Origin of the sequence: Vibrio sp. VGrn 2, assembly GCF_009361695.1 — a bacterium.
Taxonomy (GTDB): domain Bacteria; phylum Pseudomonadota; class Gammaproteobacteria; order Enterobacterales; family Vibrionaceae; genus Vibrio; species Vibrio diabolicus.
This window is the reverse complement of the sequence record NZ_RBWD01000001.1, coordinates 692059-807401: the sequence shown is the minus strand read 5'-3', so window position 1 is coordinate 807401 and position 115343 is coordinate 692059. Positions and strand designations below refer to the sequence as shown.

Genomic DNA, 115343 nt, shown 5'->3' with positions numbered 1-115343 from the left:
CAAACCTTCAATGTCGTTCAGGTAATAATGGTCTAAACGATTGTAAATTGGTTTGAATGCCGCTTTGATTTCAGCGAAATCCACTACCCAACCAGTATGCGGGTCTACCTCACCTTCTACATAAAGACGAACTAAGAAAGAGTGTCCATGCAAACGACCACACTTATGGCCTTCAGGTACATGTGGCAAGTGATGTGCCGCTTCGAACATAAACTCTTTGTACAATTCTGTTTTCATCTTGATTCTCAGGCTTTAAAAAGACACGCAATACTAAGGAATTCACTGCCAACAGACAAGTGCTACTCAATACAAGCGTAGCAAAACGCCGTTTGTTCTCAGCGAAAATAATTAAACCTTTGTCCTGAACGTCGTATTTCTGTCATGCGCCAAACATTTGATTACACAGCACTCACATCACAATTACATATCCCCAACATGAGTGGGGTCACAATCATTCATTTCGTTGTTCGCAGTGCGCATTTGTGCACATTAAGATTGTGCAGTTCGTTCCAATTACACTTATAAATTTATGCGCTCAACTATCACTTTTAAGCTCTTGCTCGCGTTAATTACCGTCTTCAGCTGTGTTCTGGCTGCCTCTACGGCTTATCAATACCATCAACAAAAAACCTTAATCAATGATGTTCTCAGTGAACAGCTTCATGATAAGGCCAGTAATTACTTCGATAGCCTAAACATGATGATGCTAACAGGCACCATGTCGCAAAAAGAAACTTTGCGAAAAAAAGCACTCGCTCAAGAAGGGATTGAAGAAGTTCGCGTGTTGCGGGCCGATACCGTCACCAAGCTTTACGGACCAGGACAAGCAAACCAACAACCGGTCGATGATATTGATCAACGAGCTTTAAATGGCGAACTGGTCATTGAGCCAATTTCAGACAATTGGGGGAACGGACTGGTTGTCGCGCTACCAATGAAATCAAGCGAAAATTATCGTGGCACCAACTGCGTTTCTTGCCATGTAGCACCAGAAGGCGAAGTATTGGGCGCGATTCGTTTGGAATACAACATGAACCACGTCAATTCAATGATCAATAAACAGGCAATGTTTGCGATGGGAATAATGGCCGTTATCGCGTTTGTTGGTTTTATTATAACGATGAGTTTGATTCGTAAGATCATTGTTCGCCCAATACAAAAAACGTCGCAATTCATGGCGAATGTGAGCAATAGTAAAGATCTATCTCAACGACTTGTTCATCACCAAAAAGATGAGGTAGGCCAACTTTCTATCGCGATTAATTCGTTTATGGACACGGTATCTGAGAGTTTAGAGCGTGTACAAGACACCTCCCACTCTCTTGCCAATTCAGCCAGTCAGTTAACGGATGTTGCACAATCAACAGACAAAGCGGCCAATAATCAACAATTGGAAACCAGTGACGTACAAAGCAACATCACCGACATGTTGCAACAACAAACCGCCGTTGAAGACTCAACCAATAACGCCACAGCTCTAGTCAACCACACCGTTGATGTTGCTACTCACAGCGCAAGCCAAGCACACAGCGTGAGCGAAGACATCAAACACTTGGTGAGCAATATTGACGGCGTGCGGGAGAAAATCAGTTCGTTAAACCAAAGAACCGAAGAAGTATCATCCATTCTTGGGGTCATTAAAGGCATTGCAGAACAAACGAACCTACTCGCGTTGAATGCTGCAATTGAAGCCGCCCGAGCCGGAGAGCAAGGACGCGGTTTTGCCGTCGTCGCGGAGGAAGTGCGTAACCTAGCTTCTCGGACCGCCGAAGCCACAGGCAACATTGAGCATATCATTTCTCAATTCCAGCAAGGGAGTGAAGAGTCCTTAGCCTCTGTGGATACTGTCTGCCAGTTTGCTCACCAACGTTCAGTCGATGTCGAGACACTTTCAGTCACGATGCATAACGTTGTCGATGAAATGCATCAAGTTCTGAAACATGCGGAAAACATTCAAAGCCAGACGCAAACCACATCCGACGTCAGTCAGCGTATTCAATCCAAAATTGATGTGATCACACTGCATGCTGACGACACATCGCAATCAGCATCGCACACGCGTGATATTAGTGTTGATTTAGAGCATCTATCCGAACGTTTAGAGCAATTACTTAACCAATTCACACTTTCAGAGCATCAAAGAGTGAATAAATAGAGAGATTCTCCCCATCAAAATGAATATAAAGGTTGATGCGAGCGAATTGACAGGTAATATGTCTCGTTGAATCTGTAAAATGCTACCCAACTCAGCACTTAGCTTGTTTTTTGAACAAAAATGTTATTAGACAAGTACTTTAATAAGTGTTGGGTTGAATTTTTACCTCAATGGAGAATATTGAAAACATGACTTACGCGCCTGTATCAGACGTATTGAAAGGTCAGCTAGCAGTAGACAGCGAAGTGACTGTTCGTGGCTGGATCCGTTCACGTCGTGATTCCAAAGCTGGAATCTCTTTCCTTGCCATATATGACGGCTCTTGTTTCGACCCGATTCAGGCCGTGGTCCCAAATAATCTTAATAATTACGAAGACGAAGTACTAAAGCTAACGACTGGCTGCTCTGTTGAAGTAACTGGTAAGATTGTTGAATCTCCTGCAAAGGGCCAAGACTTCGAACTTGCTGCCACTGGTGTTAAAGTGGTTGGTTGGGTTGAAGACGCAGAAACTTACCCGATGGCAAAAACTCGTCACTCTATCGAATACCTACGTGAAGTAGCGCACCTACGTCCGCGCACAAACGTAATCGGTGCGGTAGCACGTGTACGTAACTGCCTATCTCAAGCGATCCACCGCTTCTACCACGAGCAAGGTTACTTCTGGGTATCTGCACCACTAATTACAGCTTCAGATGCTGAAGGTGCAGGTGAAATGTTCCGCGTTTCTACGTTAGACATGGAAAACCTGCCTCGTACAGACGCTGGCAAAGTAGACTACAACGAAGACTTCTTCGGTAAAGAAACTTTTCTTACGGTATCTGGTCAGCTAAACGCGGAAGCTTACGCTTGTGCACTAAGCAAGGTTTACACTTTCGGCCCTACTTTCCGTGCTGAAAACTCAAACACAAGCCGCCACCTAGCAGAGTTCTGGATGGTTGAGCCTGAAGTTGCGTTTGCAGAACTGGACGACGTTGCGAAACTGGCTGAAGACATGCTTAAGTACGTATTCAAAGCAGTACTTGAAGAGCGTCGCGATGACCTTGAGTTCTTTGCTCAGCGCATCGACAAAGAAGCCGTTAGCCGTCTAGAGAACTTTGTTTCTTCTGACTTCGCACAAGTTGACTACACTGACGCGATCCAAATTCTGCTGGATTCTGGCCGTGAGTTCGAATTCCCAGTTGAGTGGGGTATTGATATGTCATCTGAGCACGAGCGTTTCCTAGCGGAAGAGCACTTCAAAGCACCGGTAATCGTTAAGAACTACCCGAAAGACATCAAAGCATTCTACATGCGTATGAACGATGATGGTAAGACGGTAGCGGCAATGGACGTTCTAGCACCTGGCATCGGTGAAATCATCGGTGGTTCTCAGCGTGAAGAGCGTCTAGACGTACTGGATGCACGTATGCGCGAAATGGGTATCGACCCTGAGCACATGAGCTGGTACCGCGACTTACGCCGTTACGGCACAGTGCCACACGCAGGCTTTGGTCTAGGCTTTGAGCGTCTAGTATCTTACGTAACAGGCATGGGCAACGTTCGTGACGTAATTCCATTCCCACGTACGCCTCGCTCTGCGAACTTCTAATCACTTTTTAGTGAGACAGAATTAGAAAAGACCTCCCTAGTGGAGGTCTTTTATTTTGTGCTCAACCGTCAATACCATCTGCTAAGTAACTCAAGCTTGAGTTAGTCTTCTTCCTTATCTCTGTCCGCTTTTTCAGCATACTTTACGCCCACAATACATAAGCCAAACATTACGAAAGGGATCACGGCCGCGGTGTACTCTGTCCATGCCATATGAGAGAAAGACTTCGCCAAAATGAGATGCGCAAATACCAGTAAAAACGCACTAAAAATAGCAACGGCGATTAACCTTAACTCATGTTTAACCAACTGCTTTTTCATCTTAAATCCTGCTTAATCGTCCAAGGTCTGTCGACCTGAATAATGATTGAAGCATAATTTTCAAAAATGGCGCTGATACAGTTGGAGCAAAAAAACACTAAGCAGTTTAATGAGTTTCAATTCTGAGTAATTCGCGAAGCAAATCACCTAACCTTTTGATAGCACGTTCTAAACTCGTTTCTAAAGGAAGCGATGTATTCAGTCTTAAATAGTTTTCGTATTGATCACTTATCGAAAAGAGTTTGCCATAAGCGACGGTAACCTGCTCAGATAATAGTGCTTGATATACCGCTTTACTTGATATTCCATCTGGCAATTTCAGCCAAAGAAAGTAACCACCATCAGGACGTTGATAGGTAACCTCTTTAGGTATGTGCTTTGCGAGTAAATCCACGAAGTCAGCTTGACGGTGTTGCAGTGTCTTACGCAGCTTTCTCAGGTGGTTGTCGTAACTGTCGTTTTGTAAGTAATGTGCAACCCCCTGCTGAATAGGGGCACTCCCAGACAATGTCGATATTAACTGGAGCTTTTGAATAGTCTCGTTAAAACGCTTATTCACCACCCAACCCAAGCGATATCCAGGGCATAAACTCTTAGAAAAAGAACCACAATGAAGGACACGCTCTTGCTCATCAAAGCTCTTTAATGAGTTCGGCCTTTTGTCAGAAAAATACAGCTCAGAGTACACATCGTCTTCGATGAGATACACATCATATCGATTGGCTAACTCAACAATGTATCGTTTGTGTTCATCAGACAAAGAAGCTCCGGTTGGATTATGAAAGTTCGTCATTAACCAACAAGCCCGAACGTCTTCATTGGCAAAGGCTGCTTCGATTTGCTCAAGCGAATGCCCACTCTCATCATCGACACTGATTTCTATAGCCTTGAGCCCCAACCGTTCTACTGCTTGAAGTGCGCCATAAAACGTTGGGGATTCGACAACGACGGTATCACCTGGTCGGGTGACCGCTTGCAAACTCAAGTTCAATGCTTCTAGCGCACCGGAAGTAATAACCACATCATCATGGGTTAGTGATATCCCATGATGAATATACCTCTGAGCGACGAGTCGCCTTAACGACTCAGCACCAGGAGGTAGGTTGTCTAGCAACTTATCCGGCCCCATTTTTCGTCCCGAGCTGGCCAAATTACGGTTAAGCGACTCTAAAGGAAACAAACACGGATCCGGAAACGCCGAGCCTAAATGAACAACATCCGATGTTGCTTGGTGCTTCAAAAACGAATACAACTCATCATTCAACTTGGTACATGGTGTATTGTTGCTTTTAATTCCATTAGTATTAGTGAGACGTTCAAGATCGGCAGTCACATAGTAACCAGATTGAGGCTTTGCTATCACCCAGCCTTGCGCCTCTAGCAATTGATAGGCTTGTAATACCGTACCTGCACTTACGGAATGATTGCGGCTGGTGACGCGTATTGAAGGCAGCTTCTCCCCTGCTCTCCAAGTATCTTTCTGAATTTGTGCCTTAAACAATTCGGCCAATTGACGGTATCGATTCATGTATCCCTCATTTCACTTGCAGCTGCACCATAGCATACTTCGCGCCAGCATTCTGATATGGCAGTAGTCAATTTAGCAACGTAATTTATCAAGCTTGTTAATAGCAATTTCGACGACGAAGTGAGAATTTATGTTCCATACTTTTACTGATACGTCCGAGTGGTCTTAAATCTTTGCCTTGTCCGAAAAGCAAGGCATTCCACGGAGCTGAGAGTGTTAAATCCACTTAGACATCTATCTTTTAAGCCGGGAGGAAGCGATGAAAGTATTTACAATGGACGATCTCTCTTATCGCGGGAAACATAAAGGTGTACATAGCTGGGACCATCCTGGCGGCACAACCCCTTATTACTGGCATCCTGATTGGTTGCATATCGCTGAAGATGCTTTGGGTGAACACAAAAAGGCTGACCTTGAAGTCCCTGACGGAGAGGCCGCAACAGAAGAGCATGCAAAAGCGGCGATTCTCAAACACTTGAATGACGAGTAGTTTAGGCTCTATCACCGTTCAAGAATAGCGTTAGGCAGGCGAATCCATCGTCGTATGCTTTAAACGCAGATAAAGCCAAAACCTGCCAAATAATAAATTCTTCTGAATGAGAAGTACGCATCGTCTGTAGCTATCGAATGACAAAATAAGTCGATAGTTATCACATTAATTTTCATTACATCTGTTACATTTAGATAGTAATGGTGATGCACACCTCAACTCATGGATTATGAGAGAAAACAATAATGGCGAAATACAACGAAGAAGACATTAAATACAAAGGTGAATCCAACGGCGTACATTCTTGGAGTTCACCTTCCGGCCAACCTTATTATTGGCACCCAGATTGGCTACACGTAGCGGAAGATGCGACGGGCACACACCCGAAACAAAAGCTTGAAGTCGAAAAAGCGGAAGTCCCAACAGAGAAGCACGCGTTAAAAGCAATCTTAAAGCATATGAACGACTGGGCGACTGAGAAGCTTTCTTCTAACCCAGACATCGAAACCAATGCGGTTGAGTCTGAAATCGATCTGAAGAAATAACATCAGCCAACATCTATACTTCTTACAAGCAAACGCTCCACCTTTAGTGGGGCGTTTTTGTCTCAACTAGTAACCGCCACTCCACGTAAATCACTAACGCAAAGCACTGAAGTCAAACGATTGGCACGTGAACAAAACTTCATCAACCATGGTATAAATCCCCTTCAAACTCTGTGCCTACCAAACGTTTTCATGGCAAAAACTTTAGTTATGTTAGAATTCTGTTTCAAATAGCAACTTTTTTAGGTTTTCTTTTCAGTAACGGTTGTAACCAATATTGCTGAAAGGTATAAATGTTAGCACACCCCTTCGATTAACATGGATGAAGATTATGTTTGAAAAAGTAGTTGCCGCTCCGGCTGACCCTATTCTTGGCCTTACTGAAGAGTTTAAAAAAGATACTCGCGCAGACAAAATTAACCTTGGCGTAGGTATTTACAAAAACGAGCAAGGCGAAACTCCCGTTCTTGCAACAGTAAAGAAAGCTGAGGCAGCGCTTGTTGAAACTGAAAAAACCAAGTCTTACCTAACTATCGAAGGCACAGCAGAGTACGGCATTGCAGTACAAAAACTGCTTTTCGGCTCTGATGCAGAAATTGTAAACGAAAAACGCGCTAAAACAGCTCAAGCTCCAGGTGGTACTGGTGCATTACGTGTTGCTGGTGAGTTCATTAAACGCCAACTTGGCGATGTAAAAGTCTGGATCAGCAACCCTACTTGGGCAAACCACAACGGCGTATTTACTGCCGCTGGTATCGAAACGGCACAATACAGCTACTACAACGCAGAAACAAAAGACAAAGACTTCGATGCAATGCTAAACGATCTGCAATCTGCGTCTGAAGGTGACATCGTGCTTCTACACGGCTGCTGCCACAACCCTACAGGTATCGACCCAACTGCTGAAGAATGGGAAACATTGGCGAAACTAGTCGCAGAGAAGAAATTGCTTCCTCTATTTGACTTCGCATACCAAGGCTTTGCTAAAGGCGTGGAAGAGGATGCGGCGGGTCTTCGTACTTTTGCTAAGTACAACAAAGAAATCCTAGTCGCGAGCTCGTTCTCGAAAAACTTTGGCCTTTACAACGAACGCGTTGGTGCCTTCACGTTAGTAGCGGAATCAGAAGAAGTCGCAACAACCGCATTTTCGCAAGTTAAAGCCATTATTCGCTCTATCTACTCTAACCCACCTGCGCACGGCAGCGCTGTCGTGACTCACATTCTTGGCAACGCCGAAATGCGTGCGGAATGGGAAGCTGAAGTAGCAGAAATGCGTGACCGTATCCAAGAGATGCGTGAACTATTTGTAGCGACACTAAAATCAGAAGGTGTGGACGCAGACTTTAGCTTCATAGAACGTCAAAATGGTATGTTCTCTTTCTCAGGCCTATCTAAAGATCAAGTAAACCGTCTGAAAGAAGAGTTCGGTATTTACATCGTCGGTTCAGGCCGAATCAGTGTTGCTGGTATGACGAAGTCAAATATGGGTCCTCTATGTAAAGGCATTGCAGCGGTTTTATAATCGATAGTCGCATACTTTATTAAAAGGAAAGGTCAGCATAAGCTGACCTTTTTGTTTTTATTTATTACCAATAAATGAACCAGTCCGCTAGTAGACAAACTTCAAACTCAGCCCCACTTCATTGACATAATCAGAGCTTTCACCGCTGTAATCGGTATCTCTAAACTGATAAAAAAGACCAGTACCAATAACATCATGCCATTGGTAGTTAAAACCTATCTTAAAATTGTTCTCATCGACGATATCACTGCGGTTAACTTCCACCTCGGCCGTCGCAATAAGTTTTTCACTGAATAAGTAATTCACCCCAACGGTGACGGCTTGAAGCAGTTCACTATCTGAAGATAACGTATTATCCGTTTTATCGTCCGTCGCTTTCGCTTTGATTGCACCTATTCCATATTTACCGTAGATATCGAATTGATCCGTAATCCCATAACGATAACCACCACCAAACAACAAACGGTCAATGCGAAGAGTAAAGTCGTCCGGATGGAAAAACTGCGCCGAGTAATCGACATTAAACAACCAGTTCTCAGTAAATAAGTAATTACCACCGAGCCCAATTGTGGTCGCGTTCGAATTATCTAACCACTCTTCATTTGTGGTTCCGGCACCCACATCCAGGTGAATGTGTTCATACCCAAATTTTTCTGCTTGGTCCATGACCGCCGCGCTAGTTACTGCTGGCAAAGCAGCTAAAGACGCAAGCAATAAACTTCTCACCATTCGACTTCCTTTCATGAGAATTATTTAAACACCGCCCCCAAATCACCTTGAGTGGCTTAGTTCAACAAAAATAACTTAGTTTACAGACGCGGTAACGATTTGAAATCTGCTATGCCTCTAAATCAAGCATTGGCCCAAAATATGTCGACCACGTCCGCTCACCTTTTAAGTGACTATATAGTAGTAGAAATGCCGATTCCTTATCGTGCGATATGTCAGAATCTTATGACTGAGTACGAAAATCACGGTTCAGATAAGACTCTGTTTTAAAACTAAGTTAAGATTACTTTATTATTTGCGAACTAAAAGGCACCTTCGATGGATGCAGAACTTCTCGAGATTTATAACTTTCTCGCCAAGTATCCCCCGTTCAATGAACTCCCTGAAGAAACACTAAACAAGGTGACAGAGAGTGTCGAGATCTCGTACTACCGAGAAGATACCCCAATCATCCATTTTGGAGACTATATCCAAGATCTCTACGTGGTGCGAAGCGGGGTCGTAGAAGTTTATCGACGCAAAGGAGAGCTTTATAACCGTCTTGATGAAGGTGACTTATTTGGCCAGATGGGAATGCTAACCAACAACAAAGTACGCTTTCCGGTAAAAGCCATTGAAGATACTCTTCTCTACTGTATTCCTGGTGACGTTTTCCAAGAAATATACGACAACTTTGATTCCTTTGCAGACTTTGTCGAAGTGGAAAATAGTGCTCGTTTACGCCAAGCAATTTCAGAAAACAAAGATGCAAATGATCTGACGACATCGAAAGTGAAAACCTTGCTGACTGGCGATGCTCATACGATTGATCGAGGACAGACAATCCAGCAAGCCGCGCAGCAGATGGCGAATGACAACGTATCTGCTCTACTTATCGTCGATCCAGATTTCGTTCGTGACGAAGATGACCCACAGTCTCCGGTACTTGGTATTATTACTGACCGTGACTTGTGTACCCGTGTGTTAGCCGAAGGCTTGTCTCCACAGGACGATGTATCAAGTGTGATGACCACTGAAGTCATGTCTCTTGATCACAATGCCTACATCTATGAAGCAATGTTAACCATGCTGCGTTACAACGTGCACCATCTGCCTGTGGTTAAAAACCAATTACCTATTGGTATTATCGAAACAACCGACATTGTTCGTTATGAATCACAAAACTCGCTCTTATTGGTGAGCAGCATTTTCCAACAACAGACCATCGAAGATTTGGCAGTTGTTGCTGAAGAAGTAAAAAGCAGCTTTGTACGCCTGGTCAACGAAGATGCCAACTCACACATGGTGGGCAGTGCGATGTCCGTAATTGGTCGAAGCTTCAAACAGCGTCTGTTAGAAATGGCTGAAGAAGAGCTTGGCCCACCACCAATTCCTTATTGTTTCCTTGCACTTGGCTCAATGGGACGTGATGAGCAACTGTTGGTGACTGACCAAGATAACGCCATCATTCTAGATGAGACCTACCAAGAAGAGAAACATGGCAAGTACTTCGAAGCTTTAGCGAAATACGTCAGTGATGGATTAGATGCCTGTGGCTACAAGTATTGTACGGGCGATATTATGGCAACCAACCCATTATGGCGCATGACTCGTTCAGAGTGGGAAGAGTGCTTCGCTGACTGGATTGATAACCCGAACCCGAAAGCGCTACTCAACGCGTCCATCTTTTTCGATTTGGATGGCGTTTACGGTCGCTTAAAATGGGCAGAACAATTAACCAGCTTTATTGTTCGTCGTGCGCGTAAAAACAATCGCTTCTTAGCCTGTCTGGCTCGTAATGCACTTAACCGAACGCCACCACTCGGCTTCTTTAAAGACTTTGTGATGGAGAAAGATGGCAGACACAATAACTCCATCAACCTCAAACGTCGCGGTACGGCTCCTCTGGTCGACTTAATTCGCGTTCACTCTCTGGCGGTTGGCTCACGCGCACAGAATTCGTTTGAGCGTCTCGACGACATCATTGATGCTGGCATTTTGCCAAAAGGTCGTGCACAAGACTTAAAAGACGCGTTAGAGTTTATTTCCATGGTGCGTATTCGTCACCAAGCGACGGACGTGGAATTAGGCATTGATCCAGATAACAATATCGAACCTGAAAATCTCTCTGAATTTGAACGTCGTAACCTAAAAGATGCTTTCCAAATCCTAAGCAATGGGCAGAACTTCCTTAAGTTCCGCTACCAAGCGAATAAGAGCTTTAAGTGAGGTTGAACATGATCAAAAAGCTCTTTCAGAAGCCAACCATTCAGTGGCCAGCGAAATTTGAACAAAAGTTGGAGATGGCTAAAGATGAGAATTTAATTGCGTTTTATAGCAATAAACCACCTACACCAGAGACCCCCCTGTCTGAGGTCGAGTTTGTCGCACTAGATTTCGAAACGACGGGGTTGAACCCTGAAAAACATGACATCATTACCATTGGTTTAGTGCCGTTTAACTTGAAACGGATTTTTTTGCGCAATTCGCGTCATTGGAAAGTTCGCCCGCAGCGAGCTCTCGATGAAGACTCGGTAATCATACATGGTATTACTCACAGTGAATTGATCGATGCACCTGACTTGGGCGACATCTTAAGCGAGCTACTACCATGCTTAAGCGGAAAAATCATTGTTGTGCATTATCGTCGTATCGAGAGAGAGTTTCTGGATAAAGCACTCAAAAGCCGTTTAGGGGAAGGAATTGAGTTTCCAGTGATAGATACGCTGCATCTTGAAGAAACCATTCAACAGAAACGCTCTGGCTCACTCTGGGAGCGTTTAAAAGGGAAAAAGCCAGAATCGGTTCGGCTAGCGCAATCTCGACGCCGTTATGGTTTGCCAGACTATACCCCTCACCATGCATTAACCGATGCAATTGCTACGGCAGAACTGCTACAAGCGCAAATCGCCCATCATTATAGCGAAGAGCAACCGATCAGTGAGTTCTGGCTATAACGTCTTGCTAGCTTAATAAGCGATCAAAAAAGGAGCCAAATGGCTCCTTTTTATTTAGATCGGTATCCGATTACAGCTTAAAGCGTTGAATCTCTTGCTCTAATTCGTGTGAAAGCTCAGATAGGTGGGCAGCTTGTTCTGCTGCTTGATGAGCTTCTACCGACAGCTCGTTAGAAACGTCACGAATGCCTTCAGTATTACGCGTGATCTCGGTTGTTACCGATGCTTGCTCTTCTGCCGCCGATGCAATCTGCGTTGCCATGTCACTGATGCGCTCAACAGCAGTATGGATTTGCGTCAAGCTCGCTGCAGCCGCGTTTGCATCATCAACACTGGTGTCAGCCAGACGACGGCTATCACCCATGATGCCAACCGCTTTCGCTGTTGTGCCCTGTAGCATCTCGATAGTTTCTTGAATCTCTTGCGTTGAAGCATGAGTGCGTTGGCTCAATACGCGAACTTCATCCGCAACCACAGCAAAGCCACGGCCTTGTTCACCTGCACGTGCCGCTTCAATTGCCGCGTTAAGTGCAAGTAGGTTAGTTTGCTCAGCAATACCTTGAATCGTTGATAGAATCGTATTGATGCTATTTCCGTGTGCTTCTAGCTCTTGAATCACATCAGTGGCAACTTGAACTTCTTGCGCCAAGTTCTGGATAGAACCTTGCGTCTGAGTCACTTGGCTAGAACCGTGTGAACAAGCTTGAACCGCTTCCTCTGAGTTACTTGCCGTGCTATCTGCATTACCTGCAATTTCTTGTGTCGCTGCAGCCATTTCGTTCACAGCCGTCGCCACCATGTTGATCTCATCTTGCTGGTAAGAGATACGCTGACTACGCTCTTCAGCTTGCTGTGCCGTCGTGCGTGCTTGCTCTGAAAGCGCAGATGATACGTGGCTAAGCTTGGTCACCATCGTGTGCATGTTGCCAACAAAGCGGTTGAAGTTTTCAGCCAGTTTACCGACTTCATCATCACTGCGTGGTTCTAGTCGTTGCGTTAAGTCACCTTCACCAGATGCAATTTCCTCAAGTGCATTTGATACGCGGCTCAAGTCACGGAACAAGAAACCAACCAACCAAGATACCGCAAGAATAACCACAATGGTGATCATCACTGCAGTGATCAATAGGTCACGTAGCAATACCGCATGCCCTGCTTCTTCCGTTGCGCGATCCATTTCAATCGCGAACATCCAATGCGTGCCAGGGACTTTATTAAAGTAGTAAAGCTTCTCTTTGCCTTTGATTACTGTATCTTCGATACGACCTTCATCTGCAGCGCGCTTAATTGCCTCTTGTGAAAAGTCTTTTAGAACACTGGTGATAGGCTTAAGCGTTAAGCTTTTATCAGGATGCGCTAGGAACGTACCTTCGTTCATATCGATTAACATCGCATGCGCATTTTCACCTGCATCTAGGTTAATCACGTCGCTGATGAGCTGATCGATTAGTACATCTGCACCAACAACACCAACAAACTGACCATTTTTCATTACTGGCTCAGCAATGGTTACAAGCAGCGCGTTAGTGATTGCATCTTGATATGCAGCTGTGATGATCTGCTTACCTGCGGCGTTAGCATCTTTGTACCAAGGACGAGTACGAGGGTCGTAATCAGCACGGTTACGCTCAGGGTGAGAGCGATACATATCACCGTTTGGTGTACCAAGGAAGATGTCATCAAAGCCACCAGCCTTGCGAGCTTGTTGTAGGAAAGGGACAACGTCTTGCTCTGTCGAGTAGTCGTTGAATGCGGTAGCAATATCTTTACGGATATTGACCCAATCAGAAATTCCTTCTGACGCAGTAGTACTTAGACTTTGCGCACGTGAATAGACACCTGAACGAGTCTGATCAAACAATTGACCAGCCGACAACCAAGTAAGTGCTGTTGCCATCACAACAACAGCAGAGAGGCTTGCGCCAATAAGCTTTTGTTTTAATGATAATTTCATATTTATAGTTTTTGAGTTGGGAGAACAGTTAAGGTGTGTGAATATTACACACTTTTTCACGACTATTCACTAATTTTTAAAAAACAAAATAGCACATTAACTCTTTGTAAAATATGAACTTTCATGTGTCATTTTTTTGTCTCACCGTCATAAAAACCGCACAAAAAAAGCCAGCAAAAATGCTGGCCTTTTGATTACTTGTTACTCAGACAGATTTATAAAATGCCTGAGTTATTGACGTTCTGTTCTCATACCCATCAATAAGCTCACACACATTGCAAGCAGAATGAAGGTAAACGGTAGTGCTGTAGAAATTGCACCTGCCTGAAGCGCTTGAACTGCTTCTGAGCCACCAATCCACAGTAGAGCAACCGCAATTGCACCTTCCATAAATGCCCAGAAAACACGTTGAAGTACAGGAGCGTCGACTTTACCGCCCGCTGTGATGCTGTCGATAACAAGTGAACCAGAGTCAGAAGACGTGATGAAGAACACAAGTACCAACACAACAGCAATGATTGAAAGCATGCTACCAAATGGAAGAACATCGAACATTTGGAACATAGCAAGTGAAACGTCAGTCAAACCATTCGTGCCCAACTCACCTACTTTATCAACAACTTGCTCGATCGCTAGACCACCAAATACTGACATCCAAACAACAGTAACAGCGGTTGGAACCAATAGAACGGCTGTAATGAATTCGCGAACGGTACGACCGCGAGAAACACGCGCAATGAACATACCTACGAATGGTGACCATGAAATCCACCAAGCCCAGTAGAATACTGTCCAGCCTTGGAACCATGCTTCATCTGTACGACCAAACGGGTTACTTAGCGGAATAATATTCTCTACGTATGCCATAAGTGTGGTTGGAATCGAACCTAGACTCGCCGCCCAACCGATAAGACCAACAAGAATCAGTAGCAAGAACGCCACAACCATGTTGATGTTACTAATGACCTTAACGCCACCATCAATACCACGTACGACTGAAACAACAGCAAGCAAAGTTACAACGGTAATGACGACGATTTGTAGGCCAAGGCCTGGCTCAACACCAAATACGTGATGAATACCACTTGCCGCTTGTTGTGCACCTAAGCCCAGTGACGTTGCAAGACCAAACAAGGTCGCAAGAACGGCCAAGATATCCACGATATGACCAGCCCAGCCCCACGCGCGATCACCCAGAAGCGGGTAGAAGATCGAGCGCATAGACAGCGGTAATCCTTTGTTGTAGGCAAAGAATGCTAAAGAAAGTGCTACAACACCGTAAATTGCCCATGGGTGAAGCCCCCAGTGGAACATCGTCGCACCCAGTGCCAATCTCGCTGCTTCTGGTGTATTTGCTTCAACACCGAGTGGCGTCTCATACCAACCAGTGAAGTAAGCGACAGGTTCTGCGACACTCCAGAACATTAAACCGATACCCATACCAGCCGCAAATAGCATTGCAAGCCATGACATGAACGAGTAATCGGCAACAGCGTCTTTACCACCTAGGCGGATTTTACCCATTGGCGAAACGATAAGTGCCAAACAGAAAATAACGAAAATATTACCTGCAATAATGAACAACCAATCGAATGAACCAATGATCTTCCATTTCAGCCCATCAAGTGCCGTCTTTGCGGTATGTGCATCTAGAACTAATGCAGCGACAAGAAACAGCGCAATTAAACCTGCACTAATACCAAAAACTGGGTTATGAACATCAAAACCCCATTTTTGAACGTTGTCTTGACCTACCGTATAGTCGGTACTATCGATACTGTACTTATCTATACCCTTTGTCATCGTTCCTCTCTATTTTTGTACTGTTTTTACGTACCAAACAAAAAAATCTTTCGAACACGATACGTTTTACATTCCGTGAAGGCGCAAGATCCTATCATTTGACACGTTTTTGTCTATCTTTTTGCTATGAAAAAATCCAATAACTTACTTTTCACTCAGCAATTTCCGCCTTTAAAAGGATAAACCACTAGAGCAATAGTTAGACCACAAACATTTATTGCTATAATAATTTTAGGTCTTCTTATTTTGTCTACACGACGCGACAAAATGAAATTGGAGACACTACTTAAAATTGTAGTGGTAATTTTTGATTCCACCCCTTTAAATAAGGGCGCATTTAAGTTAGTGTCGCCTCGATAAATGTTCCCTACAGACTGGATGAATAAATTGGAAAAGTACGAAGAAGTATTGGTCTCGATTCGTCAGATCATCCGCGCTATTGATTTACATTCTAAAAAGCTGAGCAAAGAGTCTGGATTGACCGCTCCACAGTTGATTTTGATGCGTGCTATCAATGAGTTAGATAACGTAACGATTAAACAGTTGTCTAGCCACACTAACATGAGCCAAGCGACCGCAACGACCATTCTAGATAGACTAGAACGAGGCCAGTTTGTTGAGCGTCAACGCAGTGTTCAAGACAAGCGTAAAGTGCATGCTGTACTTACGAGCAAAGGCCAAGAAGCCCTAAAGCAAGCACCAACGCCATTGCAGGAACACTTCATCAATCGATTCCAAAAATTGGAAGAATGGGAGCAGTCTCTGCTGCTATCTTCCGTTCAGCGCATCTCAACAATGATGAATGCAGAGGATATCGATGTCGCTCCAATGCTCGAGCTTGGCAGCATTACAAAAGTCGATTAATTTCGCTCTCACGTGCTCGCTTTTTGCGGGCACTACTCTCCTACTCCGTTAACCCTGTTTCAAACGCATATTTCGCTAGCTCTGCCGTCGAATGTAAATCCAACTTGTGCTTAATGTTATGGCGATGCGTTTCTACCGTTCGGTAGCTAATGTTAAGTAGTGTGGCTATTTTCTTACTGCTGTTTCCTTGAGCAACTAATTTAAGCACCGCCTCTTCCCTGCGGCTGAGTGGATTCGTTTTTTGAGTGGCTGGCACCACCTCTTGGGTAAAAAGCGTTTGTGTGACAGACTCGCAGAAATACGTTGAACCTTGATTCACCGTTTTTATTGCTTGCACCATTTTCTCGGCCGAGATTTCCTTGAGCATGTACCCTACTGCGCCAGCTTGCATGACCTTCATGATGTATTCACGGTTATCGTGCATGGTCAGCATAAGTATTTTGCTCTCTGGTCGCTCTTCTTTAATTACCCCTGTCGCTTCAATACCGTTCATTATCGGCATGCTAATGTCCATCAAGATGACATCAGGCTGAAGGTGCTTTGCGACTTCAATCGCTTCCAGCCCATTGCTTGCCGTACCGACCACTTCAATGTCAGGCTCTAACTCCAAGCGAGCCATGAAGCCATCTAAGACCACTTGATGATCATCAACAATCACCACACTAATCGGTTTATCCATAAACTAATTCATCCAAATTAAGCAGCACGGTAATCTCTGTTCCTAAACCAAGCTCACTCATCAGTTCAAACTCACCACCAATGAACTCTACACGCTCTTGCATGTTCCTTAACCCAATCCCTTGTTGGTGCACTGCTTGGTTAACCACAAAGCCAACACCGTCGTCACGTATGAGTAATTGCAGCATATTGCCCATTTTTTGCAAAGTAACCGTCACTTTTTTCGCTCTTGCGTGTTTTTCGATGTTGCTCAAAGACTCTTGAGCAACACGATACAAGGTCGTCGCGACCTCCGACGTCAGTTTGTACTGCTGAGTATCAAAATTACTCTCGATATCAATCCCAGAGTGAGAGTGAAAGTCTTGCAGTAAAGTGGTCAGTGCCGCCTCTAAGCCGATATCATCAAGGGCGCTAGGGCGAAGTTGATGAGAAATATGCCTTACTTCATTTATCGCGGTGACCAATGAGCGTTGCGATTTATCTAAGTGGGATTTGAGTTTTTCGTCTTCCAGTCTATGACTCATTAAATCCAAATGACATTTACTAGAAACTAACAGCTGGTTGATTCCATCATGCAACTCTCTCGCTAGATGCTTTTTCTCATCCTCTTGAAACATGACGGTTTTATGTGCCAACTCTTTAAGGTTTTTATCGGCAAGACGGTGTTCATGCAGATTAATCGCTAAAGTGAGAACGATAATTACAGCAACGGTCACCGCTAAGATCACGACGACCGAGAAAAAAGTCGTTTCGATATTTTTGTTCACCGCAGCACGCATATTGGCGACTTCTTGACTGACGTCCTCAATATAGAGCCCTGTTCCTATCATCCATTCCCACTTATCGAGCCATGCGGCGTAGCTAAGCTTTGGGACGACCTCACCCGTAGATGGCTTTTGCCACAGGTACTGATGAAATCCACCACCTGATTGAGCTTGATACAACAAAGCTTCGATTAGACGATCGCCATTCTCGTCTTCAAGATAGAGTAAGTTCTCCCCGACTAGCTCTGGAAGAACAGGATGTACAAGGTTGGTGCCGTATTTATCGTAAGCAAAAAAGTAGCCGTCTGCTCCGTAGCTTAAACGGTTTAAAATCGCTTTCACGCGTGTTTTAGCAACGCCCTCTTCTAAGGTTGGATCGTTGTAAATATAAGAAATGGAGTCAAAGGCGACGTCGACCGTGTCTTTGAGCGCCGCCTCTTTTGATTGGATCAGGTTTTGATGAAAGATCTCTACCTCCCTTTTGCCAAGAGTCTTGGTTTGATAGATAGAAATCCAACTGATACTCGCTGACACCAATACCACGGGTATCAATGTCAGCAGAATTAACTTTGCTTTGAGAGGCATCCCTTTCCTCCATGAAACGCTGCTTTACAGCTCACTATCTTAGCAGCACAAATAACTCTACTTCGTCCGCCTAGACATAAATAGCAGCTTAACAACTTGTCTCAAAAGGTAAAAACTCTCAGTTCACAAAATCTCTTTTATTATCGAGTGATCAACTCATGCCATAAAAGCCTGGGAAAAACAGCAAAGAAGCCAACACGACAATTTGAATCGCGATAAACGGCATCACACCTTTGTAAATATCTCGCGTAGTGACACCTGCTGGTGCGACGCCTTTTAGATAGAACAAACTAAAACCAAATGGCGGTGTTAGGAATGATGTCTGTAAGTTCATTGCGATAAGAATCGCAAACCACGTCATGTTGATACCCATCAACTCAGCGACCGGCGCAATAATTGGCACGATGATAAAGCAGATTTCAACGAAGTCGATAAAGAAGCCTAAAATCAGAATCACCACCATGGTAATGATGAGGAAGCCCCACTTTTCTCCAGGCAGTTCTAGCATCCACTCTTCGACTAGATAATCACCGCCAGTGTAGGTAAATGCCATTGAGAAGGCGGTTGCCCCTAGCAAAATAGCAAAGACCATTGCGGTTACTTTAACGGTTTCTTTCGATGCATCATAAATCATCGACCAACTAAACTGCTTATACAGTAACGACAGAACTATCGCACCAGCGCCGCCCAGAGCCGCTGACTCTGTTGGCGTTGCAATCCCTGCAAAGATTGAGCCCAATACCACAATTATCAGTGCTAGTGGCGGTAAAACGGCTTTCAGCGCGGTGAACACTTCTTGCTTTCGACTGATCGACTCATCGCGCTCTATCGCCTGTGCGGCTTGAGGGTTCAACTTCGCGTAGATGAGAATGTAGATCACATAGGCGCCAACAAGTGTAATACCGGGCCAAATCGCAGCTTGAAATAGGTCCCCTACCGGTACGCCAAGTACATCCCCTAACAAGATCAACACGATAGAAGGTGGGATAATTTGGCCCAACGTGCCAGACGCACAAATAGTCCCACACGCTAAACCTTTGTCGTAATTGTATTTAAGCATCACAGGCAATGAGATCAACCCCATCGCAACAACTGATGCGCCGACTACGCCCGTTGACGCGGCAAGTAATGCGCCAACTAATACTGTCGAAATAGCAATACCACCACGGACGCCGCCAAACAGACGTCCCATCGACTCAAGCAGTTGCTCTGCAAGCTTCGTCTTCTGAAGTACTAGTCCCATGAAGACAAACAATGGTACGGCCATTAGCACCGTATTTTCCATAATGGATTGAATACGATATGGCATGAAAGCAAACATCTCGATGCCTTCAGCCCAAACACCAAAAATCAGTGCAATACCGCCAAAAGTAAAGGCAACGGGGAATCCCAATAAAAGCGCAAAGAGCGCGACAAAAAACATCACTATACCGATCATAATGACTTCCTTTTACGACTTACCGTTATTACCGGCATAGATAAGATGAGGGTTAACAATCTTGTTGATCGAATGCAGCAGCAGTCCAATGCCACTAACTGCCATAAAGAAAAATGACAGCGGAATCATCGCTTTGATGATCCAACGATATGGCAATCCGCCTGGATCACCAGACGTCTCGCCTAGCGCGTAACTTTCTTTGGCGAAATCGATACCAAACCAAGCCACCAGTAGGCAAAAAGGGAATAAGAAAAATAGCGTGCCTATGATGTCGATGATGGATTGTGCTTTGTAAGATAAGCGTTCATAAAAAATGTCGACGCGAACATGGCCACCAGACTTAATCGCGTAAGGCACACCAAGCAGAAATACGGCGGAGAATAGATGCCATTCCATTTCTTGGAATGCAATGGATACATCGTTGAATACATATCGCATCACAACGTCGTAAACCACATTCACCAACAATAAAATAAACAGGATGCTGGACAACCATCCGAGAAAATCGCTAAAGCGGTTAAATAATCGCTCAATATAAATAAGACTTCTCATTCCGAACTCCGTGGAACGTTTGGATACGCTCCGCTATGGTGCGGAGCATTCATTATGAAGTTTCTTGGGCTTCGTTCGCAGGCTAAACCTCTCGGCGTCGCCTGCGTCATAACGTTATTGTTGAGCTTGACTGTTTAAGTAAGCTCGGTGTGAAATGTCTGACCAAGGTCGAACTTGATTCATGTAGTTCGCTTGCGACTCTTGAATCTCTTTCGCCAAAGCATCTTTTTCTGCATGTTCTTTCAACAAACGATCGTTTGCTTCTCGCAACGCAGCTACTACTTCAGGCGGGAAGTCTTTGACTTCAACATTTGGGTATTCAGATTTGATAGATGCCCAGTTTTTGCCACTTTCGTGTTTCGATTGCGTGTACATATCGTAAGCGGCGGTTTTCATTGCTACTTGTAAAATCGCTTTTAGGTCATCAGGTAGACGGTTCCAAGTACGCTTATTAACAAGGAACTGAAGCTCAGTTGCTGGCTCATGCCAACCTGTGTAGTAGTATGGCGCGATTTTGTGGAAGCCCATGCGCAAGTCCAATGATGGACCAACCCACTCCAAGGCATCAATTGTGCGACGCTCTAGAGAGGTATATAGCTCACCAGGGGCGATATTCGTTGGTTTTGCACCTAACTCTGCCAAAATCTCACCAGCAAAACCCGGGATACGCATTTTCAAACCCTGCAAATCCTCGACGGACTTGATCTCTTTCTGGAACCACCCGCCCATCTGAGTATCGGTATTACCGCCAGGGAAAGACATCAAATTATGTGGAGAGTACACCTTCTCCATCAGCTCCATACCACCGCCGTAGTAAAACCACGCATACTGCTCAGTTGGTAACATACCGAAAGGCATAGAAGTGAAGTAAAGTGTGTTTGGAACCTTGCCCTTCCAGTAGTAAGACGCCGAGTGGCCCATGTCGTATTGGCCAGACTTAACCATATCAAACACCCCAAAAGGCGCTTTGTGCTTGTTTGCGGAATCAATACGGATTTGTAGACGCCCGTTGGACATCTCCTCTGCCATTTTTGCCATGTTTTTTGTCGCATCACCAAAAATAGGGAAGTTAGGTCCCCAAGTTTCAGCAAGCTTTAAACGATAGACTTTTTCAGCAGCATTTGCAGAAGTCACAACGAATGTCATCGCGGCAACGACAGCGGTTGTTTTGAGCACTCGTTTTAAAGATTTTTGGATTAGACTCATCGTTCACGTCCTTTATCACCAAGGTTATTGTTGTCATCCATTTCATTAGGATTGGCTGTATTCGGTATAAAAGATGTAACAATGTTGTCGAATGCGAAATGGGCATGAACACGGAAGCGAGTAATTCATCAATAAGACATTAGCCTTAGGTATTACGTATAACTACGTAGGACAGCCGTTATGCAACAAGTTTAACTATCATAAAATTAATGAGTTAATCTTCCTGTAACGAGGCAAAAAGAAAAATGATACGTACGTACTTCTCTGCCAAAAAATTTACATAGTATTTAAGAAAATGTGACAAAGCACTTATTGGCAGCGTTAAAATCAATTCCTAATAGATTATTTTCAATACGAAGATAAAAAAATACCCCGGCATTGGCCGAGGTATTCAAGCTAGAACGGTAGCGGTAATTAAACTGCTTTGTAGATAACTTTGTTACCTGCTAACTGCTCTTTTTGAACTAGGTTTTCTTCAAGAAGCTTCTTCAGTGCGCCAGTAGCCCATGATGCCGCTTTAGTATCTTCTTGACCTGCAGCTAGACCAATGCCTTTAGGATTGATACCTTCAGCATTTGCTACAACGATGTCTAATACTTGTTGTTGCTTAGGAGTAAGGGCAACATCAACTGTTTTCACTGCAGCTACTTTTTTCTCAGCTACTACTTTCTCCGCAACAGCTTTTTCAGCAACAGAAGGTGCTACTGCTTTTTCGGCAACAGGCTTCACTGCTTTAGGTGCTGCAGCTAAGTTTGCTACTGTCGCTTTAATGCGTTTTTGCAGTTTCATCTGCACTTTACGCTTATGAGCAAGTCTCATTGAATATTTCTCCAGTTCACTGCATCTCAGCAGGGATGAAAATTTGAAGCGCGTTTTATACCAAAATTCACAAGCAATTTGTAGGTTTTAGCGGCGAAACGCGATGAAAAATGCGCTCAAAGCATAGAACGTCTACTATTTAATCAGATATTTTATGAACGGATTTATTGAATACTGGGTATAAAAACAGAGGTTTCTTTTATTTCAAATGCAAGTCAATGCACATTTAGTCATCCACGCATTTTTGATCAAGTATTCGATGAGGTTATAAGCATGGAAACGCTGCACCTAACAAATTCACATTTCAAACCCGACTCCCCTATCAACAGAATACTTTTGTTGCTCGTTGCACTGATAACCCTGTTTTTGGTTGTCATTTCTCCGGGATGGAAGCAAGCCATGTTGTCGGTCATTTTGATGTCTGCAATTGTTGGTTTCGCCATCTTGATGATCAAAAAAAGCCAAGTCACTTTTACGCTGACAGCTTCTCACTTCCAACAACATCTTTTTAAAGGCGGATGGGTCGTCCGATGGCGAAATATTGAGTCAATAGGGATTTGTAGCTACCAGCAGGAAGGGTGGCATCAGCCGCTACCTTGGATTGGTATTCGTCTAAAACACTACTCACCTTATTTGGATTCGATCTGCCCTCGTATAGCGACAGAAATTCTCCTTAGCCAACGCGCACTACTTTATTTAGGTGCGAAGCAAAATCAGTGTGAAGATAAGTTTGAAGATATGGTGCTTGATCCTAAGCCATACATAAACAGCAATGGGATTGAGTATAAAGGCTTACTGGCGATGCTCGCCAACCGTATGAAATATCAAAGAGGATTTTACGGCTACGATCTGTTTATATCAGCCAGTGACCTAGATCGTGAAGCAGAGGATTTTGTGGGACTGACTCGGCGATACTTAGCTGCCGCCGAGCCAGAATAATGCTTACTACACGCGCTTTTAGTAAAGCGGCATCTCGTCAGCAACGAACGGGTTAGTTTTACGTTCGTGACCGAAAGTCGATTGAGGGCCGTGACCAGGGACAAACGTGACATCATTGCCTAAAGGCCACAATTTCTCTTTGATAGAGCTAATCAAGGTATTGAAATCACCTTGTGGGAAGTCAGTTCGGCCAATGCTACCGTTAAACAATACGTCGCCCACAAACGCCAATCGCGCTTCTTCACTATAAAGAACAACGTGACCAGGGGTATGACCTGGTGTGTGGAATACCTTTAATACTTGATTACCAAACGTGACAGTGTCACCCTCATTTAACCATTGATGCGGTTCAAAGGCTTCAGTCAATGGGAAACCAAACATTTGGCTTTGCCCTTCTAGACCTTGTAACCAAAAATTATCCGCTTTATGAGGACCAATGATCTCAGTACCACCAAGCATTGCAGCCAGCGGCTCTGTTCCGCCAACATGATCTAGGTGACCATGAGTTAGCACCAAGTTGACGATCTCGATGCCAAGCTCTTTAATGAGCATAGCAAGTTGCTTTTCGTCACCGCCTGGGTCAATAACGATGCCTTTCATCGTTTCATCACACCACACGATAGAACAGTTTTGAGAAAAAGATGTCACTGGGACAACTTGGTATTTCAGAGCCATAGAAAACCTATTACCAAACAAATTTGCGTTAAAACTGGCGCAACTATGACACTAACCCCATGCGACTTCAAGACCTGCTGAGGCTTGCTATTGACTTACCAAGAACGCACAGCACCTGTATCGATATGGACAAAGTTACTACTTGGATAATACCCAACACCACCAGCTTTCAAGCTAATTGCTGCATCGCGTACAGTAGACAATTTCACTCCATCAAGACGGAAGTCTATGGCCTTACCTTCCATATGAAGACTTTTCTTTGCCACTCCGCTAGCCCCTTTGCGCAGGGACGCATTGGTCAAAGGCGAACGGTAACCAGAAATTACAATGACTTCTGCATCTGTACCGATCAGCTTTTGAATCTGGCTGATTTGATCGAACAAGCGTCGATCCATCGGATGAACTTCGTTTCGACGGTGATCACGACAAAACTCATTCAGCTTTTCTAGTTCATCATCAAGATAGCGTTTACCATCGAAATAGCATGTTTCGAGGAGCTCTCCAGTATTAAGGTTGTTCATCGCCAACTCACGTGGCTCGTCAGGGAATGAAGCCCATGAAATCGATGGCAAGGCAGATGCCAATACCACGCCACCAGCGGTCATTTTAAGGAAATCTCGGCGGGAAAAATTACGACTTACCATTTCAAAAATAATGCTCAACAACTAAACAAGTCGCGGACATTACCCAAACACCTTTGTCACGTCAAATGCATAAATCGCTCCACCCTAATTTTAAGATGTGGTGATTGACGCTTAATTATTGAGCAAACAGAAGATTCTTAGTTTTGTAAATTTTACTTAAAGATTTCAACTACGGTGATCGTATTTATAGATATCATCTCGGTAGTAAAGTGTTCCCTCTTCTAGCCATGCGGTTTGATAAATAATGTGCACTTGGATGCGTTCTCCTAAAGGAACCGACGTGTTAGAGCGACGCGTACTTTCCCGTTTTTTCGCTAGGCGTTCTTCTAATCCCTGAGTTTTGAATAAGAGCTCCGCCAGTTGGTCGGCATGTTCAACGCGGACACACCCGGAACTGAATGCGCGTCTATCTCGTTCGAACAAGTTTTTACTTGGCGTATCATGCAAATAGATAGCTTGGGGGTTTGGCATATTAAACTTATACAATCCCAATGCATTGTGTAAGCCCGATGCTTGCCGCATACGATAAGGAAATGTTCTCGGATTCACCGTCGCCCAATTGATGGTTGTAGGGTCAATAATTTCGTTTGACGTCCAAGACCGGATGATTTGAATGTTGTGGTTAATCAAATACATCGGATTACGTTTCACTTTAGGAATGATGTCTTTCACCATTATGGTCCATGGCACATTCCATGTGGGGTTGAGAATGACGGAGTCAAGAGTCCCCGACATGATTGGTGTTTTTCTTGAGGCTCTGCCAACCACAACTTTAGACTCGAACAACGGTTGACCATCGTGCCAATACGTTACTTCGTATCCAGGTACATTTACAAAGACAACATTATCTCTGTCTTTGGACCAAATCCTTGAACGTTCTGAGTTCAGCGCCAATAGATGCAATCGTTCTTGAGGAGAAAAGTTGATCCATCGAATGGTATTCGGGCCAATCACCCCATCCTCTTTCAAGCCATGAATACGCTGAAACTCTTTCACCGCTAACTCTAATTCTTCATCATACTGTTGGGTCGTGATATCTAAATACGATACATCTATACCAACCACTTCCATACGCTCAATCAGAAGCGGTTTATTTTCTAATTGGTCACCGACACGGGCAAGGCCCGCTTGTTCATAGATTGGATATTGATACTGAGCGTGCTCGGATAAAGAGGAGTAAGCGGAATAAAAAGCTTCGTCCGTTTGTAAAGGAGAGCGAAGGCTTGCTAAGAATTGACCAAGTTTGCCAACCGTAATTTCGTTACTCAGTACGGACAAAGTATCGATACTAGGAGCAGGTAAAATCACGTGGGTTTTGTTAGCAAATAACCAGTTGATGCCTTCTTCAGGGAGCTGCTCGAGATAACTGAGATACATCAACAGTGAATCTGTCATCACCAAATCAAAGTCGAGGTTATCTCCCTGCCATCGAACTTGGTTTATACGATGGAGTTGATTCTCGAATTCGTCCGTGACGCCTGCAAGAGCAACCAGGTTTACTTGAAAAAGAAACTGCTCAATATCGCTTTCATTTTCCCAGTTCAAACGGTAATTGGTACTTTGATAAAGCTGGTCAATCACCTCTGGATAATGGATCATTTTTTCGACAGACAGCTTTTGTACCGCTCCCTCTTGCTCTGTTTGTGCAGAAGCTTCGAGAGAAACGACGGTAGAAAAGCTGCAAAACGGCACCATAAGTGCCGTCATGATTAAAACCCTAGCAAACACTGAAACGATCCTTGCGCTACTTGCCATAATGAAAAGTATGGCAAATATCTCACAGCTTGCAGGTTTAAAATTAAGAATCTGATGTCGAAATTAACATCAAGTTTCTTTATCTACTTAGGTTCAAACAATCTTTGACCAATGGTTATCCCATTGAACACCACTAAAAGAAGCGCTTTTATGTGCCGTTGGCCTTTGCTCAATCACTTTGCCAGCACCAGAGCTGACCCTGAATTCCTTTCCATATGTCACCACTCCCGATGCATCTGGCAAAGCACTTAACTCAACCAACTTACCTGTAGCTTTAGACCATATCCCATAACAACTGCCTGGAGGAGAAGTCGCAAGGATCCATTCATCCGTCGCCGCGATACTCGCGACATAGTGATTAAATCTCGCCCACTCTTCGGGTTCCGCATGCAAAGATTGCATCTCACCACCACGAGTGTGCATCGCAAGTAAAGCTGGGTATTCATCCGGCTCTCCACGATATTGCTGACCACACAGTACCGTCTCTGCACCATCATGCGCTAAATGACGGATGCTCAACTTATGATCTGGTAAAGAGACTTGATCCAACAGCTCACCTCCTTGTGAAAGGTAACTCAGGCTTGGTCTCATGCTATCTAGATTGAGCGGTTCACGGCCGTTGGTGTGTACGCCACCGACGCCAATCGCTAATGCGCCATCAGGCATCATGATCACTTCATGAGGGCCGAGGCCAAAACCTGTTAACTCATCGATCTTTTGATATTGCTTTTGCACATCATAAACACCGATGATCCCACGGCTTGTGCCCCTTTCCCCTTCTGTAGCAAATAGCAACGTGCCGTCACGGGAGTAAACACCATGACCATAGAAATGGCGATCCGGTTTTGCTAGCTGCAGCTTGATCATCTGCTCTGAGCGATAATCAAACACCATGAAGAAAGTTCCTGGTCGACGACCAAAGACCACTGCGTGACCTTGTGGGTTGGTCGCCACACCATGACCACGCTCAGGAATCGGCAACGAAGATAGCGGCATACCATGCTCATCGGCCACTACCGCTGCGTATTTATCTCGGCCGATGATTGAGCAGCCAATCAACGCTGGTTGACGTGAACGTGTTGAAGCACAACCAAATGGCATCATAGGTGCGGCCGTACCAAAGAGAGCAGCTTTAAGTAAGGTTCGGCGGGTTTGATCAGTCACCATCGGTTGCATTAAATCCTATAACTACGCCAAGCTCGATCGCCACTTCTTCGTGAATCAAGTACTTCAATTGCTCTAGCTTGTTGTATTGAGCGAGTACCATGCGGTAACCTTCTTTACTTTGTAAAGCCGTGAACAAACTCTTATCTTCCGGCCATGTTTCCAACGCCATTTCAAACTGGTGAACAACACGGTCTGCGAGATCTGCATGGCCTTGCTCTCTTAGTAAAGTATCTAGACCATTACCGTTGGCAAGATACAGCGCTTCCATTGCTTCAAGGTTTGCTTTTAAGTTTGAAAGCGACGTCTCTGAACGCCAAGATTCAGAAAAGTAAGGACGAGGCTGACCAATTTTAGCTAACGGTCTGCTCAGCTTTTTCATACTGTAGTCAAGCTGATTCGAGAGCAGTGAAATGTACTCAGATTCCCATTCCGTCATCTCTAGCGATTTCCAAGGGTTCTCTGCCCAAGAGTCCGCGATGATCTGCGCTTTGTTATCGAGGTTTTCTGCAATCGAAACACCCGTCGCACAGGTATTGGTGTTGCTAGATAAGGTCGACGCTTTATCGTAAAGCAGCCATTCCAATGCCCCTAAACCTTGCACGGTGACACTTTGGGTGGAGATATCTTCTGCACTCCAAGCTTGATCAGATTTCGTCAGTACAGACATTTTACGACCAGTGGTGTTCTTTTTATCTGGCCAAAACTGAACATTCCAGCTTTGCTCCAACGCCGTAGCAGGGCCACGTTCTTGACCTTGTAATGCCATCCACGCAAGCATCGTTTGATGCAATTGCTGTTTTACTTGTGCATCATCTTTCGACTCTGATGCGCAGTAATCTGCGAAGCGTTGTTCGAGTTCTGTGGTTTGCGCTAAAAACGTCTGAGCTGATTGAAACTCAACCTCGTACACGCTTTGAGAAATATGACTTGTACTCTCAGGCTTGGCTGAGCTCGAACCGACGGTCGATTGGCAACCAACCAAACTTAACGTTGCGGCAATCGCACTCATTAACAGTGTTTTTTTCATGGTTGCTTCCTTATAGAGAATTCAGAAACGCAATCAATGCATCACGTTCTTTTTTGTTCAGTGCTAGCACGTTTTGTTTGGCCGTTTCAGCTTCGCCGCCGTGCCACAACACCGCTTCCATCAGGTTACGGGCGCGGCCATCATGTAAGAAGTAACTATGCCCGTTTACTTCTTCGGTATAACCAATGCCCCATAGGGGTGCCGTTCGCCATTCACGGCCGTTTGCTAAGTACTCAGGACGGTTATCGGCTAAACCTTCACCCATGTCATGCAGAAGCATGTCTGTATATGGATGGATAAGCTGCTCAGAAAGCGCTGGTAACCCTGGTCGCTTCGCCGTTTTGACACTGGCCTTATGGCAACTTTCACAGCCAGATGCAGCAAAGATTTTCTGACCGAGTTTCACGCTAGGATCGTTCATATTTCGGCGAATAGGTACGGCTAAGTGCTGGCTGTAAAACTCAACGAAGTCGAGAATATTTTCACTCACTTCTGGTTTACCGCCATTTGGCATGTCGTCACAAATACTTTGTTTCGAGGTACAGTTTTCATTGGGGAATAAATGGCTCGTCAGACCCACATCACCATTGAATGCTGCTGCATTTTGCTGCATTAACGTCGGTTGTCCGGCTTTCCAGCCAAAACGACCAATCGAGAAGTCGTCCTTCTCAATATCCCAAACTTTGTTTACTTTACCTGAGATACCGTCTTTATTTGCATCTTGTGCATCAGCCCATGCAAGTAGCGTTTCGTCAGGAATACTCTCTAACAAACCAAGGCCGATCATTGGCGGTGCAACACGCGCTGAAAATTCCGTATCAGGGTGCATATCGCCGTAACCTAGATCGGTAATATTCAAATGAGGTTTTCTTAGTGTCACCGTCGTGCCATCTTTAAACTTCACTGGCACATCGGTGTACGTGATTTCGATTTTTCCTTCTGGCGTTTGATCTTGCAGGGCAAAGTCTTGGAGCTGGCCGCCATAAGTCGGCTCAGGTATAACGCCGTCTCTGATGTACGCTGTTTTTTGTTCTGACGTCATCGCAGGGATGCTCAAACGCACTAACATGGACACCGCATGCAAATCATTTTGCTCTGGAGGATGACCACGACCATCTTTGATGTGGCAGTTTTGACAACCATTTGTATTGAAAAGAGGTCCCAAACCATCTCTGGCATCGGTAGACGCTGGCGCTTGTACCCAAGGGTTGCGGAAAAAACTATTGCCTACGCTAAAATCAAGACGTTTACTCATAGGAAGGTTCGCGGCAGGAAGAGAATACGCGTTGGCGCCTTCTTTTTTGACGCTCGTTTGTCCACCAGATTTCACATCATACGCGATAGCAGTAGAAGAAAAGATCACGGCCAAGGCCGAAATTAAGTAAGGCTTCATATCATTGCTCTAAAACACAACAAGAGGGGTGGGATAACAGCGAGTTAAAACGGTAAAGGGCTCAAACGAGCCCTTTCAATTATTTTTTGTACTTTGATTAAAACTCGTGGTCTGCAGTATCAGGGCTTAGGCTATCAATGCCAATGATACCCGCAGCACGTTCAATTGAACCGGTTTGAGCAACCAATGACATGATGGTGTCATTCACTAACGTGTTGCCTTGTGCATTACCCGCTGCAATTAACTGGTCGAAGTGTTGGTTGTTCTTCTCTGCAGACGTAACCAATTTACCAACTTGATTACGCGTAACATCAAACTGCTTCTGGATCTCTTTAGCTGCTTGTTTGTCTTTTTGAGCCACTAGGTCAGCAATACTCGGACCAGAAAGCAATGTGCCGTCTTCACGCTTGTAAAGACCTGTGTAAACGTTATAGATGCCCTGCTCGTTGTAGTAATGAGAGTTGTGCGTATTGTCTGAGAAACAATCGTGCTCATCTTCTGTCGAGTTTGCTTCCAACGCCACCTTCATGCGCTCACCAGCAAGCTCACCCAAAGACAATGACCCCATACCGAACAACATTTTACGTAGGCCATTATCCGCAGAATCATTAAGAAGCGTTTCACGGTAGTTGCCTTTCACTTCCGCAGACCATTGTTTTTCCATCCATTCAAGGTCTTGAACCAGTAGATCGGCTGCCGCTTTTAGGTACTCACCACGACGGTCACAGTGACCATTCGTACACTCAGAACCGACAACGAAGTCCGTGTAAGCGCGCTGACCTGCGCCTGCGTTTGTGCCGTTTAGGTCTTGACCCCAAAGTAAGAATTCAATCGCGTGGTAACCTGACGCAACGTTTGCCTCAGAACCACCTACTTCGTTGAGATCCGCTAGCAATTCTGGAGTAATTTTTGAAACGTCTAGTTTAGAAGCACCAATCTGTAAACTGGTGTTTGCGATGATGTTTGCAGCAGCGCCTTCGTTACCGAGTTCATATTGGTAATCTGTCGCTACGTAGTCAATTAGGCCTTCATCAAGTGGCCATGCATTTAACTGCCCTTCCCAGTCATCAACAATCGCGTTACCAAAACGGAATACTTCAGATTGTTGGTACGGAACGCGAGAGTCTAGCCACGCTTGTTTTACTTCTTCAAGCTTATCCGCTGATGGCGATTTTAGGAATTTGTCGATTTTTACGTCGAGCGTTTTCGCCGTTGTCACTGAGTCAGCAAAGACTGCATGTGCAACGTCTGCATAATGTTCAACGACTTGTTGTTTCGTTACTTGGGCAGCAACGGTAGAACCACTGGCAATGAGGAGTGATGCAGCAATAGATTGGACTAAAACTGTTTTTGCATTCATCTGAAGCATCCTTGTTGAGCAATTTATTTGTTTTATTCGTAGTGCTAATTATTCTTATTTGCACTATTAGTCACGAGATAATACAAATTTACAATTTATTTTCAACTCTAGATACAAAAAAAGCCTCATCATTGTGAGGCTTTTAACATGCAAAACTGATAATTTAATAAATAAATCAGAACTTTAGATTGTGCTTACCATGAGAAACTTTTGCTTTTAGGTAGCTTTCATTACCATCTTTAATATGTGCAGATGTATTGACAACCTCAACAATCTCGATGCCGTATTCTGCTAATTCACGGATTTTCTTAGGGTTGTTGGTCACAAGGCGAATTTTACTTACACCTAATGCTTCGAGCATTTGCGCTGCTTCAGTGAAATCACGAAGGTCATCGTCAAAACCCAAATGGTTGTTTGCTTCATAGGTGTTCATACCTTGGCTTTGCAAACGGTACGCATCAATCTTATTGTATAGACCAATACCACGACCTTCCTGACGTAGGTATAAAATAATACCGCCAGATTCGCCCATGCGTTGAATGGTTTCTTCTAATTGCTCGCCGCAATCACAGCGGGATGAGTGAAAAACATCACCAGTAAGACATTCTGAATGCATACGCACCAAAGGCGTTTCTTGCGTTTGATCCGCTTGCCTAAAGATAACTGCCACATGCTCTTTATCTGTCTTCAGGCCACGAAAAGACAGGATTTCAGCATCGATATTACTTTTAGCCCCGACTTTAAAATCTACTCTGGCACGTACTTCCGCCATATCTATACTCACTCGATTTATTGCTTGATGCGCTTGATGCGTTTTCGTTATTGCATTCATGGGATTCACTCATTGCTCTTCAACTATGGGGATTGATACCGCATTTTTCAATATAGAGATCACAATTGAGAGCAGTTATCCCCTAAAGACAGCCAAAGAGAACAACTCCCCGCGCTGACGAATTGTTATAGTATAACAATTTTGAAAAACTACAATAAAAAACCCCAGACAAATTTTGTCTGGGGTTGATAATGAGTTATATGTAGGTGTGATGATTTAATGTGTTTGGCTACGTTTCCAAACCGTAAGCTCTATCCATACCGCTTCGAGTTCTTGAATTTCTTCTTCGGTTAATACGGCAAGAGACGATGTAACTTGAGGCAGTTTCGAGGTTTGCAATGCACGAATCTGCGAATAAAAGTCTTTTTTTAACTGTAATATAACTGAATCCACTGCGTGCACCTACTTAGTTCTTTTATTACTTCTCCAGCTCAAATCGTTGATTTTCTTTATACTGGAATCTTCATAAATTCGGAAAAATGATAACATTCTGTTTGTTATCTGCACGATTTATTTCCCATAGTGGAATAGTGGTCACATTATTGACGCTTTATCATTTTGATCGAAAATAGGATAAAAAAGATCAAAAGTAATAGAGGAAAGATCCACAACGCCGCTGTCGAATAATTAAATGGTGGCTGATACAAAACGATATTCCCATATCTCTGAACCAAATAATCTTTTACCTCTTGATCCGTACTTCCTTCGTTTACCATCGAGTACACTTTCAATCTTAAATCTTTAGCGGCTTGTGCATTAGATTCAACAAGGTTTTGGTTTTGACATTGTGGGCATCGCAAAGCCTTGGCTAATGCATTTGCTCTTTGTTGCAGTTCAACGGAATGAAATTCAAACAGATCAACATGCTGCGTAATTTGCTCTGCTTTGACCCAAGAAGAACACAAAGAAAACAAAACAATAATGAAGTAAGCATATTTAAAGTGAGACATTAAAATACCCCGAAAATAACGAGTTCCATTTGTCTATTGTTAACTTACCTCTATATTTGATCAAAACATTGCCATTTTGATCAATTAAGTAAGTTTCAGGTGTTCCTATTACACCAAGTTCAACCGCCAGTTGCCCATTAGGATCGGATATAACTTCGGTATATGGATTGTGTGAAGAGCTCAAATAGCGTTTAGCCGCGCTCTCTTTATCTCGATAGTTAAGACCAACGATGGGCACACCTTGTCGAGCTAAGTTGAGCAAATCATCATGTTCTTGTTTACAAACCCCACACCAAGACGCCCAAACATTCAATAGCACATAACCTTGATTTTCTAGTACTGCATCGGTGATTCGATTGCCTGAAATAAGTGAGTAAGCGGTAAAATCCGGGATAGATAACACACGATTTTGTTGTATCTCCACGTTTGGTCTATCGGATAATGCCATTGTCGCGGTGACAACAAAAATCGCAACTAACAATATGAGAACGATCAGTTTAAGCGTATTTTTCGATCTCATTACCTTTTCCCTTTCGATTCGTCATACTCCCCAAAGCACTTATTACGATTAAAGCGCCACCAAACCATATCCACCAGATGCCCGCGCGATATTGCACTTTAATTGCGTAGGCGCTGTTGTCGAGCTTGTCACCCAAAGTGATGTAGTAGTCTCCATGCCATAGTGATCGAATAGCGGGCTCGGTCATATTCATCACGCGCACAGGGTAATGCCGTTTCTCGGGTTGAAAGTTCAGCGCCTTACCGCTCTCCAAATAAAGATCAACACTCCCCTGTTCTGCGGTGTAGTTCGGCCCAACTAACCATTCAATCCCGTGGTAATCAACGGTGATACCCGCTTTTTGATACGAGCTACCAGGCCCTGCCCGTAAGTTGTATTCATACGAATAGTCACTATTAAATACTGCCCCGCTTGCAGCCAACGCAAAGCCAACATGAGCAAGAAACATAGGCATTAATTTGCTCTTGTTTTCTGCACAAAACAGCAATAGCACATGAGAAACCACTACCCACGTCGCTAATACCAGAGTAATCAAAGTCGTTATATGAAGCTCTTTAGTAGCAAAAACGAAAATAGCGCTAACCGCAATAACATGAATACCGACAAACCCAATGGTTTTAACGGCATGAGGACTGGCTCCTTTCGTCCACTTCAACACGGGCATAAAGGCGAGAAAGGTCAGAGCAAGTAATGTAAGGGGAAAAACGAGGCTGTTAAAGTAAGGTGCCCCAACGGATATATTACCCAAGCCAAGCAGTTGATAAAGCATTGGGTAAAAGGTACCGAGGAAAACAATCGCCATACAAACAACGAGAAGTCCAATAGCGATGTATACCATGTAGGCACGACTTATTAACGAATCGAGCGTAAAACGAGGAATATGTAGCCCTCGCACAATGAGCACACCAAAAGTGACAACCACCAAAACGCTGAGAACAGCAAGAAGTACTACACCTTTGGTTGGATCAACCGCAAACGCGTGTACTGAGGTTAATACACCTGATCTCACCACAAATGTGCCGAGAATACTCAAACTGAACGTCGCAAAAGCCAATGCGTAGGTGCTCCAAATTGCTCCTTTATTACGCTTCGACAACACACCACTATGCAGTAATGCAGTACCCATTAACCAAGGCAGCAAAGACGCATTTTCTACCGGGTCCCAAAACCACCACCCGCCCCAACCTAATTCATTGTATGCCCACCAAGCACCGATCAAAATTCCAATTGTTAGCGTACCCCAAGCAAAGAAAGCGGCACTACGGGCAACACCATACCATTCATTTATAGGTCGTTTCGCTAATAACGCAGCTAAAGCGAACGCCAGTATCGCGGCATAACCAACGTAACCCAAATACAACAGCGGCGGATGAATAATAAGCCCGATATCTTGCAACATCGGATTGAGATCTCGTCCCTCCAACGCTAGCGTCTGAGCATACTCAAAAGGATTGGACGTGGTGAGGGTAAACCAAGCGAAAATAGCAATAAGTAAGTTCATGATACCCAAGCAATCGCCTGTATATTGAGTGCAAACTGGCGACTTGATAGCAATAAAAGAGGCCCATAAGCTCAACGTAACCACCCAAAACAACATAGACCCTTGATGGCCGCCCCAAGCAGCTGCAATCTTAAACGCGATAGGTAACTGGCTGTTCGAGTGTGTAACCACATACTCAAGCGCAAAATTATCCTGAATAAAACAGACTATCAAAAGCGCCAAACAAACTAAGGAGGCTAAGCTGATAATATGAGACGTTGCGGTTTGGTGTGGCAACACTCCCTTCTTCCGCAGCGTAAAGCAAACCCAATGCAGCAGCGTCGCACATGTCGATGCGACAGCCACCAATATCAACAAAAAGAAACCGAGCTCAGCCTCCATTTTGCCTCCTTACACGATGGTCATTTGACCGGCATAGAGAATGAAAGTACGCAGCATGAGTACGCCAACCAAACTCAACGTTGTGACCGCAAAAACGTAACTTCCCCTATGACGAACTTCAGAAGGCGTCAACCAATTAAGAGTCAAAGGCGTTATCATGCCGATGAGCACCACCCCAACCCAGAACCACTGAGCCCAGAACCCACTCGAAATGGCATTCCAAGCCGCGGCTTCATTTTGCCCGCCACTAAAGATAAGCCCAGTAAAGAATGTCACTAAGACAAACAGCTCAAACAATACTACTGGGCGTTCAAATCCGTGTACCCAAGACACACTTGGGCTGCTGGTCGACTCTTCAAACACCAAGATGCCGAACATCAAACATGCTGCTGCGCCAGATGACAAACTAGAGAATAGGAATAAGATTGGCAGTACTGGATTGTTTAGCATTGGGTAAGTCTTCAATGCAGACAATAAAAAGCCGGTGTATGCCGCAAGCACGATGGCTAAGAAGCCCAAGAATAATTCAATTGCGTTGTTGGCTTTCCCTGCTTTAATCAAGATGCCATCGGCAAAATCCAATAATTTACTCGGCAACTTTCCTTCGCAGAAGCTGATGATTTGATGACGGAAGATAACGCCGATCCAAACAAACAGCACTAGCATGTACACTTGGAACAAGACAACGCCCATCGACATCACGGAAGTCGGGTTGTAGTAAATCATGATCTTCCAAAACTCAAGCGGTTTAGTTAAGTGGAAAATCAAAATCACTAAGCCAGAAATAATGCCAAATGGCGCTAGCCAAGCCATTGCTTTTATAATGCCATTGTTTGCGGGATCACCTTCAATCACTTTGCGTTTTAAATAGATAGAAATCATCACCGCACCTGCTGACATCCCAGCGAGGAATAAGTAAATCGCAATAATCCAATCCCAGACTAACGAGTCAAAGTGGAATGCACTTTCGAAGCCGTTCATGATGACACCTCCCCTTTACTATGCGGAATTTTGTACAGTTTAGGCTGCGTACCTAAATGCGATTTATCGCGATAGACAACATGGCTTTCGATAGCTTTGCTCACCTCGCTAGCTGGGTCATTTAAATCACCAAAGATGAGTGCTTTTGTTGGGCAAGATTCCACGCAAGCTGGCTGCTTACCTTGCGCCAGGTTGGTATCGCGGCAGAAGTTGCATTTATCCGCAGAGTGATCGACTAGATTAAAGAAGCGCACTTGGTAAGGACAAGCAGCAAGGCAATAACCACATCCGACACATTTCTCTTTGTGTACATCCACAATGCCCGTCGCTTCATCTTTGTATGCTGCGCCTGTTGGGCACACATAGACACATGGTGGATTATCACAGTGCTGACAGGATTCGCGAGTAAACTGGTATTCCACATCTGGGAATTCGCCAATCGGTTCACTGCGATGAATTTTAAGTCGCGTCACGCCTTCAGGGACTTTATTTACTTCGCGACAAGCATCGGTACAAGCGGTACAGCCAATGCAGGCATTTTCATCATGAACCATACCCATGCGCTTCGCTTGTTCACTGTTGCTGGCATAAAGAGAGGAGCTAACAACGGAAGTGCCCGCAACGCCTGTAGTTAAAATCAACGCACCGCTGCTAGCTAAAAAGTTTCTTCTCGAACATTTCATGCTATCTCTCCTCTTCTTTGGCAAGTTCAGGTTCGACGGCAAATTCAGAGTGACAATCCACACACTGCTTAATCAGCTGTTTTCTGTCATAAGACAAAGCTTTGGTTTTTGCGGCATGAACATCATGACAGTTTGAACAAGTGAGATTCTTGGCGTGCACATCGTGCGTCCAATGCTTTTCTCTTAACTTAAGTGGCGCGTGACAATCCACACACTGGCTATTAGCTTTGAGAATCAAGCTTGGGTCAAGGGACACTTTGTCGTGCACCGCTTTCGATTGCGCAGCAGAAAACTTAATCACATCGGGTGCACCTTCACGGTGATCAGGGCCGATGTTGCTGTGACAGTTAGTGCAATTGAGCTGCTTACCTTGACTCAATAACGCTTGCGAATCATGCGATAGATTCAGAGTATCTTTAGCATCCTTATGACATTGAAGACATTTATAGTCTCGGTCACGGATCAACTCGACTTGATGACGCTCAGCTTGAGCACCTTCAACTGGCTCTGAAGAAGTCGCATGGGCGGCGGTGAAAAAACCATAGATGGCAAAGATGAAGAGAAATTTCAGCATTGTCTCTATGGTCAATTTTATATTGCCCATATTTTTCTTTCCTTAGCTCGATAATAATTGATAACTGTTATCAACTATTATTTGAGCAACAATTAATTTCCTCTGAAGATATTTTTACACCTTCAAATGACATCAATTCTTATTTTGGAAAGCCACAACGCTAAACCTGTATTTATAATACCTCTATAATTCCTAAGAGGTAGAATCACATGTTCAAAAAGCGACCTTAATCACCTTATTTTTAGAGTGGTTATACCCATAACACGCTGTGATTAAAGGGGATTACAACATACCACTTTAGGGGTATATGAACTTAAACATGATTAAGATCACTAGCATAAATTGATCTAAAACAAGGCCAATTTCGGTCACTATTTCATCTATTCAATTCACTATTAATATTAACGATAGATCTCCGATTCTTATTTGGAATAGCTCCTCACAACGCTGCTAATAAAAACGAATATGGAGATAACACCGTGAGCATAAAACACTGGATGAGCGCACCTATCGCGGTTGCGACCTTATTCGCCAGCCAATTATTTTTGGTTGGTGCTCCTTTGGCGGCAGAGGATACTGGTCTCATAGAGCCTCGCAATGATACCTTTGAACAAAACCATCCTGACCAATATCACTCTTGGAAAGCCACATCGGAAAGCGAGCATATTGAAGATGCCTTAAGTGAAGACCCAAACATGGTGATCTTGTGGGCCGGTTATGGTTTTGCTAAAGACTACAACAAAGCGCGCGGTCACTTTTACGCGCTTGATGATGTGAGGCAAACCCTCAGAACTGGCGCACCAGCAGACGAAAACTCCGGGCCAATGCCGATGGCTTGTTGGAGTTGTAAAAGCCCAGATGTCGCCCGCGTAATTGAAGAGCGAGGTGAAGACGGCTATTTTGAAGGTAAATGGGCGCGCTTGGGCTCAGAAATCGTCAACCCTATCGGTTGTTCCGACTGTCACAATACGGGTTCTGAAGCCTTCAAGAAAGGCGAACCCGCACTGGCACTGACTCGCCCATACGTCGAGCGTGCTTTTGACACCATCGGCAAAAATTTTGACCAACAATCTCGCTTAGATAAACAAGCGTCAGTCTGCGCTCAATGTCATGTCGAGTACTACTTCACAGGTCCGACTAAAGCAGTCAAATTCCCATGGGACATGGGGACCAACGTCGCTGATATGGAGAAATACTACGACGCGTTGAACTTTAAAGATTGGACGCACGCCGTTTCTAAAGCACCAATGCTTAAGGCGCAACACCCAGGTTTCGAAACTTGGAGAGCGGGTATTCATGGCAAAAACAAAGTGGTGTGTGTGGACTGTCACATGCCTAAAGTAACCAAAGAAGACGGTACGGTATACACTGACCACAAAGTGGGTAACCCGTTTGATCGTTTTGAAGACACCTGTGCGCAATGCCATACTCAAACCAAAGAGCAGCTACAAGGCATCGTTTCGACTCGCAAAGCGCAAGTACTAAACATGAAGCTAACCGCCGAGAAGCAAATTGTGGCAGCGCACTTTGAAGCTGGTGCAGCATGGGAAGCAGGGGCAACAGAAGAAGAGATGCAACCTATCCTACAAGATATTCGCCATGCACAATGGCGTTGGGACTACGCGATTGCTTCTCACGGTGTTCACATGCATGCTCCTGAGGTAGCACTTGAAGTACTCGGTACCGCAGTTGATCGCGCTGCTGACGCTCGTACTAAGTTAGTTCGTTTACTGGCAACAAAAGGTATTACTGACCCAGTTCAAATTCCAGATATCTCGACCAAAGCAAAAGCGCAACAAGCACTAGGTATGGATATGGAAAAGATGAACGCAGACAAGAAACACTTCCTAGAAACGGTGGCACCAGAATGGGATAAAGCAGCTGCTGAGCGCGAAGCAACGTACTGAACAGTATCGATTATACTAGGTTAAATGGATAAAACGAAGGGCGCACGTTGCGCCCTTTTTGTTTGATAGAAGGCAGAGGAAAACAGATTAGCGACGAGGAAGTCTCGGCCTAGGCTGAATATGTGGACGTGTTTTAGGCATCTGCACATTTGGGCGTGTAACTGGGCGCTGGATCTTCGTTTCCGGCAATGCTTTTCTTTGTTGAAGCTTTTCTGCCACGGCTTTGTCTTGTAAAGCCGTAGGCTCGATGCGCTCGGGGCGGTTCTCCCACTTGGTTTGAATCTCCTGCTTTTGCTCGTCAGGCAGCGATTGCCAATGATCGTCAAGCTGTCGCTTCATGTTATCGATATTGGCGGACATATCATCGTCTTTCCAATCTTCGACTTTGTCTTTGATGGATTGCTGTTGCTCTTCATCCAAGCCATTCCACCACTCTTCTAGTTTCTCTTTGTATTCATCGTCGTTGTCGCAACAACCCGGATAGTAATAAATCCAGTAGTCGTCATGATCGTACCACCAAGGGTCGTAATAACCGGAAGAGTAATAAACCGTAGATGAGGTGCCAGAATGTTCGGAAGAGCTACAACCCACTAATACGGAGCCGCACAGCACCACAAATATTCCGAACGCTTTATTCTTCATTCGTCCCCCACCTTTCTTCTATTACTTATTAGAGTCTACGCCTACAACAGCTCTTTCGCTTTATTGATCGAGTTAATAATTTGTACTCGATCTAAGCTTGGATCGTTCGAGTCGAGTAATAGCACCCAAGTATCAATGGCTTCCTGAAAGCGGAATGACAGAAAATGATCATTGGCAATCAACGACAAAGCCGCTTCATTATGCGGTTCTATCTGCAAAGCTTGTTCTAGAAGCAAACTGACTTCTTGCGTCATTGATTGCTGGTGAATGTAGTATAAGGTCGTCGCTTTCGCAGCAAGTTGCGTGGCACCGACTGGCTCAGTCAGTTGGATGGCATAATCAAAACAAATCAGCGCGCCATCCAGTTCTCCCTCTAGCAGGTAGCCCTGCCCTAGCTGAAACCACAATTCGGCATTGTTTGGGTCTTCACGCAATTGGTCTTGAATTTCCTGCATGATATCGCGAGCAGTCATCATTCGAGAGACTTCAGCTTGAATAGGTTGTGGAGGAGATTGACGCAACAATAAGAAGCTAGCGCTGGTTAACACTAGTACCAAAGCACAAAAACCGAACCATTGTGCCGCTCTTACTCTTGAAGCGCTGAGCGATAATACGACGACGAATAATCCCATCAAAGTGATGGCAATGAAAAACCAAACAGACATAACGCGCTCCCTAGACAAACTGAGTATTAGTGTACTGGTTTAATGCTTGTATTGCGTTGATAGAGGTACAAAAAAGCCGAGCAACTGAGGCTCGGCTTTTTACATTAGAATAGTGACGAAAGATTACTCTTCGTTACCTTCCTCTGCATCATCAGCGGCTGGCGCTTCTGGAGTATCTTGCTGCGTATTTTCGTCTGTTGACTCTAACGCTTCTGCTTCTTCACCAGCAGGCAGCTCTTCTTCATCAACTTCTTCAATACGTTGCAAACCAACAACAGATTCGTCTTCCGCAGTACGGATAAGCGTTACACCTTGCGTGTTACGACCAACCTGGCTAACTTCACCCACACGAGTACGTACTAGTGTACCAGCGTCGGTGATCATCATCATTTCATCACCTTCAACAACCTGGATAGCACCAACTACCGGGCCGTTTCGCTCAGAAACTTTGATAGAAACGACACCTTGAGTGCCACGACCTTTTGTCGGGTACTCACTCAGCGCTGTACGTTTACCGTAACCGTTTTCTGTAACTGTTAGGATGTCGCCTTCGTGCGAAGGAACGATAAGTGATACAACTTGGTCATTTTCAGCCAGTTTCATACCACGAACACCAGAGGCGGTACGACCCATAGGACGAACACCTTTAAACTTGATCTCTGGCTGACCATTCTCATCAAGAACTGGCTTACCATTTTCGTCAAGTACTGGAATTTCTTCTGCTTCTTTAAAGCGAACCACTTTACCCGCTTTAGAGAACAGCATGATTTCGTTTTCGCCGTTAGTGATATCCACACCGATTAACGAATCGTCTTCACGTAGGTTTACCGCAATCAGACCATTTGAACGAACATTTGCAAATTGGTTCAACGGCGTTTTCTTAACCGTACCGTCACCTGTTGCCATGAAGATGAATTTGTCTTCAGAGAATTCATCAACACGCAGAATCGCGGTAATACGCTCACCTTCTTCTAGTGGAAGGATGTTCACAATTGGCTTACCACGAGCAGTGCGGCTCGCTAGAGGCAATTGGTAAACTTTCAGACGGTATGTTTTACCGCGAGTAGAGAAACACAAGATGTTATCGTGGGTATTCGCCACTAGAAGACGCTCGATATGGTCTTCATCTTTCATCTTGGTCGCACTCTTACCTTTACCACCACGGCGCTGTGACTCGTAGTCGCTCAGTACTTGGTACTTAACGTAACCACCGTGCGATAGAGTAACCACAACGTCTTCACGTGCGATCAGCTCTTCCATGTCGATATCATGGCTCGCAGCTGTGATTTCTGTACGACGATCATCACCAAAGCCGTCACGAACCGCTTCAAGTTCTTCGCGGATCACTTCCATCAAACGCTCAGTGCTTGCAAGGATATGCATGAGTTCAGCGATTTCTTCTAGAAGTGTTTTGTATTCGCCAAGAATCTTCTCGTGTTCTAGACCTGTTAGTTTATGTAAACGTAGATCTAGAATTGCTTGTGCTTGTTGCTCAGTCAGGAAGTACTGACCATCGCGGATACCATATTGAGGCTCTAGCCACTCAGGGCGTGCTGCATCAGTACCAGCACGCTCTAGCATTGCTGAAACGTTGCCTAAATCCCAACCACGAGCGATAAGGCCAGCTTTTGCTTCAGCAGGAGTCGGCGCCTTACGAATTAGGTCGATGATTTCATCGATGTTCGCTAGTGCAAGTGCTAAACCTTCAAGGATATGAGCACGTTCACGCGCTTTACGTAGTTCGAAAATAGTACGACGAGTCACAACTTCACGACGGTGATCAACGAAGCACTTCAACATATCTTTCAGGTTGAATAGCTGTGGTTGGCCATTGTTTAGGGCCACCATGTTGATACCGAAAGTGGTTTGCAACTGAGTCTGAGCGTATAGGTTGTTTAGAACCACTTCGCCCACAGCGTCGCGCTTACATTCAATAACAATACGCATACCGTCTTTATCTGACTCGTCGCGCAGTGCACTGATGCCTTCAACTTTCTTATCTTTAACTAGCTCAGCGATCTTTTCGATCAAGCGAGCTTTGTTTACCTGGTATGGGATCTCAGTGACGACGATGGTTTCTTTACCATTCTTCTCCACTTCGATGTCCGCTTTCGAACGCATGTAGATTTTGCCGCGACCTGTTTTGTACGCGTCTACAATGCCTTTACGACCGCTGATCAGCGCCGCCGTTGGGAAATCAGGACCAGGAATGTAATCCATTAGTTCATCAATAGTGATTTCTTCATTATTGATGTATGCAAGACAGCCATCGATCACTTCGCCAAGGTTATGAGGCGGGATGTTGGTTGCCATACCTACTGCGATACCAGAAGCACCGTTAACCAATAGGTTTGGAATTTTAGTTGGAAGAACCGCTGGGATCTGCTCAGTACCGTCGTAGTTTGGTACGTAGTCTACGGTCTCTTTGTCTAGGTCAGCCAATAGTTCGTGGGCAATTTTTGCCATTCGAACTTCGGTGTAACGCATTGCCGCAGCAGAGTCGCCATCGATAGAGCCAAAGTTACCTTGACCATCGACCAGCATGTAACGAAGCGAGAACGGTTGAGCCATACGTACGATTGTGTCGTACACAGCACTATCACCGTGTGGGTGATATTTACCGATTACGTCGCCGACAACACGGGCTGATTTTTTATATGGTTTGTTCCAATCGTTGCCTAGTACGTTCATCGCGAATAAAACGCGGCGGTGTACTGGTTTTAGGCCATCACGCACATCTGGAAGAGCACGACCCACGATGACTGACATCGCATAGTCTAGATATGAACCTCTAAGCTCATCTTCAATGTTTACGGGCGTGATCTCTTTAGCTAAATCGCTCATAGAGCCATTATCCCTCTATTATCTGATCGTAATTACGATACGTGTAAGGTGCAAAAATATAACACACAATTCATCACTTCGGCATCACTTTCCCTCTCCTTTTATCAGGTTGTGAGCTTGGTTATGAATCAAATGTCGAGAATTTGCACACTCATCCCATATCTTTCTGATTAGTGGTTATATTTCGGTCAACATTGAGCAAAATCGGACTCTGTACGTATAAAACCAAGGTGAAATCGTTAATCCCAATATATCCACACAATGTCAAAAATGCAGGTTTTAGAGTATTGTCACTGGCACTAGTTCAAGGGTGAACCGAAAATAATGCAAGCGTTTTCAAAGTTACAGAAACCTGTTGTTGCCGCGCCAGTGAGCTCTGTCATGTCCCTTCACTAAGCACATCGAGGTTGTTTGGTTATAAAACGTTGGAGTATACTGACGCCCTCTAAAGGACTCAGATTGAATGCAATAAAACCAATTATGACTAAAGCACAAAACGTCGACCCAAGTGAAATTAAGAAATTCGAGGACATGGCTTCTCGATGGTGGGATTTAGAAGGCGAGTTTAAGCCACTTCACCAAATTAACCCACTTCGTTTGAACTATGTACTTGAAAAAGCAAATGGCTTGTTTGGCAAGCGAGCACTTGATGTCGGCTGTGGTGGTGGCATTCTTGCTGAAAGCATGGCGAAAGAAGGCGCTATTGTGACTGGACTTGATATGGGCAAAGAACCTTTAGAAGTCGCGCGACTACATGCATTAGAAACCGGTACTCAACTGACCTACATTCAGAGCACAATAGAAGACCACGCTATAGAAAACGCAGGGACTTACGATGTCGTGACTTGTATGGAGATGCTTGAACACGTTCCAGATCCTCTCTCCGTTATCCGCTCTTGTGCTGCGCTAGTCAAACCTGGTGGTCACGTGTTTTTCTCAACCTTGAACCGAAACATCAAGTCATACTTGTTTGCTATTGTCGGTGCAGAGAAGCTTCTTAAGATTGTTCCTGAGGGGACTCACGAGCACGAGAAGTTTATCAAGCCTGCCGAAATGATGAAGATGATAGACCAAACTGACCTAACGGAAATGGGCATTACGGGCCTGCATTACAACCCTCTTAATGACAGTTACAAACTCGGCCGTAATGTAGATGTAAACTACATCGTTCATACTAAAAAATACTGAACGCCGTTATGTTAAAAAATGCGTTTTGTGATTGACATTTTTTGTAGAAAATGAATCGAAAGCGGTAGCACAAAGTTGCCGCTTTTTTTGTCTTTTTATGCCTAAAATTCGTGCTCTAGATTCCATTTTAACCAACCTATTTTTCGTAGATAAAAACGGCCAAAGATCAAGGAAAATATTTTTGCATGCGGTTATTTCTAAACCGATCTCAAAACCGTGCTTTTAACCATTCAAGTCTGCCCTTTTCTCATCGGTTAGTGTTCACTTACTGATTTTTTTCATTTTGTCAGTTATCCACAAGTCATCCCCGATCTGTACCTTGATAAATCAGTGTAATAGCACTATCTTGTAACCCGCAAACAATTGAACCCCTATATGTTGTGTTTAAGCGACAATATATAGATAGACTTTGATCACAAAGCCGCCGCAAGCTTTACTCATATTGCACATAAACAAACAAAAATACGGCTTTTATCAGTTTTCTTAGGGAAATAAAGCAGAATGAACCAACAACTTACCGTCACCAAGCGTGATGGCCGTAAAGAAAGTATCGATCTGGATAAAATCCACCGCGTTATCACTTGGGCTGCAGAAGGTCTAGATAATGTTTCGGTTTCTCAAGTAGAACTTCGCGCTCACATCCAGTTTTACGACGGCATCACAACGACAGATATTCACGAGACAATCATCAAGTCTGCGGCAGACCTGATCTCTGAAGAGACTCCGGATTACCAATACCTAGCTGCTCGCCTAGCGGTATTCCATCTGCGTAAAAAAGCGTATGGCCAATACGAGCCACCAACGCTTCATGATCACGTGTCTCGCCTCGTCGATATGGGTAAGTACGATCAACATATTCTAGAAGACTACACAAAAGCAGAACTCGACGAACTTGATGCGTACATCGACCATAAACGCGACCTAAACTTCTCATACGCGGCAGTTAAGCAGCTAGAGGGCAAGTACTTCGTACAAAACCGTGTAACGGGCCAAATTTACGAAAGTGCTCAGTTCTTATATATCCTTGTAGCAGCGTGCCTATTTGCGAAATATCCAAAAGCAACGCGTCTTGATTACATCAAGCGTTTCTACGATGCGACATCGACATTTAAGATTTCTCTACCTACGCCAATTATGTCTGGCGTACGTACCCCTACTCGCCAGTTCAGCTCATGTGTTCTGATTGAGTGTGGCGACAGTCTTGATTCTATCAACGCAACAGCAAGCTCGATTGTTCGTTACGTATCTCAGCGCGCTGGTATTGGTATCAACGCTGGTCGTATCCGTGCATTAGGTTCAGAGATTCGCGGTGGTGAAGCGTTCCACACTGGCTGTATCCCGTTCTACAAATACTTCCAAACCGCAGTAAAATGTTGTTCGCAAGGTGGTGTTCGTGGTGGCGCAGCGACTGTATTCTACCCAATGTGGCACGGCGAAGCTCGCTCTCTAATGGTGCTTAAAAACAACCGTGGTGTTGAAGAGAACCGTGTTCGTCACATGGACTACGGTGTTCAGTTAAACAAACTGATGTACCAACGTTTAGTTGAGGGTGGCAACATCACACTATTCTCACCTTCAGACGTACCGGGTCTATACGACGCATTCTTCGAAAACCAAGAAGAGTTTGAGCGTCTATACGTGAAGTACGAGAACGATCCTTCAATCAAGAAAGAAACGGTTAAAGCGATTGAAATGTTCACTCTGCTAATGCAAGAGCGTGCATCAACAGGTCGTATCTACATTCAGAACGTGGACCACTGTAATACTCACAGCCCATTTGATTCTGAAGTAGCGCCAGTTCGTCAATCGAACCTATGTCTAGAAATCGCACTGCCAACGAAGCCATTAACTAACGTTGAAGATGACTCGGGCGAGATCGCACTATGTACGCTTTCTGCCTTCAACCTTGGTGCTATCAAGTCTCTAGATGATTTCGAAGAGCTATCTGATCTTGTTGTTCGTGCGCTAGATGCACTGCTTGATTATCAAGATTACCCTCTACCAGCGGCATACAAATCGACGATGAACCGTCGTACGCTAGGTGTTGGTGTGATCAACTTCGCTTACTACTTAGCGAAGCATGGCGTGAAATACTCTGACGGTAGCGCAAATGGCCTGACTCACCGTACGTTCGAAGCAATGCAGTACTACCTACTAAAAGCATCGGTAGAACTGGCGAAAGAGCAAGGCAAGTGCCCTTCATTCGACGAAACGAACTACGCGAAAGGCTTACTGCCGATTGATACGTACAAGAAAGATATCGACCTAATTTGTGACGAAGCGCTGCACTACGACTGGGACAGCCTACGTAAAGAAATTATGGAGCACGGCCTACGTAACTCAACACTGACTGCGCTAATGCCTTCTGAGACCTCTTCTCAGATTTCAAACGCAACTAACGGTATTGAGCCACCACGTGGTTATGTTTCAGTAAAAGCTTCGAAAGACGGTATTCTGAAGCAAGTTGTACCTGAGTTCACTGAACTTAAAGACAACTATGAACTGCTTTGGAACATCGGTTCGAACGACGGTTACCTACATCTTGTGGGTATTATGCAGAAGTTTGTTGACCAAGCTATCTCTGCTAATACTAACTACGACCCGTCACGTTACGAGACTGGCAAGGTACCAATGAAGAAACTACTTCAAGACCTGCTAACAGCGTACAAGTTTGGTGTGAAAACGCTTTACTACCATAACACTCGTGATGGCGCAAAAGATGAACAGAAAGACGCTGTTCAACCACAAGATGACGATTGTGCTGGCGGCGGTTGTAAGATTTAATCTACCCGCACCTAACACTCCGTAAAGACAGACTATCGATAACCTCCCCTTATGGGGAGGTTTAAAAGGAATTGAGGCATTATGGCTTACAGTACTTTTAACCAAAAAAAGAATGACCAATTGAAGGAACCAATGTTCCTAGGTCAATCAGTAAACGTTGCACGCTACGACCAACAAAAGTTTGAGATTTTCGAAAAGCTTATCGAGAAACAACTTTCTTTCTTCTGGCGTCCAGAAGAAGTAGACGTATCTAGCGACCGTATCGATTACAACAAACTGCCAGATCACGAGAAGCACATCTTCATCTCTAACTTGAAGTACCAAACGCTTCTAGACTCTATCCAAGGTCGTAGCCCTAACGTGGCACTGCTGCCGCTTGTGTCTCTGCCGGAACTAGAGACTTGGATTGAGACTTGGTCTTTCTCTGAAACGATTCACTCTCGTTCTTACACGCACATTATTCGTAACATCGTGAACGACCCTGCTGTGGTATTTGATGATATCGTTGAGAACGAGCACATCCTGAAGCGTGCAAAAGACATCGCGCACTACTACGACGATTTGATTCAAGCGACGAATGATTACCATCGCTACGGTGAAGGTGAGCATGTCCTTAACGGTGAAACGGTTAAGGTTAGTCTGTACGATCTGAAGAAGAAACTGTACATCTGTCTGATGTCTGTTAACGCACTAGAAGCCATCCGTTTCTACGTTAGTTTCGCATGTTCATTCGCTTTCGCTGAGCGTGAGCTAATGGAAGGTAACGCGAAAATCATTAAGCTGATTGCACGTGATGAAGCGCTTCACCTGAACGGTACGCAACACATGATCAACCTGCTACGTAACGGTCAGGATGATTTCACTTTCATGCAAATCGCAGAAGAAGCAAAACAAGACTGTTTTGACCTATTCAAAGAAGCGGCTGAGCAAGAAAAAGAGTGGGCAGAGTATCTATTCAAAGATGGCTCGATGATCGGTCTAAACAAAGACATCCTAAGCCAATATGTTGAATACATCACCAACATCCGTATGCAAGCAGTAGGTCTACCTGCAGCTTATCCAGAGGCAACAACCAACCCAATCCCATGGATTAACGCTTGGTTGTCTTCAGATAATGTTCAAGTTGCGCCTCAAGAAGCGGAAATTTCTTCTTACCTTGTGGGTCAAATTGACAATGAAGTTCGCGCAGACGACTTCGAAGGATTCGAGCTGTAATGGCAACACTCAAAATCAACAAACTCATCAGTATTGAATCCAACCCTTCCAATACAATTTTGGAAACAATGGAGCAAGCTGGCTTATTACCAGAATACAACTGTCGTGATGGGCACTGTGGCGCTTGTCGCTGCAAGTTGGAATCTGGTGAAGTGGAGTATGTTGGTTTTGCCATGGCTTACACGCAAAGTGATGAGATATTACCTTGTATTTGTAAAGCAAAATCGGATTTGTCACTCAGTGGCGTTAACTACGCGATGAAAGAAAAGCAGCGCGCATAACGTGACTCGACGGTATAAAACGCAAAAGCCAAGGTGATTACCTTGGCTTTTTTGTATCTACGTGTTTTATCTCTCAGGCTGTTATAGGTCTCTGGTTATAAAGCACTACCTGGGAGATGCATCTCTTTAACTTTCTCTAAAAATGCATAATGTGCAAACATCGGTTTACGTTCTAGGTAACGACGCAACAAGTCTAGTGCTGCCGTGCTGATCACTTTAACTTGATCATTGCGCTGATACTTTTTCGAGAGTTTATATAACGCTCCCCACTCGCCTGACGGTGTCGATAAAGCGACGGAAAAAACACCCTCTTCAATATCGCCAGTGACGAGTGATAAATCCGTCCCACACTTCTCTCGCGTCGCTCCTGCCAGAGCAAACGTTTCTGCTAATGGGTCTCCGCTGTTGCTCATCGCTTGAGTCTGGCTTGGTAGTACCCAACCATGTCCAAGTTGCCTTTCAGCTTTTTCATCACTATTTAACCAATAAGTTAAGTATCCACCACTGCTTTTTTCGGAAACCGACACGGTTAACTCTTTATCCACCAACAGCTGGCCAACATTTTCAACCATAGGTAAATCAATACTAACGGTATTGCTTTCAAGATGCTTATTGATCATCTGTACCAACTTCAAACGCTGTTCAAGCTGGTCAGAAGGGCCAAAGAGTTTCACTTCAATAAAAGGTAAGTAAGAGCGATAACCAAGCTCATACCCTTGAGGAAGTTTTAGCTGATCAAGCTTGTCCGAGATGCCGGATTCGGAAAGGCCAAACGTATAGATTCGACTACAACATGAACCTTGCACCTCTGGAAAAGCTCTTCTCAGATCAGGCAAAATTTGCGTCTCTGCCATAAGCTTAAATTCACTTGGCACACCCGGCGTAAAATAAAAAATGGCATCATTAATCAGCATCTTGAAACCACAGGCCGTGCCTATCGGGTTATCCAGAATCTCAGCCGTTTCTGGTAGCATGGCTTGTTTTAAATTACTGTCTGGCATTGGGATGCCACGTCGAGCATACAAACTTTCTAGATGCTGCAACCACTCTTTGAAAAGCACGAGTTTACACTCAGCAGCTCTCGCTGCGGCGGCCGCACTCATATCATCGGTCGTTGGCCCTAAACCACCATTCACGATCACCACGTCATTGTTGAAGCTCAACATTAAAAACTCTTCAACCAAGCTCAACAGGCTATCACCAACCGTTGAACGCTTTGTTAAGCCAAATCCATGTTGATAAAACAGGCTAGACAACCATGCCGCATTCGTATCAACAATATCACCGTGGAGCACTTCCTCACCGGTACTAAGCATTGCTATTTTCACAACTGACTCCTGAACATAAGCACAATCCTATTATTCGTTATAGTGCTTATTTTTCTTTTTATTTGGACGAATCTCGACGAGATATATTGGGACTAAATAAGGATCAAGTATTTAAATGGTTGATGTTTTGAGGGATAATTGCGAGCCCGATCATCACACCATCAACTCGGAGACCTTTGTGTCAAAATCATCCATGTTCAAGAAAACTCTAACTGGCCTTTGCTTGACTTCGTCAGCGCTTGCGCACGCAAGTCAGTACGATATGACCAGTCATACGGAGTTTTCTTACACACCTGATTGCTTGTCAGGTTACTGCGAAACGACGACTCTGTACACCTTCGAGTCTCAAAATCGCGGTCTTATGTTTGAACAGAATAATGATGATTCATTAAATCTTGATGCAGGGCTTCAGCCTAAACATCTCATTATCCCTCAAGATAAAGACTGGGATTACCTCATGGGTCAAACCTACACCATTCTTGGCCTGAGTATCGCAACCGTTGGTATGATGACTTTCCTTCCAGAAAGCATCACTAAGTGGGACGAAGAAGACCGAGACATGAGTAAGCTGGGTCAAAAATGGAAAGATAATGTCTCTGACGGGCCTGTTTGGGATCGTGATGAACATGTCCTCAACTACATCATGCATCCTTATTTTGGCGGCGTTTACTACACAGCCGCACGCCACGCTGGCTATAACGAGTTTCAGTCATTCTTGTACTCCGCAACCATGTCAACGTTCTTTTGGGAGTACGGAGTAGAAGCATTTGCAGAAGTGCCATCTTGGCAGGATATTTTTATCACTCCATTCTTTGGTGCTGTGGTTGGCGAAATGATGCTCACTGCTGAGCAAGATATTGTAGCAAACGGCGGCGAAGTCATGGGCTCTGAAACCGTCGGTGATGTATCACTCTTCTTCCTAAACCCTGTTGGGCATATCCATTATTGGGTAACCGATGCGTGGGGCGGTAGTGCAGAGCTACAATTTAATTCATCACCTTGGTTTGGTAATCAAGACGTCGCAAAATTCGCAATGGACGCAGGCGCCAACTACGACAGCCAATTTTACGGTGTCGAACTAAAAGTAACATTTTAGCTTTGACTTGAGTTGAGTTGATACTCAGTAGAAAAGCAGCCTTATGATGGCTGCTTTTTTGTGCCCTAAACATCGTTTTAATTATTTGCTTCACGAATTAGTGTCAAAAATTGACTTTCATCAAACATAACCCTCCCCTAGCACCTACACTAAATAAAAGGATTTATTCCAATAACTTAAGTAGCACGTTTATTCGTACTGCGTCCAAACCTTATTCCAGGAGGGGACATTATGAACACCGTATTTATTGTTAATTTTGTCGGACAAGCGTCACCCGCAACCATCAAAGAACTCGCAGCAATCACTCATGAAAATGGCGGTAAATGGCTGATAAGCAAAGTAAACTTTATCGAAGATCAAGTTGCAGGTGTCATCAAAGTAGAGCTTCCAAGAGAAAATGCCGACATCGTTAAAGAGGCGTTCTCTTCATGTCAAACTCTTGTGGTTAGGTTCGTTGACTCGGATCCTCACTCGCATCGTGAAGACACTATCTTTCAGCTTCGCTTAGATGCCAACGATAGAGCAGGTATTGTGAATGAAATTACTCACGTTCTCGATAATCAAGGCATTTCAATTCTAGATATGGATTGCCAACGCGTATTCATTGCAGGCGGCGGTGGGGTAAGCTCCAGCTTATTCAGCGCAAAAATGGCGATTAAATTGCCTAGCGAGCTAGAGATAGAGGACGTGGCTAATGAGTTAGAATCTCTGAGTGAAGACACTCGTGTAATTGTAGAAAGCTAACTGCATACCTTTAACGCTTCCCCAATAAAAAAGAGCAGCAATTCAGCTGCTCTTTGTCGTTCTAATACTCAATACGTTTTATTTCACCGACCACTGAGACAGTGAACGTTTGAAATCAGAGTAGTCAAATTCATTCAGTTTTTGAATGTCACCATTCGAGCGTTCACAGTAAACTGAAGGCATACGTAGACCGTTGAACCAGTTCAGTTTCACCATGGTGTAACCTGCACTATCTAGAATGTGCAGACGCTGTCCGATCTCGAGAGGCTGTTCGAAGTTCGCCACGCAAAACTGGTCACCAGCTAAACAAGAGCACGATCCAATCACGTATTCATGTTCACCGTTTTCAGATGCTTCAAGAATGGACGCTGGTTCGTTGTAGATAAGTGTATCCAAACGGTGAGCTTCTGTTGCTGAATCGACAATCGCCGTCTTCTTCACGTTCTCCACAATATCAACCACTGTTACAACAAGATCGGTTGTCTTAGTGATGATCGCTTCACCCGGCTCTAGATACATTTGTACGCCGTGTTTCTCTGAGAATGCTTTAAGCGCTAAACCCAACTTCTCGATGTCGTATCCCGGCCATGTGAAGAAAACGCCGCCACCCATGCTTACCCAGTCCAGCTTATCTAGGTACTCACCAAACTGCTCTGAAATAGCATCGAGTAAGCCGATAAACGCATCCACGTCTTTGTTCTCACAGTTCATGTGGAACATTACGCCATCAATACCATCAAAAATTTCCGGTTTGATGTGATCAGCCTGAACACCAAGACGAGAGAATTGACGAGCTGGGTTTGCTAAGTCTTGCCCTGCGTAGCTCACACCTGGGTTTAGTCGCAAGCCAATCGATGCTTTACCTTCGACAATATGACGATAAGCCGCTAGCTGTGACTGAGAGTTAAAGATCATCTTGTCACAGATGTCCGCCACGTCGCGAACGTCATCTTCGCTGTAACCCACACTGTATGCGTGTGTCTCACCACCGAACGTTTCGTAGCCAAGCTTCACTTCAAACGGGCCAGAGCTGGTTGTTCCGTCTAGGTAAGGCTTGATGATGTCGAATACACCCCATGTTGAGAAGCACTTCAGTGCTAATACAAGCTTCACACCAGAGATGTCTTTTAGCTGTTTTGCTTTCTCTAGGTTCTCAATCAGCTTGTCTTCATTGATCATGAAGTATGGCGTTTTTAGTTCGTTTTGTTGCATTTTGATACCTTACGTCCCTTCGCCTTAGCAAAGGCACTATAAAATCGAACAAAGCCGACGCAAGTGCATCGGCTTAAACGTACAAATAAGAGTCGCTAAATTCTTACTTCAATTTATGGATAACAGGTTGTCCTGGCTCCAGTTCTTGAACATGCCAATCTAGACCAATCGATGGCATGGTTTCTAGGAATGGGTCTGGATCTAGCTGCTCCATGTTGAACACGCCTTTGTCTGCCCACTTACCACGGAAAAACTGCAAAGCCGCGGTGATCGCAGGTACGCCAGTGGTGTATGAGATAGCTTGGTGTTCAACATCTTCGTATGCAACTTCGTGATCTGCGTTGTTGTAGATAAATACGCTGCGATCTTTACCGTCTTTCTTACCTTGTACCCAAGTACCGATACACGTTAAGCCTGTATAACCTGGTGCGAGAGATGTTGGGTCCGGCAGTAGCGCTTTCAATACGTGTAGAGGTTGGACTACCGTGCCGTCGTGCAGCGTCAGTGGGTCTGGGCTGAGTAGACCAATATCGCGCATTACGTTGAAATAGTTCAGGTAACGGTCACCGAACCCCATCCAAAACTCAATGCGTTTCGCCGGGATGAACTCTTGCATAGATCGAACTTCGTCGTGCGCCATTGAGTACACTTTATGTGAACCACAGTTCGGGAATTCAAACTCAAGCATACGTGAGTGACAAGGTACTTGTTTCCACTCGCCGTTTTCCCAGTAGAAGGAATCACCTTGAATCTCAAGCATGTTCGTTTCTGGGTCAAAGTTAGTTGCGAACTTCTTACCGTGGTCACCTGCGTTTACATCCATTACGTCGATAGTATCGATTTCATCGAACAGATGTTTCACCGCGTATGCAGCAAACACCGATACTACGCCCGGATCGAAACCGGCACCAAGAATACCTGTGATACCCGCCTCTTCAAACTTCTCACGGTAGCCCCACTGCCAATCGTAAGCTTGAGGTACTTGTTGGCCTTCAGAGCACAAGTCAACCGCAACAGATGTATCAAGGTATGACACTTTAGCTTGGTAACATGCTTCCATAATAGATATGTTCACCCAAGGAGGACCCGCATTGATCACTAAGTCAGGCTGCACTTCTTTAATTAAAGCAACTAAAGAATCTACGTCGTCCGCGTTTACCGCACGAGCTTCTAGTTTCTTAGTTGAATCTTTCAGATTGTTTTTCTTCTGAATCGATTCGATGATTTTCTCACACTTACCTACGGTACGTGATGCGATTGTGATATCACCCAGAACGTCGTTGTTTTGTGCTGCTTTATGTGCAACTACCCAGCCAACGCCGCCTGCACCAATCTGTAGAATTGCCATAGTTTTCCGTTACCTTTGTTAAACTAGCTCTGCCGCTAGCGTATTGATTTTTGAGAGCAAAGATTCAAAGTCCGCCGTCGTCAGACACGGGTTCAAAATCGTAAATTTCAATGCAGTTTTATCGTCGACAATGGTTTCACCCAATACCGCGATACCACGTGTTAACGCTTCTAAGCGCAACGTTTTATTCAGTTCATCAAGATCCGCTGATTCATGTGTCGCGCGGAACAGAACCGTAGATAGCGATGGTTCAGCCAACAACTCAAAGTGTTTGTTATCTCGAATCATATCCGCAACTTCAAGCGTCTGATCAAGCAAATGATCGTACATATCGCCTAGGGCTTTTGGCCCCACGCTTTGCATCGTCATAAACACTTTTAGCGCATCAAAACGCTTAGTTGTAGCAATAGACTTATCCACTAAGTTCGGCAGTTCGTCGTGTTCGCGGTTCAAATAGTCTGCGTGATGAAGCAGGAATTTAAAGTTAGACTTGTCATTCACCAACAGCGCGCCACAACTGATGGTTTGGTAAAACAACTTGTGGAAGTCTACGCTGATGGAGTGTGCACGCTCACAACCTTTCAGACGGGCTTTTTGGCTACTTAGAATCAGAGCTCCACCGTATGCACCGTCGACGTGCATCCACATGTCATGTTTCGCTGCCATATCGGCGATAAAGTCTAGGTCATCAATAGCACCGTGATCCGTTGTGCCCGCTGTGCTGACAATTGCAAATGGGATCAAACCTTCTGCTTTTGCCTGATTTAGAACTTCGTCTAACTTAGTGACATCCATCGTTCCATCGGCATTAGCATCGACGGTCATAACCGCTTTTTCACCCAATCCCATCCAAGACGCTGATTTTTGAACCGTGAAGTGGGATTTTTTCGAACATACAATACGCAGCTTGTCTGCGTATTCAGGAAGTCCAAGCTTTTGAATTGAGTGTGCACTGAGTTTGTCAGCAATCCAATCACGCGCAAGCATCAAACCCATTTGATTACTTTGCGTGCCGCCGCTCGTGAAGATACCGTCCGCTTTTTCACCTAACTCGTATTTATCGCATAGCCAGTTCACAACTTTCTGTTCAACATAAGTCGCTGATGAAGCTTGATCCCATGAGTCCATTGATTGGTTCAAAGCCGCAATCATTGCCTCTGCGGCAATAGCAGGCATCAACGGTGGAGTATGAAGGTGAGCGATACAATCTGGATGTTGAGTAAAAATCGCGTTTTTTGCGACCAACTCGGCAGCATCATCAATAACCGTTTTGAGAGGCGCATTTTTATTGTCAAGATCAACAGCATGGATCGCTGCTTCCAATGCTTTTGGATCCATACCTGAGTATGGTGCAGCAACCTGTTCAAACACTGATTTCATTGCTGTCGTAGTGTGATTCATCACCGAAGCAAACTCATTGCTGCCCAACTCTCCAGTGTGGATGAAATGCTTCTTCCATTCATCTTGTGGCTGAGTTTCGATGTGACTACCGCCGGCTGCTAAAATCGCGTCTTCAAATACACGTAAAGCAAAGTCGATTTGCTCAAACGAGATGATAAGAGGAGGAAGGAAGCGAATTACTGCACCTTCACGTCCGCCTTTCTCAACGATCAAGCCACGCTCAAGTGCTGCGCGTTGAATGGAAAGAGTGAGTTCACTATCCGCTTGAGGTTCGCCAAATTTATTGAGCTCGCCGTTTGGATTTTTAATCTCCACACCAAGCATCAAACCTTTGCCACGTACTTCTGCGATACAGTTCACGCGCTTTTGAATGCTTTCAAGACCATAGCGCAAATACTGGCCCGCAATATTGGCATGCTCAACCAGATTGTCACGCTGGATGATTTCTAATGCTTTCGCACCAGAGACCATGGCTAACTGATTGCCACGAAACGTACCTGTGTGTTCGCCCGGCTTCCAAGTATCATGCTGCTTGTTGATAACCAATAGCGACATTGGTAAGCCACCGCCAATAGCTTTTGATAAACACAGGATATCTGGAACAATGCCCGACTCTTCAAATGCGAAATTGTAGCCAGTTTTACCAACACCACACTGGATCTCATCGAAGATTAGTAAGATACCGTGTTCATCACAAATACGACGTAACTCTCGCAGCCAGAATGCTGGCGCAGGAACAACACCACCCTCACCTTGCACTGGCTCAACGACGATCGCAGCAGGCTTCATAATGCCCGATTCATCATCGTTTAAAAGACGATCGATATAGCGAATGCTTGCTTTCGCACCTTCATCACCGCCAAGCCCAAATGGACAACGCAGATTGTATGGGAAAGGCATAAAGTGCACGTCTGACATTAAACCAGTTCGACGCGCTTTCGTACCTAAGTTGCCCATCATGCCCATTGTGCCGTTAGTCATACCATGATATGCGCCACGAAAAGCAAACATGGTGTTGCGACCAGTAGTCTGCTTTGCGAGTTTGATCGCGGCTTCAACTGCATCGGCTCCAGACGGACCACAAAATTGGATAACGCTGTTCTCACTTAACTCTTGAGGAAGAAAAGATTTAACAGATTGAATAAACGTCGTTTTTGCTGATGTTGCAATATCTAGCGTCTGATATGGCAGACCCGAATCTAATTGCTCTTTCAGAGCTTGGTTGATTTCAGGATGGTTATACCCCAAAGCTAGAGTGCCCGCCCCCGCAAGGCAGTCTAAAAAGATCTGTCCACGTGTATCTTCAACCAAGCAACCAAAAGCTTGTTTGATTGCGATTGGCAAGCGACGTGGATAAGAACGTACTTCAGATTCATGCTCAGCCTGATCAATCAATACTTGATCTGGCGTTAAGTCATACGTTCCCTCAACGATAGGAACCTGAGACGAAAAAATGTTTGCGATATTGCTATCGACTTCAAAGGCAGTGCTCATACTACATAATCCCTTGAATTATAATAATTCTATATCCTGTATTAATAATCATTGGAATGAAGTTACAGGAGGTGTGTATACCCCTCCGCATTTGTCAGTGCAAAATGACAAATACAGATCATCTGCCACGATATTCGTGACTTTATATGTAAAAGGGATTAATCAAGGTTCCGTAATGCACCCGTTTTGTAAAACAGGACATTTCGGCAGTATGAAGCTGATTAGTGTGTGTTTATTCAAAGGTTTCAATGTTGGGTTTCCCATTAATATGCCGCTTTTACAGCATTAGTATCCCGTCTATCGACAAAAGGCTTTGCCGATACCTACCCTACGCAGTGTCACAATCAGCTTGAATGGTCACTACGCGTATCCCCCAGAGATCAAACGTTGTTAATTACGCTCCGAGATTGCGCGCGAATTTATCACAAAATAAAATCTTCTGGCAACGATTTTTCATATTAGTAACAGTGACGCAAATCACAACAAAGTTCCCCCTAGTGATATTTGTACATTCATACTCATCTACAACGCTTTTCTTCTTTTCTCAAATACCTGTTATTTAAACAAATATCCTTACAATATCAGCGCCATGAACCAAAAACCAAAACGGTTTATGAACATACCACTCTCTAATCGTAGAACATTATTTTCAGTATCCAAGGTATTTAACAGAGCTAGTATTTACGTTACTGCTCAGCCTAAAGCGATGAGTCTTTATTCACAGAACTTTGATTGACTAAACTTAAACTAGCTGGATGGGTATGGCCATGAAGTGACGTTGCTATGACTAAAATTAACAAGAAGTTAAGTTAGTAAGCTGAAGGAGCTCAGTGCTTAACGAAATCCATCACAGAGAAGAAATTTAAGATTTGAAGAAATACAAAAAAGGCCCAACATTTTCATGCTGGGCCTTAAATCTGGAGCGACACACGAGGTTCGAACTCGTGACCTCAACCTTGGCAAGGTTGCGCTCTACCAACTGAGCTAGTGTCGCGTTTAATATGAGATGGTGCCCCGGGCCGGACTTGAACCGGCACAACGCGAACGTCGAGGGATTTTAAATCCCTTGTGTCTACCAATTCCACCACCAGGGCACACAAATATTCTTTGTGATGCCTTTACAGAAAAGTAAAACACCATCTGATACCGCTAACGCCATATCAATAAAATTTGGAGCGACACACGAGGTTCGAACTCGTGACCTCAACCTTGGCAAGGTTGCGCTCTACCAACTGAGCTAGTGTCGCATTTATTCTCGAAAGCCATTCACTCTCAAAAGAATAATGGAGGCGCCTCCCGGAGTCGAACCGAGGTCCACGGATTTGCAATCCGCTGCATAGCCACTCTGCCAAGGCGCCTCATCTGTGAATAAAGCTAAGCTTTTTTCACCACCCTACTGAGCTGTGCTCTCTTGGGTACGGGATGCATTCTACGGATTCGAGCGATCGAGTCAATACTATTTTTATTTTTTTAAATCGTTTGACTAGAATTTGTGCGAAAGACGGTAGATTGCTTAGTTTTAATACTAAAAATCGCTTAAATACACTTGTTTATCATAAAACTTTGGCTACGCCTTACACTGATGGCCGTGCGTTACGTGTATTGAAGCGTTAATAATCAGGAGGCTCGCTTCTCTGAGACTCTCCAAGGGCGAAAACAAGACTTAGATCACATATGGAACTCTATCGAAGCAAAAGCCCCAGATACAAATTTCAAGCATGACCGTTAGCAAGCATTGAAAAACGTGAGAAGCAAAGAAATGCTGTAGATTATCTTAGATACAAAAAAGCAGGCTATTAAGCCTGCTTTCTAATATCAGAATTTAATGATGCTCTTCATTCAACAGATCGTCTTTCGCAGCTGCTAAATATTGAATCATTGACCAGTACGTCAAGAAAGTTGCCACGTACAAGGCCGCAAAGCCTAGCCAAACCATCCATTCATCGTAACGCCATATCAACACCCATAAGGCGAACATTTGCGAAACAGTTTTTACTTTGCCAACCCAAGATACCGCAACACTCGCTCGCTTACCGATTTCAGCCATCCACTCTCGCAATGCTGAGATAATGATTTCTCGCGCGATCATCGTTACCGCAGGAATGGTCACCCAAATTGAATGATAATGTTCCGTGATTAAAATCAATGCCGTTGCCACTAGCACTTTATCAGCAACAGGATCAATAAACGCACCAAAACGAGAAGTTTGGCCAAGTTTACGGGCCAACATACCATCAAGCCAGTCAGTAAAACCCGCTACCCAAAACACCATTGCTGCTGCAAAAGGTGCCCATGAATAAGGCAGATAAAAGACAACCACAAAAACAGGGATTAGGAACAGTCTAAGAAGAGACAGAATGTTCGGGATATTCAAACGCATTTTATTATTCTCTTACACATTGCGGCTTAATGTTGCGCGATTTTCCTTATTGTTTCAATGCTTGGAAAATAATTTCTGCTAAAGAGTGACTTATTCCCGGTACTTTGGCGATTTCTTCGACACTTGCACGTTTAAGTTCTTGTAACCCACCCATGTACTTGAGTAACGCCTGACGTCGTTTAGGGCCGATTCCCTCAATCCCTTCAAGTGCACTAGTACGTCTGGTTTTACCTCGCTTAGCACGATGCCCCGCTATAGCATGGTTATGGCTTTCATCACGAATATGTTGAATAAGGTGCAGCGCTGGAGCATCGCTTGGTAAATGAAACTCGTCCCCATCGACTGTAATCAGCGTTTCTAAGCCTGGTTTGCGAGTGACCCCTTTAGCAATACCAATCATGATGGGACGCTTTGGCCAATCACCCCAATATTGCGAAATGATGTCATGCGCACGATTTAACTGGCCTTTACCACCATCGATAAAGATGATGTCGGGAATTTTCTCTACGTCCAATTGCTTCGAATAACGGCGCTCCAACGCTTGTCCCATTGCAGCGTAATCGTCACCACCGGTAATCCCAGTGATGTTATAGCGACGATACTCCTGCTTAACGGGGCCTTCGTTGTTGAACACCACACACGATGCAATCGTACTTTCCCCCATGGTATGGGAGATATCAAAACACTCCATTCGAGCAATACACTCCAACTTCAATGTTTCGCGAAGCGCATGAAAACGCTGATTAATCGTCATCTTGTGATTGATTTTGGTGGTAATCGCCGTTAGTGCATTCGTGTTCGAAAGCTTGAGATACCTTGCTCGAGAGCCAGTTGGCGAGGTATGGAAATGAACCTTACGACCTGCCACTTCACTTAACGCTTTCTGTATTGGCGCAATATCTTCTGCCAACTCTTGATTCAAAATAATACGAGAAGGAATCGTGCGCGCTTCGTTATGGCTCAAATAGTATTGAGTCAGAAAACTATCGAACACTTCCTGCTGGCTTGTATTATGTGGGATTTTCGGAAAATGGCTACGGCTACCAAGCACTTTACCTTGGCGTATCATCAGGATATGAATACACGCAATACCATTCTCCTGAGCAAACCCTAGTACATCCATATCATCCATGCTGTCTTCTGAGACGTACTGCTGCTCTTGAACACGTCTAATCGCTTGGATTTGATCGCGAAATTTAGCGGCATCTTCAAAGCGCAATTGCTGACTGGCAACTTCCATTTTCTCGATCAGTTGTTTGAGTACTTGCTGGTCTTTGCCTTGCAAAAACATACGCACAAAGCTAACCAACTCTGCGTATTCTTCATCAGAAATGATGGTATCAACGCATGGCCCTGCACAACGGCCAATTTGGTACATCAAACATGGACGCGTTCGGTTGGAATAGACAGTGTCTTCACACTGGCGCACAGGAAATATCTTTTGCAGCAAATGCAATGTTTCTCTTACTGCACCAGAATCTGGGTAGGGGCCAAAATATTCACCTTTGCGCTTCTTGGCGCCACGGTGGATAGAAAGCCGTGGGTGCTTATGACCGCTAATAAAGATATAAGGGTAAGACTTATCATCTCGCAGCAAAACATTGTATTTCGGTAAATACTGCTTGATGTAGTTATGCTCTAAGATGAGCGCTTCTGTCTCAGTGTGAGTCACTGTGACGTCAATTTTGGCGATATTACTGACAAGCGCGCGAGTTTTCTCACTGTCTACTTTTTTTCGAAAGTAGCTTGAAAGGCGCTTTTTTAGGTCTTTGGCTTTACCTACATAGATTACAACAGCTTCGGCGTTGTACATTCTGTAAACGCCGGGCTGATGAGTTACTGTCTTGAGAAAGGAAGCCGAATCGAAGGGAGGATTCACACTAAAGGGTCTCGGTGTCCAGCATTCCGTGGCGAATCGCTAAGTGAGTTAACTCAACGTCACCATTAATGTCCAATTTACTAAAGAGTCGGTAGCGATAGCTGTTGACTGTCTTTGGACTTAAATTAAGTTGCTCAGAAATATCCGTTACCTTTTGGCCTTTGGTGATCATAAGCATGATCTGCAATTCACGTTCGGATAAGTCTTTAAAAGGGTTCTCAGAGGCTGGAGAAAATTGACTCAATGCCATCTGCTGCGCAATCTCTGGTGAGATGTAACGCTGCCCACTATTAACTACACGAATCGCATTCACCATTTCATCAGGGCCAGCACCTTTGGTTAAATAACCAGACGCACCTGCCTGCATCACCTTGGTTGGAAACGGGTTTTCTGTATGAACGGTAAGTACGATGATTTTCACATCAGGATTCACGCGAAGAATTTTTTTAGTGGCTTCCAAGCCACCAATTCCTGGCATGTTCATGTCCATTAAAACGACGTCAGCATGATTACTGCGACACCATTTTACTGCATCTTCACCGCTGTCAGCTTCTCCTGCTACGTTCATTCCACGGACGTCTTCAATAATACGTCGTATCCCTGTGCGAACCAGCTCGTGATCATCTACAAGGAAAACATTTATCAAACTTGTATCTCCACACTTTGTATTGGTTCTGCACCCACATAACCATTATTTGTTAAATGTGGATATCAGTATGACTGCCTATATACTAACGTAATCGACAAAAAATTGCTTTCTATGAATATGTGCTGAAACGCAAACTTTAGCAAGAACTTATTCATAAACCACTCTATTATTTTAGAGCGTGATGAGCAGAACCGAAATCTAAGAAAAGACAATTAACAACATTAAGTACAATAAATCAAGTAACTAGGTTTCATATTGCCCAGAGAAACACGCTATAACTTAAAATGACACTGCCACTCTTGCACCAAAGGCTAACTTGTAATCACTAATTCCAGCAAAAATTTGAACCGTTTTCTTTACTGGTTATTTTTACAGTTCTTAATGTTAAACTAGCGTTCTTCAAGTTTTCTAAGGTTTCTCACATTTGAATATCCAACAAGGCTTTCTGCTTACTCGACAGGCACGAGACATCAAAGGTCAAACTCAAATCGAGCTGTGGCTTTCGACAGAAGCAGGTCCTACTCAGTTACTTATTAATGGTGAGAAGCCAGTATTTTTCATCGCTCAGAAACACTCAGAGCAAGCAAAAACACTCGCGCGAGAAAAAAACATACCCGTCGACATCCGCCTTTTGGATCTCAAAACGTTTGAACATACGCCTCTTGCTGCCTGCTATACCAATGTAACCAGAGACGCTCTCACACTTAAAGACACGTTCGCTCAAAATGATATCACCACTTACGAAAGTGATATTCGCCTCGCCGATCGCTACCTCATGGAGCGTTTTATTAAAGGCAGTATTGAGTTTACAGGCAATGTGACTCGTACCAATGGCTACCAACGCGTCCAGAACGCAAAATGCCGTGCGGGGCAATATGAGCCGAAGTTAAACGTTGTCTCGTTAGATCTAGAATGCTCTGAGAAAGGCATTCTTTACTCCATCGGGTTAGACAGCGTCATGGATTCCCGCGTTATCATGATCGGAGAACCAGAACCTTCGGATACACCGATACAATGGGTCCAGGATGAAAAGGCGCTTCTAGAAGCACTCATCGATTGGTTTAAAAAATTCGACCCCGATGTCATTGTCGGTTGGAATGTCATTGATTTTGACTTTCGTCTGTTACACAAACGAGCAGAATGGCACAACATGAAGCTAATGCTTGGTAGAGCAGACCAAGCCAGCTTTTTTAGAAGTTCATCTCAAAGCCAACAAGGGTTTATCTCCATTCCAGGGCGAGTTGTAATGGACGGTATCGATACGTTAAAAACGGCGACTTATCACTTTCGGTCTTGGTCATTAGAGTCTGTATCTCAAGAACTCTTGGGGGAAGGTAAAGAAATCCACAACGTTCATGACCGTATGGATGAAATCAATCGTATGTACCGCTCCGACAAACCATCGCTGGCTAAATATAACTTACAAGACTGCGTGTTGGTGAACAAGATTTTCAATCACACTCACCTGCTCGACTTTGCAATAGAGCGTTCTCGGCTCACTGGCGTAGAACTGGATCGTGTCGGCGGCTCGGTAGCGGCATTCACAAACCTATACATGCCTCAGATACACCGAGCAGGCTACGTTGCCCCGAACCTACACCCTGAAAATTGGATTGCGAGCCCCGGCGGTTACGTGATGGACTCCATCCCTAACCTATATGATTCTGTTTTAGTATTGGATTTTAAGAGTCTATACCCATCGATTATTCGCTCTTTCTTGATTGATCCTATGGGTTTGGTTGAGGGGTTATTACTCGATATTGGTAAAGAAGATGATCAGGCAGTACCTGGCTTTCGCGGTGGTCAGTTCCATCGTACGAAACACTTTTTGCCAGAAATGATTGAAAAGCTTTGGGCGGCACGTGATGTCGCGAAAAAGAACAATGAAAAAGCTTTTTCTCAGGCAATCAAAATCATCATGAACTCCTTTTATGGCGTACTGGGCTCATCGGGATGTCGTTTCTTTGATACTCGATTAGCTTCTAGTATTACCATGCGCGGACATGAGATCATGAAGCAAACTAAAGTGCTGATTGAGGAACAAGGCTATCAAGTGATTTACGGCGATACGGATTCCACATTTGTGTCGTTGAATCGACCATACAGTCAAGTAGAAGCCGACGCTATTGGAAATCAATTAGTTGATTACATCAACTCTTGGTGGCAAGAACATCTGCGCTCTGAGTACAACCTAACATCTATGTTGGAAATTGAATATGAAACCCACTATCGCAGATTCCTTATGCCAACGATTCGTGGCGCAGAAACTGGCTCGAAAAAGCGCTATGCGGGTTTAATCGGTGAAGGAGAGCAAGAGCGGATTGTATTTAAAGGGTTAGAAAGCGCCCGTACTGACTGGACCTCATTAGCACAGAAATTTCAAAATACACTCTATAGCATGATTTTCCATGGTGAAGACCCAAGCGACTATGTCCGAGAGATGGTTGAGAAAACTAACAACGGTGAATTTGATGAACAGTTAGTGTATCAAAAGCGACTGCGCAGAAAACTGCATGAGTATCAGAAGAACGTCCCGCCACAAGTGCGTGCAGCTCGTTTAGCGGATGAGATAAATGCCAAGCTTGGACGCCCATTACAGTATCAAAACAAAGGACGAATTGAATACATTATAACCGTGAACGGTCCTGAACCTTATGAGTACCTCAATAGCCCGATTGATTATCAACATTACATTGATAAACAACTCAAACCCGTTGCAGATGCGATTCTCCCTTTCATTGGGACGGATTTTGACAGGCTTTCAGCACCACAAATGGGGTTGTTTTAACCGATACGAAACTCTGTTTTCTGGTACTGTTTGACTAACCAATCACCAAACGCATCAATTAGCCCGATAACAGAACGCTTGGGAATACCCCGGCCAGAAAGTAAAATTTCTAGCCGCTCGATCTCAAGCTGCTTTTCAGGATGATAAGTTAAGAATACCTTGCCACATTGTATAGGGTCATCAAACCAACGTTTATCTCGATACATCACCAAAGAGTATGACGCTCTTAGTAACTTTTTAGCAATCACGCGCTGGGCGGCCACCTGCTCTTCTATCGTCTTCGCTTGTACGATTTTTTTGCGATACACCGTAATCCAATCTTCCACATCCATATTCCAGTGCTTAGCAATTTCCCAACTTGGAACGTAATCACCAAAACAGTCTGCCAGATCATCACCATAGACGCAGACACAGCAATGCTTAAGCATAAAGCCCCAAGTGAAAATACTATCTAAATTAGCTACTTCGCTCACTAAGGCTGTACGGACCGATACACCATTAACTTGAGGGTAACTCTGCTGCGCACGCCACTTAATTGTGTTGAGCAAAGTCGCGCGATTGTGCTCAAAAGACGATTTAGTAACGACAACCAGGTCTAAGTTCGACCTCCCAGCGACCGCTGTTTTGCGAGCGACGCTACCATACACATAAACGCTGTGTAAGTTTTGCCCCAGTCCACCTTTGAGACAAGCGGTGACTTCTCTAATTAAAGGCGCAAACTCTGGTTGAAATGGTTGTTTAGGATCGATAACAGGCAGAGACATGACTTAAAACGTGATCTCAGATGGTTCAAGAAGTTGAGCTATATGTTCTCTTAGCCGACTCACTGAATCAAGTCCATTCAGGTGTTTAGTCATGGGAGTAACAACAAATTTCTGCAATGAATTTTAATGCTAGGCGGCTAACTTAGCGCTATAATCACCGAGTTTTGCTTAATAAGTATGAATAGGAATATACAATGCCAAAGGCAAGTGAAATCAAAAAAGGCTTCGCAATCGAGTCTAATGGTAAAACTCTTCTAGTTAAAGACATCGAAGTAACGACTCCTGGCGGTCGTGGCGGCGCTAAAATCTACAAAATGCGTTGTACAGATCTAAACACGGGCGCACGTGTAGATGAGCGTTACAAGTCTGATGACGTTGTTGAAACGGTAGAAATGAACAAACGTGCAGTTGTGTACTCATACGCTGACGGCGATGAGCACATCTTCATGGATAACGAAGACTACTCACAATACACATTCAAGCACAATGAAGTTGAAGACGACATGCTGTTCATCAACGAAGATACACAAGGTATCCACATTATCCTTGTTAACGGTGCTGCTGTGGGTATTGAACTACCATCTTCTGTTGAGCTAGTGATTGAAGAAACTGACCCGTCAATCAAAGGTGCTTCTGCATCTGCTCGTACTAAACCAGCACGCTTCGCTTCAGGTCTTGTCATCCAGGTTCCTGAGTACATTGCAACTGGTGACCGTGTTATCATTAACACAGCTGAACGTAAATACATGAGCCGAGCATAAGCATGTCTGATTTGATTTCTTACGACGACGTCATCGACGCAGCGTACGACATTTTCCTTGAAATGGCTCCAGATAATCTAGAGCCTGCTGACGTGATTCTGTTTACTGCGCAATTTGAAGATCGTGGTGCCGCAGAACTTGTTGAAACTGGTGATGACTGGGTTGAACATGTTGGCTTCGAGATCGACAAAGAAGTATATGCAGAGGTTCGTATCGGCCTAGTAAATGAGGAAAATGACGTTCTTGATGACGTATTTGCTCGTATGCTAATCAGCCGAGACCCTGAACATAAGTTCTGCCATATGCTTTGGAAACGCGATTAACGTTTCTTCATCATGATAAAAAATACCAGCCTAGCGCTGGTATTTTTTTATCTGCTGTTTTTGTTTAGCTGCGATATTTGTTTATCCAAACACCCTTCTCTATATCGGCTTTAGATCCTTTCGCTATGTAACAGATAAGAAAAAGGCTTGCCAAGTTGGCAAGCCTTTCTGATGTTTTGCTATCGATTAACGATGCTTGTTACGTGCACCTTGATCACCAGCGGTCTTCTTCGGCTTACGACGAGAAGGGTTGTTGCTGCGACCTTTTGGCGTGTTAACACGCTCTTCATGGCGCTTAACTGCGCGACGAATTTTTTGGCTGCGTGCACGCTCACGTTTGCGTGACGTGTTGTCTTTGTTCAGATCAAGCATGGTTTCTTTCTCTGGACGAAGCTCTACAAGCTCACGCAAGTAGTTTACTTCTTTCAGGTCAAGCTCCATCCAACCGCCACGAGGCAGTTTCTTGTCTAAGAAAATGTCGCCGTAACGAACACGTTTCAGACGACTAACGGTACACTCTTGCGATTCCCATAGTCGACGAACTTCGCGGTTACGACCTTCGTTGATAACAACGTAAAACGTGTGGTTCATGCCTTCACCACCCGCGTAAACAACATCTTCAAAGCGAGCTAAACCGTCTTCCAGTTCAACACCTTTTACTAGATTACGAACTTTCTGTTCAGTTACTTCACCGAACACACGTACTAGGTATTCACGTTCAACTTGGCGGCTTGGGTGCATTAAGCGGTTCGCCAGTTCACCATCCGTTGTGAAAAGCAGAAGACCAGAAGTGTTCGCATCCAGACGACCAACTGAAATCCAACGAGAGCCACGAATTTTTGGCAGACGATCAAAAACAGTACGACGACCTTCTGGATCGTGACGAGTACACAGTTCACCCTCGGGTTTGTAGTACGCAAGTACACGACAAATCACTTCTTCTTGAATCTTTGCAGAGACAATGTGACCATCGATACGAACTACGCTGCTCTCGTCTTCAAGTCTTTCACCAAGCTTAGCGACTACACCGTTCACGCTAACGCGACCAGATTTAATTAACGATTCAATCTCACGACGAGAACCGTGACCAGCACGTGCTAATACTTTTTGTAACTTTTCGCTCATTTATCTACCTATGTGTCGTCTTCACAGACGTCTAGACCAGGATTGGTCTGTATTTTGCTAATTACCCATTTCAGTGGGATTTTTCGGTCCGACATTATACGTAACTTTCTCAGTTAATGTAAGCTAAATCGGCGCCATTCTCCACACCCGAAATTCACTTTAGAACGTCGAAAATATTTACTCTATTCTGCAACTTTTTTCCTACTTAATACTGATTTTGCCCAGCGAGAATCCCACTAATATCGGTCTTCCCGAGCCACTTTAACCGTGCAGTACCTGATAAAATTGTCAGGGTTACAACAATAACCACTTGGGGTGTGTTTACTGTTCGTATTGCTAGAAAGCAACGAAGAATAAGCCGTCCCTGTTTGCTGCTAAGTAATACCAATCATCGTGGATAAATGAGCACTCATAGCAAGAAAGAAGCATCGGTAAGTCACTATTTACTATTAAAAATGACACTAACGTTATCGTGTATTTTAACTAGCTAGATTAGCTCTGCATTTTCGGCGATTGGCATAAATCAGACAAAAAGGAATAGAACAATGTCTATGCTAAATCTAGACCTAAATTGGATTTTTGGGACATCTCAAGATGACGATATGACCGGTACAAAAGGGTCTGAAACAACCGATATTTTCTTCGGCTTCTGTGGTGATGATAAGTTCGTAGGATACGGAGGCAATGATGTTGTCTTCGGGGGCTGGGGAGACGATACCTTGCTCGGTGGCCGAGGGAACGACTTTGTTTCTGGCGGCTTTGGCAACGACTTCCTATCGGGCGGATTAGGAAATGACAAGCTCTTTGGTGGTTGTGGCGATGATACAATTTTTGATTACTCAGGCAACAACTACTTGAGTGGGGGTTGGGGTAACGACACGCTCGTCGTTGGCGATGGTGAATCAGTACTGAGCGGCGGCTGTGGAGACGACACTTTCGTGCTTACAAACCGCCTGGCTATTGGTGTACCTGATCAGCCAGTATCTTCCAACGATATTGATGTCAAAGCCGACATTGTCGATTTTAATATTTTCCATGACAAACTTGTCTTTGATATGGGCCGAGACACTGATAACGATGGCATTCGAGATACGTTCTTGGATTCAGCGGATGATCTGACTTTATCTTACAATGAGTGTGGCTGGGCAGTATTCTCAAGTGATGAATACAATGTTGAAGTGACACTAAACGGTGTGAGCTCTGCATACATCAACTATGCTGAACAAAATGGTATCGACATTTTCGATTTCGCTTAATCTCAATCAGCGAAGTTCGCTGAGATACTCAATAATAAGAAACTAAAATAGGAGGCGCGATGCCTCCTATTTTGTTTGACGATGGTGTACGTCTATTAGTCGAATTATTCGAATGGTGCCGGGTCACCTGATCCCAAACGCACCACAACAGGTTCACCTTCGCTAAAGTCAATGACGGTCGTAGGTTGTTCACCTAAGTAACCGCCATTAAGAATCACATCAACCGCATGTTCTAGTTTATCGCGAATATCTTCCGGATCAGACTCTGTTACGTCACTGCCAGGTAGGATCAACGACGTAGACATCATCGGTTCACCTAATGCTTCCAACAAATCCAAGGCAATTTGATTGTCTGGAACACGGATACCGATGGTCTTACGTTTTGCATTCATCAAACGACGCGGCACTTCTTTCGTGCCTTTGAAGATGAAGGTGTAAGGACCTGGTGTGTTGTTTTTCAGTAGTCGGAATGCAGAGTTATCTACTCGCGCATATAGAGAAAGCTCCGACAAATCACGACACAATAAAGTAAAGTTATGCTTATCATCCAGACGACGGATCTGACAGATTCGTTCCAGTGCCTGTTTGTTCTCCAACTGACAGCCAAGTGCGTACCCTGAATCGGTAGGGTACACCACAACGCCGCCGTTACGAATGATTGCTACTGCTTGATTAATCAAGCGAGCCTGTGGGTTTTCTGGGTGAACGTAAAAAAACTGGCTCATTGTAATTCCTCATTATCGAGCCTCTCGGCTCTATATTCTTATGTGGAGCTTGAATGCCGCCTTGTTGTGCTTTATCAAGTGACTTCAAGATTAAAAGTGTTGTTCAGTTGCAACGAAAAGGAAAGCCACATTGAGACGCAATATATACACTTTCCAGTTGTTTGACGCTGAAACCCACACCTTGAGGTTACTTTGATATATCCAACGAAGGATCAATACCCCAATCTTTCCAAACTGGTTCGACGCCAGCAGGCAACCAAAGGTTCCTTCCTAGCTCCATCCAAGGGGATGGATAGTGAAAATCACTGCCTTGAGACGCTAATAGTTTGTATTGTATAGCATAATCAGCCAAGTTGCGCCTTTCTTGTTGCGCTTGCTGTGGCTGTGCAACTTCCATCGCATCGCCGTTTGCTTCTACAAACGCTGCTAGAAGACGCTTAATCCACTTCGCTGTCAACTTATATCTTCCAGGATGCGCTAATACCGCCAAACCACCAGCAGCATGGATAGCATCAACCGCATCTTTCATCGAGCACCAATTCGGTGGTACATAACCTGGGTTATTACGCGTTAGGTATTTTTTAAACACCATTTGCATGGTTTTTGCGTAACCATTATCCACCAACCATTTCGCGAAGTGCGCTCTCGTAACAGGCGCATCACCGGCGATCTGCCTTACTTCTTCGAGCACACCTTCCCGAGTTGCTTTTTGTAGTCGCTCTGCAATCAACTCTGACCTTGTTATGCGGTGCTGCTTCTGCTGCTCGATGAGGGCGGATAATTGTTCATTTTCCGGATCGATATTCAAACCGACAACATGAATGTCTTTGTTTTGCCAGACAGTCGATATCTCAATGCCGTTGATGATTTTGATCGGCAAATTATTGTCTTGAACGTGTTGCTTGGCTAACACCAAGCCGTCAACCGTATCGTGATCAGTGATCGCCAAAACCTCGATATCAAAACTCAGCGCCCTTTCCACTAAATCTTTAGGCTCTAACCGACCGTCCGATGCAGTGGTGTGACTATGTAAATCAATTCTCATATTTTTATCGTTTTAATGCTGTTTTGGGGTTGACTTTTTACTCTCGCACCAGTTAACTAGTACACAAATACAAAGTACGTAATTTAAGGTTCACCATGTTACAAGAATTTAACCAAAACCAAAAAGCGAAAGTTGCGGTTTGTCTTAATAAGACAAACTCATCAGATCTTGCTTGGTGGCGCACTTGGACTAGTTCTTGGTGGGCAAACGTATACTTCTAGTTTATAGAACCAAACGTTGTAAAGCCCGCTACTTAAGCGGGCTTTTTTGTTTTGTTGCTCATTTCACATTCAACTGACTAAACATTAATCGAATATGGCTAACTCTAGATTGGGAGAACGTTTGCTTTATGCGACTATGTACGGCAGGAAGATTTAGACAGCTACAAGGAGGTCTTGTGAATAAGGCCATAGAAATCAAGAAACTTGGATGCCTAGAAGTATTAAAGACTTCGGTTCCTTACACTCAAGACCCAACACGTTTGTTCCATACCATTTGTGAGAACAAAAGAGATAGCTTACTGCTCGAATCCGCTGAAATTGATTCGAAACAGAATCTAAAATCACTTTTAATCGTCGATTCAGCAGTGCGCATCGTTTGTTACGGCCACACTGTAAACATGCAGGCGTTAACCAACAACGGTAAAAACCTACTGTCTCACCTAAACCAGAACATCCGTGGTGACCTTGAAAGTAAGTTCGATGGCGAAACGCTGACTTTGGAGTTTAGCCAGCCATGCGACACGTTAGATGAGGACTCTCGACTACGTGAAGCTTCTTCTTTTGACGCACTACGTTTAGTGCAACACAGCTTCGATATTTCACAGCAAGACAAACACGCTATTTTCCTTGGCGGTCTGTTTGCCTACGACTTAGTCGCAAACTTCGAGCCGCTTGGTAATGCAGAAGCAACCAATCAATGTCCAGATTACGTTTTCTACGTCGCCGAAACACTGCTGGTTGTCGACCATCAAACGGAATCTTGCCAGCTTCAAGCGACGTTGTTTGTTGACGGTTCAGAGAAAACAGCGTTAGAGACTCGTATTGCAGAAATCTGTGCACAATGCGCAGCGCCAAAACTGCTGCCAAATGCAGAGCAAATAACAGATGTAACGGTAGAGCCTAGCGTGTCTGAAGCAGACTTCTGCCAAACTGTTCGCGACTTAAAAGAGTTCGTAGTGAAAGGCGATGTGTTCCAAGTTGTACCATCTCGCCGATTCACTCTACCTTGCCCTTCTCCACTCGCGGCTTACAAAGAACTGAAACAAAGTAACCCAAGCCCTTACATGTTCTACATGCAAGATGAGCTGTTCACTTTGTTTGGCGCATCACCAGAAAGCGCGCTTAAGTACGAAACCGACACCAACCAAATTGAAATCTACCCAATTGCAGGCACACGTCGCCGTGGTAAACGCCCGAATGGAGAGATCGATTTCGACCTAGATAGCCGCATCGAACTTGAACTGCGCACCGACATGAAAGAAAACGCAGAACACATGATGTTGGTTGACTTAGCACGTAACGACGTCGCTCGTATTGCTCAAGCTGGCACTCGCCACGTAGCAGACCTACTAAAAGTCGACCGCTACAGCCACGTAATGCACTTAGTATCTCGTGTGGTTGGTCAACTGCGTGAAGACCTAGACGCCCTGCACGCATACCAAGCTTGTATGAACATGGGCACGCTCACTGGCGCACCAAAGATTCGTGCAATGCAGTTGATTCGCGATGTAGAAGGCGCACGACGCGGTAGCTACGGCGGTGCTGTGGGTTACCTTACCGGCGAAGGTACACTCGACACATGTATCGTCATTCGCTCAGCTTACGTTGAGAACGGCATTGCTCAAGTTCAAGCAGGCGCAGGCGTTGTGTTCGACTCTGACCCACAAGCGGAAGCAGACGAAACGCGCGGTAAAGCACAAGCGGTAATCTCTGCTATTCAAGCAGCGCATTCTCAACCTACGAACAAGGAGTAGCAGACATGGCGAACATCGTATTCATCGATAACTTTGACTCGTTCACCTACAACCTTGTGGATCAATTCCGCTCGCTAGGTCACTCAGTCAAGATTTACCGAAACAACATCCCAGCAGAAACCATCGAACAAGCGGTAAACGAGCTTGAAAACCCAGTGGTTCTGCTATCGCCAGGCCCTGGTGCACCGTCAGAGGCAGGCTCAATGCCAGAACTTATCCTACGCATGAAAGGCAAAGTTCCGATGATCGGTATTTGTCTTGGTCACCAAGCGATTGTTGAAGCGTACGGCGGCACCGTCGCTGGCGCGGGTGAAATCATTCACGGTAAGGTCTCTATGATGGAGCATCAAAACCATGCGATTTACCAAAACCTACCATCACCACTTGCGATTGCACGCTACCACTCGCTGGTTGCGACCAAGATTCCTGAGAGTCTAACCATCACGGCAGAAGTGGATGACTTGGTGATGTCTGTTGTACATGAAGAAGATAAAGTTTGCGGGTTCCAGTTCCACCCGGAATCTATTATGACGACCTACGGAGCGACACTGTTGGCCAATGCCATTGAATGGGCACTTGAAGAACAAACTTCAGCGAACCCACTCACTGCTTAAAAAGCACTTGGCACATAAGAAATTTAGGAGAGGAAATATGGAAGCAATCATCAACCCTATTATTACCAAACTGTACGAGCAAGAATCGCTTACTCAGGAAGAGAGCCAACAGCTATTCGACATCATTATCCGTGGAGAACTAGACCCAATTTTAATGGCGTCAGCACTGACTGCACTAAAAATCAAAGGCGAGACACCGGATGAAATTGCGGGTGCGGCAAAAGCACTGCTGGCAAACGCAAACCCATTTCCTCGCCCAGATTACGATTTCGCAGATATCGTAGGTACCGGCGGTGACGGCCACAACACCATCAATATCTCAACCACTGCGGCGTTTGTTGCTGCAGCATGTGGTCTAAAAGTAGCAAAACACGGCAACCGCAGCGTTTCAAGCAAATCGGGGTCTTCTGACCTTCTTGATTCATTTGGTATCAACCTAGCTATGAGCGCAGAAGATACACGCAAAGCGGTCGACGATATCGGTGTTGCTTTCCTATTTGCACCTCAATACCACGGTGGTGTGCGTCATGCGATGCCAGTGCGTCAAACCATGAAAACACGCACCATCTTTAACATTCTTGGCCCACTGATTAACCCTGCTCGTCCTAACATCGAATTGATGGGCGTTTATAGTGAAAAACTGGTTCGTCCTATCGCAGAAACCATGCTACAAATGGGTATGAAGCGCGCCGCTGTAGTACACGGCAGTGGCTTGGATGAAGTGGCGATTCACGGTGAAACAACCGTTGCCGAAATCAAAGACGGTAAGATCACAGAATACAAACTAACGCCTGCAGACTTCGGTTTAGATGCGCACCCGCTAGAAGCGATCAAAGGCGGTGATCCTGAAGAAAACAAAGCGATTATTACCAATATCCTGACGGGTAAAGGTACAGACGCACAATTGGGCGCAGTGGCGGTGAACGTTGCTCTGCTAATGCGTCTATTCGGCCACGAAGATTTAAAAGCCAACACGCAACAAGCGATTGAGGCAATGAATTCAGGCAAGGCGTACCAATTGGTACAACAACTTGCCGCACACGCTTAAGGAATTGAAGAAGATGACTGACTTCAACACTCAGCAAGCTGACAACCTGTCTGAACACGTTTCTAAGAAAGAAGCAGAAATGGCAGAAGTACTGGCAAAAATTGTCCGCGACAAATATCAGTGGGTAGCAGACCGTAAGGTGTCTCAACCGCTAAGCACCTTTCAGTCTGATTTGCTGCCATCGGACCGCAGCTTCTACGATGCACTGAGTGGCGAAAAGACAGCATTCATCACCGAATGTAAGAAGGCATCTCCTTCCAAAGGTTTGATTCGTGATCACTTCGACTTGGATTACATTGCATCGGTTTACAACAACCATGCTGATGCAATTTCAGTATTAACAGACGAGAAATACTTCCAAGGTAACTTCGACTTCCTTCCTCAAGTGCGTGGTCAAGTCAAACAGCCAGTTCTGTGCAAAGACTTCATGGTAGATACCTACCAAGTTTACCTAGCGCGTCATTACAGTGCTGATGCTGTCTTGCTAATGCTGTCTGTCCTCAATGATGAAGAGTACAAAGCGCTAGAAGAAGCGGCACACAGCTTAAACATGGGTATTCTGACCGAAGTAAGCAACGAAGAAGAGCTTCATCGTGCCGTTAAGCTAGGCGCACGCGTTATCGGCATCAATAACCGTAACCTTCGCGACCTAAGTACTGATTTGAATCGTACTAAAGAACTGGCACCGACAATTCGCGAATTAGCACCAAACGCGACCGTGATTTCAGAGTCTGGCATTTATACGCATCAACAAGTTCGTGACTTAGCGGAATACGCAGACGGCTTCTTAATTGGTAGTTCGCTGATGGCGGAAGACAACCTAGAGCTTGCAGTACGCAAAGTCACGTTGGGTGAAAACAAAGTCTGTGGCTTAACGCATCCAGATGACGCAGCAAAAGCATATCAAGTTGGTGCGGTATTTGGTGGCCTGATTTTTGTCGAGAAGTCGAAGCGTGCGGTTGACCTTGAGGGTGCTCGCTTAACCATGAGCGGTGCTCCACTGAATTACGTTGGCGTTTTCCAAAATCACGATATCGATTTTGTTGCTTCTGTCGTGACCTCTTTGGGTTTAAAAGCAGTTCAGCTGCACGGTCAAGAAGACCAAGCTTACGTAAACCAACTCAAAGCCGAACTGCCAACAACAGTAGAAATTTGGAAAGCTTACGGCGTGACTGATGCGAAGCCAGAACTACTTGCAGACCACATTGACCGCCATCTATTAGATGCTCAAGTTGGCACCCAAACTGGCGGAACTGGTCAAGTGTTCGACTGGTCACTGATCGGTGACCCAAGTCAAATTATGCTAGCAGGCGGACTGTCGCCAGAAAATGCTCAACAAGCAGCGACACTAGGTTGCTTGGGGTTAGATTTAAACTCTGGTGTAGAAAGTGCACCAGGCAAAAAAGATTCACAGAAGTTGCTCTCGGCATTCACCGCCATTCGCAACTACTAAAGCTGTATTTCAGCTAAAAAATTTAAAGCTATTCGTAGCGAAAAATACGAGAAGGAATATAACGATGGCAAAACTGAATGCCTACTTTGGCGAATACGGCGGTCAGTACGTTCCGCAAATTCTAGTTCCAGCACTGGAGCAACTAGAGCAAGCGTTTATCGACGCGCAAGAAGATCCAGAATTCCGCAGCGAATTCATGACGCTTCTTCAAGAGTATGCGGGCCGTCCAACGGCTTTGACTCTAACTCGTAACCTAACCAAAGGTACGAAAACCAAACTGTACCTAAAACGTGAAGATCTGCTTCACGGTGGCGCGCACAAGACCAACCAAGTGTTGGGTCAAGCGCTACTTGCGAAACGCATGGGTAAAAACGAAATCATCGCAGAAACCGGCGCAGGTCAACACGGCGTAGCAACCGCACTAGCGTGTGCACTACTTGGCCTTAAGTGTCGCGTTTACATGGGAGCAAAAGACGTTGAGCGTCAGAGCCCAAACGTATTCCGTATGAAGCTAATGGGCGCGGAAGTCATTCCGGTTCACTCAGGTTCAGCGACACTTAAAGACGCATGTAACGAAGCACTACGCGACTGGTCTGCAACTTATGAAGACGCGCACTACCTACTAGGTACAGCAGCAGGTCCTCACCCATTCCCAACGATCGTTCGTGATTTCCAGAGAATGATTGGTGAAGAAACGAAGAATCAGATTTTGGCACGTGAAGGTCGTCTTCCTGATGCAGTTATCGCGTGTGTGGGCGGTGGTTCAAACGCTATCGGTATGTTTGCTGACTTCATCGAAGAAGAAAGCGTTCGCCTCATTGGTGTTGAGCCAGCAGGTAAAGGTATCGATACTGACCAACACGGTGCACCACTTAAACATGGCAAAACGGGCATCTTCTTTGGTATGAAAGCGCCATTGATGCAAGATCTAAACGGCCAAGTTGAGGAGTCTTACTCTGTATCTGCGGGTCTTGATTTCCCTTCAGTTGGTCCGCAGCACGCACACCTAAACGCAATTGGCCGTGCAGAATACGACAACGTAACTGACGACGAAGCGCTCGAGGCATTCCAAGAACTGGCTCGCAGCGAAGGGATCATCCCAGCTCTAGAGTCTTCTCACGCTCTAGCTCATGCATTGCGCATGGCTCGTGAGAATCCTGAGAAAGAACAACTATTGGTCGTAAACCTATCTGGTCGTGGTGACAAAGACATCTTCACCGTACACGCCATCCTAGAAGAAAAAGGAGTGATTTAATGAGCCGTTATGAGAAGATGTTTGCGCGCCTAAACGAAAAAAAACAAGGCGCATTTGTACCGTTCGTAACGGTTTGCGATCCAAACGCAGAACAATCTTACAAGATCATGGAAACCCTCGTTGAGTCTGGCGCAGACGCCCTTGAACTTGGTATTCCATTTTCAGATCCGCTTGCAGATGGCCCAACCATCCAAGGCGCTAACATTCGTGCGCTAGATTCAGGCGCTACACCAGATATCTGCTTTGAACAAATTGGTAAGATTCGTGCTAAATACCCAGATCTGCCTATTGGCCTTCTGATGTACGCGAACTTAGTTTACTCACGCGGTGTCGAAAACTTCTACGAGCGCTGTGCAAAAGCAGGCATCGATTCTGTTTTGATTGCAGACGTACCAACCAATGAAAGTGCAGAGTTTGTTGCAGCAGCAGAGAAGTTTGGTATTCACCCAATCTTCATCGCACCGCCAACGGCAAGTGACGAAACACTGAAGCAAGTATCAGAACTGGGTGGTGGCTACACTTACTTGCTTTCTCGTGCTGGCGTGACAGGCGCAGAAACCAAAGCAAACATGCCAGTTGGTCACATGTTAGATAGATTAAATCAGTTCGATGCACCACCAGCGCTGCTTGGCTTCGGTATTTCTGAACCAGCACAGGTGAAACAAGCAATAGAGTCTGGCGCAGCAGGGGCCATCTCCGGCTCAGCTGTGGTGAAAATCATTGAAGCGAATGTCGAGCAGCCACAAATTATGCTCGATAAACTTGGTGATTTTGTGTCAGCGATGAAAGCTGCCACTCAGAAATAATTTCCATTTGATGTAACGCTATAGCGCCCGCTTAACATTCTGTTTAGCGGGCGTTTTCTTGTATGGCGTTTATACCATATCATTTTTTATTCAACGCCCGCACTTTCCAAACCAATCTAAAGCAGAGCAATCAAAGAGTGATAAACTTTGCCACTTAACCAGCACAAATAATAACTAGAGCAGGATGCAGTAAGGTTGCACATGGAAGAAGTCAAAGCATTATTAGCCAAATGTCCTGTATTATCAGGGCTGCCCGAGGAAGGACTTAGTGAAGCAGCACAAATAGCTAAAGTTCGCTGTTTCGACGAAAAAGCACTGATTTGCAATAAAGGGGAACCTCAATCTTCTCTTATGGTCATTGCACAGGGTGCCGTACGAATTAATTCGATGAGTTCAAAAGGCAAAGAAGTCACATTAATGATTTTCGAGGCAGGAGGCTGGTTTGGAGACAATGTTTTTTCTCCCGGCATGCCCCGTATTTTTGGCGCAACCGCGCATTCGGGCGTGACCTTACTGGAACTACCTGGTGATAAATTTCGCCAATTACTCGCCAAATATCCTCAAAGTTACCCTACGATTCTCGACTTACTTAGCCGCCGCTTATGGTCTGCCATTTCTGTTATCGAAGATGATGCGATTAGAGGAATCGAAGAGCGGATTGCAAGAAGGTTGCTGTTGCTTGCTGAATACCAACACAACCAAGCTATCAATACTCAGCCGTGTGTCGTGAGAGTGACTAGAGAGCATATCGCCAACATGATGGGGCTAACTCGTCAAAGTGTTCATAAAGTACTAAAAAACTTAGAGAGTATTGGGATGCTAGAACTGAAATATGGTTCAGTGACCATTACCAATCCAAAACGCTTAGAAGCGCACATAAAACAACTCGAACAATAGAGTAAACAGATAGTTCATATGTACACGCTAGCGAGAGATTGCCATCTTCTGTTCCTTAGTAACCAGGCGCACAACACCACTCGCTCTAGGCAAGTGGCGCTGTGACGAGAAGTTCATTGAATTGACTAAGCCACATTCAATTCAGATTTCAATTCACGCTTTAAAATCTTTCCTGTCGCACTCATCGGGAGATGCTCACGAATTTCAACATAACGAGGGTATTTAAAAGAGGCTAACTGCTCTTTGCCCCACTTTTGTAATGTTTCCGCGTCAATGTACTCTCCCGGTTTAAGCACAACGTAAGCCTTTATCTCTTCGCCATACTCTTCATTTGGAATCCCTATCACCGCTACCATTAAGATTGCAGGATGAGTCATAAACACTTCTTCAATTTCTCTAGGGTAAACGTTAAATCCACCTCGAATGATCAGATCTTTCATTCTATCGACGATAAATAGATTACCTGAACTGTCAAAACGGCCAACATCACCAGTATGGAACCAGCCATTTTGTAGCGCGGATTCAGTGACTTCCGGGCGGTCAAGGTATCCCTTCATAACATTATGCCCACGCACAACAATCTCACCTTCTTCACCGATCGGTAGCGCATTGCCTTCAATGTCGACAACTTTTACTTCAACGCCTTGAATCGCTTGACCTACCGATCCTGGTATACGTTCCTGATCTAAATGATTAAAACATGCAATAGGACTTGTTTCTGATAACCCGTATCCTTCAAGAATTGGGACATTAAATTGTTCCTCAAAGGATCTAAAGATTTCGGTTGGCAACGGGGCTCCACCGCTGATAGCAACACGTAGTGAGGATGTATCAAATTGGTGCTGGACATGAAGCAAGCCGATATACATCGTTGGCACTCCAGCAAACAACGTCACTTTGTGTTTTTCCATCAGCTCAAGAACATGTTTAGGCTCAAACCTAGGCACTAACACCAAGGTTGCCCCGCCCAAAACACTGGCATTTAAGTGGACGGTTTGACCAAAGGTATGAAATAAAGGCAAAGTTACTAAGTGAATATCATCGGCCTGGCTGCCCATAATGTTTTGTGCCACCAGAGCATTCATTATGATGTTCTGCTGCGTCAGTTCAGCTCCTTTTGGTAAGCCTGTCGTCCCTGATGTATACAAAATAACACAAGTATCATCCGCATTACGCGGTACATAATCTGACAATGGTTCTGCATCCGCTATAAACGCATTGAGAGTTGGCACACCATTCCATTCGTTTTCACTTTGAGATTGAGTCATCACGACCATATTTTCACATATATCAGCCTGCTCAAACGCTTTAACCCCCTCTTTTGCCATTGGCAGTTCTGCTGTCCCTTCAAAACAGAAGTAAAACTTCGCTTTTGAATCTTCTAAGTGATACTTAATTTCTCGCGCTTTCAAAAGCACATTTAATGGGACAGCAACCCCGCCAGCTTTTTGTATCGCATAATAAACAAACGCGAAAAAAGGAATGTTTGGGCATGAGAGCGCAATACGATCGCCCGGAACGACCCCTTTGTTGATTAAAGATGCCGCGATCTTTCCGGTAATCGCATCAAACTGCGCATAAGTTATCTCGACATCACCACATATCAACGCCGTCTTATCTGGTTTACTCGCAGCATTTCTTTGTAATGCAGCAGCAAGATTCATCATAATCGCTTCACCTCTTACTTGTTGATTTTCGTTTTATCGGCTCGGGAGCATTAGCAGAGAGAGCACTCCCCTACACTAAAATGTTGGCACTTAATATTTGTCTCGCCCATTTCTGATTAACATTATGTTTACAATGCAATCAAAACTAAGAATGTAAAACAATTAACATTTCACAAAGCTAATTGGTAAAAGTGTGAGCTTGAAAGAACTTAATTGTTATAAATATCAATCCAAGTCACGCAAGACGCAGACTACGCTCGCAAACACAAAACTCATCTCAGTTAACAAAAAATAAACAAGAAAAAGAAATAAACAAAAACAATTACACAGCTAATAGGCATAACAAAAATCAATAGCAAACGTTTGCTATTGAACAAAACTTTATCGTTCGTCAATAAAATATCGATTAATCCATCAATAATACCTTGCTGCATATTGCCAATTGTAAACGATAAGTGTAAAAAGCAAGGCGAGATAATTATCCATAAAACCATTTATGGTTAGTGGGTAATTTTAGGATTTTACATTTTATTAGCACAGAGGTTATGGAAGTGTTAAAAGAAAAGAGTTTGCTAAACAACATTGGCGTACAAGTCGTAATCGCCATGATCGTGGGCACAGCCGTTGGTGCCATGATGGGTCATGATGCGACGGTGTTCGCTCCTTTAGGTGCTATCTTTATCAACTTAATCAAAATGTTGGTTATTCCTTTGGTCGCTGTAGCCTTGATTTCTGGCGCAGCTGGTCTTGGGAACAGCCAGTCAGCAGGCAAAGTTGGCATCGTCACTCTAGGTTATTTCGGTTTAACATCCGCCCTAGCCGTTGCGCTTGCACTATTTATGGGTGAAGTATTCCAACCAGGCATGGGGATCGACGTCTCTGGCGTTGAAGGCATGTTCTCAGCAGAATACGCTTCAAAAGGTGAATTACCTACTTTCTGGGCAACCATCACTGGTATGATCCCAACCAACGTTTTCCAATCACTAAATGAAGCAAACATCCTACAGATCCTCGTTTTCTGTATGTTCTTTGGTATTGCAATTTCTAAGCAAGCAAAAGAGCGTCGTGAGCCAATCATTAATGGTGTTAACTGCATCGTTGACGCAATGGTTTGGATGATCAACAAAGTGATGATCATTGCCCCTATCGGCGTGTTCGGTCTAATGGCAGAAGCAGTCGGTACATTCGGTTTTGGCGCACTAATGGTGGTATTCAAACTGTTCGTTGTTTACGTTGCCGCAATCCTAATCTTCGGTTTCGTTGTTTACCCAGCAATGGTGCATATTTTCACCAAGACATCAGCGAAGAAGTTCCTGTCTTCAATGAAAAAGCCACAAGCTGTTGCGCTTTCAACGGCCTCTTCTATGGCAACACTGCCTGTCACAATGGACACCTGCGAAAAAGAACTGGGCGTAAAAAATTCAACCGCGTCATTTGTTCTGCCTCTAGGCGCAACGATCAACATGTCAGGTAATGCGATTTACTATGGCTTGGTTGCTATCTTCTTTGCTCAACTGTTCAATATCGACCTAGGTATGGGCGCTTACATTGCAATTATCGTAACGTCTACATTGGGTGCGGTTGGTCAAGCGGGTGTTCCTGGTCCTTCTTTCCTAGTGGTTGCCGTACTTCTTGCCGCTGGCATTCCAATTGAAGGTCTACCACTGCTATTCGCTCTTGACCGTATTTTCGATATGATTCGTACAGCACTAAACATCACAGGTGATGCAGCATGTGCAGTTATCGTTGATGCGCTAATTGAAGAGGAAGCGGCAGAAGCTGAGCTTAAAAAGCAAGAAGCTTAGTCCTTTCTCGAATGAACTAAAAACCGCTCACTATGAGCGGTTTTTTTGTCTTTTCTTGCATTACGTAACTATATAAATAGAAACCAATAGCATAAATTTATCAAAATGATATAAACCATTACAAAATATAAAAAACGTCAGAACTAGGTTATATCATGAGTCTTAAGCTGTCTTTGGAGCCCCTCGCCAGTACAGATTTGCCGATCGAGTCAAAACAACAGGCGCTGGTTGACACGGTTCTTCTTACTCTTACACCGCAAGAAAGGTCTTCTCTTTTTCAACAAGTTGCTTTGTATAGAATAAAGCTTCTTAAATCCCTCTTTCCTAAATACGCATCTAAGAGTCTGTCCGTACTGTTTGAATTAATAGATTATCGAGATTTAGTACAGCAGTATCCAACGCCTTTCTCCGAAGAGGCGCTCTTAATTGAACAAATTGCCGCAGATTGTTACCCGCATTGGATGGTTTTCTGGTGTGAATGTGAGATTGCTGCGATCAAGCAAAAGCACCCTTTAAATGAAGCGACAAGACCAACTCAGCTCTCGTTTGACGACCGCGACTATTCAAGCATATTGATCGAAGATATTGCCGAATGTGACCTAAAGGTAACACTGCCGAATCACGCTGCATTAATGCCGATTTCCGAAGCAATCACACTGAGCAACCTTGAGCTCTTCGTCCAAACTGAACAATGGTTTGAGATATTGCCTCTATTATCACTCTCGCAGAAAGGTCAACACTTTGTGCTATTGTTCAAGCAGTCATCTACACCAATCATGGTTTCCTCCGCTTTGGTGCAAAACTGGCACCAAAGAAATACCTGGCTCAGCTATTCATCACCATTTAGTAGTGAGCAATGGCAGTTTTGCCTTCCTGATTATGGCTACATTACTCTTAATCAATTAGGCCTTTTGGGAGGTAACGATCTAACTCGCCAACGGACTCTTATTGAATTTGATGCGCAGTTCCAATCTCACTTGAAAAACACTGAAGCGGTTTGCGAAGTGCTGCGTCTGACAGTGGGTGGCAACATCCAACAAAAACTGTACTTTTTGTATTTGGCACAAAAAGCATTGATGAGTGAGCTATATAAAGCAGGCTATAAGCTCAGCTTTACCATTATTGAACAAATATTTATGTTAAATTTCTATCAATCTATTGATTTAGAGGCCTACTTTCACTCAGGATACCGCGACATTAACGGTGACGGTACCAAGACATACCGCGGTTTCTGGAATTTAGGTATGATGGTTGAAGCATTTCAAGACATACAGTTTCGCGACTACAAACACCGCGTACGAACAAAAAGAATTGATGAAAAGGTGAATGAACATGCTTGATATTCATCTTCACGGCCTTTTTTATCCAAAAGCAATGACGCTATACGCCACTGTACTGGTGGTGTTCGCTTGGTTGTTATATTACTGCTATCGCCTAAAACAGAAGAGTGAAACGATTTTAGGCTCGCATCATGCGCCGTACATTGCTTATTCTAGTTGCATCATCGTTTGGATCAGCAGCAACGCATACTTCCATACCAACTTATTGCCGGAGTTGGGCTCCGCTGGCGGTATTTTTATGGCGAAGTTGGCGAACTTGGCGTCATTCTTTGCCTTTGCATTCGCGTTCTATTTTTCTTGCCAGCTAGCGGCTGATATCAAAAAAACTGCGGTCAAAGCCTGGCAAAAAATCGTCTTTGTGGCACTAGCAACGTACTCGCTTTACATCAACTTAGTACCAAACCTTACTGTCGAAAATGTCACCATTAGCGGTCCAAGCCAGTTCGTGATCGAGTTTGGTCCCCATACCTCATATTTCTTTATTAGTTTGCTGACATTTGTGGTATTAACCCTGCTGAACTTGATTACCATGCGAGCGAACAGCAGCAAACTCACGCTGGCAAAAAGTAACTATATGATAGCCGGCATTTTGGTCTTCATGTTATCAACTGCAGTGATACACCTTGGAATGACTTACTTCCTTGGTGACTTTTCCTTAACCTGGTTACCACCAGCACTTTCAATTAGTGAAATGTTGTTTGTAGGCTATGCCCTGCTTACCTCTCGCTTTTATAGCGCTAAATACCTTACATACTTAACCGTTAGCGCGCTGTTTGTCTGTGCCATTTTCGTCCTCCCGCTGGGCGCAATATTTATTCCTATCTCGGAAGATAACCAATGGCTTGTAGCGGTGCCTTTATGCGCACTCATCGGTATCACTTGGCACTTGCTTTACAAACGCGTCAGTCGTTTCGCGTCCTATTTTATTTATGGGAAACGACATACACCCGTTCAACAAATTCTTGGATTAGAAGAGGAATTTAAACGCTCAATAGATGATGCAATGCGCCAGTTAGCAGCGTTACTGAATATACCAAATAATAAATTGCAGCTCGTCACCAGCAGTTACACCGAAACGTTTTATGAAGATTATCTGCCGTCAAGCAAGTCTGTTCTCGTGCTTGATGAACTGTCTGAAGAAATTGATTATGCCTCCTCGTCTAAAGGCTCAATGCGCAAGCTCTACGAACGTATGCGATCCAGCAATACGGCGCTCGTAATGCCTCTTTTTGGTCGTGGAAAGTCCGTTACGCACTTACTGATTTCTTCACACAAAATGGATAATAAGCTGTTTTCTAATGAAGAAATTTCAGCATTGCAAACCTTATTAGTTCGCATCCAGAGCACCATAGAGGCCGATAGAAAAGTACGCCAAAGCCGTGCGCTCGCTAACTCTATTGCGCATGAAATGCGTAACCCTCTCGCTCAAGTGCAATTACGATTTGAAGCTTTAAAACAGCATATCGAATCAAACGCTTCACTTGAGACGTTAAAGAGTGAGATTGATAAAGGAGAAGCAGCGATTCAGCGTGGTCGCCAACTTATCGACATTATTTTGCGAGAAGTCAGCGACAGCTCACCTGAGCACGAACCCTTAACTATTACGTCTATACATAAAGCTGTCGATCAAGCGGTCAGCCGTTATGGCTTTGAAAACGATCAAATAATTGAAAGGATCAATCTGCCCCAAGAGCACGATTTTGTCGCGAAATTAAACGAAACTCTGTTTAACTTTGTCATTTTCAATTTGATTCGCAATGCTATCTACTATTTTGATTCTTATCCCGATAGTCAAATTGAGATTCGTAGCCAAACGGGGGCCTACGAAAACATTCTGGTCTTCCGAGATAGTGGCCCTGGCATAGATAGCAGTATCTTACACAAGATATTTGACGACTTCTTCTCGTATCAAAAAAGTGGCGGCAGTGGCCTTGGCTTGGGCTACTGTCAACGCGTTATGCGCTCTTTTGGCGGACGAATTGAGTGCCAGTCTGAATTAGGCGAATTTACTGAGTTCTACTTGTATTTCCCGGTCGTCCCAAACGCACCCAAACCAGAGACGTTGAGAACACCGGACTTCAATGGCTGGAAAGTAAATGCACCACATTCTGAACCTCGCACAGACCAACACGTACAAGTAAGTAACGATGCACCAACAGTGCTCATTGTTGATGACAAAGAGGTGCAGCGTACTTTGGTTCAAATGTACTTAAAAAGGCTGGGAGTCAACAGCTTACAAGCAAATAATGGCTCTTCTGCGGTGGAGCTATTTCAGTCGCACAAGATTGATTTGGTGCTTATGGATGTACAGATGCCAGTGATGAATGGATTTGACGCAAGCCAACGAATTAAGCAAATTGCGTCTTCCGTTCCGATCATCGCACTATCTGGAGAGTCTGGAGCCAAAGAGCTGGAGCTCATTGCGAAACTCATGGATGACAGACTTGAAAAGCCAACCACGTTAAATGCGCTCCAAACCGTCATCAAGCGCTGGTTGCAACATGAGAGTTTTGCTACTTCCAACACTTTCTAATTTGCGAAGATAAAACTGGCACTAGATGTGCATTACTGAAGTAAATCGAATTATCCAGAGGGTCAAGCAAGCTGCAAATGGTTAGCGGATGAGCTTGATAAGGAGATCGCCATGTTACTTCATCGACACACATACTACGGCTTGATTCATCATGGAATCAAAGCACTACTACTCGATCGCTTAGGCCACTATACAGAAGAAGAATACCATCAGTATTTGAGCCTAATGACCGGCAAATCCACTTGCTTTACGATGTCTCTCGAAGAGCTTGAAGCAACCGTTGATAACCTGTTACGTGAAGGCTATTTAGAAGATGTCAAAACGCTTATTTCTCAATATCAACGTGTTGCTTAAATCTTAAATTCTATCAACTCAATTGCCGCTTTATCGCGGCAATTTTTATGCCTTCGATTTACTACTTCATCTTTGCGAAATGTTGCTTGTTGTATCATTCAGTCAGGGGATTACTTCTCTTACCTCTAACCTTGACGGTATTCACATCTTGTCAGATTCCGTTAGACTGTCTTCAATTCACTAATTAGGTAGATTTTCCCACCATGAAGCAAATCCTAGATTTTATCCCACTCATCGTCTTCTTTGCTTTGTACAAGATGTACGACATCTACGCAGCAACAGGAGCGCTGATCGTTGCAACGGCAATTCAGCTTGTCGTCACCTATGCTCTGTATAAAAAAGTCGAGAAAATGCAGCTAATTACGTTCGTTATCGTGACGATATTTGGCAGCATGACCCTTTTCTTCCACGACGACAATTTCATAAAATGGAAAGTCACCATCATTTATGTGATTCTAGCTATCGGTTTAGCAGCGAGTCACGCAATGGGTAAATCGGCCATCAAAGGCATGTTGGGCAAAGAAATTTCGCTACCTGATGCTATTTGGGCGAAGATCAACTGGGCTTGGGTCGGCTTCTTCTCATTCTTTGCTGGTCTGAACATTTATATCGCTTACGAGCTACCACTGGATGTTTGGGTCAACTTCAAAGTATTCGGAATGTTGATTGCGACATTTGCCTACATGATTGCGACTGGCTTCTACATTTACAAACACATGCCAAAAGAACAAAAAAATAACTCATCCGATGTGTCGATTGATGATTAAAAACTCAGTTTTGCTATAATCCGCGCACTTTGCAGCGACCTTCGGGTCGCTGTTTTGCTCCATGTATCACTAAACCGATCAAACGGCATACCGGAATCAGACCATTCTTGCTGCTGTAAACCAACTTTCTCTGGTCCGGTGTCTGTGGTTTTTTAAGGACCTTTGGTTCTAGGTATTTACTATGTTGGCGCTTAGTTTGAGCGCCTTTAAGATTTAGGATGTCACAATGAGTCAAGAAATTAGCTCTCCGAAAGGTCAACTACTGCTTCGTACCCTTGCAATGCCTGCCGATACTAATGCCAATGGCGATATTTTTGGTGGTTGGATTATGTCTCAGCTCGACCTAGCAGGTGCGATTCTGGCCAAAGAGATCTCTTCTGGTCGCGTTGTTACCGTTTCAGTGTCCAGCATTACCTTCAAGAAGCCTGTAGGTGTTGGCGATGTCGTTTGCTGCTATGGCGAATGCACTAAGATTGGTCGCACCTCAATGAGTGTCGATCTGGAAGTATGGGTCAAGCCGGTAAAAGCACACGGTGTCGGCGAGCGCTTCATGGTTTGTGATGCGACTTTCAACTACGTAGCCATTGACAGTGAAGGCAAACCACGCCCGGTTCAGAATTAGTCAACCTACAGCGCTAACTGTTAGAAAGGATCTCACATTTTCTGTTGTTCACTTGTGAGAGACACAAAAAAGGCGTTAAATTAACACTTTACCCTACCAATTAAGGAACTATGCTATGTGGTATGTCATCTTTTCTCAGGACGTCGAGAACTCGCTGGAAAAACGCATGAGCGTTCGCCCGCAACACTTGGAGCGCTTACAAAAGCTTCAAGACGAAGGTCGCCTTCTTACTGCTGGCCCTATGCCTGCGATAGACTCTGACAACCCAGGAGAAGCTGGATTTACGGGCTCGACTGTCATCGCTGAGTTCGCCTCTCTAGAAGACGCTAAAGCGTGGGCAGAAGCCGATCCTTACGTAGCGGCTGGTGTTTACGATAATGTAATCGTGAAACCGTTCAAAAAAGTGTTTTAATTTATGAAAAAATTACTGTGTCTTTTCTTGGCATTTGGTGCGTTAGCGGGCTGTTCATCTACCGATGATAATCAACGCCAGCTTGAGCTATTGGCATCAAACCGAGCGGGAGTCTTGTCCGCAGGTCTCCCTTTGGAATACGGTCCACTGCAGATAATGCGTGTCTCATCCAACAAAAATGTTGTTGAAATGATGATGATTTATAACGATGACGCACTCGGTGCAAAGCCGTTAAATCAAGTACTGAATACCAGTATCTACACCTATTGCAATAACCCGGAAGTTCGTAAGCAAATTGATATGGGCTTAATGTACCGTATTAAAGTGCGTAACTCTCGCGGTCAGTTGATGGCAGATGAGTTGGTTTCCGCGCAAACTTGTACTCAAATGAAATAGTCACAGTGAGTGCGTTGTTTTCGATACGAGCAATTCATCCGCTATTGCGGGATAGTATAACGACGAAAATGAACGGCTAAGAATAGAAAAACGGAGACAACGGTCTCCGTTTTTATTTGCTAAAAAGGTGCCTTACGCCAGCTCAGCACGAAGTTTCTTCGCCGCTGACACGAGGTTCGCCAATGCCGCTTCTGTCTCTGCCCAGTTACGTGTTTTCAGACCACAGTCTGGGTTCACCCACAAACGTTGTACCGGAATCTTTTCTGCCGCTTTCTTGATTAAGCCTTCAATCCACTCTTCCGTCGGAATGTTTGGTGAGTGAATGTCATAAACACCTGGACCGATTTCATTCGGGTAATTGAACTCTTCAAACGCTTTAAGCAGTTCCATATTTGAGCGTGACGTTTCAATGGTAATCACATCCGCATCGAGCGCCGCGACTGAATCAATGATTTCATTGAACTCGCTGTAACACATGTGAGTGTGAATCTGAGTCTCTGGTTTTGCACTCGCTGCCGAGATCTTAAATGCATCCACCGCCCATTCTAAATACGCTTTGTGATCGCGCTTTTTCAACGGCAGACCTTCACGAATCGCAGGCTCATCGATTTGAATGATATTGATGCCTGCATCTTGCAGATCAGAAACCTCATCACGCAGTGCCAGTGCCAGTTGCTGGGCGATTTCTTGACGTGTGATGTCTTCACGCGGGAATGTCCAACATAAAATCGTTACCGGGCCCGTCAGCATACCTTTCATCTGCTTGCTGGTTAGCGATTGTGCGTACGTCGACCATTCCACCGTAATCGGCTTTTCACGCTCAATGTCAGCAACCACAATGGCTGGTTTCACACAGCGAGAGCCATAACTCTGTACCCAACCAAACTTCGTCGTTTGGAAGCCCGCCAAATTCTCCGCGAAGTATTCCACCATGTCGTTACGTTCTGCTTCACCATGCACAAGTACATCTAGGTCGAGCGCTTCTTGGCGTTTTACGGCATCCGCAATGTGTCCTTTAAGTGCTTGGATATAGTCGGACTCAGATAACTGACCAGTACGATAAGCACTGCGCTGAACACGAATTTCACCCGTTTGAGGGAAAGAACCGATTGTCGTGGTTGGCAACAGAGGCAAGCCCAATACTTCAGCTTGATGCGCAGCACGCTCCGCGTAAGGTGCGCTGCGCTCGGCAAGTGACGCAGTAATACTGTTTAAACGAGCTTGAACTTGTGGCTTATTCACATGCGTTGCCGTTTTACGTGCTTTGATTGGCTGGCTGTAGGTATCACAAGCGAGAATCGCATCTTGATCGCCATCGAGTGCTCGGCCAAGCAAGGCGACTTCTGTTACTTTTTGTTTTGCGAACGCAAACCAGCTTTTCACTTCTTCACTCAGTTCTGTTTCCAGTTCCAGATCAACCGGGCTATGTAGCAAAGAGCATGAGCTCGCAACCCAAAGGTTGTCGCCCAGTTTTTCTTTTACTGGCTGTAGGCGTTCAAGTTGCGCACTCAAATCCGAGCGCCACACGTTACGACCGTTGACCACGCCAGCAGACAGCACCCAACCCTCCGGTAGTTTGGCAACCACGTCGTCAAGCTGCTGAGGCGCGGCAGATAAATCGATATGTAAACCATCCACTGGTAGCTTTACAATTTTGTCTAGCGTATCGCTTATAGAGTCAAAGTATGTCGTTAGCAGCACTTTTACATCGCTTCGAATCACTTGGTACGCTAGCTTGAACGCATCAGCCCACTTACTTTCAAGCTCTAGTGACAAAATTGGCTCATCAATCTGAACCCACTCAACACCTTGACTCGCGAGCTTTGCCAAAATAGCTTGGTAAGCCGTAAGCAATCGTGGCAGTAGCGTCAGGCGATCGAACCCTTCTTCTACCTCTTTACCTAAGTAAAGATAACTGACTGGGCCAAGCAAAACTGGCTTCACTTTATGCCCAGCTTGGGTTGCGTCGTTGATTTCTTCAAACAGTTGAGGCCAACTCACTTCAAATGTATCGTCCTTGCTGAATTCAGGTACGATGTAGTGGTAGTTTGTGTTGAACCATTTAGTCATATCCGATGCTGCTGCGCCCGCACAGCCGCAACCAGCTTGAGATTGACCGCGACCCACTTTGAATAGCGTATCCAAATCAGGGAAACCGTCTGCGTGACGTTTTGGCACGTGACCCAGTAACAACGTGGTCGTCAGTACATGATCGTACCAAGCAAAATCGCCAGCGGTGGTAAAACTCAAGCCAGCATCTGTTTGCGTTTGCCAGTTTTTAGCGCGCAGATCTGCTCCAACCTTTTTAAGCTCTGCTTGATCAATTTCTCCGCGCCAGTATTTTTCCTGAGCGAATTTTAATTCTCGTTTTTCACCGATGCGTGGATAACCTAGTACGTGCGTTGTTGTAGCCATGTCCCTATTCCTTTTTCAATCTTGTTCAATTTGTTTGGGTCAGAGTATCTTTCGTCATAAAAGATGTCTGGATGGCTAAACTATCGCTCTCATCTGCGGTTTGAACAACGTCCATTTATTCAACTTGTTTATTAAAAAAATTCATCATGAGGCGACATGATTCGCAAATAAACACAACAAATAGACGTCTAGACGTTTACATATCCATTTTTTGTCGTTAAGTTATTTATACGATTGCTATTCTGTTCATAGCGAGCAACAAAGGATGAAAGGAATTCATGATAGAGCTAAAACATTTGCGGACACTCACTTCGCTTCGAGACACCGGCTCTCTAACCGCGACGGCGACCGCGTTGCATCTCACTCAATCAGCCTTGTCTCACCAGATCAAAGATTTAGAGGCGCGGATTGGGGGACAATTATTCCTTAGAAAAACTCGTCCGGTAAAGTTCACTTCAGAGGGAGAAATCCTATTGCGTCTTGCGGAAGATATTCTTCCCAAACTCGCAAGAGCAGAAAATGATTTGGCAAGCTTGAAAGAAGACGTCAATGGTCGGTTGCATATGGCGATTGAATGTCACTCATGTTTCCAATGGCTCATGCCTGCTCTTAGGGAATATCAACTTGCCTGGCCTAGCGTAACACTGGATTTTTCATCAGGTTTTGGCTTTGAACCACTTCCTGCACTGTTAGCTGGCGAGTTGGATCTCGTTATCACGTCAGATATTCAACCTCGTTCTGAAGTGCATTATGAACCTTTATTCGACTTTGAAATGCGCTTAATTACCGCGACCAACCACCCACTGGCGGAAAAAGAAGTTATTGATCCGCAAGATCTCGCAGATCAAACCATGCTCTCTTATCCGGTTCAAAAACAAAGGCTAGACGTCGTAAAACACTTCTTGCAGCCAGCGGGTGTAGAGCCCGCCAAATGGAAGCAAGCCGACAATACTCTGATGTTAGTGCAAATGGTCTCCGCAGGATTAGGGGTTGCAGCACTGCCAAATTGGGCGATTTCTGAATTTTCTCGCCAAGGGCTTATTACCAGTAAACCTTTTGGCCAAGGCTTATGGCGTCGCTTATTTGCTGCAACGCGTCACTCAGAGAAAGATAAACGTTACTTACAAGCCTTTTTCGCAACCGCAAGGCTACAATGTAAAAGCCACCTTGACGGAATCAAGATGGCTTAGGAATATGAATTAAGAAGGTTTAGCGTTGATATGCTTTAAATTGGTTGGTCAATGGATCGTACTGATAACCAAGCATATCAAGCTTGCCTACTACGGACTCTACATCCATTTCATACACCGATACTAACTCGTCAAAACTGTCGCACTCTAAACGTAGCTTTTCATTGACGATACCTAGCAAAATAATGCTATCCAAATTACCTACATTGCTTAAATCCATCGCGACTCTCCTCTTCGACAAGGTATATAAACAAGCGTAGACGTAATCACGTGAATTTAAAGTGAGCGCGATCCAAAACGTTAGTGCCTTATACTCAAGCAACCTAGAAAGGACTTGAGTACAAGCAGTATTGATCTGTTTCTCGACTCGAGATTAAGCCGCCAGAGAGAATAAACCTTGTAGGCTCGTCATTGACGCGAGCGCGAGCAACAGGGCGACGCTCAGTTGAACCTTTTCCGGTTTTTTATGTGTGAAGATATGCCAGCACCAAACAATGATTGAAGAAATGAGCATGGCTAAAGACAATAAAATTGGTTGTGTTGCGGCGCTCAATGTCGCTTCATTTAACTGGTAAGAAGCAAATAGAGTTGCGATCACCAGCAGCATTCCAGACACAATGCCCGTAACGGGCAAAATGCGGTGAAATGCCTGCAATCTGCTACGAGCGATAGTCAGAAGCAATTGAGAAAATGACGCCCCAAGGAAAAATATCATTATTGCCATCGCAATAGACGCAGGCCAGCTTGGCTGTTCAAATGCTTGAATACTTACATACGCAAAAGCCAAACCATTCGCTAAATGCATCGCCCAAAGAGGGCCTTTTTCACGCGTTTTCTTGGTTTGAACCTGAGAGTAGAAATAGAAAATAGCGAACACGATCATAAATGCTTCAATGCGAAGAGAAGCAACCGCGAGCCACAATAACGCCACTGCTGGCAACATTTTATGAAGACGGCCTCTCTGACCCGGACAAATATCGCCCTTGATGAGAAGCAAAGTCAGTAGCGCTTGCGCGCCAAATAGCATCGGAGGAAAAGTAACCAGCAATTGTTGAATCATGTTAAATGCACGCTTAAAAGTCATTTTGGGGTGGCGATAATATCAAATCACCTATCGTCAAACCACCGAAAGTCTATCCCCAAATGTACTAGAACAGCGAGACTTTTTATTCAACAAGAAGCGAGATACTTCAACGCATCTTCTTGAGTTAACACGCCTCTGTATTCTTCTTTTTCATCACATAAAACCCACGGGAAGCGAATGCCTGTTTTGATTAGTTCTCGAATAGCAGCAACAGATAAGTGCGCATTGACGAGCACAAATTCCGTGCTCATTACCTGGTTCACTGGGCGTTTCCAAATCCAATTTTCTCGCTCAGTCTCTAATTCGGTCCCCATGGAAGGCGTTAAGTGTAAGTTAACTTGCTCTTTGGTAACTAAACCAACACAGCGCTTTTCGTTAATGACAACCAACGGCGAACTTGGACTTAAATTCATATATTCCACCGCCAACGATAATGGTTCCCCGGGATCAAGGTGCCTTACCTCTTCATGGCTCAGTGATTGCAATACATCATCTTGTTTTGGTTTGACAGCAACACCCGAAAACAAATGTTCGTAACTTTCCGCTTTCTCCATCAAATCGACAGGCCGAGCACGAGAGAACAAAAAGCCTTGCATGTAATCCACACCTATTTCAGCCAATGTTTGAAGCTCCTGTTCTGACTCCACGCCCTCGGCAACCACTTTTACATTCATTTGCTGAGCAAGATCAGTGACCATTTTGACAATATTATAACTGGTATTGCCATGCTGAATATTCTTAACGAATTTTCGGTCGATTTTCAGTAAATCAAACTGCCCTTTCTCTAGGTAAGAAAAAGAAGAATACCCTGTACCGAAGTCATCAATCGCAATTTTAATGCCCTCTTTGCGCACTTGCTCTAGCGCTTGCGTATGCTCTTCGTCTTGCTCAAAATACGCTGTTTCCGTCAGCTCAATCGTGACTCGTTTAGGATCGACACCACTGGCTTTAATTAGGTCATGCGAACGCTGAAGAACCTGGAGCGAATCCAATTTAGTATTCAGTGAGCGATTGATGGTTAACCCTATTTCCTCGCCATATATGTCTTGCAAGCGCGGAAAGTGCTTGAGCGCGGCTTGACAAACCTCATCATCCAGAGCCGCAATCAACTCTAAATCTTCAATAACAGTAATCATCTCTTGAGTACTATAGGCATCACTTTCATGATAAAAGCGCGCTAAGGCCTCGAACTTAACGACTTTACCAGTTCGGCTGTCAATGATTGGTTGAAAATGAACATCCACCAGCCCACTGTCTATTTGCGCTTCCAAAAACGCCTCTAAATGCTGGCGTTTTACTAACTCAGAATGAAGCTCACTATTATAAAAATTAAAATAGCCACCTTCTCCAGAAAGTGAGGACAACATCGCCTGGGCTGCATGCGCTAACGCTTGCTTTGGCCTGTTTGTATCATAGCCGAGGATTGACACACCCGTTTGTCCCTCGACGATAGTGGTATGCATTTTTGTTCCCATTTCATTCCTAAGCTCAGTGAAGAACCCTTTCATTGCAATTTGAATCAAACGTAAAGGACTTAGCCATTGACAGTGAGGAGTTTGTAAACAGACAACAAACACATCCCTAGAAAGTTGACCCGCTATACTGGTGTAGCGGCTTCGCATAATAAAATCGGCGAAGCCTAGTTGCTGTTCAAGTAAGCATTTTTCAGAAAAATTTGGTCTGAGAGTCATGACGATATTGAGTTCTTTACTCCCACTTTCGTTCGCCAAATTAGCTAATTGCAGTTCGAACTCTTCTCTAGAAGGCAAAAAAGCTGACCAATCATGTTGTTGTTCACAGCGATTTTTCATCCACAACAAGGAAGCCGAAATGTCAGTAGAGAAGCCGAGATAAAGAATCCGTCCAGAATGAAATGTTAGCCGATAGATACAAAGATGATGCGCCTGATTACTACCATTTGCAGTTCTACTCAATAAATTACCGCTCCAGTATCCTTCATCATCAATATGTTGCCAGAGCTGGTCGTAAAACGCCTGACTATGGTGAGATGTGCTAAAGATATAGGTTTTAAGTCCAACCAAATCACGGTTTTGATAACCCATTTGCAATTCAAAGGCACGGTTACAACCTAAGATTCGGGTGTCTTCGTCCGCGACTAAAACCCCTACGTTCGGTAAATCAAATATCGTTTCGAGAATTTTCGCTAACTCTTCGCAGCCAGTGATCGTCAATTGCGGGATGATAGAGCCTTGAACAATACGCTCATTGAGCTTTTCAAAGCTAATTGTGACATGTATTAAGCGAGCTTCATTAAGCATCATGCAACAAGAAAAACGACCTTGCCCACCTAGGAGCTCCACTTCTAAAATTCGTTGCCTTAGTGTTTTCTGTTGCCCCATCAGCATGTGCTCAAACAAATCATCTAAGCAGGTGACTGGCGTATTTAACCCAAAAGCATTTGCCATTCCTAGCTGGTCGCATTCGAACTCGCGAGTATCAATCTTGTAAGACCATTCAATCACTGGAGTCGGATTGGATGTCGATTGCACTTTTTCATGTGCTATTGTTGTTGAGTCACTCATTCCCTAGCCCCCTTTTTAATTAGCCTCATGCTCAAGGTTCGTAGTCAACGTGCCTTATTCCATTTGGGACCTGCTGATCCTCTTGTAAAATAGATTCTGGCAACGTAAGCCAATCGACTTAGAACCTTTTCAGAGCTTGTTCGGCTTTTTGCATTTTCCTATGCATTAATTTGATTATAGGCGTTGTTTTTAATAAGCACACCATTGCTTATTGGTTGTATTAACATTGCGACATTTTTCACGACTCGACCTATAACCATGAGGCTTTCAAGGTGATATTAGACATAAAATCGCCGATATAGCCTTGATATTTTTGCAAACCAAATAAAACTCGATGAACTAAGCTTGAATAGATGAGTTTGGTATAGATACCTGATCCTCAAATCGCTATAATTCGCGCTCCCTGGAACAGAGAGCAAAATATGACCAATAACATCACTCCTATTCATGAGTACAAAAAATACTGGGCAGAGTGTTTTGGTACGGCACCTTTCTTGCCGACCAGTCGCAAAGAAATGGACGCCCTAGGATGGGATAGCTGTGACATTATCATCGTAACCGGTGACGCTTACGTAGATCACCCAAGCTTTGGTATGGCTATCATTGGCCGTCTGCTAGAAGCGCAGGGTTTCCGTGTCGGTATCATTGCTCAACCAGAATGGCAAAACAAAGATGCGTTCATGCAGCTTGGTAAGCCAAATCTGTTCTTCGGGATCACTGCGGGTAACATGGACTCCATGATCAACCGTTACACCGCGGATAAAAAACTTCGTCACGATGACGCGTACACACCAAACAACGAAGGTGGCAAACGCCCAGACCGCGCGACTTTGGTTTACTCTCAGCGTTGTCGTGAAGCCTATAAAGAAGTGCCTATTGTTTTAGGTGGTATCGAAGCCAGCCTACGCCGTGTTGCGCACTACGATTACTGGTCAGACAAAGTTCGCCGTTCGGTACTGTTTGATGCAAAAGCAGACATCCTACTTTTCGGTAACGCAGAACGCGCACTTGTAGAAGTGGCGCATCGCATCGCAAATGGTGAAGACATCAGCACCATGACCAATATTCGTGGTACTGCCGTGAACTTGCCAGCCGCGCCAGAAGGCTACACGGTTATCGATTCTTCTCGCATTGAAAAACCTCGTAAAGAAGCGTTCGTACCAAAGAACCCATACGAAGTAGAAACTCAGTGTGAAACTAAAAAAGATGAGCCAGTTGCACAACCAATCACGATTCGCCCATCACGCCACGATGCTGCGACAACTGCGGTTCGCTTACCTTCGTTCGAAAAGCTAAGAAACGATCGCATTCTTTATGCTCATGCAAGTCGTGTATTGCATTTAGAAACGAACCCGTACTCAGGTCGAGCGTTACTTCAAAGCCATGGTGATCGTGAACTTTGGGTAAACCAAGCCCCAATCCCATTGACGACCGAAGAGATGGACTTTGTGTTTGGTCTGCCTTACGCGCGTGTTCCTCATCCTATGTACGGCAAAGCAAAAATTCCAGCGTATGACATGATCAAAACGTCTGTGAACATCATGCGTGGTTGTTTTGGTGGCTGTTCTTTCTGTTCAATTACCGAGCATGAAGGTCGAATTATTCAAAACCGCTCGAAAGAATCGATCATCAATGAGATTGAAGAAATTCGCGACAAAGTTCCGGGCTTTACCGGCACAATTTCCGATCTTGGTGGCCCGACTGCAAACATGTACCGCCTAGGTTGTAAAGATCCAAAAGCGGAAGCGAACTGTCGTCGTCCTTCTTGTGTATTCCCGGGCATCTGTAACAAGCTAAATACAGACCACAAACACACCATCGATCTATACCGCGAAGCGCGTAAAGTTGAAGGCGTGAAGAAAGTGATGGTCGCATCTGGCGTACGTTACGACCTTGCGATTGAATCACCAGAATACGTGAAAGAGCTCGTAACTCATCACGTAGGTGGTTACTTGAAGATTGCACCGGAACATACAGAGAAAGGCCCTCTTGATCTGATGATGAAACCTGGCATGGGCACGTATGATCGCTTTAAAGAGATGTTCGAGAAGTACAGCGCAGAAGCGGGTAAGAAGCAGTACTTAATCCCTTACTTTATCTCTGCGCACCCAGGCACAGAAGACGAAGACATGCTGAACCTTGCTCTGTGGCTGAAGAAAAACAACTTCGAGTGTGACCAAGTACAAAACTTCTACCCTTCGCCAATGTGTAACGCAACGTCGATGTACTACTCAGAGACAAACCCTCTGAAACGAGTGAAGTATAAAAAACGTGAAGATGTACCTGTAGCAAAAGGTGAGCGTCAACGTCGCCTACATAAAGCGCTGTTGCGTTACCACGATCCAGCAAACTGGCCAATGATCCGAGAAGCCCTAATCAGTATGGGTAAAAAACATTTGATTGGTGACAAACAAGGCTGTCTCGTTCCTGCGGAAGACATTGAAGCACAAACACCTGCACAACGTCGTAAATCTGGTCGTCACGGGGCAAACCGCTTTGCAACCAAACATACCAAAAACCAACCGGGCTTCGGTGGTCATTTGAACAAACGCTCTGAAGGCGGTTCAAAAGATGGTAAACCATCTGGCAACCGTAACGGTTCTGGCAAAGCACAAGGTGGTCAACGCCCTGCTAGCAACGGCCAACGCCCCAGCGGCAACGGTGCAAACCGCCCGGCAGGCAGCAAGCCGCAAGGTCAAGGTCGCCCACAAGGACAAGGCAAACCAGCTGGTCAACGTAAACCAAAGCGTCGTTAATTCTTCAGCACTTAAATACTAGAAAGGGCTCCAGAGGTAACTCTGGAGCCCTTTTGTTTTGTCGGCTCATTGAGGTATCACTCACAACTCAAACTTTGATTCAATCAATACAAAAAATGGTAAACACCAACCAACTTATTGGAAAAACAAACAATTATTTGATTGAATCAAAACAACACAAAACTAACTCATTGATTTTTAATTACTTTATTTTGGTGCGATATTTGCGTAATAGAGTAAAACTCTTAAACATGGGCTAACGATGAGTAATCCACTTCCCCCAAAAACTTCTATGTTCTGGTATGACAACAGCTATACCTATGAGGAGGCCGTTCAGGCATTTGAAAGCGATGGTACGCTGAAATCGCTGAATATCGTTCCAACCACGGAATCCGATGATCTTGCTGGCTCACCCCCAGAGCGCAGTATGTTTTGGGAGGGAGAAACAAAAAAAATCGATCCGCCACCGCCGTCAGAACCAGAACCTCTCAATTTAAAAAACGAGAAAGAACCAACAGAGGCTTTACCGGTACACTTCATCCCTGTTCGCTACGCCATCGATCAGCTAGAAACGGAAGAGACACAACCTTTTGGTTTGCCTGAAGAATGGAAAGGCCAAGGCCCAGCCAAACTCAATACCGTTGGCTACACCTTGCGTCAGCTTCGCGATGGTTGGTTGTATGTCTATGATGCAATCAACAAAAGCCTAGACGAATACGAAATCAAAGGAACGCAATTCACGCTCTACAAGCTGGGAGAGTCGGAAAGCCCAGAGTCCGAACAGCGTGGCACACCAGAAGGGGCAAAACCTTTTCTTACTTACGAAGATGGGAGCGTGCTGTCGATTTGTTACTCTGAACACCGTTGGACATGGAACATGTTCATGCGCGTCCTTAACAATCCAAGTAATCATATCGATCGCATGCAGACTGTTGTTCTGTCTGCAAACGAGAATCAGCACAACATTGCACCAATCGATAAGTTAACTCAAGTGGCTGATATTGAATCTTCTGCCGTTGATGATGGGCGTTTTGCAGATTCTGGCATCGCCACCAAAGCAGATGAAGATGGTTCTGTCTTTAAACCTGTTGCTGTCGAAAGTAATTTAACCTCTGCGATTCCAGAAGAAGAGTCGGGTTACTTCATCGCGATAAAAGATTACGCCGCAGACATTCAAGATATGTCTCTGCATTTTGTTGGTGCTGCAAGCCCTTACCGTCTTTTCACTGACCAGTTTTCAAACCAGTGGAACTTGATGCAGACCGCCATGCAATTGTGCATGTTCGGGGCAAGTGACGAGATAGACATGCCAGCTAGCGTTAAGCGTAACAGTGAAGAGCTGTCGTTTTATACCGACATGGCAGAATATTATGACTCCTCGAGTCAACTCGATTTGGCAGAGCAGAACAAAAGCTCAGTCCAGTCCGGCTATCCTGCCAAATTTTCCGCTGGAGCGATTGAATCACACCAACATACCCAAAGTGACATTGCCAAAGCAATACAGGACAAATATCGAATTTCTGCGAGCCGATTTGGTAAATACGAACAATGGATAGCGACTGAGCGCTGGCGCAAGCAGCTCAACTGGAAGCAAATGCTGAGCGAAATGCAAGAGCTGTCAGAACAAAAAGAAACCATGCTAGCCCAAGTTGTCTCGGTAAAAAGGGACTTTATTGCTGTAATGGAATCTTTGACGCCGCATCATCTCGAGAGAACCTTCGACCTATACAGCGAAGATACGCAGTACAGCTTGTACCAACTCCATAAACAAGCCGTTGAGTCATTTACTTTGGTGGTGCAAGAAGAAGACCGCCAATGGGCAGAAAGCCAATGGGAGAAACCAACCAGCTTACTCGCACTCTACACTTCCGGATTTAGTCGTAGCCTCTTTAAACAAGTGGAGAAGTTAATTCCTGAACAAGTTTCAAATCAGGTAGGTGAAGTAGACGTCGCCAAAATTGTTCCAGACACTGAAAGCTCAGACAAACAATTTATGGACTACGTTTCGGCAGCAAGTAACCGTGTGGGTATGTATGCAAAAGTAATGGACTTTATTTCTAACCCAAATACTGCAGAAACCGAGTTTTTAAGAGATATAGCAAAAGGATTCGATGGGCTAGATACCATATTCAAAGCGACGAACAGCGCTTTATTGAAGGGGGTAATAGAGGTTGGCGTTAGCCTAACAGCCCAAGCGTCGATCTTAATGATATCTCTATTGTCAAAACCGTTCACCCGAACAAGTTTTTACCTAAGAGCAGCCGTTGTAGAGCGCTTGTCGATAGATACTCCAATCAATGTCAATAAAGGCTACGCTCAAAATTTTGGTACTTGGAAGTCCGACCATGATAAAAAACTCATCGCATCTAACCAAAACAAGGATGTGTTAGCAGCCTTCAACAAGGGTGATAAAACTATATCAAACACGCAGTATAAGAAGGCTCTACAGCAACAGCGGCACCTTCAAAAAAGCTTAGCCGTTGCGACGTTTGAATACCCACAGTACGTAGAACTTCCAGATGACGTACTTAAGGCAACAATTCAAATGCGTAAAGACATATGGGACAACAGATTAAACAATCTTAATCAACGGTTTGAAGATGTGGGTGGTTTAGGCTTCTTAGCTCTGATTTTCAACTGCCTTGCACTTGCTGATGCAATGAACAGTATTCAAGATACAGGGTTAATGTCACAAGATGATTTCTTAGATGTTCAACAAAAGCTGTTTTACACGGCCGGAGCTTGGACAGGTATCCGTACAGGTAAGTTCTGGGATAGTGTGAAGGGTGACCCTAAGTTAAGAGCCCATTCATACAAAGTATTAAAGGAGTTAGTGAGTCAAAACGTCGAAGGTTTTGAAAACTTGATCCTTGATGACTTAAAGCTATTCAATAAATGGCTCGCGATTACAGGGGCTTTAGGTGCGCTAGCTTCAGGTATAGAGGCTTACCGTTCTTGGCAACGAGAAGATGAGTTGTATGGTCGAGAGTTAGTGTTTCAAAGGTTGAGTACAGCTAGTTTAGGCGTAACAAGCGCTATCGCCACGTTGCAATTTGGAGGCACATTAACAGGATGGCTCTCACCTAACATAACATTTGGTGCTCCAGTTATGGCTGCTTTAGTTGCAGTAACGATTATTACTTTAGTTGCCAATCACGTTCTGAGTAAAGTAAAACAAGATGATTACCAAAAGTGGTTAGATAAACTGCCTTGGGGTTATCACCCTGCTCGCACTCAGTGGAGCCAATCTGCAAGCTTGCCTGAAAGAGAAAAGCATAATTCAGCATTGGTGCAGCAAGCGCTGTTTGACTTACAATCTATTATTCAGCAGCCTACGGTATACCATCAGCCTATTGAAAAAGTACAGGCTTATCCAGGCTATACACATCGTGAGTTAGTTGGTTTGGAAGTGCATGTTCAGCTTCCACAACGAGCTGCAACGAATGGTATTATGGTGAGTACTAACACCAAAGCAACAGAAGATGATTTGACGTCCGGCTCCTGGCATCAAAACGCAGATTTAGTCACGCTACAAACTCAAGACCAAACGAGCAAAGAATTACTGGTGTACAAGGTAACATTGCCAATTAAAGAGGCCGATCAATACCTTGCTATGCAAGTCGCTTACGATGTGGAAGATGATGCCCCAGCTAAGCGTGAGTATTGGTTCCAAAACGGCGTAAAACAGAGTGCAACTTATGGCTCGATTTCAGACAATACCAAACAAGACATCATTAAAAAAACACTCACCCCCGTTGTTAGCACATTAGTTTTTCAGGAGTAACCCTTGGCATATTCACCATTTTATATCACCCCAGAAGAGTTGGCGGTTTATCAAGAGGCGCAAGAGCAAGAAATTCTCACAGGGAACAATTTAACAACGTGGCGTAAGTACGATATTGAAGAGCCAAGTCGATACCTTTATTTGTTCATTTCGATTGTAGCAATGTTACCGATAATTGTATTTTTCTACTTCCTTGGCTTTTGGTCTCGAGGATGGGTTAATGATGCCATATCGGTACTTATCACATTTTTTGTGTACTCGTTAAGCTACTACATGTATGGACGAGACTATCGCTATGACTATATTTTTTCAGATAAAGGCTTTGTGATGAAAAAGCGTCGCAATATGCCTAAATGGATAAATACCGCCGCGCAAGCTGTTGGCTGGATAGGTGCAGTAGTATGTGTGGTAATGGTAGCGGTGGTAGGCCCGATGGCGTTAGCGGGAGCTGGAGCCCTTATTTTATTCTCATTCGGTATGTTAAAACGTCAGCCTGATGAACCAACAGAAGTGAGAGTGGGCGAACGAGAAGATTGGCTTTTTGCGGACTACAACAAGAAAAGAAAAGTAATTAAGTTCTTTTTTAAGTATGACAGGTGCGAATACCAAGATACTGCTCAGGAGGTTACTTTTCGCTCACAGGGGCGATTCTATTGTTACATTTTCTTTAAAACTGAAGCGGACTTAGAATCCATGGTCACACAACTTTCAAATATCTACAAACTGGATTGTAAAGAGGTCAATGATCATAAAAAGCTGTTTGAAGCGAAGCCTGAACCTAGACTTTTTACGACTCCTGCTTGTTATCGAGAATACCCTACCAATGAAGTGTTTGATTTAAGGGATGCGAAAGCGCCTCTCCCAGAGTGTAAGTATCTTTACAACGGCAAGTGGCAAACCGAATCAGAAATCGAGCGCTTAAAAGCGGCTAGTGAACAGCAAGCAACTCCCGCTTCATAGTTTGCAGCAAGCATTAAAAAAGGCTCCAGAGGTAACTCTGGAGCCTTTTGTTTTGTGAGAAATAAACGTTTTAAGTTGGGTTAAACTCTTTCACTTACTTGATTAAGACAACTTGAACTTGCTCAACTCACCGTGAAGATCTCTCGATTTTACTGTCAGTTCATTGCTGATCGCTACCGAAGATGACATAGTATCCATCACTTCCATCGCCGTATCATTAATCACAACCACATTACGGTTGATCTCTTCTGACACCGAGCTTTGCTCTTCTGCCGCTGAAGCGATCTGATTATTCATATCATTAATCACTTCAATAGCTTGGTTGATTTCGGCCAACGCCAACTGCGCTGCTTGTGTTTCTTCTTTAGTATCCACCGCTTGCTTCTGGCTTTGCTCCATTAACAGGACGATTGATTGCGTTTCTTGCTCCAAACGAGCCAACATTGCACGAATTTCTTCTGTCGAGCCTTGTGTGCGCGTTGCAAGGTTGCGGACTTCATCGGCTACCACAGCAAAACCACGCCCCGCCTCACCAGCACGCGCAGCTTCAATCGCAGCGTTCAGAGCCAACAAGTTGGTTTGATCGGCAATGCCACCAATCTCACTCAGAATACCCTGAATCGCCGTGCTTGAAGCCACCAAATTCTGCGTCTGGTGCTGTGCATCATTCACTTGCGAAGCGAGGTTATCCACTGCGCTTGCAGCATTGTCCATACGCGACATGCCATTCGCACTATTGCTTTGAACTTGGCTTGCCGCCGCCGCTGCTTGTACCGCAGAATTTGCCACTTCTTGTGCGGTTGCGCTCATCTCATTAATCGCCGTTGCTAGCGAGTTGACTTCGTTCACTTGAACGTTCAGTTGATCTCTCGAAGCCGCCGCGCGAGATTGGCCTTCACTTGCGTTTTTATCAACTTGGTCTGCCGTCGCCATTACGGTTAAAAGCATTTCCTGAATGCGAGCGAGGAAGGTATTAAACCAGTGCGCCAGCTGTGCGGTTTCGTCCTTACCTTTCACCTCAATGCGGTAAGTTAGGTCGCCCTCGCCTTGTGCTGCGTCTTTAAAACGCTCCACTAAGTTAGTTAACACTTTGCCCAACGAGGTCGCGATCATCGTCATCACAACAATACCAATCAGAGCCGCAATAATCCCTGCCCACACTCCCTTTTCAAGAGCTTCTGCACTTTGTTCTTCACTCCATCGCTCGTAGTCATCCACGTTCTTTTTAAGGAAGCTACTGGGAACCGACACCATAACGATCCAAGGCGCATCGCTGGTTTCAATTGCAGTAATCGCATACTCATCCCCGCCAAACGTCACAAGGCCTGCGCCTTTTTGTTTCGCAATGGATTGAATACGAGCCCATTGAGACGCCAATTCATGAGAGACTTTCTTGCCCACTTGATCCGCTTGGCTGCTGTTCGCCAGTGTGATGCCTTTCCACGAAGAAATCAGAATACGGCCTTGTCCATCAAACAAGTCGCTCGCGTAATCTTCACTTTGGCTTTGTAACTCGTTCAATGACAAATCAAAACCGAGAGAGCCAATGATCTCGCCACGTAACTTGATTGGTTGGCTGATGGTCGTGATCAGTTCTTGTTTGCCGCGAACCGGATACATGTATGGTTCCATCACGAACGTTTTGCCCGTTTCGTAAGGCATCAAGTGCCAATCGTCTTTACGCTCACCGTTGTTGTTTAATTCAGTATTACTAAAGCTATCCATCGCCACAACATCAAAACTGTTGTGCGAATTTGGCGAAAAGAATGGCGCTAAGTAGCCTTCGCTATTAAAGCCAAGGCTTTTGTCTTGAATCGTTGGCTCAACCCACGATGGCTTTTCCCACACCATGTAACCAGCAAACACAGCTTTGTTCTGAGCTTCTAGCGACACAATAAACTGTTTAACAATAATGTCTGGCGTCGCGGCCGTCTCTGCGCTTAATTCGATAATTGAACGCGCTTGCTTTAGGTTCGCCAACACTGGCTCTAACTGGTTGGAAATATTCAGCCCTTGCTGAATCGCCGTATTGCTCAGGTCGGTCGTGGTGGCTTCGGTCAGTTGAGATTTTACTTTTGTAGTGATTTGTTCATTCACTTGCGTGAACGCATTGGTTGTCATACCCATTGCAATCAATAGAGTGAAGGCCATTGCCCCACCCGCACTGACAGCAATTCGAGTGCGTATACTGTTAAACATGATAGCCTCACAAATTGATTTTTATCTGGCATTAAGCATTGGAAGGATCATGGATTTTAAACAAGTAAAGTTAATGGAAGGCTTTCATTTATGAACAGAGCAAGAACAGAAATGTAGTTTTATTAATAAAAATAAAATAATGCAGATTTTCGCTTATACATGAAGCCATTGATTTAATTGAATTATCTCAAAAAGTAGAATCTAAGTGTTTGTATTTAAAAGCAATAACCACAATCAAAAAGGGGACTTAAGAGAAGTAAGAACTTTTTCTATGAGTGAGTCAGTAAAAATCAGCAATTACTAACAATGTGCTCAATATCACATAAATAATTTAGTATCTTCATGTTTTATATAGAGTTAACAGAATCAAACAATCTGCCTCATTTATACACCAAGAAAAATTGATAGATATGAACAAAAGGTCGTAGATTTACTTGGATAATAAGACGGTATTTAAGCTAGACATTGAAAACCGATACAAAGGTGAGAAAATCATGTCGACAACTTTTTCACACCTATAGTGAATAATGTTCGTTAAGATCAGCATTCGAATTTATCGAGATTGGATAAGAATAAATGAAACGTGTACTTTTGATAGAAGATAATCGTGAAATAGCGGGAATGTTGTTCGATTATTTTGAGTGTGCTGGCATGCAACTGGATTATGCCGACAACGGTGAGCTAGGCTTAAAACTGGCGATGGATAATGCGTTTGACATCATTTTGCTCGACCTCATGCTGCCGCGCATGGATGGCCTAACACTGTGCAACAAGCTGCGTGAAGCGGGTAATAACACTCCGGTGTTGATGTTGACAGCACTTGATAGCCGAGACGACATGCTCAAAGGCTTCCAACACGGCGCCGACGACTACCTCACCAAACCGTTTGATCTCGATATTCTTGAAGCACGCATGACTGCATTGATTAAACGCTACCGCGGTACGGTTGCATCAACCAAACTCCAGTATGGCGAAGTGTCTATCGATCAAAAAACGCATCAAGCCTACCGTCAAGATAAGCTGCTGGCGTTGAATCCAACCACGTACACGATTCTAGAAATGCTGGTGAAAAACGCGCCAGAAGTGGTCACACGTGAGGAGATTGCTTTCCGATTATGGCAAGAAGATGAGCCAAATAACGATGTGTTGCGTAGCCATATTTATCAATTGCGTGGGCAGCTCGACAAACCATTCAAAGAGCACGTTTTGAAAACTATTCCAAAAGTCGGCTTCCGATTGGAGCCCGGGGCATGATTCGCCGCTTATTTAACAATACACAAAGCTTAACCGGACGCCTTGAACTCTTCTTCCTTCTAGTGTCGGTTGTGATTGGCTTGCTATGCTTCGCATTGGTTAGCGGAGCGCTATTATGGTCGGAAGATCGCGTCGGTGAACGACGTATTATGATCGATAAAAAAGAGGCGATTGAGCACTTTCGAAACCATCCTGATAGCGGAATCATCAAACTAGATTTACTGACAACGGCATACAACGACATCAATCTCGTCCCTGAGCTCTATCAACCCTTCATCCAAGATAAAAAGTACTTTCTCGCTGAAGTTGCTGACGAACCAGACACTCGCATGATTTACATGAGCACCTACACGCAAGATGGAGAGGAACATCCTATTATTCTGATCTCTCTGATTGATGAGATAGAAATTACATCTAACGAGTTCATGTTTGTTCTCGTTATGGTGCTGGCGGTTGTCATCGGGTTACTTTTGATTTTTGGCAGCCTATTATCGAGACTTTCTCTGCGTCTCATTGAACCTGTCAGTGCCCTAAAAACACAACTGGACCGACATCAAGGTGACACTACACAAAAATTTGTTGTCCCTGAAGGCTCTGCAAATGAATTCCAAACGCTCGCAAATCAGCTTAATGAATATCGACATCAAATCAATCAAGTGATTAAACGTGAACAAGCTTTTGCACGATATGCCAGCCATGAACTGAGAACACCGCTCACAGTGATGAAAGGCTCAAGCAGCTTGCTAGCCAGAAGTCCAAGTACATCGTTTCAAGAACGTCAGATTGGCCGTATTCAAGATGCCACTTTGCAGATGTCGACCATGGTTGATGCTTTGTTGGGTTTGGTGCGATATGAACGCAACACAGACGACAGCCCCGTTCGAACCATATCAGAGCAAGAACTTCACAACATCGTTGCTCTTAGCCAAGCGCAAGCCGATGAAAAATCGCTGGAATTTAATGTACAAATATTGGGGCATCCGCAAACCAAAGCGACCACTGCAGTTCTTAACATTACGTTGAGTAACTTAATTCGCAACGGCATTGCAGCCACGTCAGCGGGAACAATTCATATCACCATGACCGATACCACGCTGTCGGTGAGAGATGAAGGCGAAGGTTTCTCTTCCGTGCCAGATGCCGAAGGCCATGGTTTGGGGCTAATGATTGTGGACGACTTATGCCGACGCTATGGCTGGCAATTCACTATTGATACACATCCTGAGGGGGGATGTGAGGCAGTGATTGACCTTTCGTCAGAGCATCATGAGGCTTGCTCAGAGTAACTTCCTCAGCACTAGATTCAATCAAGAGGTATCTCATTTACTCAGTATCAAAACGGGCAGTTCGATACCTCTTTCTTATTCGATTGAATGAAATCTTATGCAGCAAGCGCAACTAGTCGTTCGAATGTTTGCGATGCCGACTCCGACGCTTCGCACACAGAAAACACATCTTCGATAAAGTACTTCAACGCTCTGGATTCAATGGCTCTGATTGCAGCTTGCTGCTCGTCCGATAAATAGCCGTAAATGCTCGCCGCGCCAAAGTCACCGAAGATCATCTCCCCTTGCTCGTTCACCAACGTATTGTGCGCATACAAATCACCATGACACACCTTGTTGTCGTGTAGGTGATTAAATACGTCCACCATCTGCTCAACAATAGAATTCATTTGCTCGACTGTCAGCGTAAACCCTTGTGGGAACGTATCTCGGGTGCAGGTTTCCAACGTTGGTGGCAAACCTAAGTTGTAGTAACTGTTTGGAATTAGCTCCATCACCAAAGCAAGCTCTTTACCGTCATCCACTTGCGCGATGGATTTCACTAGGTTGTTGTGATGCCCAGCTTGCAAACACGCTTCAAGTTCATCATGAGGATAGCCGTCACTGGTGACCTCGCCCTTGAACACTTTTACCGCAACTTCTCTCGGGAAGTTGTATTGAGCGTCAATCCAGTTAGCATGAGAAATCACGCCACTTGCCCCTTGGCCGAGAACATGATTAAGCGAGTAACTGTTTGTGGTCACTTTCGGCACACTGTTTAGCAAAGATGGGTGTTTGCAGAATGGATTACCTGCAAAAGCAAACCATGCCAATTTAGGTAGCTTCATCAACACATCCGGAAAGTGCTCTAGCTGGTTCGCCGAGAGACGAATCAGTTCCAAATCAACTAAGTTTTCCATGCTACTTGGCAGTCGTTTGATGCGATTCCCCGCCAGTGCAAGCTTTCTTAAGCGCGGTCTTTCACCCAGACTGTTTGGTAGCGTTTCAATCTCGTTGTCAGTCAGGATCAGCCAACGTAACTGACTTGGTAGTGAGGCTTCACTCACCACTTTGATCTTGTTGGTTTTAAATCCAACCATCTCAAGGTTTGGCAGCTTGCCCAATACCTCAGGTAAATGGGTGAACTGATTATTGGAAGCAAAAATGATTTTTAGTTTGGTCAACTGTTCCAGCTCTTGTGGCAAATCTGACAGTGCGTTGCTGGATAAATCTAACACTTCAAGCGAGTCTGCAAGCTCTAAAATTTCCATAGGGAACTCAGTTAGCCCTTCCGCCAACTTCAGTTGTTTAATTCCTACTAATTGTCCTTTTTTTAATTGTTCTAGAGTCTGCAAACCAAGCCTTCTGATTGAATGGAAATAGGCGGCGTAGTGTACGTTGCTTGAGGTAGAAAGGCGAGTCATGGGATGGAATACCATGGAATCAAAGCAACCAAAGGATAGAAGTGAAACCATTGCAATGGTATTACAGCAGCAGTGAGCACGAGTAAAAACATCAGGAACAACCGAAATGGTTGTACTGAAACACAGACTTTTTATCTGGGTTTAATGGCGTTACACTACGCGCCCTTTTTAAATGGCAAAGGTGACACGGTTTATTCCGTCAGCATCGACATGAAACTCTCAGAAAGTCCTATCACCCAACATAGCTTTAATGGGCGCAAATTTTTCCTTAAACGTGACGACATGCTCCACTCCCACTTTTCTGGGAACAAAGCACGTAAGTTTATGACGTTAATGGAAGAGCAAAATCCCGACATCACCACGTTAATAAGCTTTGGCTCCGCTCAATCCAATGCCATGTACTCGCTAGCGGCTCTCGCCCAGATTAAAGGTTGGGCATTTGAGTTTTATGTTCATCACATTCCATCTTGGCTAAAAAGCTCCCCCATCGGAAACTATCGCGGCGCTCTCGATTTGGGTATGAAAATCACCGCCATGCAAGACATCGGTAGCGAACTCCACCCTAGTGAATACATCCACCAGGTACGAAGATTAGATGAGTCGACATTGCTTATTCCAGAGGGTGGACGTTCCCACCTCGCTGAAGCTGGCATCAAACAGTTAGCACGAGAAATTCTTGATTGGACGCGATTGAGAGGTAAAGAGCAGTTTACCGTCGCCCTGCCATCAGGCACCGGCACGACGGCTTTATATCTTCATAAACATTTAAGCCCACACGGCATAGAAGTGCTAACTTGCCCTTGCGCAGGCGATGCAGATTACTTAGCTGATCAGTTCTACCAGCTCGGTGAAAACAGCCACCCAACCATTTTAACCGTGCGCAACAAACACCATTTTGGTCGCTTGTACGAAGAAGATTACATCACATGGAAAGCACTCTTTGAACAAACCGACCTCGAATTTGACCTGTTATACGACCCATATATGTGGCAATGCCTCACCCCTTGGTTGGAAGAGAACACAGATAAAACAGTGATTTATATTCACCAAGGCGGGTTACTTGGCAACGAGTCAATGTTGCCAAGATATCAACGAGAATTTGAATAGCGTGTTCAAATAAAGTTGTTGCTGATTACAGTGATTCCACTATTTGATGAGCGCCAGAATTTCTTTGAATTCAGGTGCTCGGCAATCTTCGACCATTTCATACAAACACATTTCTAGCCCAGTGAGCACCACACCGTTAGCGGTTAGCTTCGCAAGAGCGAGCGCTTTATTGGCAGCGGTTCGGGAAGATACACAATCCGTGACTAATTCAACGCGATAACCGGACTGACGCAGAGAAACCGCGGTTTGATAGACGCAAATGTGGGATTCAATACCGCAAACCAACCAGGTATCAACTTTCGCGTTCTCCACCGCGACCTTAAACGTCGACTCTTTACAGCCATCAAACGTGTACTTGGTAATAGGTAAATGCGTGCTTTCAAGCACTTCACGAATCGGCTCCGCGGTTGGGCCCAACCTTTCTGGATTCTGTTCTAGCCACAGAACAGGCAAATCTAGTGCTTTGGCACCCTTTACCAGTTTCGCGATATTTTCAATCAGTGCGTCGCTTTCATGCATTAATGTAGCGAGTTTGCCCTGAACATCCACCACAATCAGGCCCGTGTTTCCTTTCGATAACATTTCCATCTCCTATCTTGTGCGACCACAAACCATACTCAACAAGTTGAGCAACAGTTAATGTATCAGAACCCTTTCATGTTAGAGCAATAAAACCTAGAAAGATGACCTTCGCTCACACATTTGCCCTTAGTTAAGGGTGGTTTGAACTGACTATTTAAATTTCTCTCGAATTAGTTCAATCAAGGCTTTGACTTTATTGGGCAGAAATAAGGCCGAGGGATAAATCAGAGTAAGATGCTGCTTCGGATGCGCGAATTGAGGCAGCACCTCGACCAACAAACCATCTCGCAATGCAGGCTTAGAATGAATTTGAGGAATAAACGCGATGCCGTTTCCTGCTATCGCCATCGAGCGCAGCAAGTTGAGGTCGTCCGAGCGCAACGCCACATGCAGATCTGAATCGAGCAAATCGGCATTGTAACGATTAGTTAAAAGGCGATGCTGCTTAAGATCTTCCACCGTTTTTACTGGCGGATGCGATTCTAGATAGGCTTTTGACGCAACAAAGTGACTACGATAAGGCAAAAGACTGAACTGCACATAGCTGTCATCGGTGACTTTGACTACGCTAGGAAGAAGCTGCAAATCAAATGATTGACGCTTGAGATCGACACTCTCTTGATGGTTTTCAATCTCGACCGAAATCTCCGGATACCGCGTTGTGTACTCGGTGATGATCGCGTTAAACGCGGCAGAGCTCATCAATGCGGAAGGAATGGCTAAACGCACCTTGCCCGTCAGCTCTTGTTGATATTCATGCATGGCATTTAAACCTTGCTGAATATGGTCAATAGGCTGCCCCACCAACTCAAACAAGCGTTTTCCATGCTCCGTTAACTCAATGCTGCGTGTTGTGCGAATCAAAAGCTGTACCCCGAGCGATTTCTCTAATTCTTGCAGGCGACGACTCACTTTTGAGCGTTGTAGTTGATTCGCCTCTGCCGCTGCACTTATACCGCCGTGAACCACCGTCTGAGTGAATAGGTAAATATCATCAAAACTAACGTTCATTGTCCTATTTTTAGGTCATTTATGTTCGTATTATCATTCTACTGAATTGTGAGTGACTTCTCTATAATCCGCTATCCAATATGTTTAACGGAACTTGTAATGACGGCTGACCAAAAATTCAAACACTGGATGCGAACTTTGATTGTCCTGTTCATCGTACTATTTTTGTACATTATCATTGCTGACCGCCACGCCCCCTTAACGACCGAAGGACGAGTGCAAGGATACGTTGTCCAAGTCGCGCCCGAGGTATCTGGTAAAGTGACCGACGTTCTCATCGAGAATAACCAGTCCGTTCAAAAAGGCGATGTGTTGTTTACGATTGATGATCGTAAATACAAGATAGCACTTGAACAGGCGGAGCTGTCTCTACAATCCGCTTATGAAAAAGAAGCAACGCTGTATTCTCAACGCGAAGCCGCTCTTGCCAATATTGCCCGCGCACAAGCGACATTTGATAATGCACACCGCGAGTACACCCGCTTACTGACACTATCGAAGCAGAAAGTCATCTCTCAATCGACACTCGATAATGCCTTTGCCCAAAATCAGGTATCACGTGCAGCGCTTAAAGCGGAAAGACAAAACTTAAAAGTCATTGAGGCGCAATTAGGCGTTCAAAAAGGTCAAAGCACCGCCGTTCGAATTGCCAAAAACGGCATCGAAAAGGCGCAACTTGATTTGGCAAATACCGCGGTACTCGCTCCCAGTGATGGTGTCGTGACCAACCTGCAACTAGAAGCTGGCACGATGGCAAACACCAACATGCCATTGCTGACATTTGTACCAACAGGATCACTCTGGGTAGCCGCTGATTTTCGTGAAAAGTCCGTCGCGAACGTAGACAAGACTTTCCACGCCTTGGTCACATTTGATGCCAACCCAGGTTCGGTGTACGACTTTGATTTAGCTAGCCGCGATTACGGTGTAGCAGCCGCACAACAAACGCCTAATGGCGCACTAACCAAAGTGGAAGTCAACAACCGCTGGGTACGTGATGCGCAGCGTACACGAGTGAACCTAACCAGCAGCGAAGAGTTACCACCAGCACTGTTTGTCGGCTCTCGCGCTACCATTGTTTTGTACCCAGACAACAGCATTTTCTGGCAGTTGATGGCGCAAGCACAGATTCACCTCGCAAGCTGGTTCCACTTCATTTACTAGGCGGCGACAATGAAAACCTTACGAATTTGGTTCGGCTGCTCTTTAGGGCTTGCGCTAAGCATGGTCTTCGGTTGGTCTTACGGATTTTTTGCCATCATGATGCCGCTGTTTATATTGGGCAGAATGGACCACTTTAATCTTTCGGCTTTATTGATCGTGTTTTTCTCTGCGGTGTGGACAACCATACAAGCCACATTTTTGCTGGAATACTTGCAGTTTCATCCAACATTAATGACCGTTGCCGTCGGAATTATGATGCTGTTCAAGTGCATTGCAATGATGAACCAGAAAACCTATTTGTTTGGTTACATGGGGTTGTTGGTGGGTTCAATTGTGTTGAACTTTGCCAGCTATAACTTCATGGATATTGAAGAGTTCAACGTCAACATGTGGGTGATGGCGTTCAGCAATATTTTTGTTTGCGCATTCGCGTATTGGTTGTTCCCGGAGCCAAAATCCCCCGCCGAGCACATTGAGATGTCGACCCCAGTGAAAAGCGATATTGACTACATCAGCCAAGTTGCCATGGGTTGGGTAGTGGCGATGGCGGCATTTATCGTATTCCAAGTAGCGGACTTATATGACTCGTTATCCGCACAAGCTTCCATTTTGATCATCCTAACCCCAATGACTTTAGCGGGCTCGCTCGCCATGGCAAAAATTCGCATCATCGGCACCGCACTAGGCTGCATCGCAGGGATGGCTGTTCAGCTGATATTGGGCAGTTGGTATGGGCATGGGCTACTCTTTTGGCTCGCCTTTACCATTGCGATGGGGCCATTCTGCTTGTGGCTCACCAAGGGGCAAATTAAAGCGGCTATCGCGTTTTCTGCCATGTCTGCCCTATCGGTTCCGCTGACGACCTCATTGGTGCCAGAACAAAAAGACGCGTTCTTTTCGATCTTGTACCGTTTCAGCTCGATTTTCGTCGCGGTTCTGCTCACCGCGATGGTGATGT

At 44.6% G+C, this 115343-nt stretch carries 95 protein-coding genes, 4 tRNA genes and 1 other annotated feature (2 of these 100 only partly in view); of the genes, 45 read left to right on the top strand and 54 right to left on the bottom strand.

Translation table 11 applies throughout. The features are described from left to right. Nucleotides 1–237: the 5' portion of a 6-carboxytetrahydropterin synthase QueD gene (gene queD / locus D8S93_RS03805; protein WP_005376896.1), read on the bottom strand. The gene continues 126 nt to the left of window position 1, outside the view; 237 of the gene's 363 nt are visible here — the first part of the coding sequence; its start codon is at nt 235–237; its stop codon lies beyond the left edge, outside the window. A 292-nt stretch (nt 238–529) separates the two neighbouring features. Between queD and D8S93_RS03800 the strand changes: the two genes are divergently transcribed. Together D8S93_RS03800 and asnS are read left to right on the top strand one after the other, a co-directional pair. Beyond that, the gene (locus tag D8S93_RS03800; protein WP_152812023.1) at nt 530–2155 is read left to right on the top strand and encodes a methyl-accepting chemotaxis protein; all 1626 of its coding nucleotides are present in this window, start codon (nt 530–532) and stop codon (nt 2153–2155) included. Nucleotides 2156–2343: 188 nt separating this feature from the next. Beyond that, nucleotides 2344–3744 (top strand): asparagine--tRNA ligase, encoded by a 1401-nt coding sequence (gene asnS / locus D8S93_RS03795; RefSeq protein WP_046876186.1) that lies wholly within the window; start codon nt 2344–2346, stop codon nt 3742–3744. Between the two features lie 101 nt (nt 3745–3845). Here the strand turns inward: asnS and D8S93_RS03790 are convergent, their stop codons facing one another. Beyond that, nucleotides 3846–4064, bottom strand: coding sequence for a hypothetical protein (locus D8S93_RS03790; protein ID WP_012841649.1), 219 nt, complete (start codon nt 4062–4064; stop codon nt 3846–3848). Nucleotides 4065–4170: 106 nt separating this feature from the next. After that, on the bottom strand, nt 4171–5592 hold the full coding sequence (locus tag D8S93_RS03785; protein WP_152812021.1) for a PLP-dependent aminotransferase family protein: 1422 nt from the start codon (nt 5590–5592) through the stop codon (nt 4171–4173). A 259-nt stretch (nt 5593–5851) separates the two neighbouring features. On the opposite strand from D8S93_RS03785, the gene D8S93_RS03780 reads away from it, so the two are divergent. The 3 genes from D8S93_RS03780 (at nt 5852) to D8S93_RS03770 (ending at nt 8149) form a co-directional block, all read left to right on the top strand. Next, on the top strand, nt 5852–6082 hold the full coding sequence (locus tag D8S93_RS03780; RefSeq protein ID WP_005396877.1) for a hypothetical protein: 231 nt from the start codon (nt 5852–5854) through the stop codon (nt 6080–6082). Between the two features lie 245 nt (nt 6083–6327). Further along, on the top strand, nt 6328–6627 hold the full coding sequence (locus tag D8S93_RS03775) for a hypothetical protein (protein WP_005396873.1): 300 nt from the start codon (nt 6328–6330) through the stop codon (nt 6625–6627). A 331-nt stretch (nt 6628–6958) separates the two neighbouring features. Further along, nucleotides 6959–8149: an amino acid aminotransferase gene (locus D8S93_RS03770; RefSeq protein WP_152812019.1), complete on the top strand. Its 1191-nt coding sequence runs from the start codon at nt 6959–6961 to the stop codon at nt 8147–8149. An 87-nt stretch (nt 8150–8236) separates the two neighbouring features. Here D8S93_RS03770 and D8S93_RS03765 read toward each other — a convergent pair whose 3' ends face one another. After that, entirely contained in the window at nt 8237–8878 is a 642-nt protein-coding gene (locus D8S93_RS03765) for an outer membrane beta-barrel protein (RefSeq protein WP_046876189.1), read from the bottom strand. 318 nt (nt 8879–9196) lie between these two features. Here D8S93_RS03765 and D8S93_RS03760 point away from each other — a divergent pair, with 318 nt between their 5' ends. Then, entirely contained in the window at nt 9197–11086 is a 1890-nt protein-coding gene (locus tag D8S93_RS03760; RefSeq protein WP_005396868.1) for a DUF294 nucleotidyltransferase-like domain-containing protein, read from the top strand. Nucleotides 11087–11094: 8 nt separating this feature from the next. Beyond that, nucleotides 11095–11814 carry a 3'-5' exonuclease gene (locus D8S93_RS03755; RefSeq protein WP_152812017.1) on the top strand — a complete coding sequence of 240 codons (720 nt, stop codon included), beginning with the start codon at nt 11095–11097 and terminating at the stop codon, nt 11812–11814. A gap of 70 nt (nt 11815–11884) precedes the next feature. Here the strand turns inward: D8S93_RS03755 and D8S93_RS03750 are convergent, their stop codons facing one another. Both D8S93_RS03750 and D8S93_RS03745 read right to left on the bottom strand, forming a co-directional pair. After that, nucleotides 11885–13768 (bottom strand): methyl-accepting chemotaxis protein, encoded by a 1884-nt coding sequence (locus tag D8S93_RS03750; protein WP_152812015.1) that lies wholly within the window; start codon nt 13766–13768, stop codon nt 11885–11887. A 231-nt stretch (nt 13769–13999) separates the two neighbouring features. Further along, nucleotides 14000–15571, bottom strand: coding sequence for a BCCT family transporter (locus D8S93_RS03745; protein WP_005394723.1), 1572 nt, complete (start codon nt 15569–15571; stop codon nt 14000–14002). A gap of 387 nt (nt 15572–15958) precedes the next feature. Between D8S93_RS03745 and D8S93_RS03740 the strand changes: the two genes are divergently transcribed. Continuing rightward, nucleotides 15959–16435, top strand: a complete 477-nt coding sequence (locus D8S93_RS03740) for a MarR family winged helix-turn-helix transcriptional regulator (protein WP_031780419.1) — start codon at nt 15959–15961, stop codon at nt 16433–16435. Nucleotides 16436–16475: 40 nt separating this feature from the next. On the opposite strand, the gene D8S93_RS03735 is transcribed toward D8S93_RS03740, so the two are convergent. From D8S93_RS03735 to D8S93_RS03710, 6 genes are all read right to left on the bottom strand, one after another. Continuing rightward, entirely contained in the window at nt 16476–17114 is a 639-nt protein-coding gene (locus tag D8S93_RS03735) for a response regulator (protein WP_005394727.1), read from the bottom strand. Further along, complete coding sequence (locus tag D8S93_RS03730; RefSeq protein ID WP_152812013.1) at nt 17107–18462, bottom strand: cache domain-containing protein; 1356 nt, start codon at nt 18460–18462, stop codon at nt 17107–17109. The genes D8S93_RS03735 and D8S93_RS03730 overlap by 8 nt, the downstream gene beginning before the upstream one ends. Nucleotides 18463–18613: 151 nt before the next feature. Then, the gene (locus tag D8S93_RS03725) at nt 18614–19900 is read right to left on the bottom strand and encodes a TRAP transporter large permease (protein ID WP_005394731.1); all 1287 of its coding nucleotides are present in this window, start codon (nt 19898–19900) and stop codon (nt 18614–18616) included. A 12-nt stretch (nt 19901–19912) separates the two neighbouring features. Continuing rightward, nucleotides 19913–20452 (bottom strand): TRAP transporter small permease subunit, encoded by a 540-nt coding sequence (locus D8S93_RS03720; RefSeq protein WP_012841642.1) that lies wholly within the window; start codon nt 20450–20452, stop codon nt 19913–19915. 114 nt (nt 20453–20566) lie between these two features. Then, the gene (locus D8S93_RS03715) at nt 20567–21658 is read right to left on the bottom strand and encodes a TRAP transporter substrate-binding protein (RefSeq protein ID WP_005394734.1); all 1092 of its coding nucleotides are present in this window, start codon (nt 21656–21658) and stop codon (nt 20567–20569) included. 414 nt (nt 21659–22072) lie between these two features. Further along, nucleotides 22073–22477, bottom strand: coding sequence for a hypothetical protein (locus D8S93_RS03710; RefSeq protein WP_005394736.1), 405 nt, complete (start codon nt 22475–22477; stop codon nt 22073–22075). A gap of 273 nt (nt 22478–22750) precedes the next feature. On the opposite strand from D8S93_RS03710, the gene D8S93_RS03705 reads away from it, so the two are divergent. After that, nucleotides 22751–23416, top strand: a complete 666-nt coding sequence (locus D8S93_RS03705) for a DUF2982 domain-containing protein (RefSeq protein WP_046876193.1) — start codon at nt 22751–22753, stop codon at nt 23414–23416. Nucleotides 23417–23434: 18 nt separating this feature from the next. On the opposite strand, the gene D8S93_RS03700 is transcribed toward D8S93_RS03705, so the two are convergent. From D8S93_RS03700 to nrfB, 15 genes are all read right to left on the bottom strand, one after another. Further along, nucleotides 23435–24091 (bottom strand): MBL fold metallo-hydrolase, encoded by a 657-nt coding sequence (locus D8S93_RS03700; RefSeq protein ID WP_048625699.1) that lies wholly within the window; start codon nt 24089–24091, stop codon nt 23435–23437. Between the two features lie 95 nt (nt 24092–24186). Continuing rightward, nucleotides 24187–24735 (bottom strand): DUF882 domain-containing protein, encoded by a 549-nt coding sequence (locus D8S93_RS03695; RefSeq protein WP_074191505.1) that lies wholly within the window; start codon nt 24733–24735, stop codon nt 24187–24189. Between the two features lie 165 nt (nt 24736–24900). Further along, nucleotides 24901–26442, bottom strand: a complete 1542-nt coding sequence (locus D8S93_RS03690; protein WP_193621565.1) for a L,D-transpeptidase family protein — start codon at nt 26440–26442, stop codon at nt 24901–24903. A 141-nt stretch (nt 26443–26583) separates the two neighbouring features. Beyond that, the gene (locus D8S93_RS03685) at nt 26584–27666 is read right to left on the bottom strand and encodes a DUF1513 domain-containing protein (RefSeq protein ID WP_152812009.1); all 1083 of its coding nucleotides are present in this window, start codon (nt 27664–27666) and stop codon (nt 26584–26586) included. Further along, nucleotides 27647–28684, bottom strand: coding sequence for an imelysin family protein (locus tag D8S93_RS03680; protein WP_152812007.1), 1038 nt, complete (start codon nt 28682–28684; stop codon nt 27647–27649). Before D8S93_RS03680 ends, D8S93_RS03685 begins: the two co-directional genes overlap by 20 nt. Before the next feature lie 10 nt (nt 28685–28694). Beyond that, the gene (locus D8S93_RS03675; RefSeq protein ID WP_152812005.1) at nt 28695–30077 is read right to left on the bottom strand and encodes a di-heme oxidoredictase family protein; all 1383 of its coding nucleotides are present in this window, start codon (nt 30075–30077) and stop codon (nt 28695–28697) included. A 97-nt stretch (nt 30078–30174) separates the two neighbouring features. Further along, nucleotides 30175–31437 (bottom strand): imelysin family protein, encoded by a 1263-nt coding sequence (locus tag D8S93_RS03670; RefSeq protein ID WP_152812003.1) that lies wholly within the window; start codon nt 31435–31437, stop codon nt 30175–30177. A 175-nt stretch (nt 31438–31612) separates the two neighbouring features. Continuing rightward, nucleotides 31613–32269, bottom strand: coding sequence for a GTP cyclohydrolase II (locus D8S93_RS03665; protein WP_005394759.1), 657 nt, complete (start codon nt 32267–32269; stop codon nt 31613–31615). 216 nt (nt 32270–32485) lie between these two features. Next, entirely contained in the window at nt 32486–32662 is a 177-nt protein-coding gene (locus D8S93_RS03660) for a hypothetical protein (RefSeq protein ID WP_005394761.1), read from the bottom strand. A 146-nt stretch (nt 32663–32808) separates the two neighbouring features. Then, nucleotides 32809–33219 (bottom strand): heme lyase NrfEFG subunit NrfF, encoded by a 411-nt coding sequence (gene nrfF, locus D8S93_RS03655; protein WP_005394762.1) that lies wholly within the window; start codon nt 33217–33219, stop codon nt 32809–32811. Then, nucleotides 33206–33739, bottom strand: a complete 534-nt coding sequence (locus D8S93_RS03650; protein ID WP_170902998.1) for a DsbE family thiol:disulfide interchange protein — start codon at nt 33737–33739, stop codon at nt 33206–33208. The genes nrfF and D8S93_RS03650 overlap by 14 nt, the downstream gene beginning before the upstream one ends. Beyond that, the gene (locus D8S93_RS03645; RefSeq protein ID WP_152812001.1) at nt 33717–35621 is read right to left on the bottom strand and encodes a heme lyase CcmF/NrfE family subunit; all 1905 of its coding nucleotides are present in this window, start codon (nt 35619–35621) and stop codon (nt 33717–33719) included. Before D8S93_RS03645 ends, D8S93_RS03650 begins: the two co-directional genes overlap by 23 nt. Before the next feature lie 9 nt (nt 35622–35630). Beyond that, a complete protein-coding gene (gene nrfD, locus D8S93_RS03640) occupies nt 35631–36602 on the bottom strand; it encodes a cytochrome c nitrite reductase subunit NrfD (RefSeq protein ID WP_005394774.1) in 972 nt (323 codons plus the stop codon). After that, on the bottom strand, nt 36599–37285 hold the full coding sequence (nrfC, locus tag D8S93_RS03635; protein ID WP_152811999.1) for a cytochrome c nitrite reductase Fe-S protein: 687 nt from the start codon (nt 37283–37285) through the stop codon (nt 36599–36601). The genes nrfD and nrfC overlap by 4 nt, the downstream gene beginning before the upstream one ends. A 1-nt stretch (nt 37286) precedes the next feature. Further along, on the bottom strand, nt 37287–37889 hold the full coding sequence (gene nrfB / locus D8S93_RS03630; RefSeq protein ID WP_012841633.1) for a cytochrome c nitrite reductase pentaheme subunit: 603 nt from the start codon (nt 37887–37889) through the stop codon (nt 37287–37289). Between the two features lie 467 nt (nt 37890–38356). On the opposite strand from nrfB, the gene nrfA reads away from it, so the two are divergent. After that, nucleotides 38357–39766 carry an ammonia-forming nitrite reductase cytochrome c552 subunit gene (gene nrfA / locus D8S93_RS03625; RefSeq protein WP_152812101.1) on the top strand — a complete coding sequence of 470 codons (1410 nt, stop codon included), beginning with the start codon at nt 38357–38359 and terminating at the stop codon, nt 39764–39766. Between the two features lie 87 nt (nt 39767–39853). On the opposite strand, the gene D8S93_RS03620 is transcribed toward nrfA, so the two are convergent. From D8S93_RS03620 to gyrA, 3 genes are all read right to left on the bottom strand, one after another. Next, the gene (locus D8S93_RS03620) at nt 39854–40408 is read right to left on the bottom strand and encodes a hypothetical protein (protein ID WP_104971905.1); all 555 of its coding nucleotides are present in this window, start codon (nt 40406–40408) and stop codon (nt 39854–39856) included. Between the two features lie 41 nt (nt 40409–40449). Beyond that, nucleotides 40450–41073 (bottom strand): cytochrome c, encoded by a 624-nt coding sequence (locus tag D8S93_RS03615; protein WP_006743142.1) that lies wholly within the window; start codon nt 41071–41073, stop codon nt 40450–40452. A gap of 123 nt (nt 41074–41196) precedes the next feature. After that, a complete protein-coding gene (gene gyrA, locus D8S93_RS03610) occupies nt 41197–43917 on the bottom strand; it encodes a DNA topoisomerase (ATP-hydrolyzing) subunit A (RefSeq protein ID WP_152811997.1) in 2721 nt (906 codons plus the stop codon). 480 nt (nt 43918–44397) lie between these two features. Here gyrA and ubiG point away from each other — a divergent pair, with 480 nt between their 5' ends. The 4 genes from ubiG to yfaE all read left to right on the top strand — a co-directional run bounded on the left by ubiG (nt 44398) and on the right by yfaE (nt 49385). After that, nucleotides 44398–45105 carry a bifunctional 2-polyprenyl-6-hydroxyphenol methylase/3-demethylubiquinol 3-O-methyltransferase UbiG gene (gene ubiG / locus D8S93_RS03605; RefSeq protein ID WP_031780424.1) on the top strand — a complete coding sequence of 236 codons (708 nt, stop codon included), beginning with the start codon at nt 44398–44400 and terminating at the stop codon, nt 45103–45105. A 501-nt stretch (nt 45106–45606) separates the two neighbouring features. Beyond that, entirely contained in the window at nt 45607–47889 is a 2283-nt protein-coding gene (gene nrdA / locus D8S93_RS03600; RefSeq protein WP_006743144.1) for a class 1a ribonucleoside-diphosphate reductase subunit alpha, read from the top strand. A gap of 81 nt (nt 47890–47970) precedes the next feature. Next, nucleotides 47971–49104 (top strand): class Ia ribonucleoside-diphosphate reductase subunit beta, encoded by a 1134-nt coding sequence (gene nrdB / locus D8S93_RS03595; RefSeq protein ID WP_005376818.1) that lies wholly within the window; start codon nt 47971–47973, stop codon nt 49102–49104. Next, nucleotides 49104–49385, top strand: coding sequence for a class I ribonucleotide reductase maintenance protein YfaE (gene yfaE / locus D8S93_RS03590; RefSeq protein ID WP_005376817.1), 282 nt, complete (start codon nt 49104–49106; stop codon nt 49383–49385). The genes nrdB and yfaE overlap by 1 nt, the downstream gene beginning before the upstream one ends. A 95-nt stretch (nt 49386–49480) precedes the next feature. On the opposite strand, the gene D8S93_RS03585 is transcribed toward yfaE, so the two are convergent. Further along, on the bottom strand, nt 49481–50713 hold the full coding sequence (locus D8S93_RS03585) for a CinA family nicotinamide mononucleotide deamidase-related protein (protein WP_319802955.1): 1233 nt from the start codon (nt 50711–50713) through the stop codon (nt 49481–49483). Between the two features lie 193 nt (nt 50714–50906). Here D8S93_RS03585 and D8S93_RS03580 point away from each other — a divergent pair, with 193 nt between their 5' ends. Together D8S93_RS03580 and D8S93_RS03575 are read left to right on the top strand one after the other, a co-directional pair. Further along, nucleotides 50907–51809 (top strand): DUF3943 domain-containing protein, encoded by a 903-nt coding sequence (locus tag D8S93_RS03580; RefSeq protein ID WP_031780425.1) that lies wholly within the window; start codon nt 50907–50909, stop codon nt 51807–51809. 231 nt (nt 51810–52040) lie between these two features. Beyond that, nucleotides 52041–52553 (top strand): glycine cleavage system protein R, encoded by a 513-nt coding sequence (locus D8S93_RS03575; RefSeq protein WP_005394795.1) that lies wholly within the window; start codon nt 52041–52043, stop codon nt 52551–52553. 78 nt (nt 52554–52631) lie between these two features. Here the strand turns inward: D8S93_RS03575 and nspC are convergent, their stop codons facing one another. The 10 genes from nspC to uvrY all read right to left on the bottom strand — a co-directional run bounded on the left by nspC (nt 52632) and on the right by uvrY (nt 62913). Next, nucleotides 52632–53765, bottom strand: coding sequence for a carboxynorspermidine decarboxylase (gene nspC / locus D8S93_RS03570; protein WP_005394797.1), 1134 nt, complete (start codon nt 53763–53765; stop codon nt 52632–52634). 103 nt (nt 53766–53868) lie between these two features. Further along, on the bottom strand, nt 53869–55113 hold the full coding sequence (locus D8S93_RS03565; RefSeq protein ID WP_152811995.1) for a carboxynorspermidine synthase: 1245 nt from the start codon (nt 55111–55113) through the stop codon (nt 53869–53871). An 18-nt stretch (nt 55114–55131) separates the two neighbouring features. Next, nucleotides 55132–58008, bottom strand: coding sequence for a pyridoxal phosphate-dependent class III aminotransferase (locus D8S93_RS03560; RefSeq protein ID WP_152811993.1), 2877 nt, complete (start codon nt 58006–58008; stop codon nt 55132–55134). Between the two features lie 918 nt (nt 58009–58926). Further along, nucleotides 58927–59002 (bottom strand) — tRNA-Gly (locus D8S93_RS03555). A gap of 13 nt (nt 59003–59015) precedes the next feature. Beyond that, a tRNA-Leu gene (locus tag D8S93_RS03550) sits at nt 59016–59102 on the bottom strand. Between the two features lie 77 nt (nt 59103–59179). Next, a tRNA-Gly gene (locus D8S93_RS03545) sits at nt 59180–59255 on the bottom strand. Nucleotides 59256–59292: 37 nt separating this feature from the next. Further along, nucleotides 59293–59366: transfer RNA gene (locus D8S93_RS03540), tRNA-Cys, on the bottom strand. Nucleotides 59367–59830: 464 nt separating this feature from the next. Continuing rightward, the gene (gene pgsA, locus D8S93_RS03535; RefSeq protein WP_005394805.1) at nt 59831–60388 is read right to left on the bottom strand and encodes a CDP-diacylglycerol--glycerol-3-phosphate 3-phosphatidyltransferase; all 558 of its coding nucleotides are present in this window, start codon (nt 60386–60388) and stop codon (nt 59831–59833) included. 46 nt (nt 60389–60434) lie between these two features. Next, nucleotides 60435–62267, bottom strand: coding sequence for an excinuclease ABC subunit UvrC (uvrC, locus tag D8S93_RS03530; protein ID WP_319802954.1), 1833 nt, complete (start codon nt 62265–62267; stop codon nt 60435–60437). A 1-nt stretch (nt 62268) separates the two neighbouring features. Further along, nucleotides 62269–62913: a UvrY/SirA/GacA family response regulator transcription factor gene (gene uvrY / locus D8S93_RS03525; RefSeq protein ID WP_005386783.1), complete on the bottom strand. Its 645-nt coding sequence runs from the start codon at nt 62911–62913 to the stop codon at nt 62269–62271. Between the two features lie 427 nt (nt 62914–63340). On the opposite strand from uvrY, the gene D8S93_RS03520 reads away from it, so the two are divergent. Continuing rightward, nucleotides 63341–65704 carry a DNA polymerase II gene (locus D8S93_RS03520; RefSeq protein WP_152811991.1) on the top strand — a complete coding sequence of 788 codons (2364 nt, stop codon included), beginning with the start codon at nt 63341–63343 and terminating at the stop codon, nt 65702–65704. Here D8S93_RS03520 and D8S93_RS03515 read toward each other — a convergent pair. Next, complete coding sequence (locus tag D8S93_RS03515) at nt 65701–66468, bottom strand: nucleotidyltransferase (protein ID WP_053808900.1); 768 nt, start codon at nt 66466–66468, stop codon at nt 65701–65703. The two genes, D8S93_RS03520 and D8S93_RS03515, sit on opposite strands and share 4 nt — an antisense overlap. A 194-nt stretch (nt 66469–66662) precedes the next feature. Between D8S93_RS03515 and yeiP the strand changes: the two genes are divergently transcribed. Further along, a complete protein-coding gene (yeiP, locus tag D8S93_RS03510; RefSeq protein WP_005376801.1) occupies nt 66663–67229 on the top strand; it encodes an elongation factor P-like protein YeiP in 567 nt (188 codons plus the stop codon). A gap of 2 nt (nt 67230–67231) precedes the next feature. Then, nucleotides 67232–67552, top strand: a complete 321-nt coding sequence (locus tag D8S93_RS03505) for an HI1450 family dsDNA-mimic protein (RefSeq protein ID WP_005376800.1) — start codon at nt 67232–67234, stop codon at nt 67550–67552. A 186-nt stretch (nt 67553–67738) separates the two neighbouring features. Here the strand turns inward: D8S93_RS03505 and rluB are convergent, their stop codons facing one another. Continuing rightward, nucleotides 67739–68677 (bottom strand): 23S rRNA pseudouridine(2605) synthase RluB, encoded by a 939-nt coding sequence (gene rluB, locus D8S93_RS03500; protein ID WP_005376798.1) that lies wholly within the window; start codon nt 68675–68677, stop codon nt 67739–67741. 545 nt (nt 68678–69222) lie between these two features. Here rluB and D8S93_RS03495 point away from each other — a divergent pair. After that, nucleotides 69223–69933, top strand: a complete 711-nt coding sequence (locus D8S93_RS03495) for a calcium-binding protein (RefSeq protein ID WP_152811989.1) — start codon at nt 69223–69225, stop codon at nt 69931–69933. Nucleotides 69934–70037: 104 nt separating this feature from the next. On the opposite strand, the gene D8S93_RS03490 is transcribed toward D8S93_RS03495, so the two are convergent. Both D8S93_RS03490 and rnm read right to left on the bottom strand, forming a co-directional pair. Beyond that, nucleotides 70038–70658, bottom strand: a complete 621-nt coding sequence (locus D8S93_RS03490; protein WP_005376791.1) for an L-threonylcarbamoyladenylate synthase — start codon at nt 70656–70658, stop codon at nt 70038–70040. Nucleotides 70659–70845: 187 nt separating this feature from the next. After that, nucleotides 70846–71703 carry an RNase RNM gene (gene rnm / locus D8S93_RS03485; RefSeq protein WP_152811987.1) on the bottom strand — a complete coding sequence of 286 codons (858 nt, stop codon included), beginning with the start codon at nt 71701–71703 and terminating at the stop codon, nt 70846–70848. 95 nt (nt 71704–71798) lie between these two features. Between rnm and D8S93_RS03480 the strand changes: the two genes are divergently transcribed. The 8 genes from D8S93_RS03480 (at nt 71799) to D8S93_RS03445 (ending at nt 79751) form a co-directional block, all read left to right on the top strand. Further along, on the top strand, nt 71799–71924 hold the full coding sequence (locus D8S93_RS03480; RefSeq protein WP_005394819.1) for a trp operon leader peptide: 126 nt from the start codon (nt 71799–71801) through the stop codon (nt 71922–71924). Beyond that, nucleotides 71871–71974, top strand: a sequence feature (Trp leader region). It overlaps the preceding gene by 54 nt. Before the next feature lie 126 nt (nt 71975–72100). Next, nucleotides 72101–73678 carry an anthranilate synthase component 1 gene (locus D8S93_RS03475; RefSeq protein ID WP_319802953.1) on the top strand — a complete coding sequence of 526 codons (1578 nt, stop codon included), beginning with the start codon at nt 72101–72103 and terminating at the stop codon, nt 73676–73678. Nucleotides 73679–73683: 5 nt separating this feature from the next. After that, on the top strand, nt 73684–74292 hold the full coding sequence (locus tag D8S93_RS03470; protein ID WP_046874475.1) for an aminodeoxychorismate/anthranilate synthase component II: 609 nt from the start codon (nt 73684–73686) through the stop codon (nt 74290–74292). Between the two features lie 37 nt (nt 74293–74329). Then, the gene (trpD, locus tag D8S93_RS03465) at nt 74330–75340 is read left to right on the top strand and encodes an anthranilate phosphoribosyltransferase (RefSeq protein ID WP_152811983.1); all 1011 of its coding nucleotides are present in this window, start codon (nt 74330–74332) and stop codon (nt 75338–75340) included. A 13-nt stretch (nt 75341–75353) separates the two neighbouring features. Further along, a complete protein-coding gene (trpCF, locus tag D8S93_RS03460; RefSeq protein ID WP_152811981.1) occupies nt 75354–76793 on the top strand; it encodes a bifunctional indole-3-glycerol-phosphate synthase TrpC/phosphoribosylanthranilate isomerase TrpF in 1440 nt (479 codons plus the stop codon). 64 nt (nt 76794–76857) lie between these two features. Then, nucleotides 76858–78048: a tryptophan synthase subunit beta gene (gene trpB, locus D8S93_RS03455; RefSeq protein ID WP_109169704.1), complete on the top strand. Its 1191-nt coding sequence runs from the start codon at nt 76858–76860 to the stop codon at nt 78046–78048. Further along, a complete protein-coding gene (gene trpA / locus D8S93_RS03450; RefSeq protein WP_104975032.1) occupies nt 78048–78854 on the top strand; it encodes a tryptophan synthase subunit alpha in 807 nt (268 codons plus the stop codon). Before trpB ends, trpA begins: the two co-directional genes overlap by 1 nt. A 201-nt stretch (nt 78855–79055) precedes the next feature. After that, the gene (locus tag D8S93_RS03445; RefSeq protein WP_104975031.1) at nt 79056–79751 is read left to right on the top strand and encodes a Crp/Fnr family transcriptional regulator; all 696 of its coding nucleotides are present in this window, start codon (nt 79056–79058) and stop codon (nt 79749–79751) included. A 125-nt stretch (nt 79752–79876) separates the two neighbouring features. On the opposite strand, the gene D8S93_RS03440 is transcribed toward D8S93_RS03445, so the two are convergent. Continuing rightward, on the bottom strand, nt 79877–81418 hold the full coding sequence (locus D8S93_RS03440) for a long-chain-fatty-acid--CoA ligase (protein WP_152811978.1): 1542 nt from the start codon (nt 81416–81418) through the stop codon (nt 79877–79879). 545 nt (nt 81419–81963) lie between these two features. Between D8S93_RS03440 and D8S93_RS03430 the strand changes: the two genes are divergently transcribed. The 8 genes from D8S93_RS03430 (at nt 81964) to gspS2 (ending at nt 89647) form a co-directional block, all read left to right on the top strand. After that, a complete protein-coding gene (locus D8S93_RS03430; RefSeq protein WP_012841620.1) occupies nt 81964–83223 on the top strand; it encodes a dicarboxylate/amino acid:cation symporter in 1260 nt (419 codons plus the stop codon). Between the two features lie 155 nt (nt 83224–83378). Beyond that, nucleotides 83379–84563 (top strand): acyl-homoserine-lactone synthase, encoded by a 1185-nt coding sequence (locus D8S93_RS03425; RefSeq protein WP_152811976.1) that lies wholly within the window; start codon nt 83379–83381, stop codon nt 84561–84563. Beyond that, nucleotides 84556–87096 carry a hybrid sensor histidine kinase/response regulator gene (locus tag D8S93_RS03420; RefSeq protein ID WP_152811974.1) on the top strand — a complete coding sequence of 847 codons (2541 nt, stop codon included), beginning with the start codon at nt 84556–84558 and terminating at the stop codon, nt 87094–87096. Before D8S93_RS03425 ends, D8S93_RS03420 begins: the two co-directional genes overlap by 8 nt. Nucleotides 87097–87207: 111 nt before the next feature. Then, nucleotides 87208–87450, top strand: coding sequence for a hypothetical protein (locus tag D8S93_RS03415; protein ID WP_005392851.1), 243 nt, complete (start codon nt 87208–87210; stop codon nt 87448–87450). A gap of 203 nt (nt 87451–87653) precedes the next feature. Next, nucleotides 87654–88217: a septation protein A gene (locus D8S93_RS03410; RefSeq protein ID WP_152811972.1), complete on the top strand. Its 564-nt coding sequence runs from the start codon at nt 87654–87656 to the stop codon at nt 88215–88217. Between the two features lie 226 nt (nt 88218–88443). Beyond that, nucleotides 88444–88839, top strand: coding sequence for an acyl-CoA thioester hydrolase YciA (gene yciA, locus D8S93_RS03405; protein WP_012841618.1), 396 nt, complete (start codon nt 88444–88446; stop codon nt 88837–88839). A 115-nt stretch (nt 88840–88954) separates the two neighbouring features. Beyond that, entirely contained in the window at nt 88955–89251 is a 297-nt protein-coding gene (locus D8S93_RS03400; RefSeq protein WP_005392847.1) for a YciI family protein, read from the top strand. A 3-nt stretch (nt 89252–89254) separates the two neighbouring features. Further along, the gene (gspS2, locus tag D8S93_RS03395; RefSeq protein ID WP_048625727.1) at nt 89255–89647 is read left to right on the top strand and encodes a GspS/AspS pilotin family protein; all 393 of its coding nucleotides are present in this window, start codon (nt 89255–89257) and stop codon (nt 89645–89647) included. A gap of 132 nt (nt 89648–89779) precedes the next feature. Here the strand turns inward: gspS2 and metE are convergent, their stop codons facing one another. After that, nucleotides 89780–92062: a 5-methyltetrahydropteroyltriglutamate--homocysteine S-methyltransferase gene (metE, locus tag D8S93_RS03390; RefSeq protein WP_152811970.1), complete on the bottom strand. Its 2283-nt coding sequence runs from the start codon at nt 92060–92062 to the stop codon at nt 89780–89782. Nucleotides 92063–92340: 278 nt separating this feature from the next. On the opposite strand from metE, the gene metR reads away from it, so the two are divergent. Further along, nucleotides 92341–93252: an HTH-type transcriptional regulator MetR gene (gene metR / locus D8S93_RS03385; protein ID WP_005392844.1), complete on the top strand. Its 912-nt coding sequence runs from the start codon at nt 92341–92343 to the stop codon at nt 93250–93252. A gap of 19 nt (nt 93253–93271) precedes the next feature. On the opposite strand, the gene D8S93_RS03380 is transcribed toward metR, so the two are convergent. The 3 genes from D8S93_RS03380 to D8S93_RS03370 all read right to left on the bottom strand — a co-directional run bounded on the left by D8S93_RS03380 (nt 93272) and on the right by D8S93_RS03370 (nt 96879). Beyond that, nucleotides 93272–93472 (bottom strand): DUF4250 domain-containing protein, encoded by a 201-nt coding sequence (locus D8S93_RS03380; protein WP_005392843.1) that lies wholly within the window; start codon nt 93470–93472, stop codon nt 93272–93274. A gap of 153 nt (nt 93473–93625) precedes the next feature. After that, nucleotides 93626–94336 (bottom strand): hypothetical protein, encoded by a 711-nt coding sequence (locus tag D8S93_RS03375; RefSeq protein ID WP_065646058.1) that lies wholly within the window; start codon nt 94334–94336, stop codon nt 93626–93628. Between the two features lie 86 nt (nt 94337–94422). Continuing rightward, nucleotides 94423–96879: an EAL domain-containing protein gene (locus D8S93_RS03370; protein ID WP_152811968.1), complete on the bottom strand. Its 2457-nt coding sequence runs from the start codon at nt 96877–96879 to the stop codon at nt 94423–94425. Between the two features lie 422 nt (nt 96880–97301). On the opposite strand from D8S93_RS03370, the gene D8S93_RS03365 reads away from it, so the two are divergent. From D8S93_RS03365 to D8S93_RS03355, 3 genes are all read left to right on the top strand, one after another. After that, nucleotides 97302–99635 (top strand): YgiQ family radical SAM protein, encoded by a 2334-nt coding sequence (locus tag D8S93_RS03365; protein WP_152811966.1) that lies wholly within the window; start codon nt 97302–97304, stop codon nt 99633–99635. A 262-nt stretch (nt 99636–99897) separates the two neighbouring features. Beyond that, entirely contained in the window at nt 99898–103419 is a 3522-nt protein-coding gene (locus D8S93_RS03360) for a T6SS effector BTH_I2691 family protein (protein ID WP_152811963.1), read from the top strand. A gap of 3 nt (nt 103420–103422) precedes the next feature. After that, a complete protein-coding gene (locus D8S93_RS03355) occupies nt 103423–104379 on the top strand; it encodes a hypothetical protein (RefSeq protein ID WP_152811961.1) in 957 nt (318 codons plus the stop codon). A 102-nt stretch (nt 104380–104481) separates the two neighbouring features. Here the strand turns inward: D8S93_RS03355 and D8S93_RS03350 are convergent, their stop codons facing one another. Further along, nucleotides 104482–106578 (bottom strand): methyl-accepting chemotaxis protein, encoded by a 2097-nt coding sequence (locus D8S93_RS03350; protein ID WP_152811959.1) that lies wholly within the window; start codon nt 106576–106578, stop codon nt 104482–104484. Nucleotides 106579–107154: 576 nt separating this feature from the next. Here D8S93_RS03350 and D8S93_RS03340 point away from each other — a divergent pair. Together D8S93_RS03340 and D8S93_RS03335 are read left to right on the top strand one after the other, a co-directional pair. Beyond that, nucleotides 107155–107832 carry a response regulator transcription factor gene (locus D8S93_RS03340; RefSeq protein ID WP_152811957.1) on the top strand — a complete coding sequence of 226 codons (678 nt, stop codon included), beginning with the start codon at nt 107155–107157 and terminating at the stop codon, nt 107830–107832. Further along, on the top strand, nt 107829–109118 hold the full coding sequence (locus tag D8S93_RS03335) for a sensor histidine kinase (RefSeq protein ID WP_104971921.1): 1290 nt from the start codon (nt 107829–107831) through the stop codon (nt 109116–109118). Before D8S93_RS03340 ends, D8S93_RS03335 begins: the two co-directional genes overlap by 4 nt. A gap of 95 nt (nt 109119–109213) precedes the next feature. On the opposite strand, the gene D8S93_RS03330 is transcribed toward D8S93_RS03335, so the two are convergent. Beyond that, entirely contained in the window at nt 109214–110452 is a 1239-nt protein-coding gene (locus tag D8S93_RS03330; protein WP_152812096.1) for a leucine-rich repeat-containing protein kinase family protein, read from the bottom strand. Between the two features lie 279 nt (nt 110453–110731). Between D8S93_RS03330 and D8S93_RS03325 the strand changes: the two genes are divergently transcribed. Continuing rightward, entirely contained in the window at nt 110732–111628 is an 897-nt protein-coding gene (locus D8S93_RS03325; RefSeq protein ID WP_152812094.1) for a 1-aminocyclopropane-1-carboxylate deaminase/D-cysteine desulfhydrase, read from the top strand. Nucleotides 111629–111667: 39 nt separating this feature from the next. Here the strand turns inward: D8S93_RS03325 and D8S93_RS03320 are convergent, their stop codons facing one another. Together D8S93_RS03320 and D8S93_RS03315 are read right to left on the bottom strand one after the other, a co-directional pair. Next, a complete protein-coding gene (locus tag D8S93_RS03320) occupies nt 111668–112210 on the bottom strand; it encodes a hydrolase (protein ID WP_193621564.1) in 543 nt (180 codons plus the stop codon). 150 nt (nt 112211–112360) lie between these two features. Next, a complete protein-coding gene (locus D8S93_RS03315) occupies nt 112361–113221 on the bottom strand; it encodes a LysR family transcriptional regulator (RefSeq protein ID WP_005376746.1) in 861 nt (286 codons plus the stop codon). Between the two features lie 99 nt (nt 113222–113320). Here D8S93_RS03315 and D8S93_RS03310 point away from each other — a divergent pair, with 99 nt between their 5' ends. Together D8S93_RS03310 and D8S93_RS03305 are read left to right on the top strand one after the other, a co-directional pair. Beyond that, on the top strand, nt 113321–114385 hold the full coding sequence (locus D8S93_RS03310) for an HlyD family secretion protein (protein ID WP_152811954.1): 1065 nt from the start codon (nt 113321–113323) through the stop codon (nt 114383–114385). A 9-nt stretch (nt 114386–114394) separates the two neighbouring features. Beyond that, a protein-coding gene (locus D8S93_RS03305; protein WP_152811952.1) for a DUF2955 domain-containing protein crosses the window boundary here: on the top strand, nt 114395–115343 show its 5' portion. The gene runs 71 nt beyond the window's last position; only the first 949 of its 1020 coding nucleotides appear in the window; it begins with the start codon at nt 114395–114397; its stop codon lies off the right edge, out of view.

Bases quoted from the DNA above. Each gene is read 5' to 3' on its own strand.
- D8S93_RS03800 (WP_152812023.1), top strand. From the start codon at position 530: ATGCGCTCAACTATCACTTTTAAGCTCTTGCTCGCGTTAATTACCGTC.
- asnS (WP_046876186.1), top strand. From the start codon at position 2,344: ATGACTTACGCGCCTGTATCAGACGTATTGAAAGGTCAGCTAGCAGTA.
- D8S93_RS03790 (WP_012841649.1), bottom strand. From the start codon at position 4,064: ATGAAAAAGCAGTTGGTTAAACATGAGTTAAGGTTAATCGCCGTTGCT.
- D8S93_RS03785 (WP_152812021.1), bottom strand. From the start codon at position 5,592: ATGAATCGATACCGTCAATTGGCCGAATTGTTTAAGGCACAAATTCAG.
- D8S93_RS03780 (WP_005396877.1), top strand. From the start codon at position 5,852: ATGAAAGTATTTACAATGGACGATCTCTCTTATCGCGGGAAACATAAA.
- D8S93_RS03775 (WP_005396873.1), top strand. From the start codon at position 6,328: ATGGCGAAATACAACGAAGAAGACATTAAATACAAAGGTGAATCCAAC.
- D8S93_RS03770 (WP_152812019.1), top strand. From the start codon at position 6,959: ATGTTTGAAAAAGTAGTTGCCGCTCCGGCTGACCCTATTCTTGGCCTT.
- D8S93_RS03765 (WP_046876189.1), bottom strand. From the start codon at position 8,878: ATGGTGAGAAGTTTATTGCTTGCGTCTTTAGCTGCTTTGCCAGCAGTA.
- D8S93_RS03760 (WP_005396868.1), top strand. From the start codon at position 9,197: ATGGATGCAGAACTTCTCGAGATTTATAACTTTCTCGCCAAGTATCCC.
- D8S93_RS03755 (WP_152812017.1), top strand. From the start codon at position 11,095: ATGATCAAAAAGCTCTTTCAGAAGCCAACCATTCAGTGGCCAGCGAAA.
- D8S93_RS03750 (WP_152812015.1), bottom strand. From the start codon at position 13,768: ATGAAATTATCATTAAAACAAAAGCTTATTGGCGCAAGCCTCTCTGCT.
- D8S93_RS03745 (WP_005394723.1), bottom strand. From the start codon at position 15,571: ATGACAAAGGGTATAGATAAGTACAGTATCGATAGTACCGACTATACG.
- D8S93_RS03735 (WP_005394727.1), bottom strand. From the start codon at position 17,114: ATGGATAAACCGATTAGTGTGGTGATTGTTGATGATCATCAAGTGGTC.
- D8S93_RS03730 (WP_152812013.1), bottom strand. From the start codon at position 18,462: ATGCCTCTCAAAGCAAAGTTAATTCTGCTGACATTGATACCCGTGGTA.
- D8S93_RS03725 (WP_005394731.1), bottom strand. From the start codon at position 19,900: ATGATCGGTATAGTGATGTTTTTTGTCGCGCTCTTTGCGCTTTTATTG.
- D8S93_RS03720 (WP_012841642.1), bottom strand. From the start codon at position 20,452: ATGAGAAGTCTTATTTATATTGAGCGATTATTTAACCGCTTTAGCGAT.
- D8S93_RS03715 (WP_005394734.1), bottom strand. From the start codon at position 21,658: ATGAGTCTAATCCAAAAATCTTTAAAACGAGTGCTCAAAACAACCGCT.
- D8S93_RS03710 (WP_005394736.1), bottom strand. From the start codon at position 22,477: ATGAGACTTGCTCATAAGCGTAAAGTGCAGATGAAACTGCAAAAACGC.
- D8S93_RS03705 (WP_046876193.1), top strand. From the start codon at position 22,751: ATGGAAACGCTGCACCTAACAAATTCACATTTCAAACCCGACTCCCCT.
- D8S93_RS03700 (WP_048625699.1), bottom strand. From the start codon at position 24,091: ATGGCTCTGAAATACCAAGTTGTCCCAGTGACATCTTTTTCTCAAAAC.
- D8S93_RS03695 (WP_074191505.1), bottom strand. From the start codon at position 24,735: ATGGTAAGTCGTAATTTTTCCCGCCGAGATTTCCTTAAAATGACCGCT.
- D8S93_RS03690 (WP_193621565.1), bottom strand. From the start codon at position 26,442: ATGACGGCACTTATGGTGCCGTTTTGCAGCTTTTCTACCGTCGTTTCT.
- D8S93_RS03685 (WP_152812009.1), bottom strand. From the start codon at position 27,666: ATGCAACCGATGGTGACTGATCAAACCCGCCGAACCTTACTTAAAGCT.
- D8S93_RS03680 (WP_152812007.1), bottom strand. From the start codon at position 28,684: ATGAAAAAAACACTGTTAATGAGTGCGATTGCCGCAACGTTAAGTTTG.
- D8S93_RS03675 (WP_152812005.1), bottom strand. From the start codon at position 30,077: ATGAAGCCTTACTTAATTTCGGCCTTGGCCGTGATCTTTTCTTCTACT.
- D8S93_RS03670 (WP_152812003.1), bottom strand. From the start codon at position 31,437: ATGAATGCAAAAACAGTTTTAGTCCAATCTATTGCTGCATCACTCCTC.
- D8S93_RS03665 (WP_005394759.1), bottom strand. From the start codon at position 32,269: ATGAATGCAATAACGAAAACGCATCAAGCGCATCAAGCAATAAATCGA.
- nrfF (WP_005394762.1), bottom strand. From the start codon at position 33,219: ATGTCTCACTTTAAATATGCTTACTTCATTATTGTTTTGTTTTCTTTG.
- D8S93_RS03650 (WP_170902998.1), bottom strand. From the start codon at position 33,739: ATGAGATCGAAAAATACGCTTAAACTGATCGTTCTCATATTGTTAGTT.
- D8S93_RS03645 (WP_152812001.1), bottom strand. From the start codon at position 35,621: ATGGAGGCTGAGCTCGGTTTCTTTTTGTTGATATTGGTGGCTGTCGCA.
- nrfD (WP_005394774.1), bottom strand. From the start codon at position 36,602: ATGAACGGCTTCGAAAGTGCATTCCACTTTGACTCGTTAGTCTGGGAT.
- nrfC (WP_152811999.1), bottom strand. From the start codon at position 37,285: ATGAAATGTTCGAGAAGAAACTTTTTAGCTAGCAGCGGTGCGTTGATT.
- nrfB (WP_012841633.1), bottom strand. From the start codon at position 37,889: ATGGGCAATATAAAATTGACCATAGAGACAATGCTGAAATTTCTCTTC.
- nrfA (WP_152812101.1), top strand. From the start codon at position 38,357: ATGAGCGCACCTATCGCGGTTGCGACCTTATTCGCCAGCCAATTATTT.
- D8S93_RS03620 (WP_104971905.1), bottom strand. From the start codon at position 40,408: ATGAAGAATAAAGCGTTCGGAATATTTGTGGTGCTGTGCGGCTCCGTA.
- D8S93_RS03615 (WP_006743142.1), bottom strand. From the start codon at position 41,073: ATGTCTGTTTGGTTTTTCATTGCCATCACTTTGATGGGATTATTCGTC.
- gyrA (WP_152811997.1), bottom strand. From the start codon at position 43,917: ATGAGCGATTTAGCTAAAGAGATCACGCCCGTAAACATTGAAGATGAG.
- ubiG (WP_031780424.1), top strand. From the start codon at position 44,398: ATGACTAAAGCACAAAACGTCGACCCAAGTGAAATTAAGAAATTCGAG.
- nrdA (WP_006743144.1), top strand. From the start codon at position 45,607: ATGAACCAACAACTTACCGTCACCAAGCGTGATGGCCGTAAAGAAAGT.
- nrdB (WP_005376818.1), top strand. From the start codon at position 47,971: ATGGCTTACAGTACTTTTAACCAAAAAAAGAATGACCAATTGAAGGAA.
- yfaE (WP_005376817.1), top strand. From the start codon at position 49,104: ATGGCAACACTCAAAATCAACAAACTCATCAGTATTGAATCCAACCCT.
- D8S93_RS03580 (WP_031780425.1), top strand. From the start codon at position 50,907: ATGTTCAAGAAAACTCTAACTGGCCTTTGCTTGACTTCGTCAGCGCTT.
- D8S93_RS03575 (WP_005394795.1), top strand. From the start codon at position 52,041: ATGAACACCGTATTTATTGTTAATTTTGTCGGACAAGCGTCACCCGCA.
- nspC (WP_005394797.1), bottom strand. From the start codon at position 53,765: ATGCAACAAAACGAACTAAAAACGCCATACTTCATGATCAATGAAGAC.
- D8S93_RS03565 (WP_152811995.1), bottom strand. From the start codon at position 55,113: ATGGCAATTCTACAGATTGGTGCAGGCGGCGTTGGCTGGGTAGTTGCA.
- D8S93_RS03560 (WP_152811993.1), bottom strand. From the start codon at position 58,008: ATGAGCACTGCCTTTGAAGTCGATAGCAATATCGCAAACATTTTTTCG.
- pgsA (WP_005394805.1), bottom strand. From the start codon at position 60,388: ATGCGTTTGAATATCCCGAACATTCTGTCTCTTCTTAGACTGTTCCTA.
- D8S93_RS03515 (WP_053808900.1), bottom strand. From the start codon at position 66,468: ATGTCTCTGCCTGTTATCGATCCTAAACAACCATTTCAACCAGAGTTT.
- yeiP (WP_005376801.1), top strand. From the start codon at position 66,663: ATGCCAAAGGCAAGTGAAATCAAAAAAGGCTTCGCAATCGAGTCTAAT.
- D8S93_RS03505 (WP_005376800.1), top strand. From the start codon at position 67,232: ATGTCTGATTTGATTTCTTACGACGACGTCATCGACGCAGCGTACGAC.
- rluB (WP_005376798.1), bottom strand. From the start codon at position 68,677: ATGAGCGAAAAGTTACAAAAAGTATTAGCACGTGCTGGTCACGGTTCT.
- D8S93_RS03495 (WP_152811989.1), top strand. From the start codon at position 69,223: ATGTCTATGCTAAATCTAGACCTAAATTGGATTTTTGGGACATCTCAA.
- D8S93_RS03490 (WP_005376791.1), bottom strand. From the start codon at position 70,658: ATGAGCCAGTTTTTTTACGTTCACCCAGAAAACCCACAGGCTCGCTTG.
- rnm (WP_152811987.1), bottom strand. From the start codon at position 71,703: ATGAGAATTGATTTACATAGTCACACCACTGCATCGGACGGTCGGTTA.
- D8S93_RS03480 (WP_005394819.1), top strand. From the start codon at position 71,799: ATGTTACAAGAATTTAACCAAAACCAAAAAGCGAAAGTTGCGGTTTGT.
- D8S93_RS03470 (WP_046874475.1), top strand. From the start codon at position 73,684: ATGGCGAACATCGTATTCATCGATAACTTTGACTCGTTCACCTACAAC.
- trpD (WP_152811983.1), top strand. From the start codon at position 74,330: ATGGAAGCAATCATCAACCCTATTATTACCAAACTGTACGAGCAAGAA.
- trpCF (WP_152811981.1), top strand. From the start codon at position 75,354: ATGACTGACTTCAACACTCAGCAAGCTGACAACCTGTCTGAACACGTT.
- trpB (WP_109169704.1), top strand. From the start codon at position 76,858: ATGGCAAAACTGAATGCCTACTTTGGCGAATACGGCGGTCAGTACGTT.
- trpA (WP_104975032.1), top strand. From the start codon at position 78,048: ATGAGCCGTTATGAGAAGATGTTTGCGCGCCTAAACGAAAAAAAACAA.
- D8S93_RS03445 (WP_104975031.1), top strand. From the start codon at position 79,056: ATGGAAGAAGTCAAAGCATTATTAGCCAAATGTCCTGTATTATCAGGG.
- D8S93_RS03440 (WP_152811978.1), bottom strand. From the start codon at position 81,418: ATGATGAATCTTGCTGCTGCATTACAAAGAAATGCTGCGAGTAAACCA.
- D8S93_RS03430 (WP_012841620.1), top strand. From the start codon at position 81,964: ATGGAAGTGTTAAAAGAAAAGAGTTTGCTAAACAACATTGGCGTACAA.
- D8S93_RS03425 (WP_152811976.1), top strand. From the start codon at position 83,379: ATGAGTCTTAAGCTGTCTTTGGAGCCCCTCGCCAGTACAGATTTGCCG.
- D8S93_RS03420 (WP_152811974.1), top strand. From the start codon at position 84,556: ATGCTTGATATTCATCTTCACGGCCTTTTTTATCCAAAAGCAATGACG.
- D8S93_RS03415 (WP_005392851.1), top strand. From the start codon at position 87,208: ATGTTACTTCATCGACACACATACTACGGCTTGATTCATCATGGAATC.
- D8S93_RS03410 (WP_152811972.1), top strand. From the start codon at position 87,654: ATGAAGCAAATCCTAGATTTTATCCCACTCATCGTCTTCTTTGCTTTG.
- yciA (WP_012841618.1), top strand. From the start codon at position 88,444: ATGAGTCAAGAAATTAGCTCTCCGAAAGGTCAACTACTGCTTCGTACC.
- D8S93_RS03400 (WP_005392847.1), top strand. From the start codon at position 88,955: ATGTGGTATGTCATCTTTTCTCAGGACGTCGAGAACTCGCTGGAAAAA.
- gspS2 (WP_048625727.1), top strand. From the start codon at position 89,255: ATGAAAAAATTACTGTGTCTTTTCTTGGCATTTGGTGCGTTAGCGGGC.
- metE (WP_152811970.1), bottom strand. From the start codon at position 92,062: ATGGCTACAACAACGCACGTACTAGGTTATCCACGCATCGGTGAAAAA.
- metR (WP_005392844.1), top strand. From the start codon at position 92,341: ATGATAGAGCTAAAACATTTGCGGACACTCACTTCGCTTCGAGACACC.
- D8S93_RS03380 (WP_005392843.1), bottom strand. From the start codon at position 93,472: ATGGATTTAAGCAATGTAGGTAATTTGGATAGCATTATTTTGCTAGGT.
- D8S93_RS03375 (WP_065646058.1), bottom strand. From the start codon at position 94,336: ATGACTTTTAAGCGTGCATTTAACATGATTCAACAATTGCTGGTTACT.
- D8S93_RS03370 (WP_152811968.1), bottom strand. From the start codon at position 96,879: ATGAGTGACTCAACAACAATAGCACATGAAAAAGTGCAATCGACATCC.
- D8S93_RS03365 (WP_152811966.1), top strand. From the start codon at position 97,302: ATGACCAATAACATCACTCCTATTCATGAGTACAAAAAATACTGGGCA.
- D8S93_RS03360 (WP_152811963.1), top strand. From the start codon at position 99,898: ATGAGTAATCCACTTCCCCCAAAAACTTCTATGTTCTGGTATGACAAC.
- D8S93_RS03350 (WP_152811959.1), bottom strand. From the start codon at position 106,578: ATGTTTAACAGTATACGCACTCGAATTGCTGTCAGTGCGGGTGGGGCA.
- D8S93_RS03340 (WP_152811957.1), top strand. From the start codon at position 107,155: ATGAAACGTGTACTTTTGATAGAAGATAATCGTGAAATAGCGGGAATG.
- D8S93_RS03335 (WP_104971921.1), top strand. From the start codon at position 107,829: ATGATTCGCCGCTTATTTAACAATACACAAAGCTTAACCGGACGCCTT.
- D8S93_RS03325 (WP_152812094.1), top strand. From the start codon at position 110,732: ATGAAACTCTCAGAAAGTCCTATCACCCAACATAGCTTTAATGGGCGC.
- D8S93_RS03320 (WP_193621564.1), bottom strand. From the start codon at position 112,210: ATGTTATCGAAAGGAAACACGGGCCTGATTGTGGTGGATGTTCAGGGC.
- D8S93_RS03315 (WP_005376746.1), bottom strand. From the start codon at position 113,221: ATGAACGTTAGTTTTGATGATATTTACCTATTCACTCAGACGGTGGTT.
- D8S93_RS03310 (WP_152811954.1), top strand. From the start codon at position 113,321: ATGACGGCTGACCAAAAATTCAAACACTGGATGCGAACTTTGATTGTC.